Source organism: Phytomonospora endophytica (assembly GCF_014202425.1).
Taxonomy (GTDB): Bacteria; Actinomycetota; Actinomycetes; order Mycobacteriales; family Micromonosporaceae; genus Phytomonospora; species Phytomonospora endophytica.
Genome location: NZ_JACHGT010000015.1, coordinates 113,058 through 226,090, shown reverse-complemented (window position 1 = coordinate 226,090; position 113,033 = coordinate 113,058). Strand labels below are relative to the sequence as shown.

General features: G+C 68.8%; 107 protein-coding genes and 1 tRNA gene (2 of these 108 cut by a window edge). 40 read left to right on the top strand and 68 right to left on the bottom strand.

What is annotated here, in order from left to right:
- The 10 genes from HNR73_RS30050 to HNR73_RS30005 all read left to right on the top strand — a co-directional run.
- A protein-coding gene (locus HNR73_RS30050) for a DMT family transporter (RefSeq protein WP_184791038.1) crosses the window boundary here: on the top strand, positions 1 to 70 show its end. It extends 938 nt beyond the left edge of the window; only the last 70 of its 1,008 coding nucleotides appear in the window; its start codon lies off the left edge, out of view; its stop codon occupies positions 68 to 70.
- Between the two features lie 33 nt (positions 71 to 103).
- A complete protein-coding gene (locus tag HNR73_RS30045) occupies positions 104 to 916 on the top strand; it encodes an oxygen-binding di-iron domain-containing protein (RefSeq protein ID WP_184791037.1) in 813 nt (270 codons plus the stop codon).
- Between the two features lie 29 nt (positions 917 to 945).
- Positions 946 to 1,638, top strand: a complete 693-nt coding sequence (locus HNR73_RS30040; RefSeq protein ID WP_184791036.1) for a DsbA family oxidoreductase — start codon at positions 946 to 948, stop codon at positions 1,636 to 1,638.
- A 258-nt stretch (positions 1,639 to 1,896) separates the two neighbouring features.
- A complete protein-coding gene (locus HNR73_RS30035) occupies positions 1,897 to 3,057 on the top strand; it encodes an aminotransferase class I/II-fold pyridoxal phosphate-dependent enzyme (RefSeq protein WP_184791068.1) in 1,161 nt (386 codons plus the stop codon).
- Positions 3,047 to 3,541, top strand: a complete 495-nt coding sequence (locus tag HNR73_RS30030; protein ID WP_184791035.1) for a DUF6190 family protein — start codon at positions 3,047 to 3,049, stop codon at positions 3,539 to 3,541. The genes HNR73_RS30035 and HNR73_RS30030 overlap by 11 nt, the downstream gene beginning before the upstream one ends.
- Positions 3,542 to 3,555: 14 nt before the next feature.
- The gene (locus HNR73_RS30025) at positions 3,556 to 4,362 is read left to right on the top strand and encodes a dihydrodipicolinate synthase family protein (RefSeq protein WP_184791034.1); all 807 of its coding nucleotides are present in this window, start codon (positions 3,556 to 3,558) and stop codon (positions 4,360 to 4,362) included.
- Entirely contained in the window at positions 4,359 to 5,183 is an 825-nt protein-coding gene (locus HNR73_RS30020) for an iron-containing redox enzyme family protein (protein ID WP_203686308.1), read from the top strand. Before HNR73_RS30025 ends, HNR73_RS30020 begins: the two co-directional genes overlap by 4 nt.
- Positions 5,180 to 5,434, top strand: coding sequence for a Rieske 2Fe-2S domain-containing protein (locus tag HNR73_RS30015; protein ID WP_184791032.1), 255 nt, complete (start codon positions 5,180 to 5,182; stop codon positions 5,432 to 5,434). The genes HNR73_RS30020 and HNR73_RS30015 overlap by 4 nt, the downstream gene beginning before the upstream one ends.
- Positions 5,431 to 6,822 carry a purine-cytosine permease family protein gene (locus HNR73_RS30010; RefSeq protein WP_184791031.1) on the top strand — a complete coding sequence of 464 codons (1,392 nt, stop codon included), beginning with the start codon at positions 5,431 to 5,433 and terminating at the stop codon, positions 6,820 to 6,822. The genes HNR73_RS30015 and HNR73_RS30010 overlap by 4 nt, the downstream gene beginning before the upstream one ends.
- A gap of 82 nt (positions 6,823 to 6,904) precedes the next feature.
- Complete coding sequence (locus HNR73_RS30005) at positions 6,905 to 7,276, top strand: hypothetical protein (RefSeq protein WP_184791030.1); 372 nt, start codon at positions 6,905 to 6,907, stop codon at positions 7,274 to 7,276.
- A 72-nt stretch (positions 7,277 to 7,348) separates the two neighbouring features.
- Here the strand turns inward: HNR73_RS30005 and thrC are convergent, their stop codons facing one another.
- The 4 genes from thrC to argS are packed head-to-tail and all read right to left on the bottom strand — an operon-like array spanning position 7,349 to position 12,748.
- Positions 7,349 to 8,395, bottom strand: coding sequence for a threonine synthase (thrC, locus tag HNR73_RS30000; RefSeq protein ID WP_184791067.1), 1,047 nt, complete (start codon positions 8,393 to 8,395; stop codon positions 7,349 to 7,351).
- A gap of 8 nt (positions 8,396 to 8,403) precedes the next feature.
- Entirely contained in the window at positions 8,404 to 9,672 is a 1,269-nt protein-coding gene (locus tag HNR73_RS29995) for a homoserine dehydrogenase (protein ID WP_184791066.1), read from the bottom strand.
- 32 nt (positions 9,673 to 9,704) lie between these two features.
- The gene (lysA, locus tag HNR73_RS29990) at positions 9,705 to 11,096 is read right to left on the bottom strand and encodes a diaminopimelate decarboxylase (protein WP_184791029.1); all 1,392 of its coding nucleotides are present in this window, start codon (positions 11,094 to 11,096) and stop codon (positions 9,705 to 9,707) included.
- On the bottom strand, positions 11,096 to 12,748 hold the full coding sequence (argS, locus tag HNR73_RS29985; RefSeq protein WP_184791028.1) for an arginine--tRNA ligase: 1,653 nt from the start codon (positions 12,746 to 12,748) through the stop codon (positions 11,096 to 11,098). Before argS ends, lysA begins: the two co-directional genes overlap by 1 nt.
- Before the next feature lie 76 nt (positions 12,749 to 12,824).
- On the opposite strand from argS, the gene HNR73_RS29980 reads away from it, so the two are divergent.
- From HNR73_RS29980 to HNR73_RS29970, 3 genes are all read left to right on the top strand, one after another.
- Complete coding sequence (locus HNR73_RS29980; RefSeq protein ID WP_184791027.1) at positions 12,825 to 13,436, top strand: DUF305 domain-containing protein; 612 nt, start codon at positions 12,825 to 12,827, stop codon at positions 13,434 to 13,436.
- 371 nt (positions 13,437 to 13,807) lie between these two features.
- Positions 13,808 to 13,969 (top strand): hypothetical protein, encoded by a 162-nt coding sequence (locus tag HNR73_RS29975; protein WP_184791026.1) that lies wholly within the window; start codon positions 13,808 to 13,810, stop codon positions 13,967 to 13,969.
- Positions 13,970 to 13,992: 23 nt separating this feature from the next.
- A tRNA-Arg gene (locus HNR73_RS29970) sits at positions 13,993 to 14,067 on the top strand.
- A gap of 104 nt (positions 14,068 to 14,171) precedes the next feature.
- On the opposite strand, the gene HNR73_RS29965 is transcribed toward HNR73_RS29970, so the two are convergent.
- From HNR73_RS29965 to HNR73_RS29895, 15 genes are all read right to left on the bottom strand, one after another.
- Entirely contained in the window at positions 14,172 to 15,668 is a 1,497-nt protein-coding gene (locus tag HNR73_RS29965) for a tyrosine-type recombinase/integrase (protein ID WP_184791025.1), read from the bottom strand.
- Complete coding sequence (locus tag HNR73_RS29960) at positions 15,665 to 15,925, bottom strand: helix-turn-helix domain-containing protein (protein WP_184791024.1); 261 nt, start codon at positions 15,923 to 15,925, stop codon at positions 15,665 to 15,667. The genes HNR73_RS29965 and HNR73_RS29960 overlap by 4 nt, the downstream gene beginning before the upstream one ends.
- A gap of 73 nt (positions 15,926 to 15,998) precedes the next feature.
- Complete coding sequence (locus HNR73_RS29955) at positions 15,999 to 17,192, bottom strand: AAA family ATPase (RefSeq protein ID WP_184791023.1); 1,194 nt, start codon at positions 17,190 to 17,192, stop codon at positions 15,999 to 16,001.
- Entirely contained in the window at positions 17,189 to 18,058 is an 870-nt protein-coding gene (locus HNR73_RS29950) for a bifunctional DNA primase/polymerase (RefSeq protein WP_184791022.1), read from the bottom strand. Before HNR73_RS29950 ends, HNR73_RS29955 begins: the two co-directional genes overlap by 4 nt.
- 64 nt (positions 18,059 to 18,122) lie before the next feature.
- The gene (gene ssb / locus HNR73_RS29945; RefSeq protein ID WP_184791021.1) at positions 18,123 to 18,608 is read right to left on the bottom strand and encodes a single-stranded DNA-binding protein; all 486 of its coding nucleotides are present in this window, start codon (positions 18,606 to 18,608) and stop codon (positions 18,123 to 18,125) included.
- A gap of 38 nt (positions 18,609 to 18,646) precedes the next feature.
- Complete coding sequence (locus HNR73_RS29940; RefSeq protein WP_184791020.1) at positions 18,647 to 18,889, bottom strand: hypothetical protein; 243 nt, start codon at positions 18,887 to 18,889, stop codon at positions 18,647 to 18,649.
- Positions 18,890 to 19,067: 178 nt separating this feature from the next.
- A complete protein-coding gene (locus HNR73_RS29935) occupies positions 19,068 to 21,110 on the bottom strand; it encodes a P-loop NTPase family protein (RefSeq protein ID WP_184791019.1) in 2,043 nt (680 codons plus the stop codon).
- A 27-nt stretch (positions 21,111 to 21,137) separates the two neighbouring features.
- Positions 21,138 to 21,476 (bottom strand): plasmid transfer protein TraA, encoded by a 339-nt coding sequence (gene traA / locus HNR73_RS29930; protein ID WP_184791018.1) that lies wholly within the window; start codon positions 21,474 to 21,476, stop codon positions 21,138 to 21,140.
- A gap of 235 nt (positions 21,477 to 21,711) precedes the next feature.
- A complete protein-coding gene (locus tag HNR73_RS29925; protein WP_184791017.1) occupies positions 21,712 to 21,936 on the bottom strand; it encodes a hypothetical protein in 225 nt (74 codons plus the stop codon).
- Positions 21,937 to 21,953: 17 nt separating this feature from the next.
- Positions 21,954 to 22,799, bottom strand: coding sequence for a PspC-like choline-binding domain-containing protein (locus tag HNR73_RS29920; RefSeq protein WP_184791016.1), 846 nt, complete (start codon positions 22,797 to 22,799; stop codon positions 21,954 to 21,956).
- On the bottom strand, positions 22,799 to 23,026 hold the full coding sequence (locus tag HNR73_RS29915; protein ID WP_184791015.1) for a hypothetical protein: 228 nt from the start codon (positions 23,024 to 23,026) through the stop codon (positions 22,799 to 22,801). The genes HNR73_RS29920 and HNR73_RS29915 overlap by 1 nt, the downstream gene beginning before the upstream one ends.
- Positions 23,023 to 23,247, bottom strand: coding sequence for a hypothetical protein (locus tag HNR73_RS29910; protein ID WP_184791014.1), 225 nt, complete (start codon positions 23,245 to 23,247; stop codon positions 23,023 to 23,025). Before HNR73_RS29910 ends, HNR73_RS29915 begins: the two co-directional genes overlap by 4 nt.
- Entirely contained in the window at positions 23,247 to 23,609 is a 363-nt protein-coding gene (locus tag HNR73_RS29905; RefSeq protein ID WP_184791013.1) for an RRQRL motif-containing zinc-binding protein, read from the bottom strand. Before HNR73_RS29905 ends, HNR73_RS29910 begins: the two co-directional genes overlap by 1 nt.
- Entirely contained in the window at positions 23,606 to 24,010 is a 405-nt protein-coding gene (locus HNR73_RS29900; protein WP_184791012.1) for a hypothetical protein, read from the bottom strand. The genes HNR73_RS29905 and HNR73_RS29900 overlap by 4 nt, the downstream gene beginning before the upstream one ends.
- Positions 24,010 to 24,465 carry a hypothetical protein gene (locus HNR73_RS29895; protein WP_184791011.1) on the bottom strand — a complete coding sequence of 152 codons (456 nt, stop codon included), beginning with the start codon at positions 24,463 to 24,465 and terminating at the stop codon, positions 24,010 to 24,012. The genes HNR73_RS29900 and HNR73_RS29895 overlap by 1 nt, the downstream gene beginning before the upstream one ends.
- Before the next feature lie 224 nt (positions 24,466 to 24,689).
- On the opposite strand from HNR73_RS29895, the gene HNR73_RS29890 reads away from it, so the two are divergent.
- Positions 24,690 to 25,916: an NsdA family TPR-like regulatory protein gene (locus HNR73_RS29890; RefSeq protein WP_184791010.1), complete on the top strand. Its 1,227-nt coding sequence runs from the start codon at positions 24,690 to 24,692 to the stop codon at positions 25,914 to 25,916.
- Here HNR73_RS29890 and HNR73_RS29885 read toward each other — a convergent pair.
- On the bottom strand, positions 25,909 to 26,922 hold the full coding sequence (locus HNR73_RS29885; RefSeq protein ID WP_184791009.1) for an NAD-dependent epimerase/dehydratase family protein: 1,014 nt from the start codon (positions 26,920 to 26,922) through the stop codon (positions 25,909 to 25,911). The two genes, HNR73_RS29890 and HNR73_RS29885, sit on opposite strands and share 8 nt — an antisense overlap.
- Entirely contained in the window at positions 26,919 to 27,200 is a 282-nt protein-coding gene (locus HNR73_RS29880) for a helix-turn-helix domain-containing protein (protein WP_184791008.1), read from the bottom strand. The genes HNR73_RS29885 and HNR73_RS29880 overlap by 4 nt, the downstream gene beginning before the upstream one ends.
- A gap of 402 nt (positions 27,201 to 27,602) precedes the next feature.
- On the opposite strand from HNR73_RS29880, the gene HNR73_RS29875 reads away from it, so the two are divergent.
- Entirely contained in the window at positions 27,603 to 28,874 is a 1,272-nt protein-coding gene (locus HNR73_RS29875; RefSeq protein ID WP_184791007.1) for an AAA family ATPase, read from the top strand.
- A 4-nt stretch (positions 28,875 to 28,878) separates the two neighbouring features.
- A complete protein-coding gene (locus HNR73_RS29870; RefSeq protein ID WP_184791006.1) occupies positions 28,879 to 29,505 on the top strand; it encodes an RloB family protein in 627 nt (208 codons plus the stop codon).
- A 42-nt stretch (positions 29,506 to 29,547) separates the two neighbouring features.
- Here HNR73_RS29870 and HNR73_RS29865 read toward each other — a convergent pair whose 3' ends face one another.
- Entirely contained in the window at positions 29,548 to 29,877 is a 330-nt protein-coding gene (locus HNR73_RS29865; protein WP_184791005.1) for a hypothetical protein, read from the bottom strand.
- A 1,259-nt stretch (positions 29,878 to 31,136) separates the two neighbouring features.
- On the opposite strand from HNR73_RS29865, the gene HNR73_RS29860 reads away from it, so the two are divergent.
- The 5 genes from HNR73_RS29860 to HNR73_RS29840 all read left to right on the top strand — a co-directional run bounded on the left by HNR73_RS29860 (position 31,137) and on the right by HNR73_RS29840 (position 35,451).
- A complete protein-coding gene (locus tag HNR73_RS29860) occupies positions 31,137 to 31,628 on the top strand; it encodes an RIP homotypic interaction motif-containing protein (protein WP_184791004.1) in 492 nt (163 codons plus the stop codon).
- A 17-nt stretch (positions 31,629 to 31,645) separates the two neighbouring features.
- Positions 31,646 to 33,730, top strand: a complete 2,085-nt coding sequence (locus HNR73_RS29855; protein ID WP_184791003.1) for an NB-ARC domain-containing protein — start codon at positions 31,646 to 31,648, stop codon at positions 33,728 to 33,730.
- A gap of 211 nt (positions 33,731 to 33,941) precedes the next feature.
- On the top strand, positions 33,942 to 34,196 hold the full coding sequence (locus tag HNR73_RS29850; RefSeq protein ID WP_184791002.1) for a hypothetical protein: 255 nt from the start codon (positions 33,942 to 33,944) through the stop codon (positions 34,194 to 34,196).
- Positions 34,196 to 34,990: a DddA-like double-stranded DNA deaminase toxin gene (locus HNR73_RS29845; RefSeq protein WP_184791001.1), complete on the top strand. Its 795-nt coding sequence runs from the start codon at positions 34,196 to 34,198 to the stop codon at positions 34,988 to 34,990. The genes HNR73_RS29850 and HNR73_RS29845 overlap by 1 nt, the downstream gene beginning before the upstream one ends.
- Positions 34,987 to 35,451, top strand: coding sequence for an Imm1 family immunity protein (locus tag HNR73_RS29840; protein ID WP_184791000.1), 465 nt, complete (start codon positions 34,987 to 34,989; stop codon positions 35,449 to 35,451). Before HNR73_RS29845 ends, HNR73_RS29840 begins: the two co-directional genes overlap by 4 nt.
- An 11-nt stretch (positions 35,452 to 35,462) precedes the next feature.
- Here HNR73_RS29840 and HNR73_RS29835 read toward each other — a convergent pair whose 3' ends face one another.
- The gene (locus HNR73_RS29835; protein ID WP_373316616.1) at positions 35,463 to 35,714 is read right to left on the bottom strand and encodes a DUF397 domain-containing protein; all 252 of its coding nucleotides are present in this window, start codon (positions 35,712 to 35,714) and stop codon (positions 35,463 to 35,465) included.
- Between the two features lie 44 nt (positions 35,715 to 35,758).
- Here HNR73_RS29835 and HNR73_RS29830 point away from each other — a divergent pair, with 44 nt between their 5' ends.
- From HNR73_RS29830 to HNR73_RS29810, 5 genes are all read left to right on the top strand, one after another.
- Positions 35,759 to 35,959: a hypothetical protein gene (locus HNR73_RS29830; protein WP_184790999.1), complete on the top strand. Its 201-nt coding sequence runs from the start codon at positions 35,759 to 35,761 to the stop codon at positions 35,957 to 35,959.
- A gap of 15 nt (positions 35,960 to 35,974) precedes the next feature.
- Positions 35,975 to 36,157 carry a hypothetical protein gene (locus tag HNR73_RS29825; RefSeq protein WP_184790998.1) on the top strand — a complete coding sequence of 61 codons (183 nt, stop codon included), beginning with the start codon at positions 35,975 to 35,977 and terminating at the stop codon, positions 36,155 to 36,157.
- Positions 36,158 to 36,203: 46 nt separating this feature from the next.
- Positions 36,204 to 36,674: a helix-turn-helix transcriptional regulator gene (locus HNR73_RS29820; protein WP_184790997.1), complete on the top strand. Its 471-nt coding sequence runs from the start codon at positions 36,204 to 36,206 to the stop codon at positions 36,672 to 36,674.
- Between the two features lie 127 nt (positions 36,675 to 36,801).
- The gene (locus tag HNR73_RS29815) at positions 36,802 to 37,380 is read left to right on the top strand and encodes a hypothetical protein (protein ID WP_184790996.1); all 579 of its coding nucleotides are present in this window, start codon (positions 36,802 to 36,804) and stop codon (positions 37,378 to 37,380) included.
- A 153-nt stretch (positions 37,381 to 37,533) separates the two neighbouring features.
- The gene (locus HNR73_RS29810; protein WP_184790995.1) at positions 37,534 to 38,577 is read left to right on the top strand and encodes a phosphotransferase; all 1,044 of its coding nucleotides are present in this window, start codon (positions 37,534 to 37,536) and stop codon (positions 38,575 to 38,577) included.
- A 15-nt stretch (positions 38,578 to 38,592) separates the two neighbouring features.
- Here HNR73_RS29810 and HNR73_RS29805 read toward each other — a convergent pair whose 3' ends face one another.
- The 6 genes from HNR73_RS29805 to HNR73_RS29780 all read right to left on the bottom strand — a co-directional run bounded on the left by HNR73_RS29805 (position 38,593) and on the right by HNR73_RS29780 (position 43,652).
- On the bottom strand, positions 38,593 to 39,648 hold the full coding sequence (locus HNR73_RS29805; protein ID WP_184790994.1) for a glycosyltransferase: 1,056 nt from the start codon (positions 39,646 to 39,648) through the stop codon (positions 38,593 to 38,595).
- Entirely contained in the window at positions 39,645 to 40,076 is a 432-nt protein-coding gene (locus HNR73_RS29800) for a nucleoside/nucleotide kinase family protein (protein ID WP_184790993.1), read from the bottom strand. Before HNR73_RS29800 ends, HNR73_RS29805 begins: the two co-directional genes overlap by 4 nt.
- 185 nt (positions 40,077 to 40,261) lie before the next feature.
- Positions 40,262 to 41,128 carry a PIG-L deacetylase family protein gene (locus tag HNR73_RS29795; RefSeq protein ID WP_184790992.1) on the bottom strand — a complete coding sequence of 289 codons (867 nt, stop codon included), beginning with the start codon at positions 41,126 to 41,128 and terminating at the stop codon, positions 40,262 to 40,264.
- A 24-nt stretch (positions 41,129 to 41,152) separates the two neighbouring features.
- Positions 41,153 to 41,893, bottom strand: coding sequence for a glycosyltransferase (locus HNR73_RS29790; RefSeq protein ID WP_184790991.1), 741 nt, complete (start codon positions 41,891 to 41,893; stop codon positions 41,153 to 41,155).
- Between the two features lie 14 nt (positions 41,894 to 41,907).
- Entirely contained in the window at positions 41,908 to 42,753 is an 846-nt protein-coding gene (locus HNR73_RS29785; protein WP_184790990.1) for a phosphotransferase enzyme family protein, read from the bottom strand.
- Between the two features lie 5 nt (positions 42,754 to 42,758).
- Positions 42,759 to 43,652 carry a glycosyltransferase family 8 protein gene (locus HNR73_RS29780; RefSeq protein WP_184790989.1) on the bottom strand — a complete coding sequence of 298 codons (894 nt, stop codon included), beginning with the start codon at positions 43,650 to 43,652 and terminating at the stop codon, positions 42,759 to 42,761.
- Between the two features lie 189 nt (positions 43,653 to 43,841).
- Between HNR73_RS29780 and HNR73_RS29775 the strand changes: the two genes are divergently transcribed.
- Entirely contained in the window at positions 43,842 to 44,492 is a 651-nt protein-coding gene (locus tag HNR73_RS29775; RefSeq protein WP_203686310.1) for an HAD family hydrolase, read from the top strand.
- Here HNR73_RS29775 and HNR73_RS29770 read toward each other — a convergent pair.
- The 3 genes from HNR73_RS29770 to HNR73_RS29760 form a co-directional block, all read right to left on the bottom strand.
- Complete coding sequence (locus HNR73_RS29770) at positions 44,438 to 45,565, bottom strand: hypothetical protein (RefSeq protein ID WP_184790988.1); 1,128 nt, start codon at positions 45,563 to 45,565, stop codon at positions 44,438 to 44,440. The two genes, HNR73_RS29775 and HNR73_RS29770, sit on opposite strands and share 55 nt — an antisense overlap.
- Before the next feature lie 544 nt (positions 45,566 to 46,109).
- Entirely contained in the window at positions 46,110 to 46,841 is a 732-nt protein-coding gene (locus tag HNR73_RS29765) for a PaeR7I family type II restriction endonuclease (RefSeq protein WP_203686312.1), read from the bottom strand.
- 6 nt (positions 46,842 to 46,847) lie between these two features.
- On the bottom strand, positions 46,848 to 48,524 hold the full coding sequence (locus HNR73_RS29760) for an Eco57I restriction-modification methylase domain-containing protein (protein WP_184790987.1): 1,677 nt from the start codon (positions 48,522 to 48,524) through the stop codon (positions 46,848 to 46,850).
- 1,081 nt (positions 48,525 to 49,605) lie between these two features.
- On the opposite strand from HNR73_RS29760, the gene HNR73_RS29755 reads away from it, so the two are divergent.
- The gene (locus HNR73_RS29755; RefSeq protein ID WP_203686314.1) at positions 49,606 to 52,062 is read left to right on the top strand and encodes a KGGVGR-motif variant AAA ATPase; all 2,457 of its coding nucleotides are present in this window, start codon (positions 49,606 to 49,608) and stop codon (positions 52,060 to 52,062) included.
- Between the two features lie 618 nt (positions 52,063 to 52,680).
- Positions 52,681 to 53,568, top strand: coding sequence for a hypothetical protein (locus HNR73_RS29750; RefSeq protein ID WP_184790985.1), 888 nt, complete (start codon positions 52,681 to 52,683; stop codon positions 53,566 to 53,568).
- A 194-nt stretch (positions 53,569 to 53,762) separates the two neighbouring features.
- Here the strand turns inward: HNR73_RS29750 and HNR73_RS29745 are convergent, their stop codons facing one another.
- The 12 genes from HNR73_RS29745 to HNR73_RS29690 form a co-directional block, all read right to left on the bottom strand.
- On the bottom strand, positions 53,763 to 57,239 hold the full coding sequence (locus HNR73_RS29745) for a PIN domain-containing protein (RefSeq protein WP_184790984.1): 3,477 nt from the start codon (positions 57,237 to 57,239) through the stop codon (positions 53,763 to 53,765).
- A gap of 768 nt (positions 57,240 to 58,007) precedes the next feature.
- Positions 58,008 to 58,295 (bottom strand): hypothetical protein, encoded by a 288-nt coding sequence (locus HNR73_RS29740; RefSeq protein WP_184790983.1) that lies wholly within the window; start codon positions 58,293 to 58,295, stop codon positions 58,008 to 58,010.
- Between the two features lie 271 nt (positions 58,296 to 58,566).
- Positions 58,567 to 60,300, bottom strand: a complete 1,734-nt coding sequence (locus tag HNR73_RS29735) for an ABC transporter ATP-binding protein (protein ID WP_184790982.1) — start codon at positions 60,298 to 60,300, stop codon at positions 58,567 to 58,569.
- Positions 60,297 to 62,000 carry an ABC transporter ATP-binding protein gene (locus HNR73_RS29730; protein ID WP_184790981.1) on the bottom strand — a complete coding sequence of 568 codons (1,704 nt, stop codon included), beginning with the start codon at positions 61,998 to 62,000 and terminating at the stop codon, positions 60,297 to 60,299. Before HNR73_RS29730 ends, HNR73_RS29735 begins: the two co-directional genes overlap by 4 nt.
- A 22-nt stretch (positions 62,001 to 62,022) precedes the next feature.
- Positions 62,023 to 64,299, bottom strand: coding sequence for a lantibiotic dehydratase (locus HNR73_RS29725; RefSeq protein WP_184790980.1), 2,277 nt, complete (start codon positions 64,297 to 64,299; stop codon positions 62,023 to 62,025).
- A 38-nt stretch (positions 64,300 to 64,337) separates the two neighbouring features.
- Complete coding sequence (locus HNR73_RS29720) at positions 64,338 to 66,014, bottom strand: acyl-CoA dehydrogenase family protein (RefSeq protein ID WP_184790979.1); 1,677 nt, start codon at positions 66,012 to 66,014, stop codon at positions 64,338 to 64,340.
- A complete protein-coding gene (locus tag HNR73_RS29715) occupies positions 66,011 to 66,772 on the bottom strand; it encodes a thioesterase II family protein (RefSeq protein ID WP_184790978.1) in 762 nt (253 codons plus the stop codon). Before HNR73_RS29715 ends, HNR73_RS29720 begins: the two co-directional genes overlap by 4 nt.
- Positions 66,769 to 66,963, bottom strand: a complete 195-nt coding sequence (locus HNR73_RS29710) for an MbtH family protein (RefSeq protein WP_184790977.1) — start codon at positions 66,961 to 66,963, stop codon at positions 66,769 to 66,771. Before HNR73_RS29710 ends, HNR73_RS29715 begins: the two co-directional genes overlap by 4 nt.
- 2 nt (positions 66,964 to 66,965) lie before the next feature.
- The gene (locus HNR73_RS29705) at positions 66,966 to 69,902 is read right to left on the bottom strand and encodes a type I polyketide synthase (RefSeq protein ID WP_184790976.1); all 2,937 of its coding nucleotides are present in this window, start codon (positions 69,900 to 69,902) and stop codon (positions 66,966 to 66,968) included.
- Positions 69,899 to 74,974 (bottom strand): non-ribosomal peptide synthetase, encoded by a 5,076-nt coding sequence (locus HNR73_RS29700; RefSeq protein ID WP_184790975.1) that lies wholly within the window; start codon positions 74,972 to 74,974, stop codon positions 69,899 to 69,901. The genes HNR73_RS29705 and HNR73_RS29700 overlap by 4 nt, the downstream gene beginning before the upstream one ends.
- A 990-nt stretch (positions 74,975 to 75,964) precedes the next feature.
- On the bottom strand, positions 75,965 to 76,501 hold the full coding sequence (locus HNR73_RS29695) for a hypothetical protein (protein WP_184790974.1): 537 nt from the start codon (positions 76,499 to 76,501) through the stop codon (positions 75,965 to 75,967).
- Positions 76,502 to 76,618: 117 nt separating this feature from the next.
- Positions 76,619 to 77,176, bottom strand: a complete 558-nt coding sequence (locus HNR73_RS29690; protein ID WP_184790973.1) for a hypothetical protein — start codon at positions 77,174 to 77,176, stop codon at positions 76,619 to 76,621.
- Between the two features lie 159 nt (positions 77,177 to 77,335).
- On the opposite strand from HNR73_RS29690, the gene HNR73_RS29685 reads away from it, so the two are divergent.
- A complete protein-coding gene (locus HNR73_RS29685; protein WP_184790972.1) occupies positions 77,336 to 80,080 on the top strand; it encodes an ATP-binding protein in 2,745 nt (914 codons plus the stop codon).
- A gap of 77 nt (positions 80,081 to 80,157) precedes the next feature.
- Positions 80,158 to 80,448 carry a DUF427 domain-containing protein gene (locus tag HNR73_RS29680; RefSeq protein WP_184790971.1) on the top strand — a complete coding sequence of 97 codons (291 nt, stop codon included), beginning with the start codon at positions 80,158 to 80,160 and terminating at the stop codon, positions 80,446 to 80,448.
- Between the two features lie 42 nt (positions 80,449 to 80,490).
- On the opposite strand, the gene HNR73_RS29675 is transcribed toward HNR73_RS29680, so the two are convergent.
- The 6 genes from HNR73_RS29675 to HNR73_RS29655 all read right to left on the bottom strand — a co-directional run bounded on the left by HNR73_RS29675 (position 80,491) and on the right by HNR73_RS29655 (position 87,201).
- Positions 80,491 to 82,809, bottom strand: a complete 2,319-nt coding sequence (locus HNR73_RS29675; protein ID WP_184790970.1) for a glycoside hydrolase family 20 protein — start codon at positions 82,807 to 82,809, stop codon at positions 80,491 to 80,493.
- A gap of 130 nt (positions 82,810 to 82,939) precedes the next feature.
- Entirely contained in the window at positions 82,940 to 83,767 is an 828-nt protein-coding gene (locus HNR73_RS29670; RefSeq protein WP_203686318.1) for a flavin-containing monooxygenase, read from the bottom strand.
- Positions 83,768 to 83,815: 48 nt separating this feature from the next.
- On the bottom strand, positions 83,816 to 83,947 hold the full coding sequence (locus HNR73_RS39230; RefSeq protein WP_203686320.1) for an FAD-dependent oxidoreductase: 132 nt from the start codon (positions 83,945 to 83,947) through the stop codon (positions 83,816 to 83,818).
- Positions 83,944 to 84,711 (bottom strand): helix-turn-helix transcriptional regulator, encoded by a 768-nt coding sequence (locus HNR73_RS29665; RefSeq protein WP_184790969.1) that lies wholly within the window; start codon positions 84,709 to 84,711, stop codon positions 83,944 to 83,946. The genes HNR73_RS39230 and HNR73_RS29665 overlap by 4 nt, the downstream gene beginning before the upstream one ends.
- The gene (locus HNR73_RS29660; RefSeq protein WP_184790968.1) at positions 84,712 to 85,548 is read right to left on the bottom strand and encodes an MmyB family transcriptional regulator; all 837 of its coding nucleotides are present in this window, start codon (positions 85,546 to 85,548) and stop codon (positions 84,712 to 84,714) included.
- A gap of 948 nt (positions 85,549 to 86,496) precedes the next feature.
- The gene (locus HNR73_RS29655; protein ID WP_221331193.1) at positions 86,497 to 87,201 is read right to left on the bottom strand and encodes a GbsR/MarR family transcriptional regulator; all 705 of its coding nucleotides are present in this window, start codon (positions 87,199 to 87,201) and stop codon (positions 86,497 to 86,499) included.
- A 195-nt stretch (positions 87,202 to 87,396) separates the two neighbouring features.
- Between HNR73_RS29655 and HNR73_RS40975 the strand changes: the two genes are divergently transcribed.
- Genes HNR73_RS40975 through HNR73_RS29640 form a run of 3 tightly spaced genes read left to right on the top strand, consistent with a single transcriptional unit; the run spans position 87,397 to position 90,515 of the window.
- Positions 87,397 to 88,452, top strand: a complete 1,056-nt coding sequence (locus HNR73_RS40975; RefSeq protein ID WP_311677835.1) for a cytochrome P450 — start codon at positions 87,397 to 87,399, stop codon at positions 88,450 to 88,452.
- Position 88,453: 1 nt separating this feature from the next.
- Positions 88,454 to 89,266, top strand: coding sequence for an oxidoreductase (locus HNR73_RS40970; RefSeq protein ID WP_184790967.1), 813 nt, complete (start codon positions 88,454 to 88,456; stop codon positions 89,264 to 89,266).
- Positions 89,267 to 89,288: 22 nt separating this feature from the next.
- Positions 89,289 to 90,515: a serine hydrolase domain-containing protein gene (locus HNR73_RS29640; protein ID WP_239122158.1), complete on the top strand. Its 1,227-nt coding sequence runs from the start codon at positions 89,289 to 89,291 to the stop codon at positions 90,513 to 90,515.
- Between the two features lie 16 nt (positions 90,516 to 90,531).
- On the opposite strand, the gene HNR73_RS29635 is transcribed toward HNR73_RS29640, so the two are convergent.
- Both HNR73_RS29635 and HNR73_RS29630 read right to left on the bottom strand, forming a co-directional pair.
- The gene (locus HNR73_RS29635; RefSeq protein WP_184790965.1) at positions 90,532 to 91,149 is read right to left on the bottom strand and encodes a GNAT family N-acetyltransferase; all 618 of its coding nucleotides are present in this window, start codon (positions 91,147 to 91,149) and stop codon (positions 90,532 to 90,534) included.
- A gap of 61 nt (positions 91,150 to 91,210) precedes the next feature.
- Positions 91,211 to 92,014 carry an aminotransferase class IV family protein gene (locus HNR73_RS29630; protein ID WP_184790964.1) on the bottom strand — a complete coding sequence of 268 codons (804 nt, stop codon included), beginning with the start codon at positions 92,012 to 92,014 and terminating at the stop codon, positions 91,211 to 91,213.
- Positions 92,015 to 92,154: 140 nt separating this feature from the next.
- Here HNR73_RS29630 and HNR73_RS29625 point away from each other — a divergent pair, with 140 nt between their 5' ends.
- Positions 92,155 to 92,463, top strand: coding sequence for a MerR family transcriptional regulator (locus HNR73_RS29625; RefSeq protein ID WP_239122156.1), 309 nt, complete (start codon positions 92,155 to 92,157; stop codon positions 92,461 to 92,463).
- 40 nt (positions 92,464 to 92,503) lie between these two features.
- Here the strand turns inward: HNR73_RS29625 and HNR73_RS29620 are convergent, their stop codons facing one another.
- The gene (locus tag HNR73_RS29620; RefSeq protein ID WP_184790962.1) at positions 92,504 to 92,938 is read right to left on the bottom strand and encodes a type II toxin-antitoxin system PemK/MazF family toxin; all 435 of its coding nucleotides are present in this window, start codon (positions 92,936 to 92,938) and stop codon (positions 92,504 to 92,506) included.
- Between the two features lie 278 nt (positions 92,939 to 93,216).
- Here HNR73_RS29620 and HNR73_RS29615 point away from each other — a divergent pair, with 278 nt between their 5' ends.
- Together HNR73_RS29615 and HNR73_RS29610 are read left to right on the top strand one after the other, a co-directional pair.
- Complete coding sequence (locus HNR73_RS29615; RefSeq protein ID WP_184790961.1) at positions 93,217 to 94,248, top strand: prenyltransferase; 1,032 nt, start codon at positions 93,217 to 93,219, stop codon at positions 94,246 to 94,248.
- An 82-nt stretch (positions 94,249 to 94,330) separates the two neighbouring features.
- Positions 94,331 to 95,389, top strand: coding sequence for a helix-turn-helix domain-containing protein (locus HNR73_RS29610; RefSeq protein WP_184790960.1), 1,059 nt, complete (start codon positions 94,331 to 94,333; stop codon positions 95,387 to 95,389).
- A gap of 15 nt (positions 95,390 to 95,404) precedes the next feature.
- Here the strand turns inward: HNR73_RS29610 and HNR73_RS29605 are convergent, their stop codons facing one another.
- Positions 95,405 to 95,998 (bottom strand): MPN domain-containing protein, encoded by a 594-nt coding sequence (locus HNR73_RS29605; RefSeq protein ID WP_184790959.1) that lies wholly within the window; start codon positions 95,996 to 95,998, stop codon positions 95,405 to 95,407.
- Between the two features lie 83 nt (positions 95,999 to 96,081).
- Complete coding sequence (locus HNR73_RS29600) at positions 96,082 to 96,555, bottom strand: MarR family winged helix-turn-helix transcriptional regulator (RefSeq protein ID WP_184790958.1); 474 nt, start codon at positions 96,553 to 96,555, stop codon at positions 96,082 to 96,084.
- A 96-nt stretch (positions 96,556 to 96,651) separates the two neighbouring features.
- Here HNR73_RS29600 and HNR73_RS29595 point away from each other — a divergent pair, with 96 nt between their 5' ends.
- The gene (locus HNR73_RS29595) at positions 96,652 to 97,212 is read left to right on the top strand and encodes a YceI family protein (protein WP_184790957.1); all 561 of its coding nucleotides are present in this window, start codon (positions 96,652 to 96,654) and stop codon (positions 97,210 to 97,212) included.
- A 323-nt stretch (positions 97,213 to 97,535) separates the two neighbouring features.
- Positions 97,536 to 98,819, top strand: a complete 1,284-nt coding sequence (locus HNR73_RS29590) for a DNA sulfur modification protein DndB (protein ID WP_184790956.1) — start codon at positions 97,536 to 97,538, stop codon at positions 98,817 to 98,819.
- 141 nt (positions 98,820 to 98,960) lie between these two features.
- Here the strand turns inward: HNR73_RS29590 and HNR73_RS29585 are convergent, their stop codons facing one another.
- On the bottom strand, positions 98,961 to 100,187 hold the full coding sequence (locus tag HNR73_RS29585; protein WP_184790955.1) for a preprotein translocase subunit SecY: 1,227 nt from the start codon (positions 100,185 to 100,187) through the stop codon (positions 98,961 to 98,963).
- 100 nt (positions 100,188 to 100,287) lie between these two features.
- Entirely contained in the window at positions 100,288 to 100,851 is a 564-nt protein-coding gene (locus HNR73_RS29580) for a TetR/AcrR family transcriptional regulator (RefSeq protein WP_184790954.1), read from the bottom strand.
- A gap of 89 nt (positions 100,852 to 100,940) precedes the next feature.
- On the opposite strand from HNR73_RS29580, the gene HNR73_RS29575 reads away from it, so the two are divergent.
- Entirely contained in the window at positions 100,941 to 101,801 is an 861-nt protein-coding gene (locus tag HNR73_RS29575; protein ID WP_184790953.1) for an NAD(P)-dependent oxidoreductase, read from the top strand.
- Here HNR73_RS29575 and HNR73_RS29570 read toward each other — a convergent pair whose 3' ends face one another.
- The 11 genes in view from HNR73_RS29570 to HNR73_RS29520 are tightly spaced (at most 30 nt apart) and all read right to left on the bottom strand, a layout consistent with a single transcriptional unit that may run on beyond the window.
- The gene (locus tag HNR73_RS29570) at positions 101,802 to 103,481 is read right to left on the bottom strand and encodes a glycerol-3-phosphate dehydrogenase/oxidase (RefSeq protein ID WP_184790952.1); all 1,680 of its coding nucleotides are present in this window, start codon (positions 103,479 to 103,481) and stop codon (positions 101,802 to 101,804) included.
- Positions 103,481 to 104,926, bottom strand: a complete 1,446-nt coding sequence (locus HNR73_RS29565; RefSeq protein WP_184790951.1) for an FGGY-family carbohydrate kinase — start codon at positions 104,924 to 104,926, stop codon at positions 103,481 to 103,483. The genes HNR73_RS29570 and HNR73_RS29565 overlap by 1 nt, the downstream gene beginning before the upstream one ends.
- 1 nt (position 104,927) lies before the next feature.
- Positions 104,928 to 105,938: a 2-hydroxyacid dehydrogenase gene (locus HNR73_RS29560; RefSeq protein ID WP_184790950.1), complete on the bottom strand. Its 1,011-nt coding sequence runs from the start codon at positions 105,936 to 105,938 to the stop codon at positions 104,928 to 104,930.
- On the bottom strand, positions 105,935 to 107,005 hold the full coding sequence (locus HNR73_RS29555) for an ABC transporter ATP-binding protein (protein ID WP_184790949.1): 1,071 nt from the start codon (positions 107,003 to 107,005) through the stop codon (positions 105,935 to 105,937). Before HNR73_RS29555 ends, HNR73_RS29560 begins: the two co-directional genes overlap by 4 nt.
- Positions 107,002 to 107,472 (bottom strand): RpiB/LacA/LacB family sugar-phosphate isomerase, encoded by a 471-nt coding sequence (locus HNR73_RS29550; protein WP_184790948.1) that lies wholly within the window; start codon positions 107,470 to 107,472, stop codon positions 107,002 to 107,004. The genes HNR73_RS29555 and HNR73_RS29550 overlap by 4 nt, the downstream gene beginning before the upstream one ends.
- Positions 107,469 to 109,235: a dihydroxyacetone kinase family protein gene (locus HNR73_RS29545; protein WP_184790947.1), complete on the bottom strand. Its 1,767-nt coding sequence runs from the start codon at positions 109,233 to 109,235 to the stop codon at positions 107,469 to 107,471. The genes HNR73_RS29550 and HNR73_RS29545 overlap by 4 nt, the downstream gene beginning before the upstream one ends.
- Before the next feature lie 30 nt (positions 109,236 to 109,265).
- Entirely contained in the window at positions 109,266 to 109,919 is a 654-nt protein-coding gene (locus HNR73_RS29540) for an HAD family hydrolase (protein ID WP_184790946.1), read from the bottom strand.
- Positions 109,916 to 110,704, bottom strand: coding sequence for a DeoR/GlpR family DNA-binding transcription regulator (locus HNR73_RS29535; protein WP_203686322.1), 789 nt, complete (start codon positions 110,702 to 110,704; stop codon positions 109,916 to 109,918). Before HNR73_RS29535 ends, HNR73_RS29540 begins: the two co-directional genes overlap by 4 nt.
- Positions 110,701 to 111,801, bottom strand: a complete 1,101-nt coding sequence (locus HNR73_RS29530; RefSeq protein WP_184790945.1) for an ABC transporter ATP-binding protein — start codon at positions 111,799 to 111,801, stop codon at positions 110,701 to 110,703. The genes HNR73_RS29535 and HNR73_RS29530 overlap by 4 nt, the downstream gene beginning before the upstream one ends.
- Positions 111,801 to 112,661, bottom strand: a complete 861-nt coding sequence (locus HNR73_RS29525) for a carbohydrate ABC transporter permease (protein ID WP_184790944.1) — start codon at positions 112,659 to 112,661, stop codon at positions 111,801 to 111,803. Before HNR73_RS29525 ends, HNR73_RS29530 begins: the two co-directional genes overlap by 1 nt.
- Positions 112,658 to 113,033: the end of a carbohydrate ABC transporter permease gene (locus HNR73_RS29520; RefSeq protein ID WP_184790943.1), read on the bottom strand. Its footprint extends 593 nt past the window's final position; 376 of the gene's 969 nt are visible here — the last part of the coding sequence; its start codon lies off the right edge, out of view — the gene reads right to left on this strand; its stop codon occupies positions 112,658 to 112,660. The genes HNR73_RS29525 and HNR73_RS29520 overlap by 4 nt, the downstream gene beginning before the upstream one ends.

The window sequence follows — 113,033 nt, the reverse complement described above, 5'->3', positions numbered from 1 at the left end:
GATGAACACCAACCGCCTCGCCGGTCTCGCCCTGCTGATCGCCGGATCCCTACTGATCCAGCTCCTCTGACCCCCCCCTCCCTCCTCACCGAAAGGAAGTCCCGTGCGCCCGCCCTACAAGTTCCGGCGCGACGCCTACGTCCTACCGTCCGACCTGCCCATCCCCGGTGTCGGACAGCAGCCCGTCAATGGTTTCCTGTTCCGCGACGGGCAGCCGATCCTCATCGACACGGGCATGCCCATCGACCGTCCCGAGTTCCTCGACGCCCTGTGGGGCCTGGTGGATCCGGCCGATCTCCGCTGGGTCGTGGTCACGCACGACGACCGCGACCACAGCGGCGCCCTCGTCGACATCCTCGACGCGGCACCGCGAGCGCGGCTGGTGACCAACGGCGTCTCGCTGATCCGCCTGTCGGAGGAGTTCGCCGTCCCCGCCGAGCGGGTCGTGCAGGTCAATCCCGGGCAGCGTTTTCGCCTGGGGCGGCACGACTTCGAGGCGCTCCGGCCGCCGACCTTCGACTCGCCGGGCACGATCGGTCTCTTCGATCACAGCGAGGACACGCTGATCAGCTCCGACAGTTTCGGCACGATCCTGCCCGAGCCGGCCGAGTACATCGACGTGACCGATCCGGGTTTCCGGGCGGGCTTCGACGTGTTCAACCGGGCGATCGCGCCCTGGACCTCGGCCACCGACCTGCCCCGCTTCGACGCGGTGCTGCGGCGGATCCGGCGACTGTCGCCGGGCACCGTCCTCAGTTCGCACGCGCCGGTCATCGGCCGCCACATCGACGGCCTGTTCGACGCCATGTCCGACATTCCGCTGCTTCCCGCCTGGCTGCCCGACTCCACGCTCGACGTGGAGACGGCGATGGCCGCGCAGGAGGCCGAACTCGCACTCACCACCGAACCGGCGTAGCCGCCCGCGGCCACGCGAAGGGAAAGAACATGACCGACCAGCCCGACCTGACCCCCGAGCCAGGCGTCATCGTCGTCTACTCCGACATCTGGTGCTCTTTCGCGCACATCACCATCCGCCGGCTGCACGCGGCCCGCGAGCGGCTCGGGCTGTACGGGAAGGTCTGGTTCGATCTCCGGGCCTTCCCGCTCGAACTGCTCAACGACGCGCCGAGTCCCCGGACCGGCACCGACTCCGAGGTCGCGCGCATGGCGATCCTCGAACCCTCCGCCGGATGGCGGCTGTGGCAGGCGAAGGACTGGCTGTACCCCTCGACGACGCTACCGGCGCTGGAGGCGGTGCAGGCCGCCAAGGCGCAGAGCCTGCGCGCCGCCGAACAGCTCGACCTGGCGCTGCGCCGGGCCTTCTGGGCGGAGTCGAAGTGCATCAGCAACCGCAAGGTCATCCTCGACGCCGCCGCCTCCACGGGGGCGGTCGACGTCGCCGAACTGACCGAGGCCCTCGACGACGGCCGCGCCCGGCGGGACCTGTCGGACCAGGCGGCGCTGTCGCGCACCGACCGGATCGTGTGCAGCCCGCACCTGTTCCTCCCCGACGGCACCGACCACCCCAACCCGGGCATCACCTCGCGCTGGGAGGGCCGGTACGGCGTGGGCTATCCCGTCGTCGAGTCCGACGACCCGAAGGTCGTCGAGGACCTGCTGCAGCGATCGGCGCCGTGACCCGCACACGGTATTCGTTCGCCCGTCAATGACCACTGACCTTTGACGCATTCTCGACCAGGACGGAAACAATTGCTCGCATAAGTTAGGGAGCAATTTGAAATTCCGTCACTCCCCCGGGGTCGGAACATCGCTAGCATATTGATTAACTTCAATTCGCCACCTGGTGATCGAAGAACCCGAAAGGGAGCCACCATGCTCGAAGCAAGCGTTCCACCACGTCCGATGCCGTCGGGGACGACGAACGAAATCTCCCCGATGGTCAATCTCGACGATTTCGCCGACCTCACTCAGCACGAGATCCAGGCCCTCAAAACAAAATACAACCTGGCCGACGCGCACACCCACCAAAGGCAGTCGCCGAGCCAGGAGAAGATCGTCGAACAACTCCCCTCGCTGTGGTACCAGGCCGAGGAGGACCAGCAGTCGTATTTCGAGGAGCGTTTAACCGACGCGTTCTTCCGCCTGCACCGGCAGCCGACCGCCCGCCTCCTCGGCCGCACCATGCTCTCCTACTCGGCGAGCGTCTCGACCATGGTCGCGGCCATGTACCTCAAGCAGCGCGACATGACCGTCGCGCTCATCGAGCCGTGCTTCGACAACCTCACCGACCTGCTGCGCAACATGCGCGTCGGGCTCACCGCCCTCCCCGAGGAGCTCCTGCGCGACCCGGCGCGGATCCGCGAGCGTCTCGACGCCGAGGTGAGCGCCGACGCGCTCTACCTCGTCGATCCCAACAACCCCACCGGTTTCAGCCTCCTCACCGACGGCCGCGCCGGCTTCGAGGCGGTCGTCCGGCACTGCGTCGAGCACGACCGGCTGCTCATGATCGACCTGTGCTTCGCCTCCTTCGCGCTGTGCGACGGCACCGGCCGCATCGACCTCTACGAGCTGCTGGAATCCTCCGGCGTCACCTACATCGTGCTGGAGGACACCGGCAAGACCTGGCCCGTCCAGGACGCCAAGTGCGCGCTGCTGACCGCCAGCCGCGACATCCACGACACCGTCTACAACCTGCACACCAGCGTCCTGCTGAACGTCTCGCCGTTCGTGCTGAACCTGGTCGCCCACTACATCGAGGACTCCATCGACGACGGCTTCGCCTCCGTCCGCGACCTCCTCGCCCGCAACGCCGAGGCCGCCCGCGAGGCCCTCGACGGCACCATCCTCGAATACCAGCGCCCGCGCGTGACCACGAGCGTGTCCTGGTACCGGATCCGCCCGCCCGAGCTGACCGCGACGGCACTCCAGCGGGCCCTGCTCGACGAGGACGTCTACGTCCTCCCCGGCACCTACTTCTACTGGAACCGCCCCGACAGCGGCGAGCGCTACATCCGCATCGCACTGGCCCGCGAGCCGCGCGTGTTCGCCGCGGCGATCGCGCGCGTCCGGGAGGTGCTGCGCCGTCATGGCCGCTGAGATCGTCATCGACGCGGCCCTGTTCATGGGGATGCACGCCGCCGAGGAGTCGGCGCGGCTGGCCTGCAAGTCGTTCTTCACGTCGAACCTGGCCACGCCGATGCTGATGCCGCTGGAGCAGGTCGGGTTGTGCGACGACCTGATCTGGCGGCTGCCGCGCGACACGCAGGACGCCTACTACCCGTTCATGGACAACCTGCATTCGCTGCTGTGTGTGGAACGGCCCGGCTACGGGCGCGGCGACGCCGAGATCGGCTTCGGGTCGGCGGCCCTCGACGGGCTGCCCGATCACGAACGGCTGCTGCTCGGTTTCGTGCTGCGCAAGGGCGGCACGCTGCACACCGCCAGTCCGCGGCTGACCGGCCGCACGGGCCTGCCCGTACGCGGGATCGAGACGCCGGGCGCGGATCGAGCCTTTCCCAAGACGCTCGAAACCCTCTACGAACAGTCCCTGAAACTCACGGTCCCGGCCGCTGATCTCTAGGAGGAGGCACCGCCATGTACCAAGGAACCATCGTGCCCCTGGTGACCCCGCTGACCGAGACCGGCGAGGTTTCCTCGCCGTGCGTGGCGCGGCTCGTCGACTCCGTGCGCGACGAGGTCACCGCCGTCATGCCCGCGCTCAGCTCCGGCGAGGGCTGGCTACTCGACGCCGGCCGCTGGCGCGACATGGTCGCCGCGACCGTCACCTACGCCGCCGGACTGCCCGTCCTGGCCGGGATCCAGCTCCCGACCACCGGGGAGGTCGTGGCCCGCGCGAGGACCGCCGCCGAACTCGGCGCCGACGCCGTCGTCGTGACCACGCCCTTCGACCCCGAACTCGACCAGGACGCCGTCTACCGCCACTACGCCACCGTCCGCGAGGGCACCGCGCTGCCCATCTTCCTGTACAACGAACACGCGATCTCCGGCAACCACATCGCGCTCGACACGATCGTGCGGATCTGCGCTCTGCCGGGCGTCGCCGGGATCAAGGAGTCCAGCGGCTCCCCGGAACTGACCCGCCGGATCGCCGCCGCCGTACCGCACGTACCGGTCTTCGAGGGCTGGGAGAACCTGCTCCTCGACGTCTTGTCCGGCGACGCGGGCGTCGCCGGTTTCGTCGGCCCGCTGGCCAACCTGGAACCGGCCCTGTGCTCGCTGATGCTGCGGGAACCGTCGGCCGAGGTCCAGGCCGAGATCAACGCCGCCTGCGAGCGGCTCGGGCTGTTCAAGGACGACTGGTACCGCTGGGCCAAGGCCGAACTGCGCCGGCGGGCCGTCATCGACTCCGATCGGACGGTCGAGTGGGACGGTGCGCCGTGATCGACCAGGCACGCCTCTACCGGCTCAACCGGTCGGTGCCCACCGCCGCCGTCGCCGCCGAGATCGAGGCCGCCGAAGCGGGCTGGATCGTCCCCCTCGCCGAAGGACTGGAGCGCGGGGCACCGCGCTTCGGTTCCCGCACGGCGCTCCTGTCCGCGCTCGACCAGCGGCTCGCCGGCGAGGAACGCGACCTGCCCGAAAGCCACGACTACATCGCCCTGCACGCGGGCCTCGACGAGTTCAAGGCAATCGTCGGGCAGTTCGCCGTCGACGGGCTCATCGAGTCGCACGCGCTGCTGCCGATCGTGCCGCGGCTCCCCCACCGCTCGGGCATGGCCGTGTTCCGGGTCCTCATCGACGAGTTCGGCTCCGGCAACGTCGCCCGCGCCCACTCCCAGCTCTACCGCGACCTGCTCACCGAGCTGGGCATGCCCGTCGAACTGGAGGGCTACATCGACGAGGCCGAACCCGAGGTCCTCGCCTACGTCAACCTCTTCCACTGGCTCGCCTCCCGGGCGCCCAGCCCCGAGTTCTTCCTCGGCGGCTACGCCTACTTCGAGGCCAGCGTCCTGTACGCCTTCCGTTGCCACGCCGCGGCCGTGGAACGCCTCGGGGTGGCCAACTCGGCGTACTTCTCCGAGCACCTCTACATCGACACCTTCCACAGCAGGCAGATGCGCGACGCCCTGCGCGAACTCGACACCGTGCACAGCCTCGACCTGGCGAAGGTCTGGGCCGGGATCGTGCTCACCGGCGAGATCGTCGACGCCGCCACCGAAGCGGCCGTCGCCCGCGCCCGCAAGGTGGGTGCGGGCCGATGAGTCACCTGTTACGGCAGGTCACCGACGACCTGATCCTCGTCGACATCAACGGCACCCGCGTGCTCGCGCAGGCCGACTGCCCCCATCGCGGCGGGCGGCTGCTGTTCAGCCACGTCAACGAGCGGACCCTGCGCATCACCTGTCCGCTGCACCTGTCGAGCTTCGAGATCGTCGACGGGAGACCCGTCTCCGGCCCGTCCTGCGATCCGCTGCGGATCCGGGCGGTCCTCGATCCCGCGGAGCGGCCGTGACGACGTCTCCACCGCCGGTCCGCGTTCCTCCCCGCGCGGCGGTGGAGACCCGCGGGGTCGACATCGTCCCGGAGTCCGAACGCACCTCACGGCCCTCGGAGTTCGGCTGGATCTGGCATTCGGCCCAGTTCTCCTTCGGCACGGTCGTGCTCGGGGCGCTGCCGGTCCTGTTCGGGCTGAGCTGGTGGGCCTCGGTCACCGCGATCCTCGCCGGGACCGCGGTCGGCACGGCGCTCATCGTCCCGCTGGTGCGCTTCGGGCTGCGCACCGGCACCAACAACCCCACGGCCGGGGGCGCGCACTTCGGCGTACGCGGCCGGGTCGTCGGCAGCCTCATCACGGTCGGCGTCGCCCTCGGGTTCTTCGCCATCACCGTGTGGACGGGCGGGACGGCCATCATGGTCGCCGCCGCGAAACTGCTGGGGACGCCCACCGGGCCCGGCGCGCTCGCGGTGACGATGCCGGTCGTCGCCGTGGCGGTGATCGCGGTGGCGGTGTTCGGGCAGCGCGCACTGCTCGTCACCTACCGCGTCACCGCCATCGTCGGCGGCGTCGTGCTACTGGCGCTGGTGGCGGTGCTCGCACCGCGCTTCGACGCCGGATTCGCCGGCGGCGAGCTCGCCCTGTCGGGACACGCCTCGACGTGGCTGCTCGCGGCCGGGGTCGCGGTGTCGGTGCCGATGTCGTACGCGACCTTCCAGGGCGACTACAGCCGCTACATGCGCGGTCCGGACGGGCCGGTCATGTGGTGGAACGGCGGGGCGATGTTCCTCAGCTGTGTCGTGGCGCTGCTCGTGGGGGCCTATACGACGACGACGCTGACCGATCCGGGGCTGCCGTGGCTGCAGGGCGTCACCGAGGTGACGCCGCCGTGGTTCGCGGTGGTCGTGATCGGTTTCGGGCTCGTGGGGTCGTTCCCGCAGGGCGGGCTGTGCGTCTACGCGGCCGGGCTGTCGGCGCAGTCGGTGTTCCGGCGGGCCTCGCGGGCGGCGGTCACCGTCGTCGTGGCGGGGATCGGTGTGGCGCTGCTGTACCTGGGCGCGGTCGTCTACGACGCCGTGGACTCGATGGCGGCGTTCGTGACGCTGCTGCTGAGCTTCGTGGCGCCGTGGACGGCGATCATGACCGTCGGCTACGCCCGCTTCCGAGGGCGGTACACGCCCGAGGACCTGCACGCCGACGACGGCCGTTACCGGTACACGAGGGGCCTGAACGCGAACGCGCTCATCGCGTTCGGCGCCGGGGTCCTGGTCGGTCTCCTGGGGGCGAACACACCGCTCTACGTCGGCCCGCTCAGCCGTGCCGCCGCGGGCGTGGACGTCGGTTTCCTCGCGTCGTACGCGGTGGCGGCGGTGGTGTTCGCGGTGATGGACCGCAGGACCTCGTGAAGGAGGGGTGCCCGGCGGTGTTGCCGGGTGCCCCTCCTGACGTGCCCCCCACGGCCGTCCAGAGTGGACTAACGTCCGGGCGATGCGCCCACTGCTCCGCCTGACGGCCGCCTCCGTCCTTCTCCTGACCGCCTGCACCGGCCCGGTCCCCGACGTGCCCGAGCCCACCGGGGAACCGGGGTTCACGAAGCTCGACCTCGCGTGTGAGGCGGCCCTGGCGCTCCCCCTCGACGTGGGCGGCATGTCCCCGGCGGAGACGGAGGCGTGGGCACGGGACGTCGAAGCCGCCGCCGCCGACGCCGTGCAGTCCTTCGACCCCGAAATCGCCGAGTACGGCGACACGATCATCGAGCTGATCGGCGACGGCACCGCGACGGACTTCCCCGCGCTCGTCGAGCCGCTGGAGAACATGCAGGCCGCCTGCGACGGCTTCGGGCACGGGTACGGGAAGTAGGCCCGGCAATGGCGAGGGGCGCGTCCCGACCGATCGAGACGCGCCCCCGCCGACAGTCGAGCCGCGGAATGTCTACAACCCCAGCGACCGCGCCGCCGCCAGCACGTCCACCTTGATCGTCTCCGGCGAGGGCGCGCACGCCACCGCCCAGTCGGGGTCCTTCAGGCCGTGTCCGGTCACCGTGCACACCACGCGCGAGCCGCGCTCGATGGAGCCGTCCTCGACGGCCGCGAGCATGCCGGCGACGCTGGCCGCGCTGGCCGGCTCGACGAACACGCCCTCGCCGCGCGGCAGCATCCGGTAGGTCGACAGGATCTCGCGGTCGGTGACCGCGCGGATCTGGCCGCCGGAGGCGTCGCGGGCGTCGATGGCCTGCGTCCAGCTCGCCGGGTTGCCGATGCGGATGGCGGTGGCGATCGTCTGCGGTTCGCGCACGACCTCCCCGCCGACCAGCGGCGATGCGCCCTGCGCCTGCACACCGATCATCTTCGGCGTCTTTCGGGCGTTGCCCGCCGCGAGGTCCTCGGTGTAGCCCATCCAGTAGGCGGTGATGTTCCCCGCGTTGCCCACCGGGAGGCAGTGCACGTCTGGCGCGTCGCCGAGCGCGGCGACGATCTCGAAGGAGGCCGTCTTCTGCCCCTGGAGCCGGTCGGGGTTGACCGAGTTGACCAGCGACACCGGGAAATCGATCGACAACTTCGTGGCCAGCGCCAGGCAGTCGTCGAAGTTCCCGTCGACCTGCAGGAGCTTGGCGCCGTGGGCGAGCGCCTGGCCGAGTTTCCCGAGGGCGATCTTGCCCTGCGGGACGAGCACGGCGCAGGTGATCCCCGCGCGGGCGGCGTAGGCGGCGGCCGACGCCGACGTGTTCCCCGTCGAGGCGCAGATGACGGCCTTGGCGCCGTCCTCGACGGCCTTCGACACGGCGAGGGTCATGCCGCGGTCCTTGAAGGAACCGGTCGGGTTGGCGCCCTCGACCTTGAGGTAGACGTCGCAGCCGGTCCGGGCGGAGAGCCCGGGAGCGGGCACCAGCGGGGTGTTTCCTTCGTACAGGGTGATGACGGGCGTCTCCGCGGTCACGGGGAGACGGTCGCGGAAGCCTTCGATGAGGCCCTTCCAGATCACTGTGCTCATCCGCCTTCTACGCGCATGACGCTGGCCACCTGCCGCACGGCGGGCAGCTTCGCGAGTTCCTCCACCGTCGCCGCGAGGGCGGCGTCGGTGGCCTGGTGGGTGACGACGACCAGCAGCGCGTCGTCGTCGCGACCGTCCTGGCGGACGGTCTGGATGCTGACGTCGTGGTCGGCGAAGACCTGCGCGGCGGCGGCGAGCACGCCCGCCTGGTCGTCGACGTCGAGCGAGATGTGGTACCTGGTCGTCACGTCGCCCATGGGTCGCACGGCGAGGTCGGCGTAGGTCGACTCGCTGGCCGTGCGGGCGCCGTTGCGGCGGTTGCGGGCGACGGCGACGAGGTCGCCGAGGACGGCCGACGCGGTCGGCGCGCCACCGGCCCCGGCGCCGTAGAACATCAACCGCCCGGCGGCCTCGGCCTCGACGAAGACGGCGTTGTAGGCGCCGTTGACGCCGGCGAGCGGGTGGCTCGTCGGGATCATCGCCGGGTGCACGCGGACCGTGACGTCGTCACCCGCGCGGGTGGCGATGCACAGCAACTTCACCACACAGCCCATCTGGGCGGCGCTGGCCACGTCGGAGGCGCTGACCTCGGTGATGCCCTCGCGGTAGACGTCGGCGGCGCTGACGCGCGTGTGGAACGCCAGCCCGGCGAGGATCGCGGCCTTCGCGGCGGCGTCGAAGCCCTCGATGTCGGCGGTCGGGTCGGCCTCGGCGTACCCGAGGTCACCGGCCTCGTCGAGGGCCTCGGCGAAGGTCGCTCCCGTCTCGGTCATGCGGGACAGGATGAAGTTCGTCGTGCCGTTGACGATCCCCATCACCTTGGTGATGCGGTCGCCGTGCAGCGACTCGCGCAGCGGGCGCAGCAGCGGGATGGCCGCGGCGACCGAGGCCTCGTAGTAGAGGTCCACGCCCGCCGTGGCGGCCGCGTCGTGGAGCGTGGCGCCGTCCTCGGCGAGGAGCGCCTTGTTGCCGGTGACCACGCTCTTCCCGCCGGCCATCGCCGTCGTGATCCACGTTCGCGCCGGTTCGATACCGCCGACGAGCTCGACCACGATGTCCACGTCCGCACGGGACACCAGGGCCTGCGCGTCGGCGGTGAACAGTTCTCTCGGCACGGGCAGGTCGCCGCGATCCTTGTCCGGACGGCGTACCGCGACACCGGCGAGCTCAAGGGGCTCACCGATCCGTGCGGCGAGGTCGGACGACTGTTCGTGCAGCAGCCGGACCACCTCGGTACCGACGTTGCCGCATCCGAGCAGCGCTATCTTCACCGCTTCACTCCTTCACCTGTTCCGGCTCAGCCGACGTCGAGCCGCAGCAGGTCCTCTTCGGTCTCCCGCCGCACGATCACCCGCGCGGCGCCGTCGTGCACCGCGAGCACCGGTGGTCGCGGGACATGGTTGTAGTTGCTCGCCATGCTCCGGCTGTAGGCCCCGGTTCCCGGCACGGCGATCAAATCTCCCGGCGAGACGTCCGCCGGCAGGAACTCATCCTTAACAACAATGTCTCCGGCCTCGCAATGTTTTCCCACCACGCGGGCGAGGAGCGGGGCCGTCTCGGAGACCCGCGACGCGAGCGTCGCGGAGTAGTTCGCGTCGTACAGGGCGGTGCGGATGTTGTCGCTCATGCCCCCGTCGACGCTGACGTAGGCGCGGCTGGCGCCGAAGTCGAGATCGACGTGCTTGACCGTGCCGACCTCGTAGAGCGTGAACGTCGACGGGCCGGAGATCGCCCGGCCGGGCTCGACCGACAGGTGGGGGGTGGCCAGGTCGTAGGCCGAGCACTCGTGGTCGACGATCTTGCGCAGGTGGTCGGCGATCTCGGCGGGCGCGATCGGGTCGTCCTGCGTGGTGTAGGCCATGCCGTAGCCGCCGCCGAGGTCGAGTTCGGGGAGCTCGACGCCGTGCTCGTCGCGGATCTCGGCCTGCAGGCCCAGGACACGGCGGGCGGCGACCTCGAAGGCGGAGGTGTCGAAGATCTGCGAACCGATGTGCGAGTGCAGGCCGCGCAGGTCGAGGACACCCTCGGTGAGGATCTTGCGGGCCGCGTCGGCCGCCGCCGGCAGCGACAGGCCGAACTTCTGGTCCTCGTGCGCGGTGGCGATGTAGGCGTGCGTGTGCGCCTCGACGCCGACCTTCGTGCGGATGAGGACCTTCGGGCGGACCCCGCGCTCGCGGGCGATCGCGGTGAGCCGGTCGATCTCGTGGCCGGAGTCGACGACGATCCGCCCGACACCGGCCTCGACGGCCCGGGTCAGCTCCGCGACGGACTTGTTGTTGCCGTGCAGGCCCATGCGCTCAGGCGGGAAACCCACCGACAGGGCCACGGCGAGTTCGCCGCCGCTGCACACGTCGAGGCACAGGCCCTCCTCGTCGACCCAGCGGACGACGGCCTTGCACAGGAAGGACTTCCCGGCGTAGTAGACGTCGGCGCCGGTGAAGGCGTCGCGGTACTCGCGCAGGCGGGCCCGGAAGTCGGCCTCGTCGAGGATGTAGGCGGGCGTGCCGAACTCGGCGGCCAGTTCGGTGACCGGCACACCGCCGACCTCCAGGACCCCCTCGTCGTCTCGCCGGACGGTCTTCGCCCACAACTGCGGGAGAAGAATGTTGACGTCTTCGGGCTCGCGCAGCCACGCGGGAGCGGGCTGCGCCGCCTCCGCGTGCATGGCGCCCGCTTCGTGCGCGCGCATTACATCCTTTCCGGTGCGGAGACGCCGAGCAGACGCAGGCCGTTGGCCAGCACGACCTGCGTGGCCTTCATCAGCCACAGTCGCGCGCGTCCCGTCTCGGTGAACTCCTCGTCGCCGCGCGGGAGGACCCGGCAGGCGTCGTAGAAACGGTGGTAGGCGCCGGCGAGGTCTTCCAGGTACCGCGCGACCCGGTGGGGTTCGCGGAGTTCGGCGGACGTGGTGACGACCGCGGGGAACTCGCCGAGGGCCTTGAGGAGGTCGCCTTCCCGCGGGTGCGCGAGGAGGGCGGCGTCGTAGGTGTCGGTCAGTTCGGCGCCGAGATCGGCGGCGTTGCCCAGCAGCGTGTTGATCCGCGCGTGGGCGTACTGCACGTAGAAGACCGGGTTGTCGTTGGACTTGCGCGCCCACAGGTCGAGGTCGAGGTCGATCGTGGAGTCGCTGGAGTAGCGCGCCAGGGCGTAGCGGCTGGCGTCGACGCCGATCGCGTCGACGACGTCGTCGATGGTGATGATCGTGCCCGCGCGCTTGCTCAGCTTCAGGGGCTGACCGTCGCGGAGGAGGTTCACCATCTGGCCGATGAGGATCTCCAGGGTCTGCGCGGGGTCGTCGCCGAAGCAGGAGACCATCGCCTTCATGCGGCCGATGTAGCCGTGGTGGTCGGCGCCGAGCATGATGACGACCTTGTCGAAGCCGCGCTCACGCTTGTCGAGGTAGTAGGCGCAGTCGGCGGCGAAGTAGGTCCAGGAGCCGTTCGAGCGGACGATGACGCGGTCCTTGTCGTCGCCGTAGTCGCTCGACCGCAGCCAGACGGCGCCGTCCTTCTCGTAGATGTTGCCCTGCTCGCGCAGCCGGCCGAGGGCCCGGTCGAGCTCACCCTTGACGTGCAGGTCGCGCTCGTTGAAGTAGACGTCGAAGTGCGTGCCGAAGTCGGCGAGGGACTTCTTCACCTCGGCGAACATCAGCGTGATGCCCTCGACGCGGAAGAACTCCCGCGGGTCGTCCTTCGAGGCCCAGTCGGGGTTCGCCTCGACGATCGTGGCGGCCAGCTCGGCGATGTACTCGCCCTTGTAGCCGTTCTCCGGCGTCGGCTCGCCCTTCGCGGCGGCCAGGAGGGAGGCGGAGAAGTGGTCGATCTGCGCGCCGGCGTCGTTGAAGTAGTACTCGGTGGTGACCTCGGCGCCGGCGAACTTGAGGATCCGGCCGAGCGCGTCGCCGACCGCCGCCCAGCGAACGCCGCCGATGTGGACGGGTCCGGTCGGGTTCGCCGAGACGAACTCCAGGTTCAGCCGCTGACCCGCGAAGGCCTCGACGCTGCCGTAGCCGTCACCCGCGGCGACGACCGAACCGGCGATCTGGCCGGTCGCGGAGGCGTCGAGACGGATGTTGAGGAAGCCGGGGCCCGCGATGTCGACCGAGGCGATCCCGTCGGTCTTGGTGAGCTCGGCGGCGATGGCCTCGGCGAGCGCCCGCGGCGGGCGCCCGACCTTCTTGGCGAGCTGGAGACACAGCGTCGAGGCGTAGTCACCGTGCTCCGGCTGGCGGGGTCGCTCGACCGTGGTGCTCGAAGGCAGCGCGGAGGAGTCGAGTTCCAGGGCGGCAAAGGCCGCCTGAGCAGCGGTGAGTACGTGTTCGGCGAGCATCTCGGGAGTCACCCGGTCATGGTATCCGCGCTATTCTCGGGGCCGCGACGCGAATACCCCCGCGTGCCCCGAACCCGTAGAGGAACCGATGCGACAGCACCTGCGGCAGCGTCCGCTGATCACCCTCGCGCTCGCCGTCGTGGTGGCACTGCTCGTGGGAGCGGCCGTCGGCGTCACCCTCGCGCAGCCCGCGTCCTACGCCGACGACTCCGCCGAGGCGGGCTTCGCCCGCGACATGATCGGGCACCACGCGCAGGCGGTGAACATGGGGATGATGGAGTACCGCAACGGTGAGGACCCGGACATGCGGCGCTTCGGGTACGACATCGGGCTGACGCAGCAGGCGCAGATCGGCATCATGCAGACCTGGTTGTCGGACTGGGGGCTGAACCCGACGAGTACCGAGCCGGCGATGGAGTGGATGGACGGCGAGATGACCCTCGTCGACGGCCGCATGCCCGGCATGGCGTCGCCGGAGGATCTCGCCGCGCTCGACGCGGCCAGGGGTAAGGAAGCGGACGTCCTCTTCGCGGAGCTGATGATCCAGCACCATCTCGGCGGTGTCCACATGGCCGATGCGGTACTGGCCCGTACGGACGATACTCGGGTGACGCACCTCGCACAGGTCATGAAGAACGGGCAGCAAAGCGAGATAGACGCGCTCCGCGACAAGCTGACCGCGCTCGGGGCCCAAGCCTAGGAAGCCAGACCATGAACTACCCCCACCCCCCGCCTCCCGACTCGTGGCCGCCCCGCCGCCCGGCCCCGACGCCACCCCCACCCGACGCATGGCCGCCCAACGCCCCCGTCGAGTCGGCAACGGAAGAGCTGCCGCGCGTCGGCGCGCCACCCCCACTCTGGGGACCCCCACCCCCGGCCCCCCACCACGAGGCCCCGACACCGCAACATGGCTGGACACCGTCGCCACCGCGCGAAAGGTCCCACGAACCCCCGCGCATCGGCCCGCCCCCCACCCCCGCAGTCCCCAGACAACGGTCGGTCCCGACACCACCCGCGAGCGGCCCGTCGCCCCGCCCCCAAGCCGAAACCGGCTTCATCAAGCTCAACCGCGTGCTGGCGACCATCGCCGTGATCGTCGGCATCATCCTGCTGGTCCTGGCCATCCTCTGGGGCCTCAACTGGCTCCGCGACAAGGCCGAACAGGACAAGTACGACGACTACGGGAGCGGGCAGAGCGCCGAGGGATACCCAGCGGCGGGCACGGCGGCCTGACTGGTAATCTCGTCTGGTCCCGAGCCCCCGTAGCTCAGGGGATAGAGCATCGCCCTCCGGAGGCGTGTGCGCAGGTTCGAATCCTGCCGGGGGCACCAGCCAAAGACCAGCAAAAACCCCGCCTGAGCAGTGCGAACACTGGGAGGCGGGGTTTTTTGGCGTGTGCGGGTGGGTGCGGGGAATGGCGGTCAGAAGCGGCTGTTCATGTCCGTGGCGTGTCCGGGGACTGTCCGGGATCCGGGTCTTCGGCTTCGTCGGGACCGTCGCCACCGAAGACGCCGTCCATCTTGCTGTGCCATTTGGTGTCGAAGCCTTCGAGAATCCGTGAGTACACCCGCTGAAGAACTTCGACGCTGTGTCCTGCCCACTCGGCGACCTGGCGGTCAGGCACACCGGCGTAGAGGCGGGCGGTAACACCAGACGCTCGCAGGAGGTATGCCCACTTGAGCAGCAGCGAAGCCCGGTCGATCGGAGACAACCCGTAGTCGCGTGCCTTGCTCCACACTCGCCACCAGGTGGACGGCAGGATGCGCCCTCGATTGATCGTCCGGAACAGGCGCCCGTCGGCGGCGACCTTGAAGGTCTCGATGTGCTGTCGCAGCAGCGTCACGAGCCGGGGTGGAATGGGCACGATCCGCACGGCCGACCGCGACCGGTGCTTGAGCGCTCGTAGCTCGTGCGCTTCGCCATCGTCGGTCCATGCTGCTCCGGGTACAGCGGCGGCGCCGGCGAACAGCAACCGGCCCCAGCCCTTCTCTGGTAGCTCGCACTGGTCCTTGCGAAGGTCAGCGACCTCTTCGGGGCGGGCCATGGCGTAGAACACGCACGCGAAGAATGCCACGAACCGCGGCCCCTGAGTGCGCCCGACATAGGACACGGCGGTGAGCATCCGTTCGACCTGATCGACATTGCCGACCGAACGGGGATCAATGGCGTCCTCTACCTCGAAGTCCGACGGCTTCACCCACTTGAGGTCCGGATCATCCAGCGGGACGGCGGTCAGGTGCTTGTTGGTCACGGCGAACTTGAAGAGGTTGTACAGAATGCGGCGACGCTTCGAGAAGTACGCCGGCGAGGCGGACTTCCCGTTCTGGAGTCGCGCCATGGCATCCAGGAGCTTCCGCAGCGCGGCCAGATCGGTCAGCACCGTCAGCGGCGGCGCGTGAGTCTTGACCCAGGTGACGACGTCACCAAGCTCCTGTTCGACGAAGCGCTCAGCGTCGCTCGCGTTCTTCGGCAGAGCGAGGTTGCGGTCGCGTGTGTTGAAAGCGCGCCGGAACAACGCACGACGCAACACGCTCTCTGAGGGTCGATCCGGTCGATCCGGCAGAAGGTGGCACATGACGTCGGTGAGAACTTCGGCGAGAGCCTTGCGGCGGTTGCCCGCCGACACCGGCCACTTGTGGTCGATGTACTCCACAAAGTGCACGTAGGTCGAGACCGCGTTGGCGCGTTTGGCCTCCTCAAGTCGCTTGGCCGCGATGGACACCGGATACCCGCTGTCGACGTCGAACGCTTCCCCTCGGTCCGTGGCCGCGACAAGGCCCGAACGGAAGTTCTCCGCTTGCCTCTCCTTGGCGAACTGCTCCCAGAAGGGCTTGGGCGCGCCGGCAACCCTCCAACGGACTCGATAGGGCCGTCTTCTGCTGTCCTTACGGTGCTCGACCTTGTAAATGCTGACGTCGTGGCTCGTGTTCACGCGGCGGCCTCCTCAAGTGCGCTGAGCCAGCGGTCGAAGTCGGAGCGCTTGACTCGGAACTTGCCGTTCGGGAGCTTGTAGAGCTTCGGGGTGCAGTGGCAGGGCTCGTGACGGTGGGCGGGGTTGGTCTTGTGCTTGCAGGTCCGCCATTCCTGCCAGGTCCGGCGTGGGATACCGAGTTCGGCGAGGATCTGTTCGACTGTCAACCACCCGCGTTCGGGTGAGGCATGAGCCGCGGCGGTCGTGTTGCGGGGCATGATGGGCCTACTCCTATCTGTGGAGTGCAGACCCGGCGAACGTTCTTCGAGGCTCGGGCGCCGGGTCCGCAGTTCAAACTTCGGTCTGCGGGACAGCGGGCGAGGGTTGTCCCTCTGCTGTCCCTTTGTGTGGGTGACGTTCTCCCTGGTCAGGTGAGCCAGAGGGACAGGGGGACAAGAGGGACAAGGACCGTCCCTCTCCCCCGTCCGCCTCACGGGCGGCGCGATAGACGGGGTACCGACTGGATGCATCGACGGCGAGGTGGCCCTTTTCAGCCATCCGGCGGCAGGTGGTTCGCACGCTGTCGGGCTTGAGTCCGAGAGCTTCGGCGATGTCCTTCGGACTGGTGTCAGGGTTCGACCGCAGGTACCGCGTGATGTCGAGTTGTGTGGCGGTGAGGTCGTTGTCGCCGGCGGGGACGTCGTCGTATCCCCAGAGACCGGTCTCGGGGTCGAAGACCAGCGCAAGCGCGCTTTCCTCGACGTCTCGACCAGTCAGCGACAGGGTTCCGTGATTCGCGGTCCGGGCACGGTCCAGAACCAAGGTCGCGTCGGCCGCGCCCGCGAGCCCGTTCGATCCGGAGACCGTGTCTTGGAAGTCGGTGGCCGACATCTTCCGCGTGTGGTGAACAACGACGATCGCGACCTGATGAGCGTCGGCGATCTGTTTGATCCGGTCGGCGGCGTGATAGTCCGCTTCGTAGACGCTCGCCGAACTCCGCGTCTCAGCGCGCATTTTCACGAATGTGTCGATGATGACCAAGCGCGTGCCGGGGTGCTTGCCAAGCCAGTAATGAAGCTCTTCCTCGCCGCCCGATCCGAACGGCGGGCACTTGGTCGTGGAGTAGAAGTCTTTGGGTGCTTGGGTGCCGCCGAGGATCGAGTTCATGCGGCCCTGGAGGCGTCGAAGCGTGTCCTCAAGCGCGAGGTAGAGCACAGGGCCTTGCTCGGCTTCGATGTCTCCGAGCACGGGCATTCCGGCGGCGATGTGCAGTCCGGCGCCGTAGACGAACCAGCTCTTGCCGAGCTTCGGGCTCCCGGCGAACAAGGTCAGTCCCTCGGGGAGCAGGCCGGGAATCGCCCAGTTCGGCTCCGGGAACTCCATCGTCTGCAACTCGGCAGCGCTGATGGTTTCCATCTTCGGAACCCACACCGGTTCCTCGTAGGGGCCGAAGGGCGGCTCTTCGACAACGCGGCCGGGCCGCCCAGACCCGTTGAGGGGTCCGGGCAACTCGACCGGCACGAAGGCCGGTAGGACACCGGTCATGCTGCGTCTCGGTTGATCGAGCGGGGACGCTTCGCGCCGCGGCGCATTCCAGATGCCACGGTGCCGCGTGCTTCCAGGATGGACTGTCCGACGGCGACGCCGGCGTCTACGAGCCGACGGAAGGTGTCGTCGTGATCGAGTTCGCCTCCGGCCACGAGTTGGCCGAGGGCGACGGCGGCGGCCCACAGGTTGACGTTGTGCTTGTGGCTCGCGGAATTGTGGATGTGCGCGAGTTCGGCGTTGACGGCGGCGCGCACGTAGGCGCTGGCGCGGTCGAGGCCGACAGGCACGGGGAGAGCCGTCGGTGCGGGTGTGGGGCGCGGGGTGAGCGCCTTCGCCAGCCACGCGGGCAGATCTGCGACGCTCCCTTCGTATTCGACGGCGTAGGCGCGTCCGTCGATGGTCGAGCCGGGGGCGACGACGTAGCCACCGGCGGCGCGAGTGTCGATGAGCGGTCCGAGTGAGCCCGTCGTGTTCCGCAGCGCCTCGCCGGGCGGCGGGTTGAAGTAGAGGTGCCGCCCGCCGCTGGGGGTGGTGACGGTGAAGGTGTCGATCGGGCTGGGATGTCCGGCTTGGGCGGTGAGGGTGTCGAAGACGTCGACGCCGTTGACCGCCAGGAGTGCCCATTCTGCGGGCCAGACGTGGTCGGGTTTGGGCATGTCGAGGTCAATGACGATCAGGCTGCTCGGGCCGCAGGCGATGCCGATGTTCCAATCCCCGGCGTTCCAGCATCGGGTGATGCGGGCGGGGTCGGTCGTCGCGCGGCTCTCCCACGAGCGGACGGCCGGTCGTTTGGCCCCGGGGACGAGCGGGATGACGTGCCAGCCGCGGTCGGCGGCGGCGAGGGCGTGGTCAAGCAGTCTCACGGCGGTCTCCGTTCTGGGTCGATGGGGTGCCCGGCGCGGTGTTCACCGCGCCGGGCACGGGCGGCTAGAACGGCGGTTCGTCGGCGAAGGCGTTGCCCGCCGCGGCGCCGACCGTCTCGCGGCCGGGTCGCTTGGGACTGGCCTTGGCCCAGGGGTCGTCGAGGTCGACGCCTCCCGGGGTCGTGCGTGTCGCCTTGACCGGCTTGGCGCTGGCCCATTTCAAGGAGGGGCCGACTTCCTCGGCGGTGAGGGTCATCTTCTGGCGGTTGTCGCCTTCGGGGGTCTGCCAGCGGTCGAGCTTCAAGACGCCGGTGACGATGACGCGGTCGCCTTTCGAGAGGGAGTCGGCGACGTGCTCGGCGAGGTCGCGCCAGGCGGTGATGTCCATGAAGACGGGTTCGCCGTCTGCCCACTTGTTGGTCTTGGCGTCGTAGCGGCGCGGGGTTGAGGCGATGGCGAATTTGCAGAGGGCGGCGCCCCCTTCGAGGAAGCGGATCTCGGGGTCGCGGGTGAGGTTGCCGATGATGGTGAGGGTGGTTTCGCCGGACATTGCGGTTCTCCTTCGTGTGGTCGGTTCGGGGTTTGCGGTCAGGCGGCGAGGCCGTGGCCCTTGGTGTCGTCGGCACTCCTGGCGGGCCGCGTGCGCGGGCGGGGTTCGATCCGGTGGAGCTTCATGGCGATCGAGCACGTGGCGAAGCTCAGGCCGACGGCGGCCAGTCCGGTAACGAGAAGGGTTGGGGTGCCCGTGGCGATGCCGAGGAGGAAGGCGAGGGATCCGGCGGCGAGGGTTGCCAGGCCGATGCGGGCGGTCCAGATCGAGATGAACTCCATGACGTTCTCCTGTTCATGTGCGGTGACTGTGTGTAAGTGGCGTGAGGTGTGCGGAAGGCAGGGATGAGCGGGGTTGTGGGGTGTGCGCACGCGTGCGCACAGGGTTTTCTCGCGCCCGCGCGTAGGGCGCGCTCAGACCCGGCGGGTGTGCGCACACAGGTGTGCGCACACCCGCGCGTCACGTCGTCGTGATGCGCGCGACGAGCTCGTAGGTGCCCGACTCGCCGGTCGGGTTGAGCGCGCCGGCGTCGGCGAAGTCGGCGAGTTTGCGGCTGAACCAGGTCCGCGAGCGACCGATTCCGCGTCGCAGTTCGGCGAGTTTGGCGGGGGAAACGTGCGGGTGGCCGGTGTCGAACAGCTCGTTGAGGTGCTTGACGAGCGCGGCTTCGGCGTCGCGCGGCGACAGCGCCGGGGAGCGCACGCCGCTGGCGGCGAGCGTGAGGTCTTCGTCATCGGCGGGGATCTCAGCGGAGGTGTCGACGTCGTCGAGGAACCCGGGCTCGGGGTTGCTGGGCATAGTCATGGCGTGCTCGTCAAGGTCGTCGCCGTCGATATCGCTGGCGAGTTCGTCGATGGACCCGGTGAAGGGGTTGGGGACGTCGACCGACGCGGTCTCGGAATCGCGCTGGCGCGGGATCTGAACGGTCGGGACCACGGCGGTGACGGGCGCGGCGACCACGGCCGTGCTGGTGGTCGGAGCGTCGAGGACGTCGCCGAGGATCTTCGCGGTTCCGGCGTCGACGGCGGTGGGGACGGCCATCTCGGCACCGCGCTTGAGCACGTCGTCGGCGGCATCGAAGGTGCGCATCGGCATGGCCCAGTACTCCTCCGGGATGCCGGGGGCTTCGAGGTAAGAGCACCCGGGCTTGCGGGTTCCCCACACGTCGGGTCGGGCGCCGGCGTCGATGGTGTGGTCGGACAGGACGTACGTGGCATCGTCGAGGTCGTCAACGCCGAAGCACCATCCGCCGCCGAACTGCTGGCGGGCGTCGGTGTGCATGCCCCGGTGAGTGGTCCGCTGGAGCGAGACCATCAGACCGAGACCGGTAGAGCGGATCTCGCGGGCGACCTCGGCGAAGCGGTCGGATCCGGGAAGGTAGGCGGCGGCCTCTTCGAGCCAGAACACCAGGTAAGGCAGGCCGCAACCCTCAACCCATTCCCCGTAGCCGCGGCGTCCGAGTTCGCCGGCGCGGTAGCGGGCAGCGTCCCGAATCCGGGTGATCAGGGCCTTGGCGCCTGCCATGGTTGTGACAGCGCCAGCCAGGGCACCGCGGACGGGCAGGAGCGATTGGTCGCTCTTGACCGGGTCGCAGGCGATGACGGCGGCGTCGTGGCGCGAGGCAATCTCGTTGACAGCGATCTGGGTTCCCTTGGTCTTGCCGGACCCGGCCATGCCATTGATGAGCAGCAGGGTGGCGTTGCGTCCAGCCTTGGGGTCGCCGGGCAGCCAGAACTGCGCGAGCGTGCCGTCTTCGCGGGTGCCGACGGGGATCGGGCGGGCAATCGAGCCGCCGACCGCCGACGGTCCCGGCCAGGCAACCCGCTGACGGAGCATGTCCATCGTGGTCACGGTCATCGTGCCGCGCGAGGCGTCGTCGGGGTCAGCGACGACGCGCACGGCGTTGGCCGGGACGCGAAGCGCCGAGGCAATGCGCCCGGTCTCGCCCTGCACGTCGGCGATGGTCTGGCCGGGCGCGAGTGCGAGGTCGGCGCCAACCTGGGCGCCGTTGATGGTCGGGTGCTGGACGCGGGCCTTGGCAAGCTTCGTCGAAGTGGCGAACTCCGCCCACCCGGACCCGTCGCCGCCGCCGCGCAGACCCTTGCGGATGTTCCAGGTCACGGCCACCGTAGACGCGCCGATCAGCCAAATGTCGGCGACCGGGCGACCGGGGCCGGTGATGAGCGCGGCGAGCACCCACAGCACGGCCAGACCGATCGAGATCGTGGCGTGGATCTGAGTCATGGCTCCGCGGGCGGCGCCGGCGCGCCAGGCCATCGCGGTGACCGCGACCCCGGCGAGCGTGATGCCCGCCGACGCTGCACCCATCCCGACGGGCGAGTCGCCCCACAGGAGGTGGGCGATGACACCGACGATTCCCACCGCCACGGCCAGACCCCACGGCGGCAGGTAGGGCAGCAAGTGCGCGATCCCATACTTGACGGTCTTGCCGCTTTCGTCGATCACCTCGGCCTCAACGGCCTTCGTCTTGTTGCGTCGCATGGTCTTTCCTCCCATCTGAGGTTCGGGCTAGTCCTTGAAGCTGAAGTGCCGCTTCGGCTGCTTGCCGTTGGCGAGTTCCAGCTCACCGCGGAAGTGCCGGCGGAACGCCGCGTAGGTCCGGACCGCGGCGGCGGCGCATTCCTTCTGCGCGTCGGCGGCGTGCTCCAAGTGCTTCGAGACCTGCTTGGCGCGGTACCGGGTGTCGAGCCCGAAGGCGAGCACGTTGCCGGGGATCTCGCGCAGAGCGGCGTTGAGTTCCTCGCTGGCGATGGACAGTTCAACGCCCATCCGGTGGGTGACCGCTCGTACCTTGTCGCAGTACTCGCGGACCGCGGCGGCCGATTCGAACTCGTCATCGAGGTTCACTGGTGTACCTCCCTTGTGGTCGGGTCGGGGTTGATGGCTGCCGCGAGGTTCGCCTCACGACACGGCGGGCATTGCGGGGTCTCGGTGCGGTCACGGAAGTGGGTGGCCGTGCGGCAGGAACGGCACGGAGCACTGCGCGGACAGGTGAGATACGGCGTCGGGCCGGTGTACCCGGTACGGATGCGGTGACCGAGTCCTTGGACAAGTTGCGGGGAGGCGCCCGGAACCGTGGCCATCACCGGTTCACCGGGCCGGACAGGAGCTGGAAGTTCAGTACGACCACCTTGTGGAACCGGTGCCGATCACGGATGTAGTTGCTCACCGCCGCGATGGCGGGGCCGCTGTCGATCGGGTTGGCTAGGTCGAGGGTGATGTCTCCGAAGCCGGAGAGGCCGTTGTCTGCCGCGAAGTTGTAGGCGACGTGGTAGAGGTACTCGGTTTTGGTCTGCCCGTTGCTCATGGCGGTGTCCTTCCCGGTCAGGCGGCTTGTGGAGCCAGCTCGCGCGGCTCGGTGTCGGCGGGGATCTCTGTCGGGGTAGTGGGTGCGGGCTGCGGCTCGGGCGATGGGGTCGGCTTCGAGTCGAGGAGGCTGGCTTCGCTCAGGAGGCGTCGGGCGCGGTCGGTGCCGCAGGGCTTGAGTGCGGCCTTTGCGTCGCGGACCGAGACTGTTCCGTTGGCGTTGCGCGGCATCTCGGCGAGCATGGCCAGGAGTTCGGCGTCGGTACGGTCGTCGCGCTGCGAGGCGGTACGGCGTGCGGCAGGTTTGGCGGTTCGCCGCTGCTTCCCCGGTACATCGGACGTCAGCGGAGCTTCGGCGTGTACCGGCGTCGCGGCATCACCGACCGGTCCGGCTTCGGACTGAACCTCGGCGGCAGGCTGTTCGACGACCGCGCGCTGTGCCCGGGACAGCGCCACGAGCGCACCGGAACACACGGCCATGAGCCCGTCGACGGCGAGCGGCCCGATCAGCGCGCCGATCCCGGTCTCGCCGTAGGCGACCAGGAGGCCGTGAAGGTGCTGGTACGAGATAACGGCCGCGATCAGCGCCACGACCGAGACTCCCCCGAACCGCAGGACCGCCCATCCCTTCCCTTCCGGCCACAGAACTCGGGAGATCACCTCAACGGAGATGACCAGCGCGAGCGGCCAGAACGCGGCGGCGGCGATCGACCCGTACGACGGCGTCCAGCCCGTTACGGCATCGGCCGGCGGAATGAAGCCGTGCGCGATGTTCGCGGCGACCGAGGCGACGACACCGACGACGAACCCGAAGCGAGCCCAGCCGCGGCCGCTCGTCGCGGACTTGGCGTCGGTGCCCATCATCAGGAATCACCGCCGTCGGTGTGGATCTCGTCGATGTTCGCCACGCGAATGCTGCGACGACCGCCTTCGTCGTCGGCGATGACGATGTAGCGCACCTTGGGGTCGTTGACGGCGGCGAACAGTCGATCGACTTCGTACGTCGGCGCCTTGAAGACGTGGGTCGGGTACGTGCGGGTTTCGAGGTCCCAGCGGAGCTTGATGGTGACGGTGTTCGGGGCGTAGGTCATCGGGTGTTCTCCGTTCGAGAGTGGGTGAGGGTGTTCCAGGTGCCGTGCTGGCCGTGGAAGTCCCACGTGGCGGCGCAGGTCCGGCAGGTCCAGCCGGTGCGGGTCGGGATCAGGGGCGCGTCGTCCATGGGGCAGGCGAGCCCGGTTCCGGCGGCGAAACGCACGTCGGCAGGCTGGAAGGCGGCGCGCTGGTAAGCGGCGGCAATCGTGGGCGTGGCCATCACGCGACCGCCATCCACGTGTCGATGCACGGGTTGCACGCCTCGTACTTGCGCGAGACGCAGTACGGCTGCTCGGTCCCGCACATGTCGCAGGTCCGGCGGACTTTCATCGCCCGACCGAGCGCGGCGAGTTGCGCCGGCGTCGCCTCGCGCTTCGGCTTCGCGCGGTCGATGTGGAACAGGTACGCCTTCCGCTCGCCACGTCGCCAGACGAGCTGCGCGGCCGGTTCGGACGTGCCCGGGGTGAGCTTGAGCGCGGCGAGCTGGCGGCGCGTCGCGAGGCCAGTCGGCGCCATGCGGTAGGGATAGGTGGGCATCCCGCCATGGCGAGAGCCGTCGGGGTCGTAGTCCCAGGCCCTCACGACTGCTCACCGCGGATCAGGTCACGGTGGCCGGTGGCGGCCGCGATGGCGTTCATGACCAGGCGGGTGTTGGTGGCGTCGAGGCCGGAGACCAGAGCGAAGGAGATCTCCACTTGCCGTGTCGCGAGGGAGGCGGCGATGCGCAGGATCGTGCGTTCGCTGCCCGAGCACGGGGTGTAGACGCCGACGGCGCGAGGCCAGTCGATCGAAGCCCACATCGGCGCGTCGTGTTCGTCGTCGATATCGATGCAGTCGAGGAACTCGGTCCGCTTGAGCCACATCCCGTGGCCGATGATCAGGTCGAGCGCGGCCATGGCGAGCAAGTCGCCATCGGCGGAGTCCCGCAGCGCGTCAACGACCTCGGCGCGAGTCCAGCCGTACTGCTCGAAATAGTCGCTCATCACGCCACCGCCGCAAGGGTCGAAGCGGCGCACTCGGCGTGGAACGCGTTCGCCGTAGCCAGCACCGAAACGTCGCGGTCGGTGCCGTCGGCGCTAGCGAGGATCGCGGTCAAGACCGCGTGGCTCAGCCGGAGGCGCATCGCGATCACATTCAGGGACAGGCCGTCGGCCTGGAGGCGACGGGCCGCCTCGCGCTGTTCGGCGCGGGTGAGGCTGACCGGCTTACCCGTCATCGCCGCCTCAACGGCGATGTCGTCGATCAGGTCGGGATCCTGCGGCGCCGGCGGAAGGTCGTGCTCGACCGCGACGCGCTCATCATTGCGAATCGCCTGCTCCCAGTGGGCGCCGCAGGCCACGCGGCCGATCATGCCGACCGACGCTGCGTTGGTCCCGCAGCGGCGACGGCAGAGCGCGCGGGCGACCTTCGCGACCGGGTTATAGCGGTTGAGGGACATCTTCGAGTCCTTTCGTCGTCTTGGAAACCGAGAGTACCAAGTCACTTGGTACTCGGCAAGATGTTCCGCCGCATAAGTACCAACTGGGTTTGTCTTGATCTCAGCTTCGCCCGCCGGCGACTCCGTCGACAGGGGACGGGAGGGGACTCCCCAGGACGTCCGGTTCCTGCTTGCGTTCGGCGACAACGCAAGGCATGGTGGCAAGTACCAAGTGGGGAGGGGACATGCCCGACATAGGCGCGCTCTGCAAGCAGCGCGGTTGGAGCCGTGCCCGCCTGATTCACGAACTCCGCAGGGTGGCGAAGGCTCAAGGCAGAGAGCTGCCCAGCGACGAGAGCATGATCCGGATGATCCGCGAGTGGGTCAATCGCCGACGCGAGCCGACGGCCTACTTCGACCTTCTCTCCGCGGTCTTCGATGTACCGTTTGGCCCCGCGCCTCTCGCCCTCGTGACCGAGGATCCGACCGGCGGCCTTATGGCCGCGGCCAGCGAGATCTGCGCCGACGCGATGGTTCGATCCAATCGCCTGGGGGCCGACGTGATCTCACAGCTCTTCGACCAGCTCAAGTACCTCAGCCGTGACTACAACCTGCAAGCTCCATCGACCGTCATCGACTCGGCAAACGGACTGCGCCGGATGTCGTTGCAGCTGCTCGAATCCACGCGGCGTCCGAGCGAACAGGCCGACCTTTACGCCATCGCCGCCGCGTCGGCGGCGCTCACCGCGTCGATGGCCTTCGACCTCGATCAGTGGGGAGCGGCGGCGCGGCTCGCAGACGCCGGCGTGTCCTACGCCGAACTCGCCGGGCATTCGTCGCTGGAAGCATGGACACTGGGGCTTCGGGCAACCCTGGCGTTCTGGAATGACGAGCCCGACCGCGCCCTGTCCGCTGTCGACCGCGGGCTCACGATGGCCCCGGCTGGAACGCCTCGCGTGCGGCTGCTGTATATCGCGTCTCGCGCCTACGCCGTGCAGGGGGACGCGAAGTCGGCGGCCCGCGTGCTCGCCGAAGCTGAGCGAGACCAGGCCGTCTCGACCGATCGCCCGGACGAACTACACGACCGGATCGGCGGCGAGTTCCGCTTCGACTTGGCCCGGTCGGCAGCCTGCGCCGGCGCCACGTGGCTTCAACTCGGCAACGGGGACGAAGCCGAGAGGTACACGAGCCAGGCGCTGACCGCCTTCACAGACTTGGCGGACCCGCAGCAGTTCTCACAGCGCGTCGGCGCGCAGATCGACACAGCCGCGGCGCGGCTGCTGCGCGGCGAGCTGACCGGTGCCGAAGACGCCATTCGCCCCGTGCTCGACATCGACGCGGCACGTCGGACAGTGGCGCTCACTGGGCGGATGAACCGCGTCCGTGACCAGCTCACCGCCAAGCGATGGCAGGCGGATTCCTCCGCGCTCAAGCTCGCCACCGAACTGCGTGAGTGGCAGGCGGCTAGCTGAGCGACGCGAGGATCTCGCGTTCGCGCGCTGCCCCAAGCCCGATCTCGGCGGCGCGCTCGTGTTGCTCGCGTGCTTCGTCGACGGACCTGACCCAGGACCACGTACCGGCGACGGTCTCGGCAATCGGGCGGCAGGAGAGGCCAGCGGCAAGCGCTCGGCTGCTGTCGACGTTCCAGACGCCTTCGAAGGTTCGCCACAACGGCATCTCGGACCACTGCCGGACGCCGTGCCGAAGCAACACCTCGTCCGGAACCCAACGCAACCGGGCATCGCTACCGGTGGTCTCGCGGCAGGCGGTGAGGAAGTCGGCGAAGGTCTCGCGCCCGATTGGCGCGGACACGTTGAAGTCGCCACCCTGCCCGACGGTCGCGCAGTGGAGCGCGAAGGCTGCGAGGTCACGGACATCGACCGGCTGAATCGAGCGGTCGGGATCGCCGGGCGCGACCACGTCGCCGCCTGCCGCGACACGGCGAAGCCACCAAGGCAGACGGCCGACGTACTCGTGAGGCCCAAGTACGACGCCGGGGCGAAGGCACGTCGCGCGGTCGACGCCGAACGTCAGGCGGGTGGCCTCTTCGCAGCCCGACTTCTGGTAGCCGTACTGCGTGGGGCCGTCTTCGACGTCTTCGCCGAAGTCCGGCCCGGCGTCGGGAGGGCATTCGAGCACGGAAGAGTCTTCGGTGAGCGGCTTGACCGGCCAGTCCGCGTAGACGCTGACCGTCGACATGAAGACGTAGCGGCCGGCCACGGGTTCGAGGGCGCGGGCGACGGCGAGGACGTTGCGCGGCGTGTAGCCCGACGTGTCGAAGACGGCGTCCCACTCCTGGTGGGCCACGGCGGCAACGGACTCGGGGTCGGTGCGGTCGCCGCGAATCGTTGCGACGCCAGGGATATCGGCGCCAGACCGGCCGCGGTTGAAGGTGGTGACCTCGTGGCCAGCGGCGAGGGCGGCCTCAACGATGCTGCGGCCGACGAAGGCCGTGCCACCCAGGACAAGGAGCTTCACGAGGTGGCCTCCGCGGTCTCGCCGTCACTGGCGTCCTTGGGCTTGTGGGTGGGGCGGCCACCCGTGCCGGGGCGTGGGCGTTTTTCGTGCCACTCGATGATGCGGTTGGGCTGCCAGACGTGCGTGCGGCCAATGGTCTGGTCAGGCGCCGGCATCTGCTCGCGGCGGCGGTATCCACTCACCGTTGAGATGTGGACGTGCAGGTAGGCGGCTACCTCTGTGGTGGTCCACCACTCGGCGCCCGGGTCTGGTGAACTACCAGCCTGCTCGTCCGTCATCACGCGCTCCCTGTCGAGGTGATCGGGGACGCCAAGCCAAGTTGGCCAACCCGGCTTGGCGCTCGATGCCCACCTTAGTTGCGATACCTCGTATCGGTACGGGGCGGTGATCGGACAGCGTAGGTCGAGACATGTCAGCGACAGAGGGACAGCCCCAAGGCGCCCCCTTGTCCCTCTTGTCCCGCTGTCCCGCTGGTGGTCCTGACCGGCTGAAACGCTCGCGTTCCAGAGGGACAGCAGAGGGACAAGCGCACGCCTGTTGCGCCTTGCTCGGGTCATAGCATCTACAAGTTGCTCTGGATCCAGTCCGCAGTGCAGGCTGCCGGTAAGGGTCCATCTTCGTAGATCTAGGACGAAAATGACGCTATGCTTGCAGCTCAGACGGCAGGAAGGGCTCCAACCATGCTGATCAGGTTTGAAGCGGCGAACTTCCGTTCGATACTCGACCCGGTCGAACTATCGATGGTGGCGATCGACGAGGATCGCGACGGCGTCTGGCCTGTTCCTAACATGGGACAAAGCCTCCTGTCAGTGGCGGCAATTTTTGGCCCGAATGCATCAGGGAAGACCAATGTCCTTGCAGCCCTAACGTGGATCAGTCGCGCCGTTTTCGATTCCCTCCGATTTTGGGATGATGGAATTCCTGTCGAGCACTTCGCACTCAATGGATCCGAATCAATGGCCTCCACCTTCACTGTTGAGTCCGTAATTCACGGCATCCGCTTTGAATATGTTGTCGAGCTTGATTCTGATTCGATTCATTACGAGGGGCTATTCCATTATCCAGAAAAGAAGCGGCGCCGAATCTTTGAACGTGACGAATCTGGGCTCAAGTTCCAAAGAGGTCTCGGCGGGCTTTCAGGCACCCGAGAGCTACTCACCGAACGAGCCCTAGTGCTCTCGATTGCACGACGCTTTCCAGAGCCGCTCGTTACCGAATTTGCGTACGATCTCATGTCTGTTCAATCGCTTGGGCTTCCGCGATCAAGGCGTCCCGTACTCAATCCTTTCATGAGTTCGACAATTCAATGGTTCGACGATGATCGCGATAACCTTCAGCCAACACTCTTTGATGACGACGAACGTGATCAGGTTCAGGCAGATCGAAATCAGGCACTTGCGATGCTCCAGCTGGCCGACTTCGGAATTTCCGATGTGCTAGTTGAGCAGGAAGAGATCGCCTCACTGGGGGCCAATTCGCGTGTACGTCGCACAGTCAGGCTAATGCATCGAACAGGCGAGGGTTCAGCCCCGCTCGACTTTTCTCAAGAATCTGAAGGTACCCGCACTTGGTACCGCCTTATTGGGCCTGTATTGAGTGCGCTTCGGCATGGGAGCGTGCTGCTTTTCGATGAGCTAGACGCCAGTTTGCACCCGACATTGTCGGCCGAGCTGATACGTCTGTTTCAGCGTTCTGACACCAACCCAAACGGTGCCCAGCTCATTTTCACCTCACACGATACGAGCCTTCTAAATGACCTGAATCGAGATGAGGTATGGCTCACAGAGAAGACTGAGAAGGGTGCCACAAGGCTTGGCGCACTGGCAGACTTTGCTGGTGAACGGGTCCGAAGGTCAGCTAATCTCGAAAGCGCCTATCTCCATGGAAGGTTCGGCGCACTTCCGGATGTTGACCGTACAGATCTCCTCCGAGCTCTTCGATTGATTGGCTAGATCGGTGGCGAGAAGAACTCGAGCAAAGGATCTAACCCGCAAAGCTGGAAGTCGGCCAGAACTCAAGACCGTGGTCATCTTTTGCGAGGGAGAAGCCTCCGAGCCGGACTACATCAATGAACTAAAGAGGCTTCCCGAAATTCGACGAAGTACTTCCATAAAGATCGAAATAGCGCCCGAAAACGGCGTACCGCTAACACTCGTTAAGGAAGCCATAGAGAGGAAGAGCGACAAGGAGGTGGATGAGTGCTGGTGTGTTTTTGACGTGGAATGGCCGGACAATCATCCCAACCTTGATAAAGCTATTCGTCTCGCAGAGTGCAACGATATCAACCTCGCAATCTCCAACCCCTGTTTTGAAATCTGGCTGATCTTGCATTTTGCTGATCAGACTGCGTTTATGGACAACGCGACAGCGCGTCGCAGGAGCTGCGGTCTCGATGGCCGCACCGGGAAGAGAATTGATGCTACGAAGTACATTCCACTCCGGCACGAAGCTTTTAGGCGGGCAAAGGACCTGACCAAACGGCATCGATCGGCCGGGACGAGTTTTCCAGACGACAACCCTTCGTCAGGCATGGGCAAGCTAATCGCCGCGCTTGAGCGCGGCGCCTTAGGCAAAGGTGGTTAATGTTCCTTACGCTGACTAAGGTTGTCTATGCGGACTCTGGTGCTAGAAATTCCGGCGGATCATTTTTCGAAGCGGCCCACGTCGACGAAAGAGCCAGCGCAGGCAGGCAAGTCCAGTAAACGCACCAACGGCGATCAGCGCGATGCGGAGAAGATTGTGTTCGACCGCAAAACGCCAACTCGCTCCGCCGACGAACCACACGAGCGCGACGACACCAGCGACGACGGCCAGGGGTAGCAAAACGCGCTTCGTGAGCCACCAGGTTCCGCGTGCGAGCGCGCCGGCGGCTCGTAAGCCGTAGACCGCGCGGTAGTGTCGCGCGCCGAACGCGTAGTCGGCTCCGTCTTGAACTCGATTCCAGCGAGCGCCCATGTTCCCCTCCATTGGCAAGCTCAGTCCAGGCTAGCGGGCTGGAAGCTCGGTGGGAACTGGCTGGAACAGGGTGGGGGAGAGGTTCTACGGGTATCGCTGCGGGCTCTGAGAGCGCTTCTCAGCCACGGGCGCGCCAGCGGAGCACTCCGGGGAGCCTCGGGGCGTGCACCCGCTGGAGACCAAATAGGACGGGGTCTGAGAGCGCCGTAGAGCGCCTAAAAGCGTTGACGGGTACACCCAAAGTAGGCCCGGAACGCTCACGGGCGAATCGAACCCCCGCCCTGTTCCAGCCGAACCCGCCTACCCCGAATGCGCTCAGAAGTTGCCGTTAGCCCATGTGGAATGCCTGGTCAGAGGCGGTTTCCGGGGGTGACTGTAAATCCGCCCTCCTGACGACTGACGACAGCGTGCGCGAGGCGTCGCGAGCACGTCTGGTCCTCACATCTCAGCATCACACGGCCTGTAGGTCCGGTCCCTGTCCGCAGCGACCTTCAAATGAGCATAAGGCCAGCTCAGAGGCCCTCGATCTTGCTGCCTCCGGAGGCGTGTGCGCAGGTTCGAATCCTGCCGGGGGCACGACTCAGATGGGAACGGCGGCAGGACTTTCGAGCCTCCGCCGTTTTTGCTTGCCGGGTCCCCGTGTAGCCGCTGGTGCTGCGAATCAGCTCTGAAGTGCACTTCGAGGCGGAAGCGCGACGGGCGAGTTCCTCGGGCATCTGGTCGAGCGCGATCGAGCCTTGAGGGAGCAGGTCGGGCAGCGCGGGAATCTGCGGCTCGGGACCTGCGCCCGCTCGCAGAGCGTCGAGCCTCGCCTCAGTCGCGGCGCGTTCGACTTGGAGTGTTGCCCGTCGGGCCTGGATCTCGCGGAGGAGCTCCGGCGTGATGTCGTCGGCGAGTTCGAGGCTGCGGACGAGGCCAGCGCCGACAGCATCCCCGACGCCCTCCGGCCCAAGCCCACCAGCCGAAGCGCTGGAACGGGTCGCCGAAAGCGCAGCTGGAGTCTTCACCAAGGCCCTCTGGATCGAGGAACAGCGATCCGCCGGCTGCCGTTCGCGTGATCGAGCAGGCAATTTCGCACGCTCCCTATGACGAGCCGCCCTAAACACGCGCCAAGCACTCGTCCTGGACGAACTCCTGAAACGTCAGCTCGACGAGCTCACTTGATGCGGGACTCTTTAGGACTGATCATCGGACACAAGACTGGTTGGACAGTCGGGTGACATCAACGACAACCTCTGATTTCCGACGGTAGCCACTGGTTGCTCACCAACGGCATGCTTGAGGTTCCGAACTCTTCGATCGGGAGCGAGGCGGGGTCCTTGAATGCGGCTGAAGTTGTCCAGGCGGCGCTCATCGCCGGAGCGGTCGGTGGTGTCAGCGGGGGCGCCACCGAGGTTGCGAAGGCGGTCTGGATGGACGCGTATGCGGGGCTGAAGGGCGCGGTGCGCAAGGTCTTGACCCGGCACGGAAAACCGGAGGACCTTGACACCGATGAAATCGAACCTGGGGTTTGGGCGACCAGGATCGGCCATGCCTTGGGCGGAGACGTTGACGAGGAGACGGTGGAAGCTGCACAGAAGCTCCTGGCGATACTGGATCCGGACGGGACGAAGGCCGGGCGCTACGAGGTCGCCGCGGCGAAGTACAAGGTGAACCTGCAGGGGGCACACGCCGTGCAGGTCGGCGACGGCAACACCATGACCCTGAACTTCGGGGCGCAGCAGACCCAGGAGCAACGACCGGCGAACTGAACCCCAGGGGGGCCAAGATGACGGATCACGACAGGGAGCCGGGCGCGTATGTGGATGCCAGCGGCGCTCGATACGTCCAGGTCGGCGACCACAACCGGATGCACGTGCAGGCCGCGCCAAGACCCCCGGTCGCCTGGCCACATCGAATCGGAACACCGCCGTCGTTAGCGGCGGCCCGGCTGGAACGCGGAGCGGATCGGGAACTGGCGCAGAGCCTCGCCGAGAGCGGCGGCACCCAGATCTTGTACGGGACCGGTGGTGTAGGCAAGACCCAGATGGCCGCGTACCTGGCTCAGCAGCTGTGGGACAACGACGAGCTGGACCTGCTGGTATGGGTGACGGCGGCCAGCAGGGAGCAGATCACAGATGCCTACGCGCGAGCGGCTCTGGATCTGACAGGGGTCGAAGACAAGGACCCCGCCCATGGCGCTGAACGGTTCTTGACCTGGCTGGCCGGGCAGCGGGAGAAACGCTGGCTCGTGGTGCTCGACGATCTGGCGGATCCGCAGCACGCGAAACGGCTATGGCCACCGGTCACAGCGACCGGTCGCGCGGTGGTGACCACCCGCAGGCAGGATGCGGCCCTCGACGGCCACGGACGGGTCCGCGTCCCCGTCGGAGTGTTTGTGCCTCAGGAGTCGCTTGAGTACCTGCGGATGAGATTGCGGGCGGACCCGGGATGGCTGGCCGAAGCCGACGGGTTGGCGGCCGACCTTGGGCACCTGCCGTTGGCGCTGGGACACGCCACCGCGTACATGCTCGACCAGGTACTCCCCTGTGCGGCTTATCGCGGCCTGTTCGCCGATCGGGCGCGGAGGTTGGAAGAGGTGTTCCCCGACCAGCAGACGCTCCCCGACGAGTACGACCGAACCATCGCGACGACATGGTCCCTGTCGGTGGAAGCGGCCGACCGATGCCGGCCCATCGAGCTCGCAGGCGTGGTCTTGGAAGCGGCGAGCCTGCTCGACGCCAATGGCATGCCCGCCTGGGCACTCGACGAATACGTACAAGGTCCCGAAACGATCCGGCAGGGGCTCGCCAACCTGCAGCGGTTCAGCCTCGTTGAGCACCAAGGCGACCTCGTGCGGGTCCACACCCTGGTACAACGAATGTCACGTGAGCGCTGCTCGGATACCCGAATGGCCAAACTGACAACAGCCGTAGCGGACAGGCTCCTGGCCAGGTGGCCCGCGGAGGAAGGAGACCAGGAGTTCTGCGGCATGCTTCGCGCGAATGCGCGCGCGCTGCACCAATCGGCAGGCGCTCATCTGTTCAGAAGGAACGCCGCACATGGCGTGCTCCTCCGGTCTGTGGAGAGCATGGGTCTCGCGTATCAAGCCGATGCCGCCGTCGAATATGTCGCGAACATCTACCACGAGTGCGTCAGATTCTTGGGTGCCGACCATCCCGATGCCTTCAAAGCGCGCTACGAGTACGGCAGACTGCTCGGCCAATTCGGTGACGTGACAGCGGCAATCGAAGTCAATGAGGCACTGCTTGACGATGCTGTCCGGGTGTTCGGTCCCAGGCATCGCATCACGTTCGCCGTTCGAGGGCAGCTAGCACGATGGGCTGGGGTGGAAGGGGACACGGTCAGATCGGCTCGCGTTTCACGGAACGTGGCGGACGAGGCCGCTCGGGTCTACGGATCCGATGACCCGAGTGCCTTGATCGCCCGGGAACGGGCCGCCTATCAGCGCGGCATGGCCGGCGACCTGCCCGGAGCGATCGGAGAATACCGCACACTGGTAGAAGACGCGGCACGCGTCCTGGATCCGAGTGAGCGCGGAATGTTCATGATACGAGGACAGCTTGCAGAATTCCTCGGCCGGAACGGCGATTACGCGAGGGCTGTCGACGCGCTGCAGGAACTGTTGCCTGAATGTGTGAGGCACCTCGGTGCTGACCACGGCATCACGCTGACCATGCGATCCCAGCTGGCGCGCTGGCGCGGGGCCAGCGGCGACGTGGCTGGAGCGGTGGCCGGTTACAGCTTCCTGCTGTCGGAGTGCACGCGGGTGTTCGGGGCCGGTGGGAAACTCACTGAAGCAACCCGTGAGATGCTCGCGGACTGGCAGAAGCGACTACCTGGCCAGTCCTAAAAACCAGACCTGACCTAGGCAAGGATGTCGGCTGCAGCATGACCACTACCGACGTGCGTCTGGCCCGTGGCCACGTGGTGACGCATTGTCCGGCGCCCCACGACGGGAGTTGGATCCTAATGCTGCCAGCCGACAATCTCGATGCTGTCAGCTGTTCGACGTGCTGTACGGCGCTACGATCCACGCATTCGCAGTCAGGGAAGGAAGTCGGGTGAGTGGGATCGAAGAGGTCCGGCGCGTGATTGCCGCCGCAGTCGATGATCTGCCTGAACCGTTACTGACCGACTCCAAGCTCGCGATCGATGGGGTCCAGCAGCGGATCTTGTCTCTGCTGAACAACACTCGAAGCGGAATCCCAGCCAAGATTGAGAGCCATCTCAGGGCGGCGCACTCGCACCTCGACGATGCGCTCACCGCTGCTGGCGAGGCCCGAAGCCACGGAGAGTCCTACCTCGGGGACCTGTAGTGCCCGACACTCCGGGCGACATCGCCGCCGCGCTCCGAGCCGCACTCGCCGACCTGCCAGTCGAATCACTCCGGCAAGCACGGTCGACTGCCGAGGACTCCGGCAGCGCCGTACATGGAGTCACCGCGGGAACCAACCACCCCGGCCCGGCACGCATGAGTGCGGCCTTCGGCGAGATCTGCGAGGCCATCGACCGCGCGCTCGCCGAGTTCGATCACGCCGCGAGGGCGATCGAGGAGTACAACGCGATACTGACCGGCAGCGGCGGCGCCGCGACCGATACTGGCGGCGGCCAAGCCAACGGGAGCCCGACACCGTCCCTGGCCGACATCACAACCAGATCCGAGCCGCTGGCAGCGATTCGCCGCGCCGGTGAGGCGCTGCCCGTCCGCGCCGCTGGAGACAAGACACACGGGAGTCTGCTGACGGTCGGAGGGAAGACCATCACCGACGACACCTTTACCACGAAGAACGGCCAACTCCGCAGCGATGAGCTGCCTAGCTCTCGTGACGGCCTCGATCCTCGCTGGCATCCGACCTCGCCGATGTTCAACCACGCCGAAGGACACGCCGCCGCGATGCTCCGCAAGCCGGGCGCACCCAAAGAGGCCATTCTGGTGATCAACAATGAACCGTGTGTCGGTCGAGGCCGGATGCGCGGCAAAGGCTGCGATGACATGCTCGAAGGCGCCATGCCCGCAGGAACGAAACTTGCCGTCTACCTCAACACCGACGGCCAGCAGACGACCCTGTACAAGGTCTATACCGGAACTGGAGAGGGGATCAAGGCGTGATCGTCATCGTGTGGGGGCTCGACCATGAGGAGGCGGTAGCCACTGTGGAGGCCATGGACGAGATCCTCGACCGGATCGCCGGCGCACCAGTCTCGGCCGACTGTGGGCATCTCGTCAGCATCGAACGCGAGGGAATTGACTGCGGGCTAGTCATCGGCCTCGGCCTGCCCGATCGGTCGCTGGTCGAGTGGTCCGACGACAGCGATCCCGATGCCGCCGGCTTCGCAGTCGAACCCGCGCTAGACCTAGCGACGGGGCACCTGCGCTTCGACTTCTTCGGCACGCCCACTGACTACGGACCAGCAAGGACTCAGATCACCAGCCAACTCGCCCGACAAGCCGCCCGCGAGTACGCAAGCTCTGGCCTCAAGCCTGCGGGGGTCGAATGGCGTAGTGCCCAGGAGGCCATCGCGACCGATGGCACCTCACTGTCGAAAGACGAACTCGGCGAGGAGCGGTAGCCGAAGTCGCCTCAGGCAGTGAACCCTCCCGACTTGACCCCGGCGAGGAAGCCGGCCCAGCCTTCCTCGTCCGTCAAGAGCACGGGGTAGGTCAGGCCGGCGATGTCCTTCGAGTCGCGGATCACAACGGAGCCGACGTAGGCGGCTTCGACGCAGTTGGAGTTGCCGCCGCCCCCGCTGCTGCGCGTCGAGCGGCGCCAGCGGGCGCGGGACAGGTCGGGGTGATGCATTCTCGGGTCTCCGGTCAGTCGGGGCTCGCTCAAGGCTAATTATCCCCCGCAAGGGCCCGGATGAGCTCGACCGAGTCGTGCTTCCCGAGCGCAACGGCGTCATCGCCGACGGTGTCGTCTGGGACGACGGTGAGGCCGTGCTGCGATGGCGCGGCGACACGACCGGAGTCCGGCAGTCGGAGGACTTCCGCCACTGGACTCAGATCGACACCGTCCACGGCCACCACGGCACCACGCACATCGCCTGGCTCGACGACCCGCCTGTCGTGTCGAGCTGAGGGAGGCGACCTCACATGGAAGAAAGCGCCCTCGCCGCCGCCGGAGCCGTCGCGCTCGTCGCCTCAATCGTCTGGATGATCAGCCCCGTCGGCCGTGTCCGGATCCGGCGCTTCCTCGCGCGGACGATCGCGATCGTGGGACTCGCCGCGATCGCCTGCGCCGCATACGCCACGTACTTCGCACCGCCCAGCTGCTGATTCGCCCGAAGGAACAGCCCCTCAGATCACTCGAAAGGGAAGGACCATGAACCACCCGATCCCCGCTACGGCCCACCCCACCACCTCCGCGCCGGACAGCGCATCGAGCAGCCCGACACGCTTCCCGAACCGGCGAATCCAGGTCCTTGCCGAACACTGGACTCACGTCGCGACCCACGCAACGCGCGTCGCCAACGGCTACGCCGCTGCTCGACTCCACCCCAACGACCTTCAGGCGCTGAGAAGTGCGCTCACCGCCGCATTCCAACTCCAGGCCGGCATGCGCTCCGCCTCGACGCAGGCTCTGGAGCCCAACGCGAAGTCACCACTCACCGAACGACAGCAGGAGATACTCGTCGAACTCTCCCAAGGCCGCACCATGCCAGAGATCGCGAGCAGGCTGTTCGTCAGCACCGACACGGTCAAGACCCATCTCCGCCGGATCTACCGGGTGCTCGGCGCCGCCAACGGCTCGAACGCGGTGTTCATCGCAATGCGGGCTGGGATTCTCCAGTAGCCCACATCCAGCGAGCCGACTCGTCGCCCTGCTCGCGCTGGACGGTACTGCCGAGACGACCACTCGAACCTCGTCCGCGCTCGCCTGGATCCTTGCGATGCTCGATAGAATCGAAGAGAGGTGATCCATGACGAGCTGGTGGGAACTGGCGATCCCGGCGGCGGCGGGCGTGTTGGGTGGCCTGGGTGGCGCTGCCGTATCGGGATGGTTCGGTCGGAGTAACACGGCAGATGCGTTTGAGCGAGAAGCTGAAGAGCGTCGCCGGCGCCACTTCCTTGATGATCGACGGTCTTCATACGTCCGATTTCTCGCCGCTCTGAGAGAGTGGGAGCCTCGCCGCGACCGGGACTGGAAGATGCGAGCCGCAGCGGACAATGCCTCACACACTGATGCTCAGCGCGATGACGCAATGCGACGTTGGAGGCAGAGTCGGGAAGAGTCGGAGCCATACTTCCGCAAATTGATCGAAGCGCAGCAGGAGATCCTCCTGCTCGCACCGAGGCACATCCGCGATCTCGCGATATCTCTGGTCGTGGAATCATCACGCGGCGGGAAGACAGGGCGTCTGATGGAGGAGTTCCTTCAAGCAGTTCGCTTCGACTTGGGGACCGATCCAGATCTCCGGGCAGCCGGCTCGCCCCTGCTTGAAACGTCAGGTGTCTTTCAGGACGGTGTCCCGAGTTTGTCGGCCGACGACCAGCCCTGACAGGTCTGCGCCCCGCCCCGTCCATCGTGGAAAGGCCCGTAGGATCCGTCGGTCTCAAGGGTTAGTGCCCCAGCACCTGGGAGGGCATCCCGTTCGGCGCAGCTCGGACCATGCCCCGCGTTCCCTACCCGACGCTCAGTAAGCTTCGTGCTCATGGGCCGGTTGAATGACGATCCCTCCAACGCTGGAGACGCACTTGCTGCCCTCGTAGCCGTCTACGGGCTGGAAAGCGTCACCAAGGTCAGCTTCATCATCGAGGGCTTGATGAACCGGAACTGGCGGCTAGAAACCACGCGCGGCGGGTTCGTACTAAAGCAGCTGCTCGACGTGTCGCCGACGAAGGCGCGCCGAAACTTCATGGTCCTCGCCGCGCTCGCCGAGTTCGGTCTGCCCGTCCCCGTGCCAATGCCGGCGAGCAACGGCGACCTCGTCGTCGAACTCGAGGATGGCGCGTACTGCTTGTTCGAATGGGCCTCCGGTGCGCATGTCCGCGGCACCGACCTGACGCCGGCGGAATCAGCGAAGTTCGGCGAGTTGGTCGGCTCGCTGCACGACGCGTTGAACTCCGACCGGATCTCGGACGCTCTCGGTGGACCGCCCGAGCGGCCCCGCGCAGATGTGACGGCGCCGGAGTCCGCAGTGGCCGAGGCGGAGCGGTTCCTGGCTGTGGTCGAAGCTCTCAAGGATCCCCATGACTTCGATGCCACGGTCGCCGTCGACCTCCGCCAGCGACTTAAGCTGATCAACGCGTACGAGGCTCACCGTCCCGAAGGAGTCGTGTCAATCGGCCCGGTGGGGTGGACCCACGGGGATCTCCAGTACCGAAATCTCCTTTGGTCCGACTCGAAGGTCAGCGCGGTACTGGACTGGGATCGCATCGGCGCCCGTCCTCTCGCCGATGAGGTCGTGAGGACCGCGCAGGTCCAGTTCGGACTCCCAGACGGCCAGCTCAACCTTGAGCGCATCGCTACGTTCGCGAGTGCCTACCAGTCGCGATTCCCGCTGTCAGCGGAGGCGCTGGTCGACGCGGGGGATCGCTTGTGGTGGAAGCGTATGACCGACTTCTGGCCCCTAATCTGGCACTACGACAAGGGCGACAGCGGCCCCGACGACATCTGGCTCGCCGGCGAGCGTCAACTGGCCTGGTGGTGTGAGCATCGCGCCGAAGTGACCGCGGCGTTCCTTGGGAACGCCTGAGCCGACCCCACGCAGTCAGCCGGGTAGGACGCCTTCGGCGATGAGTTCGGGGATGCAGGGCCGAGAAAGCCGCAGCGCTCGGGCGTATGCGGCGGAGCCCAGCTCATGCGCGGAACCCCGACCCGCCACAGTGATCGCGTCGGTCCAGGCGGCCAGATCATTCGGCGGCAGGGTGCGATCGTCGTCCCTGATGGATTCGGGTATCCCACCGATTCGTGAGCCGAGGGCGGGCAAACGCTGGAGCGCAGCTTCGGTGATAACGCGAGGGAAGGCGTCCTCGCAGATCGACGGCACCAGCAGGAGCCGGTGGCCGACGTAGATCGGGTCGAGGTCTTCGGTCTGCGGCAGGTACGTGACGTTCGGGTAGGCATTGAAGTCGTCGCTGGTATCCCACCAGCCTTCGACGAGGGTGAAGTGCCGGTCGGGCAGCTTCTCGATCAGCTTCCGCACGAGGTCAGCGCCCTTGGCCGGGACGGGGTTGACCATGAGCAGGTCGCCGTTCCAGACGTCGAGCGGTCCGCCGGGACTGGGTAGCCGGAACGGCGGGTAGAAGAGCACCGGCCTCGTCGAGGGCGAGGGGAGGCGGGATGCGGTGAACGCCGAGGTCGCCAGAACATGACGCGGATTGCCGTCGAGGACGGCCGTGCTGGTCTTGGAGACCGCGTGCACCCATCCGGCGACAGGAGCCATTTCGCCAGCACGACGGGCGAGATCGGCGGCGCCTTCCTGGGAGCAGACCACCAGGTCGGGGCAGTGCTGCTGAAGGAGGATCTTAAGGGTCTGCTCGATGGCATCTTGGGGTACGGCGTGGCAGTGGATGCCGTTCCAGGTATACCGGAGCGTCTGTGTCCGAGGGCTGAGCGCGAGCGGGTCGGATGAGGCTCGTAGGTGTTGAAGCATGCCGGGGAGCTCGTTGGTATTCCACGGACTGTGGTGCGCACCGAGGTAGATCACGGTCCAACCGGCCGCGGTGAGTTCTTCGGCGAGGAGTCGTTGAGAGACTTCGGCGCCGCCGATGAAGAACGGTGGTGGTGTGCGGCGCCAGGCGAAGAGCACGGTCCCGCGGCTCATGCCCGGCTCCGTTCGTGCTCGACGACCGCAGCTACGTAGGCGGCGATGGCGTCGGGCGCGTTGTTGCCGTTGACGGTGATAATCCGGTCGCTGGCTGGCGGGACCGGTGCGGCGAGGAAGTAGTCGCGGGTATGTCGGAGGAACTCCGGGTCGTGGAGAAAGTACAGCTCGGCGGGGTGGCCCTGTGTTGCGCGGCGGGCGGTGAGGGTGTCGATTGGGGTGTCGATGTAGATCGTGAGGTCGGGCCGCAGGTGAGGAAGGACCTGGATGCGTGCGCGAACTCGGCGGTGGACGTCGAATCCGAGGAGTTGGTCGAGTGCGTATGCGTGCGCCAGGAGCGTGTCGACCGAGCGGTCGAGGATGGTCAGCGGGTTTCCGTGAGCGGCGAGTTCGTCGACGCAGGCGACGCGTTGGGCTTCGACGCTCATGAACGTGGTGAAGGCGTCGATCTGTCCGGCGGCTGTTTCGGGGCGAGCTGGTGGGATGTGCTCCTGGTCGAGTTCGTCGACCTAGCAACAGAAGGTGTGGGCTTCGGAGGTCGCCGGTTGTGCTTTGAGCGCGGCGATGGTGGTGGTCTTGCCTGCGAAGGAGGCGCCTTCGATCGCGATGATCCTCACGCAGCCTCCTTCGTACGGAAGTAGCGTTCAGCAAAGCGACCGGGTCCGAGCGCGTGACCGGTGGTCCAGGCGTGTCGGGCGGTGCGGTAGCGGGCGCGGGCGGGGTGCATCTGGGAGGCATGCAGATGGAGCAGGGTCTGCTTGTCGAGCAGTACTTCGGTGATGTCGGCGAGTTCAGGCACCAGCTGGCTGCCGGCGCGAAGCTGGAACAGGTGCTGGTCGTCGGTGGACAGTGCGTATGTGGGCCAGTATGCGAGGTCCTCGAAGAACCAGCGGCATCCGAGGCGCCGAGCGGCGTCGTGGACGAGGAGATGATCCGGGTGGCGGGTGACGCCGGCCGGTGCGAGCAGCTCGGCGTCGGGGTGCTCTGCCACGATCCGTTCAAGGTCGGCAAGAACCGCTTCCAGCGCCGCCGGAGTGTATGGCCGGTACGGTGGATCAGCGTCTTTGTGGTCGAGCTGAATGTGCAGCGCCGCCAGTGGTCTGAAAGCTTGCGTGGCTTCGAGAGCCCGGAGTTCGGAGACGACCTCGATGGTCGGATAGATCTCCTCCAGAGCGGGGTGCACGCTGCTGGACTTGGTGAACACCGTGACGACCGTCAACGGTCGCGGCGCCTTCAGAAACAGTCCGGCGGCCGACAAGGTGACGTCGTCGTGGTGCGGCTCGATCACGATCACCGGGCGGCCGGTCGGTGATCGCTCGGCGATGAGGTACTCGGTCCCGTCGTGCGGAGCTCGCAGTATCAGCGGCTCCTTGGGCGTTTGGGCCAGTTGCTTCTGCCACGCGTCGTGTGCGGTGAGCAGGTCGTCGGGAAAGGTGTAGATCCCTGTGCCGTCGGGGATCGGGAGCTCGAAGTTCGTCATGGCGGTGGTCCTTTGTGGCCGGTGTCAGCGGACGGTGCTGGAGTACCAGTGGCGCCAAAAGCGGGGGGAGTTCAAGCGCATGCGCGCGGTGATGGGGTTCTGCCACCAGAACATCCGCCAGCTCGGCCAGGCGTCATAGCGGCGTGTGGACGGCTCGACGGTGAGGTCTTCCAGGACCGCGACCGGGCGCCCTTCCTCTTCCCCAAAGGCCCGGAGGCGAGCGAAGAACTCGACGTCCTCGCTCATGTACAGCTCGGTGGAGTACCCGCCGAGTCCCCAGAACGCCCGGGCTGTGCAGAACTGCGCCACGCCTTGTGCCCCACCGCTGCGGGACCGGTACCAGTCCCAGTAGGCGCACAGCAGCCTCGCGCCGAGTCGTTTACAGCGGTAGACCGGTGCGACGGCGCCACCAGCGGCTCCGGCGGCCATGAAGTCGGTTGCCTCGATGAACACTCGCTTGGGCACGGCGACGTCGGCGTCGACGAAGAACAGGTACTCGCCGAACGCTGCGCCGGCGCCGGTGTTCCGGACCCGTCCGATGTTGCGCGTGGGCTCGTGGACGACGCGAGCGCCGAACTGCTCGGCCACGGCCGCGGTGCCGTCGGTGGAGTCGTTGTCGACGACGATGACTTCACCGTGTTTTCCGGTCGCGTCCTGCCAGGCCGACAGCGCGGCGAGGACGGTCGGCAGATAGCGCGGGAGGTAGTCAGCTTCGTTGTAGGCAGGGATGATCACCGATAGGACTGGCATGGAAGCAGCGGTCATCGAGCACTCATTTCTCACGGACGAGGTGAAGGCAAGGCGGTTCGAGCGGCATGGAAACGCCGCTCCCAGCGACGGACGTGGCGCCCATCGCGCACGGCGTGAATCCAGCCGGAGGTCGCGTGGAAGAGCACCATCGGCGCCAGCAGTTCGGGGCGGATCTGGGGGCGGTAGGCGGACAGCAGCTCCTGCCGAGAGTCGGTGCCGAAGCTGTCCGTGATCACGAGCGTGCGCGCGAGGTCGTACTCGGCGGGCGCGATGGTCGCCTGCTCGAAGTCGATGACGACCGGCCGCCAAGGCGCTCTGCCCGGAATGTGCAGGACGTTGCCCGCGTGGAGATCTCCGTGGCACAGGACCTGCGGGCACCGGGGCGCGAGCACGGCAGCCTCACGGATCACGCCGAGGACCTCGGAAGGGATCAAGTCCCCGGCGGAATTCACGAGGCTGACGAGTTGCTCGGCGAAGGGTCGAAGCCGAGCCCGCCCACCAGGAAGAAGTCCGGCCTCGGGGCGGAGACCGTGGAACCGCGCGAGCAGGCCGCCGAGTTGGCTCAGCCTGGCAGTGCTCGGCTCCAGGCCGATGTCGGCGAAGAGGAGGACCGTGGACCCGTCGTTGCCGTCGAGGAGAGGCGGCACCGCCACGTCTCCGGAGTTGGCGACGAGGGTGTGGAGATGCCGCTCGCGTTCGGCTCGGTATTTGTGCGCTGGGTCGTAGACCTTGGCGATAACGGCTCGGTCATCGGTGAGGAGAACCCGGAACACCGACGAGACCGGCGAGCCGCTGAGCTGCACGATGTCGGTCACGCGAGCGCCTGTGCCGACCGTCGCGACCTCCAGTACCTGCTCAAGGTTCGACGTCGCCACGATCCTCACCGCCCCTCGTGCCGCGCTGTGGCGCCAGAAACGAGCGCATCGTCGCGGCCGGCGAGCCGCAGAGCCCGTCGGCGAACCGCGCGGTACTCCCGAACGTCCTCGGTCGCGGGGCAACTCGACAGCCACGGCTTGTGCGCGCCGACGAAGTGGATCAGTGCGGCATCGGAGTTCGAAGGTCCACGAGGAACGACGCGGCGGGTCCAGTCCCCGAACTCCAGGAAGCGGGCGATCTCGAACCGGTTGAACTGTGCGGACATCGCTTGGCCTGAGCCGCTCTCGAGGAGCCATAGGTTCAGCGCGTCTTGGTCGTTGTGGAGGATGTATCGCGCTCCGTCGCGAAGGGCGGCTTCGACGCCACGTTGCACTGTCCCGAGCCCGCTCGCGTGCAGCCACAGCACACCGGCGTTGAGATACGGACGCCCGACCAACTCCGGTCGATCCGACACCAAACCCGGAAGGGCAGGGCAGGAGCCGATCGCCGCGTTGAACTCATCGACGACTCCACCGAGCCGCGACTTCCCCAAGCTCGCGAGCTCGCTGGTGATGTCGCCGCGAACGAGGACGTCAGCGTCGATGTAGATCAAGTACGGACGCGCCACGAATTCCGCCGTGAACGCGAACCGCAGGTAGGTGGCCACTGAGATGTAGGCCGTATCGGCCATGACCGCCGACCTCGTTGGGCGAGCCCAACGCAGATCGAAAGACCCGAACCCCAGTCGCCGGGCAAACCTCGCCATGACTGTTGCCTCCGACCGGGACAGGTCCGAGGACAGCACACGGACGGCGGTCGCCCGACGTGCCTGATGCGGGGTCGCGTCGGCGATCGACGCCAAGGTCACCAGACCAGGATCGAAATACCGACGATCAACACACAGCCCGAAAGCGAGCACGCCCTCACCTCCTTCAGCGACGTCAAGGCCTCGACAGCTCAGGAGCCGATGCCGTGATCACCACAATGGAGGCTGAGCTGGGGGTTCATACAGCTCACGGTGAGCGCTCACCGTGAGCTCCCCTTGCCGCGAGAGGCACGCCATGATGGGCTCTGTTCGAGCCCCTGGCGATGTGAAGGAGAAGCACTCGTGGCGATCACCGCAGTCGTGTTCGACGTTGGCGAGACCCTGCTCGACGACACCCGCGAGTTCGCAGCGTGGGCCGACTGGATCGGCGTCCCCCGCCACACCTTCTCCGCCGTCCTCGGCGCGGTCACCGCCGAAGGCCGCAACAACGCCGAGACCTTCCAGTACTTCCGCCCCGGCTTCGACCTGGCCGCCGAACGCCAGAAGCGCGAAGACGCCGGCCTCGGCGAACAGATCAGCGAGACCGACCTCTACCCCGACGCGCGCCCCGCCCTAGCCGAACTACAGGCCCGCGGATTGTGGGGCGGCATCGCCGGCAATCAAACCGCCCGCGCCGCGCAGCTTCTCGCCGACCTGAACCTCCCAGTCGACGCCATCGCCACCTCCGGACAGTGGGGCGTCGCCAAACCCGACCAGGACTTCTTCGCCCACGTCGCCGAACTTGCCGGTGCCGACCGCGGCAGCATCCTCTACGTCGGCGACCACCGTGACAACGACGTAATTCCCGCCCACGAAGCCGGACTCCGGACAGCCTTGATCCGGCGTGGTCCCTGGGGCTTCATGTGGGCTGACGATCCGATCGTCACCGCCACCGCCGACTACGTGATCTCCTCGCTCACCGAGCTGCCTGACCTTCTCTGTCCGGGAACCTGACCCAGCCACTGCGCGAACTCCGTCAACGGCATGGACCGCCGACCCCGGACGAGACTCCCGACCAGTTCGAGCACCTCAGTGTTGGTGCGGATCTGCTCAGGTGCGGTCAATCGCGCCTGCTGCAAGGCCTCAAGCGCCCGAGGCACAGCGTCGCCAAGAGCAAAGGCACGGGCTGCATCGGCGAAGAAGTGCGACCGTCGCTCGGCTGGAAGAGTCTCCGGCGGTGTCCACGTCCCAGCGATCGCGAGCGCGGTCTCGACGTCCTGAAGCTCGACAGCCAGGGTCAGCCGGTGGATCTGTACCGAGGCGGGTCCGAATACCGTCCCGCGATAGATGCCTTCCGACAAGCCGCCCGCAACATCCAGCGCTTCATTCACGTGCGCCATCGCCCGAACTGCGTCCCCGCCGCGGCCGGCCAACACCGCCGCCCGCATGTGCAGCGCCCCGTAGGCAGCCGCCGATCCCCGTGACGCCTCTGGCAGTAGCTGGTCGGCCGCGCGCTCCATTACTCGCCGGCCTGTGGCGTAGTCGCCAGAGGCGAAGAACATCTCACCGCGCACATACGCCGCGGTCGCCACGGCCAAGGGATCGCCCGACTCAGCCGCCGCCCACGTCATCAACCCGATGATCCGAGCAGACAGATCGAACAACCCCAGCTTGTCGGCAATCGCATCCGCGGCCCGATACGCCTGCACCAGCAACTTCGCCGCTTCGGCCCGCCGCTGCCCAGTCTGCGCCATCATCGCTCGGGTCAACTCCGGGAGCAGGCCGGGCAACACCCGGCCGAGCTGCTCGTAGCGGGAATCGAGACGAAGCCGAACCACCGCGCTGACGTCGGTGCTGAGCGCGCCCAACGAGCGAGTCGCGCCGTCGGCAGGACAGTCGTAGGCATCGAGGACGATTCGCAGGCTGGTGAGGGATTCTGGAGACGACGTCACCTGCGCCCTTGTTGGAACGGGAAATGCTGCGCCTCGCACTTCAGAGCCGATGGCTCGGCCAGCGAGGCCGCACAGCTCAGGTGGGATCTCGAGCCCGTCAACGATTCGAGCAATCACATCGAACGTCGTGATCACTCGGCGACCCTGCGCCACCTCCCGAATCCGGAACTCGCCCAGCCCAGTCGCGCGAGCCAGCGCCGCAACCGACCACCCCGAACCTCGAAGGAATCGGAACACCACACCGAAATCACGACGGGCCAGAGCATCGGCTAGTGGTTTCCCCTCAAACGTCCTCGCCCACCAACTGCCTGGTGGGATGACAGGAGCGGCCATCGGCGATCCCTCCCCGCCCAGCCCGGAACATCCACATCGGACGTTACCGGAGAGACGCCGTGCCCGGCGTGCACGCGAGCAGTCTCAAAGAGAAATCTTTACCGATTCGGAGGTCAGCGCAGAACCGAAGCCGCCTACCTGCCGCAGCAGCAGCAGCAGCAGCAGCAGCCGAGGATCACGACAGCTGCGCCGAAGGCAAGCAGAGCACAGCAGGATGCAATGATGCCGGGAACGCCCCCGGCGACTCATGCCCCGCGCCGGGGGCTCAAGCACGCGTCCCCGGCACCAGGCGCCTCACGGCAAACGAACGGCGCGCACGGCCGAAGGCGACGGCCGGCACGTGCGCTCACTTCAACAAGAAGCCCAGCTTGTCGAAGTACTCGATGCGGCCGTGAATTGCTGCAGAGAAGTGCTGCCAATCGAGGCTGGGGACTGGCTCGTTGGGCTTCATTTCCTCTGGGGACGAGGTGACGTAGCAAACCGCGTCGTAGATGCGTTCGGTGTTCAAGCGTTCAAGGAAGATCGCGCAACGTTCGCCGTATGAGAGTCCTTGCCACATCTCCTCGACGGGAAATGCACCTTTGTCGATGCGCACTGGGCTCTGGGACCCATCTTCGTCCTGTAGGAGGAAGAAGTAACCAAGCCAGGGCAGCTCGCCCGGGTACAGTTCGGCGGCGGCCGCACGACGAGTGTCGGCTGCGCTTCCGAGCGCCTCCTCGATCCTGTTGCTGTAGTTGTTGCCGAAGGACGGACCGCCGAGAGCCTTGAACTCGAAGGCGGCTACCAAGGTGTTGTTGTGGACGATCACGACGTCCCACAGCTTCTGTGGTCGGTAGTAGCCCGGCAGGACCAGGTTCTTCCTCTTGTTGATGTGCACCGAGGAAGGCGGGAATCCGGCATCGAGAAAGAACTTTGCTAGCAGCGCGGAAAGTCCGTCGAAGTGCTTGCCGCCGCGGACCGAACCAGCGGTCCCCGATCCGACCTTGTCCTTGACCGCCGAGACCATGTGTTGTGCGTTCTTGACGTTCCAATAGGCCGCGACAGCATCTTCGAAGTCTTGCCGGGTGACCGCCAACACGTCCTCCTAGTCCGGTAGTTCACTGAGCCCATACGCGCGTAGTGCCGCCACGGTGGCAGCTTCGGCGTCACGTCGTTCGAACGCATCAGCGAGAGCGGCGCGATCGTCCACTGTAATCAGTGCAGGGTCGGGAACACGGATCTTGCGGAGGTACTGGGCCTGGAACCGGAGAGTTCCACCACGCATCTTCACCGCGTGGGCGCTCACGAAGGCCTCGGCGACCCGTGAGAGCAGTAGCCCGCCGAGGACGCGCAGGTCCCATGTGTCGGACACGATGAAATACAGGTTGTGGTGCGGATACGCGGTTCCGTCGTCGAGAACCGGGTGGATGTTGACCTTCATGTCGGGGAACAGCAACTTGGGGCGGCTGGTCAGCGTGTGGTCGACCTTGTCGATGGTCTTGTACCAGCGGCTTGGTTGCTTGACGGCGACGTAGCGCCCTCGGAGACTGAGGTCGTGCTTCTTGAAGTAGGCCGCGAGCCGCGGGTGGGTGGAAAGATCGACGAGTTGACCCTCAGGGGTCCAGGGGTTGACCAGATAGGTTCCGCCCCAGGTGAACTCTCCGGTCTTGGTGTCGCGAACCATCGCCATGGGCAGAAGCCGGTCGGGTTCTACCAGTTGGGGATCGCTGGTGAGAAAGACCTTGTCGGCTCCGGTTGCGATGCCGATGCCGACCTTCGTTCCTGTCGTCTTGTCTTCGAGCAGACCGAAGCGGTCGGCGAGGTCTTCCAGCATTGCCAGGCGGGCAGGGGAGGCCGCTGGCCACGAGTCATCGCCAGGAAACCAGTGGGGCAAACGCGCGGCGTGGTACGACGACGTTGCGACTAGTTGCTCGGTCTCGTCGAGCATCCAGGAGCGGAACTCCTCGGCGGAGCCTGCTCCGAAACTCTTCGTGGTGTCGGCTGCGACTGCCACACCTTGCTTCCTGTTGCTGATGACCGTGATCGCTGGGTAGGCGGCTACTTGTTCACCGAAGGCGTCGACATCGTGCATCGTCAAGACCAGGTCCATGCTGAACCGACTGGTGACGAGCTCGCGCAGCAGTCGACCGTACTGGTTGCGCATCCACCGGTCGGCGCAGATGAACCCAAGGCGGCCACCTGGATTAAGGCTGCGCAGCGCGCGTTCGTAGAAACCAACATAGATGTCGGCGCGACCACCCATGGTGGGGCAGGCCTGGCGGTAGGCGCCCATACGGCTGTCGGGCACGTCCTCAAGTCGGATGTAAGGCGGGTTGCCCACCACGAAGTCGACGTTCTCGGCAACCCCACGACGCAGGAGGTAATCGCCCTGGTTAACCCAGGCACCAACAACCGCTTCAACGTGCTCAGCCTCCCAACCATCACTCGTCAGCTGCGCAGCCACGATTTCACGGCTCAGCTTTACATTCCGGTCAAGGAGGTCGAAAGCCTCAACAGCACCAACCGCATCAAGCAGGGGCCGGTCGTACATCCGGCATGACCGAACCAGGCGCTCAACGATCGGACCGAGGAACGCACCTCCGCCACAGGCCGGTTCGACGATCACTGAGGCTGCGAGGTCCTTGTCGGGCGTGTATCCGACCAGGTCAAGGAGGAGTTCAACTACCCACCGGCGAGTGAACACCTCACCGTGCTCGACGGCATCAGACAGCGTGTCAGGCAGATCGAGCAGCTCAAGGTCGAACAATCCACGAGTTCCCACGGCATGACCATAGCCGCCACCTAGGTGACCATGACGCACCTGAGCCGCACCCGACCACCTGCGTCTACCAATCGTCGAGGGCAGTGCCACATTAGGGCCGGCTACGGGCGACCGAGGAGTGCTGTCACCGAGCGTGGCCGGTCACTCTGAACCGCCACCGCACTGCCTAAACTCGTCGACTGGAGACGTCACCACCAGCGGAGGCGGTCAACTACCATCTCGGACACGCCTGCGGCCTGTGACTGAGCCCATCTAGACTTGCCAGAACCGCACCAAGAGGTCCGAGTCGTCACTCAACCTTGCGCACACCGCGGAAATCACGGAGAGGGCTGCGATGGAAGGATGTTGTCATGGTCCTTCGGGTGGGAGTCAAAGCCCTCAAAGCCAGACGGGGTCAGCTGCGTGACTCCGCGAACTCGATCGACTCGACCGACCTGCCCAGCGACGTAGCAACGACCGGTCTCTTGTTGTTCTACGCCGCCGAATGTGGACTCAAGGAGCGACTACTCGTGCGGCGAGGGCTTCGCGACTCTTCGTCCTTGGAACCAACACATGATCTGCGTCAGTTGGCCAAGGAACTGCGGCTCCCAGCCGTCATTGATACGCGACTCGCGCGGCTTCAGAGTTGCAGGCTGCACCCGCCCACGCACGGTTCAGTCGCCCTGACTGATCTGCATCAGGCGTGGCGCTATGGCGCAAGACTGTCTTCATCGGATGAACACGAAGCCCAAGAAGCACTTCGAGCTTTGATCAGTTGGTGTGAGCAGGACTTCTAGGAGCGGAGCACAGGACGATGGGTGAAGTAACACACCTGGAGGGTCTGACCCCTCCGGAACACCTGTTCACATGGGTGGATGTGGACGAACACCTCGCTCTTCTGGCGACTGCTGGCCGGTGGCCCCAATGGCTACACGCAGCGGACGGTTGGTGGGATGGGCTCAAGCTGGTCGTTTCCCCTACCGTGGATGCTGCAGGAGTCCGACAATGGCTCGAAGAAGCGTTCGGAGCAGGTTCGACTGAATGGCTTGGCGACACTCTTGTCCTAGCACTCGATGATCCACGGACCACAGCCTTTGTCGGTATGCCCGTCATGCTCAGTTTCGAACCGGACGGCGTGGCCGCCTCGCGCCGAGTCCCTCTACTGCGAGAGAAGCACATCACCTCGCAACTGGCAAATGCACTTGAACGACCCATCGAGGACCGCTTTCCCAACGATGTACAGCTGGTGGCGTTCCACTCGTTCAAAGGTGGGGTTGGCCGCACAGTCCATGCGGTTGCCCTGGCCGATGCCATGGCTCGACACGGTAGCAGCGTCCTATTGATCGACGCTGATCTCGAAGCTCCTGGAATCACATGGATGCACAGAGCACAGGGCGGCCAGATCGACTTCGGGTTCGAGGACCTGCTGGCGCTCTTGCAGGGAGCTGAGGACGGAAGCGAGTCAGCGGCACTGGATATTGCCGTCTCGTATCTCCCGAATCAGCAGGTCGGAAGGTACACCGGCGGAGGACGAGTAACTTTGGTCCCAGCCAGTCGAAGGTCACTACTCGGCCCACCTCGCATCGATCCAGCAGATTTGCTTACTCCGAACCGGTCGCCGTATTACTTGACAGAGGCACTCGCCGCTCTCGCCGCTCGTGCCGGCGCGGACATTGTCGTTATCGATCTCCGGGCCGGAGCGACTGAGCTGTCTGCGCCAGTTCTGCTAGATCCTCGCGTTCAACGAGTCTTTGTAACAACTCTTAGTCACCAGTCACTCACGGGAACAGAGAAATTGCTCCGACAACTGGGACACAGGGCGCCAACTATACAGGGACTCGACCCGGCAAGCTCAGTGATCATCACTCAATACCGGCAGGATGTACACAACGACCAGGTCGAACGTGCATGTGACGAACTCGGCAGTGCACTATTTGCATCGCTAAGGAGAGCAAGCGATGCACCGGTTACGGATGCCGAGGACACTGACGAAGTTGACGCTGACCTCTTCTCCCGACCGCTACTTAGTCCTTTCCGAGAGGAACTACTTGCGCTCCCCGCCTCTTGGGACGCAGTTCTGCGAACTCTAGAGAACGGCAAGATTGCCGAGTCACTAGAGTCGATCATGCCAACTCCAGTCGCACCAGAGCCAACTGGGCCCAACGTAGCGTTGGCAGCCGTTGACCACTCCACGTTGCGCCGCCGGCTATCGGAAGTCGCCCGACGTTTGATATACGCCGAGCGAGAAGGCATGTCGTCGGCCAGCGGATTCCTTGTGACAGACCCGCTGCGAAGGCTATTGGGAGACCATCGGACGGAGCCGCCTATAGCACTGGTGGTGGGCGCCAAGGGAGCAGGCAAGACCTTCATGTACGCGAAGGCATGTGCAGCACAGTCCTGGAAGCGGTTCGCTGAGCAGTCCGGGATTGATGGCGTGCAACTGGCCATGCCTGTGATACCGGTACTGGAATCAGACAATCTGGAATACGACGACTTGACGACACAGGACCTGCGGGACAGGTTTGTGGCCGACAATAACGGGGAACTGAACCAGCCTGCATCCTCTCACGAATTGAAGGATCGGCTGAAAACAGGACTCTCTACTCTCGCCCCTCAAGACGAGCTCGGATGGCGGCATCTCTGGCTCGAGTGCCTGGCCGCCGCGGCGGGTGCTCTACCAGAGGACAACGGCGATCCGGAGGCCGCACTCGCTGAGCTTGGCAAGAGGGCGCGAGCAGTGTTCGTTATCGACGGCCTCGAGGACCTACTCCAGGCGCTGGACAACGAGTCGAAGTGTACGGCGCTTCGCGTGCTACTGATCGACGTGCTCGGCTGGTTGCGTTCGCTGAGAGGACGTCCATTTGGGCTAGTCGTCTTCGTCCGTCAGGACCTGGTGACGCGGGCGGTACGGCAGAACAGCGGCCAGCTCCTGGCACGGTATGAGCCCTACGCATTGCGCTGGGACAAAGAAGAGGCTCTGCGGCTCGCGCTATGGGTGACGGTCCACGCCAATGCGCTAGCCACCCGTATAGAAGAGTCTCGGATCACCGATCTGTCCTCCGATGAACTAGTGGAAAGCCTCATCCCGGTATGGGGCCGCAAGATGGGAACAGAGAAGTCCAGAGAAGCACGATCTCATCTCTGGGTACCCGCCGCACTCGGGGACTTCAACGACCAGGTGCAAGCGAGAGACGTAGTTGTATTTCTGTCCGAGGCAGCTGAGCTATCGATCCCTCAGACGACTTGGGAAGACCGCATACTCGCACCCAGCGCAATGCGCAAGGCGCTGCTAGCTTGCAGCAAGAACAAGATCGACTCGATTCAACAGGAGAACCAGGAAGTCGGTGAACTACTCAGCCGGCTGCAGCAAGTGCATCAGCCTGTGACAGTCCCTTTCGAGCTGAATGAAGTCGGGATCTCCATACGGAATGCGGACTTCCTTGTGGACTCCGGGGTATTCGCCCGCGGCAGCGATGGTCGCTACTGGGTAGCAGAGATCTACCGGCACGGACTGGGGTACGGCAGTGAACGCAGAGCGAAGGTGCTATGGAGGCGGTAGCACGAGAATGCGACCGTGAATCTGGGCTGAGCTAGGCGTTGGTCGTAGGTCTCCTCGACTCAGCATGGCGGTGCCAGCTGGAAGTCGGCTGCAACGACCAACCGTCCCCTGGTCGTTTTTGCTGATCTTCTTTGCTCGCTTCGCTCGCGGTGGGGGAAGACTCCGTCTCCACCCCACACCCCTCTGCTGAGGCTTCGCACCTAGACCCCGTCGCTGGGTTTCAGCGGTACGTGAGGTGCCCGGCCAAGCTGCTTGTGTTTCGCCGGCCCGGTACTCAGGCCAACTCACTTCACAAGATGATCCAATCGGCATTCGCCTGAACCACCCCCTTCCACGACCGGCTAAGACCGGCGCCCGCATGCGGAGAGCACCGTAGGTAGCACCTGATCCGCACGCCAGCCTGCGCAATCCCGGAGTGTCGCTGCAGATCCCGACGACCCGGCGGGCATAAGCTCGACTGAGCGGCCATGTGGAGGTCCGCAGTGATGGCTCATGACACCCGGTTGTCGGAGAGCTGCAAGAAGGGTGTGTTTGCCCGCTCTACGCTCATTGAGAACTCTCGTGTGCGGTTACATGCAGGGCACCTGAGGACGCTGGCCGGGCAGCAGGGAGTCCACCATGCCCCGATCCACGCGTACCCGTCTGGCCAAGCAACGCTCGGCCCGCTCCAGGGAGAACTACTCCACCGCTCGCTTCAGCGTGGGATGTCGCAACAACATCGGCCTCGACGACTGCACCCCCGCCCAGCTGGCACTGCGATACCTACTCGCTGCGTTCATCTTTGACACTGCGCCAGTCGGCACCGGCGGCCACAGCCTCAGCCCAAGTACGCTGACCTGCTACAGCATCACGCCATCTGCACGATTCGACGAGCTGGTGCTCGTCACCGATGCGCCCGACAACGTCACCGGCTACCTCGTCCCCACCGATCCTGAGTTCATCGGTATCCCCGGCCTGCGCATCGTGCACATCGAGCAGAGCGACTATCACATGCTCCACCTGCCCAGCGGTGCCCTGATGCGCGTCACGAGACGATCAACCGTCAAGGGCCGAAAGCTTCCGCCCCAAGGTCTTCGTGACACAGAACGAGGCTGGTGGACCCCGCAGCACCCGCTGTCAGCGGCAGAAGAACAAGCCATGGCGGCACACCGTTTGCCCAGCCTCGACGCACAGACTCTTCTCGCGGCACTCATCACCCGATGGAACTTCCGCGACCCCCACCAAACCTGGGCAGCCAGCTGGTTCTACGACCCCTTCGACAGGCCAGGTGACCATCAACACCGTGCATGGGGCGGACCCTACCGACGCCTCAAAGGCGCAGGAGACGACTGGCACCTCGAATGGAACCAATGCCCCGCCCATCCTGACATCGCCGCCATGCTCACCGATCCCATTGTCGGGTTGTCCGACACAATCGCGACAGTCCACAACAGTCACCACATCGAACTGTCATACAAGAGCGCCAAATTGAGCCTCTACCGCAAGCCGATACACGGACGCATCTGACCATCCAGCGAGGGGTCAGCATCTCCGGAGCCACCCGCGGCCGAAAAGGTGCCGGGTGGGACAGATGTCCCACCCGGCACCAGTGCGTGCGATGGCTTGAGCGACCACCTTAAGGCTTGGCTTGCTGTCGATGATCCAGCCGAGTACCAGAATCGAATCGAACCGACGTCCTAATTTCCAAACTGGATAATTACTCAACCTGTTCCGAGAACTACGGCCATTGCATAATGCCGGTTAGTGTCGTCGAGCTGCCCGGCGAGGTACAAAAAGATCATGGCTGCTTCCTCGCTACTATGCCGATTAGAAACATACTTCCACAGGTCATTCAGTACAGCACGGACGATCTCGCCAGCCATATCCGACACAAGCTCGTTCAATGCCACCTCGGCGGCCCCTAGGTGACCAGGCCCAGCCCATGCCTCGCGCATAATCGCGGCGATCACCCCGACTAGATTCTCTCGCAGATCAGCCTCCCCGAACGCCCCTTTGATCCCAACGAAAGCGGAGTGCAACCAGGCAGCCAGGCTTACCGGTGGAGCATTCCGCAGCGCCCGCCGCAAAACCAGTACTGAAGATTCAGGTTTCACCCATGCCGCCGCACGGCTAAGTACCACAGCGGCTGCGCGGGGTTCCCACTCATCTCCCGCCGCGAGGGAAAGCAACGATTGCTCATCAAAGGGAAGATCGACCACATACTCCCTCAAGAGAGCGAGGATGATCCGAGAAAAATTCTCCTCGTCAATTATATTTCTCTCGAGCGCCACGGAAATCAGCGATACGGTCCCAAACGTTCGAACTCCCAACCCATGGGCAAGACGACGCAATCCGAGATCATCACACCACAAGGCGGCATTCGCATGCTTGGCAGCATCCAAATTGAGAAGCCAAGGAGGCTCGCCGTTTGAGCTAATAGAATCAAGGTGAATCATTGCGGGATGCATGATGCGCCGTAGAGACCGAACCATATCCAGCATGGCCCTTACTTGCTTATGCTGGCGACGGCGGACATCATCCTCGATCCCCGCCGCAAAGATCTTACCGTGCTTAGAATCGAATCCTAGAGTTCCTGCAACCGGGAGGCTGAAGTAATCGTCAGCGGCCAACACGTCCGATATAGCAGCAGCCGTGGCGGCAGGCCTCCCGATTAGAGCGATAAGCGTCGACGCAACGTCAGGGATAAGAGCAAGGGTAAACAGTGCGCTTGCGTCCAGAATGCAACCTCGTGTCCGCATCTCTCTCGCGTGACCCAATTCGATATCGATATCTTGCTGGGCTACGGTGGCAATACGATGATAACCCAGAGGCCGGTACGGAAATATGGCTGCGTACGGTTTGCCGACGACACGATCGAGCAACCCGATTGGCGCGAGCTGATCAGAGATCATCTTCAGAACTCGTTCGTAGGTCGCGGCTTGCTCTTGCAAGATCGTCTCAATCTCCGCGAGAGGATGGTCATCTTCCGGCAAGGTGTATGCAGTAAAGTGCGTGCTTTCTGGATACAGTTCGAGGAAGGTCGACCAGGCCGCCGAGACTTCTCGACTCACATCGGCCGGCAGATCTGCATTATCGCGACGCATACTAATGGCATGGATAACCGCTGCATGAATATCCTCATCGTCCGGAAACGCCTGCAATTGTGACAGGCCAGTCCGCGCCATTTCTTCAGAATCAGAAAAGCGCCGGGCTAGTTCAAGTAGGAAGATCGCACGATGCTTCGTGGAGGCCCGCAAACTCCCAAGGCGCCGCAATGTTTCCCACGCTCGGCGGTCTTCTCCGTTGCGAAACTCAGCATAGGCGAGGCTCCAACGTGCGTCGTCGTCCTGCTCGTCGATCTCGAGAAGCCCGCGACAGACAGCTGCTAGCTTGGGCCAGTCCTTTAGGACTTCCTGAATCACCATAAGTCGACGAAGAACCGTCGCTCTACCAGCCCAGAGCCGCCCACTGTCAGCCAGAACCAACTGCGCTGCCTCCGCCGCGCGTTCCCACTCGCCAGCCTCCATATATGAGTCAATAGCCATCGAAAGCAGGCGCGGATTTTCCCACCGCTCCGTGGCGTCAATCAATACCTCGGCAGCCTCCAACGGTTTATCGTCAGCCCGCAGGAGTTCCGCACGACGAACCGAGGCAAGCTGAGTTTCACTTTCGAGCTGCCTTAGCAGCTCATCGGCATTCGAGCCTCTGACGGTCATGACTTGTTCGATGAGCCTGATCTCTTCAACCGCTGCAGACTGGCGTTGCTTCAGGGCCTCAATGGCGGCCTGGTTAGTCGATCCTTCTAGGGCAAGAGCACGCAAGGCTTGCACCTTGTCTTCATCGGATACTGACGCTGCAAGTACCTCTTCCCACTTCGCGATCGCGTCATTATTGTTCCCAACAGTGCTTTGACTGCTCGCTATTTCTGCTTCAATTAGCAATTTTGCAAGCCCATCATCGGTCGCATCAGCGATCTCACGGGCTTGGGAGAGCCGACCAGTCTGAGCTGCCGCTGCCGCTGCCATTGGCAGTACTCTCGGATCCCCTGCTTCTGCTTTTGTAGCAGTCCCCTCTGGCTCTGGACGCGTAATGCTCCAAACCTGTGGCATGTCATCTACGATGATCGCTGCTTGAGCAGCCGCAGCGACCGCCTCAGCGCTATCACCACGCCAGACACGACGAGAGTTCCGTGCCTGAAGAGCAAGGTCCAGGGCCCGAAAAGCATCCTTCCATCGGCTGTCGCCATTACCTCTGACCGACCGGTACCTGAGCAGTTGAGCCAGCTGGAGCAACAGACCAGCATGGGAGGTACTTGTGGCAATACGCTCGATTGCCAGGATTGCCTCGTCCTGGAGGCCCTGCCGCCAAGCTATCGATGCCGCGACACCGGCGGCGGCATCCTGCTCCCACGCCGTAGCTGCATTCCAGGTAACCAGATATTGAGATGCATCAGCATAGGCCCCTTGATGGCATCTCAAAGCGGCGTTCACCAGCGGGTACATAGGATCAATCTCAAGAGCGCTGTTCAGGTACTCAGCAGCGCGATTAGAATCTTCTCCCTCAACCTGCCAAACGATTTGCGCGCAGCGGAAGTGCCAATATGGCCGAGAACTAACTCCCAGCCCTAGGGCACGCTCAATAGACTCTATGGCTCCTATCGGTTGCCCGTATGCCCGGAGAAGTTCGGCGACAACCAGACAGCCTTGGGCGGAGAGCTCCGAAACCGCGGAGGGAACAGCGCGCGACCATTCGCCGGCGAGCTGCCTCGGGTCTACGTTTTCATCAGTGAAGGGCGCGATAAGATTCCACGTGCCAGCGCGATCCATGTCCGATTTCAGAAGTAGTTCGACGTACGGAGGCAAGCGCGAGAGCACACGCTCATCGTCCCTCAATTGACCGACTTCGATGGTGTCGAATCGCGACCCAATCCGCTCTTCCATTCCGATTAGATCGTCGGAAGATGCCGGATCTGGCCCTATTCGTTCATATATCGAATTGAATGTAGGAAGGGCGAACATGACGAGACCAAAGAGACCAAGCGCTATCAGTGGATGATCTCGTATCAATGAGAGCCAAGCGGGCGGGTTGGCCACGCTGCTCAAGTAATTGACCGCGATGGCCGCCACGAATCCGGCTGCCGTGAATGCGGCCGACATCGCAAATGATGGCAGAAAGCGCAACTTCGAACGTTTCGGCATGTCATTACCCCGTTCTAGGCTGTCCTATCGCACGCCGGGCAAACGAGATGATCGTGCAGACAGGCTCATCTACGAGCATAGGGCAGGAAGTAACTCGCGGACCGCGATCAAGTCGGCATCCACAAGGTTCGCCGACCTCGCTGAGCACCCACTCACCCGAACGGCTACCCGCCGCATACATTTACACGCTGACCTGAGAAAGATCCTCACGAGTACCGACGTGTCAGGCGGGTTCCCGTCGAGATGACCATGGCTATTGCCCTCGCGCATCTCGACAGGTTCACACTGACCGATCAAACAAGCGCCAGTGCCGCTGCGATGATCAGTCGCCCGTGGGTGTTTTCGCTGGTCAGCCCAGTTCCCATCTGCGACGTGTCCTGCCGGGGGCACCGCCCAAAGACCAGCAGAAACCCCGCCTGACCAGTGCGAACACTGGGAGGCGGGGTTTTTCGCGTGTAGGGGAAACGGACCAGCGCGCGACCCCGGAATCGCTAGGGGCGGCAACCTCTCTGGATCTACCCAGGCCGCCCGGTCGAGTGGTACGTGAGTTCGTGGCCCAGTTTGACCGTGTACCACTCAGCGCAACCGAGCCGTGCCGCCGACTCCGCGGGAGACATGAGCACTTCCCTGATCGTGTAGTGGAACGTCGTCATGTGAATCGACATCCACAGTTCCCCGGGGATGTCCCAGACTGCGAGTTCGGGCTCCCCAACTGGTTCCGTACGGCCGCCTCGGTCTCCAGGTACGACATATCGTCTCCGAGGCTGATCACCCGTGCGCGAACGACGACACCTCACCGATCTCCGCACCGCCGTCGAACCGGCAACCGAGAACGAGCCTGAAGAGCATGGCGAGCATCGGATCCGCTGCGTCGCCAAGCTCGGCGAACGCGGATGCGGGGTCGAACACCTGACCAAAGGTCGAATAGCCGACTTTGGGCTTTCCCGCACCGGCATTCACCGGCGGATGCGGCGTGTCGTAGTGTGAGCCTTCCCGATCGGTCAACGTCGCATACGCCGACCGGCTCGGAGCCGTCCAATCAGGATCGATGAACACCGGGTACTCCGTGGGCACGGAGGCGGACAGCGAAACCGGACACAGGTCCCCCTGGGCACTTGGCCGGGCACGATCAGCGACCAGTTTCGCGCCACAGTGGATCCGAGTCGACACAGTGACCAATCCATTGTTAATTCGTCATTGACGTTACGTCGGGCCGGTACCTCCGGGAATTCAGCGGTCAGAAGCGGCGTCTCGGTGGCCGAGCCCTGGCCAAGGAAACGCCCCCCGGTGGCACCCGCCGCACCCAGGCGCCACCGCGAGGCGTCGGTCAGTCCCCGTGCCAGCTGCGCCACAGGGCCGAGTAAGGGCCGCCGGCGGCGGTGAGTTCGGTGTGGCTGCCCAGTTCGACGATTCGTCCTTCCTCGATGACGGCTACGCGGTCGGCGTCGTGGGCGGTGTGGAGGCGGTGGGCGATCGCGATCACTGTTCGGCCTTCGAGGGCGGCGGCCAGGGAGGCCTCGGTTCTGCGGGCGGCGGTGGGGTCGAGCATCGAGGTGGCTTCGTCGAGGATCACGGTGTGGGGGTCGGCGAGCAGGACGCGGGCGAGGGCGAGTTGCTGGGCTTGGGCGGCGTCAAGGTCGAGGCGGTCGGTACCGAGTTCTGTGTCGAGGCCGTCGGGTAGGTTGGCCGCCCAGTCGGCCTCGACGGCCGCCAGGGCGCCGCGGAGTTCTTCGTCGTCGGCGTCCTTGGCGAGGGCGAGGTTGTCGCGGAGGGTGCCCCGGAAGACGTGGTGGTCCTGCGTCACCAGGGCGACCAGGGTGCGCAGCCGCTCCGGCCCGATCTCGCCGATGGGCGTCGACCCGAGGCGGACCGCGCCCGTGCGGGGGACGTCGATGCCTGCCAGGAGTCGCCCGAGGGTCGACTTCCCGGCGCCGGACGGCCCGACGATCGCGAGCCGCTCCCCCGGCCGGACGTCAAGGGTCACTCCCTTGAGGACGTCGGTGGCGCCGTCGTAGGCGTAGCTGACGTCGGCGGCCTCCAGACGGTCACCGTCGGGGACAGCGCCCGGACCGGTGGGGGTCCCCTTGACGAGGCCGAGACCTTCGACGCGGGCGTAGGAGGCCGCGCCTAGCTGGAGCTTCTCGGCCCACATCAGGATCCGGTCGAAGGGATCGACGAACTGCCGGACCAGCAGGGTCGCGGCGACGACCGCTCCGAGCGTCACCGCGTCGGCGAAGTACATGGCACCGCCGATGATCAGGATTCCCGCGATCGGCAGCGGGTAGGAGGCGTCGAGGGACGGGAACAGCACACTGCGCAGGAACAGCGTCCATCGGCGCGTACGGTAGGCGCGTTCGATCCCCGCCTCCCCCTCGGCCACGCGTCGCGGCCCGAGCCCGAAGGTCTCCATCGTGCGCGCGCCCTCGGCGGTCGCCACCAGTGTCTCGGTGACCGCCGAGTTCGCGTCGCCTTCGGCGAGGTAGCCCTCCCTGGCGCGCTTGAGGTACCAGCGGCTCCCGAGGTAGACGGTCGGCGCCATCAGGAACACGCACAGGCCGAGCACCGGGTCGAGCACGAACACCGTGGCGAGGATGACCAGGGTATTGATGACGGCGGTGAACATCTCCGGGATGGCGTCGCGCAGCATCGTGCCGACGGTCGCGACGTCCAGCGAGTTGCGGGTGACCAGGTCGCCGGTCCCGGCCTTCTCCACATCGGACAGCGGCAGGCGCAGCGCGCGGTCGACGAACTCCTCACGCAGCCGCGCCAGCGCGCGCTCCCCGAAGCGATGCCCGACGTAGCGCGAGTAGCGCACCAGCGCCATCTGCACCAGTACCGAGACCACGATCAGCCCGGCGAGGACGTCGACCTCGTCGATGCCCCCGCCCACCCGAACGCGGTCGATGAGCACGCCGAGCAGGAGCGGCGCGGCGACCCCGGCCGCCGCGGTGACGAGGTAGAGCACCAGCATTCCAGCCAGGGCCGGCCGCTCCGCCCTCAGCAGGCGCAGCAGCGCCCGCCGGACCTCGGCGCGTCCGGCGACGGGGAAACCTTGGTTCATCGCGCTTCTCCAATGCTGCGGTCGGTGAGCGCCCGGTAGGCGGGCGACTCGGTGAGCAGGTCGTGGTGGCCGCCGCTGGCGGCGACCTTCCCGTCGGCGAGCAGGATCGCGCGGTCGGCCCGGTCGAGGAACAGCGGCGAGGTGCTCACGACGACGGTCGTGCGTCCCGAACGCGCGGTCCGCAGCCGTGCGGCGATGGCCGCCTCGGTGTGCGAGTCGACCGCGGAGGTCGGTTCGACGAGGACGAGGACCTCGGGATCGGCGTGAACGGCGCGGGCGAGTCGCAGCCGCTGCCGCTGGCCGCCGGACAGCGTGCGCGCCTGGTTGCCGAGTTCGGTGTCGGCGCCTTCGGGGAGGGCGGCGACGATGTCCTCGGCGACGGCCGTGTGGAGGGCCGCGGTGACGTCTTCGCCGTCGCCTCCGAGGACGTGCCGGAGTGGCCCGCCGAACAGGTAGGCGCCGTCCTCGGCCACCAGGATCCGCTGCCGGACCTCCGCCAGCGGCATCAGGTCGAGCCGCACGCCGCCGAAGGTCGCGTCGGAGTCGGTGTGACGGCCGAGCCGGTCGGCGAGGGCACGTGCTTCGGCGGGGTCGGTGGCGGCCACGACGGTGAAGGCGCCGGCCTCCACCGTCAGGCCGGTGTCCGGGTCGTGCAGGTCGGCTTCTCCGACGGGGCCCGGGACGGTCTCGCCGGTGTCGGTCAGGTCGGGCCGCAGGTCGAGGATGGCGGTGACGCGCCGGGCGGCGACGATGCCCCGGATCCCCATGAGCACCGAGCCGAGGATCCAGTTCATCGGCAGCATCAGCATCGCGGTGTAGCCGTACACGGCGACCATCTGCCCGACGGTGAGGGTGCCGTCGGCGGTCAGCCGCGCCGCCAGCCACACGACGACGGCGAGGAACAGGCCGGGCAGCCCGGCTTCGAAGGACTTCACCCAGCTGGTGACCGCGCCGACGCGGTAGCCGTCGCGCAGGAGGTGCGCCGAGTCGGTCCGGTAGGCGGCGGCGAAACGCTTCTCGCCGCCGACGCCGCGCAGTACCCGCAGGCCGGCGACGATGTCGCCGGAGCGGGCGGTGAGTTCGCCCTGCCGTTCGCGGTAGCCGGTCTCGCGGCGCTGGACGCGGCCGAGCAGCGGGCCTACCGCGAGGACGATCAGGGGCGTGCCGACGAAGACAACGGCGCCGAGGACGGGTGAGATGGTGAACAGGAGCACGCCGACGACGATGAGCGCGGCGACCGAACCGATGCCGGGACCGGCCACGCCCATGCTCTCGCCGATCGCGGCGACGTCGGCACCGCCGACGTTGGCGACCTCGCCGCTGGAGACCTTGCGGGGAAGCGCGGCGCCCAGGCGGGCGATGTGCCGGGTCGTGAGCGCGACGGTCCGGTAGGTGGCGTCGATCTTGGCGAAGGTGAGGGCCCGCTGCTGGGCGACGATGATCGCGGCATTGGCCAGGCCGAGGGCGACCACGCCCGCCGACCACCAGGTGAGCGCCGTCCAGTCGCGCGGGACGAGACCGTCGTCGACGGCGTGGGCGACGAAGAAGGGCGGGAAGATCAGTCCGGTGATGGCGAGGCTGGTCAGGGCGGCGACGCCGAGGATCCGGCCCCGCTGGCGTGCGGCGAGCCACAGCAGGAACCGAAAGGGGCTGCGGGTGTCGGGCTCGCCCGAGCCGGGTCGAACGGGGTTGGAGGACATGGTGGTCCTGGTCCTTTCGGGGTCAGTGGGGGCGGTTGAGGCACACCAGGCGGAACTCGGAGGTGTAGGTGCCGCCGGGTCCTGGCAGCCACACGTCGTCGAGGTCGGGGAGCATCTCGCTGAAGCCGACCGCGCCCGCCTCGGGAGAGGCCGCGTCGGCGCGGGCGCTCTGCGCGAAGCACTCCACGAGCGCCGGACTGGTGAAGTCGAGGAAGCAGGGCTTGACCTCGCCGGTGAACTTGTAGAACACGCGCGGCGGGATGCCGTGTTCGGCGCGCCACGCCTGTGCGAGGCGGTACCGCTCCGAGGCGCGGGGATGGTGCGCCCAGTCGACGTCGGCGGCGTCGACGTGCCAGCTCTCGCGGTGCAGCACCAGGCGGTCGATCGACACCCTCGGGTTGTGGCGGGCCTTCGGCAGTGGGGCGAAGATGTTGGCGACCACCCACGACAGCTGCTCGTCGAGGACGTCCAGCAGCGCGAAACGCCGTCCGCCGAGCCGTTCACGGACGGTGGCCGTGTCCCCGTCGAGGTGGACGGTCATCGCCGCGGCGGGAAGGACCGGACCGGCGGCGCCGCCGGAGTCGTCGTGGAGGCACCAGTAGGTGTAGGCCGGCGACAGCAGCGCCGACGGGTACGCACGGGAACTGACCAGCGGCGATTCGCGGGTCGGCACGTAGAAGACGCGCCGATCTCCGTGGTCGGACTCCATTCCGCGCAACAGGCGAGCGGGATCGTCGTGCTGCTCGACGAACGGCCGCGCCTGCAAGGTGTTGTTCGACAGGTGCAGCTCGCCGAGGACGAAGGTGTGGTCACCGGACTCGATGGCCGCGACGTCGCGGGCCGCGATCATCAGGTCCGGCGACAGGTGCGTCGCGCCCGGCCACGGGGCCGGTGACGGCGGGAACGCCTCGGCCGCGGCCCGGGCGACGGACTCCCCGGCGACGTGGTGGCGCCGCGCGTCGCCGGGCAGGCCGAGGACCTTCGCCCACCGGTCCTGGAACTCGGTGATCACCTCGTCCAGCGGGGAATCCGCCCCCGACCACGGGGAGAGGACGGGTGTGGCGCGCGTCAGGAACTCGGTGAACGGCATCGACGACTCGCCGGTGCGGTCGCGGTGCCGGCGGAGGATCCCGGTGAGCCGGTCGAGGAGGGTCTCCCCCGACCGCGCCAGCAGCCAGGACGCCGAGTCGAGCACGATGCTCAAGGGCGGTGCCAGCGACTCCAGCAGCGCGCTGCCGAGCGTGACGTCGAGGTCCCTGCGGGCGTCTTCGTAGACGAGGGTGCGCCCGGCGTACATCTCCCCGTCGCGGCGACTGGACCGTGCCCCGGTCAGCTCCTCGAACACCGCCGACAGGCGACCGGACGCCTCGGCGACCGCGGTGGCGTCACCGCGCGCGGCGACGAGCCCGTCGCGGGCGGCGTCGAGGCGGTCGAGACGTGCCAGCGCGCCGGCGCGGGCGTCGGCATCGCCGACCTCGCCGAGGACCGCCCGCAGCCGCGCCTCCGGCCGGGCCTCGATCGGTCCGGTGAAGTCGGCCTGGACGATGCCCTCGGCCGCCCACGCGTCCAGCCGCGCCAGGATCCCGGCCTCGTCCCAGACGCCGTCGAGGAGCGTCGTGATCTCGCGGACGCTGCGCGACCCGTCGCACCAGCCGAGCAGCTCGACCTCCGCCGCGTCGAAGACGACCGGTCCACCGAAGGCGCGGTGTACGACCGGCGCGTCGAACAGGCAGGCCGCCGCGACCCGCGGCTTGAGCCACGGGCGCAGGGCGGGGTCGAGCGACAGCGTCCGGGCGAGTTCCTCGATCGCCCAGTTCTCGAAGTAGGTGGTGCGGGTGCGCAGCAGGCCGGGCCCGGCCGACACGGTCAGGCCGGGAGTCGTCTCGTCCCATGTGGCCCAGGCGACCGGGCCGTAGAAACCGATGGTGTCGTTCTTGGTGGCGTAGCGCTGCGCGTAGGCGGCCACCGCCCGCAGGTACCGGGACTTGCGCAGCTTGCGGTCGTCGTCCGAGGCGGCCAGCCGGCCCATCCAGTTGCGTTCGATCGACGGGTTCTGCCAGGCCACGGCCTCCCGGAACAAGGGGTCGTCCACAAAGGACCGCAGCACGGCGGTCGACCGCTCCTGCGCGGCGGCCCATCCGGACCCCGGGTCCGCGTCGGACACCGCGGCGGCCGCCGCGGTGTCGGCGAAGCGCGCGGCCGCCGACACCGGGAAACCTGCACTGCGCAGGGAGCATTCGCGCCACACGCACCAGGACGAGCCCGGAAACCGCACCAGGTGGGCGGGAAGATCGGACATGGTCGAGGGCTCCTGTCGTTCGTCGTCGGCGAATCCGGTCATGCCGCGCCGTACCGGGCGAGGAGTGCGGCGGTGACGCGGCTCCGGCCGGCGCCGCCGCCGTCGTCGAGTTCCCGCCAGGCGTCGGCGATCCGCCGGCGCGCGGCGAGGCAGTACACGTCGGCGAGGTCGATCCCCGGTTCCTCGCGCGGATCGCTCGCTCGCGCGACCGTGAGCACCATCGCCAGCAGTTCCGCGCCGACGCGGTTCAGCGCGATCGGGATCCACTGCCGCTCGGACAACGCCGCCAGGTCGGGATACTCGGCGACGAGACCGCGCGCCCGCTCGGCCAGACGCGCCACCTCGGCGGTGAGGAAGGACGCGTGCCCGCGCAGTCGCTCCGGAACCCCGTCGGGGACGGCCGCCGGTGCCGGAACGGCCTCGCCCGCGCGCTCGTAGCGCCTGGCGAACAGGCCGTTGCGGCCGGAGGTGAAGTCGACCAGGAAGTCCACGCCGCCGCTGACCCGCAGCACGCGCGCGGCACGCTGGAGCTCCTCGGCCGGGGCCGCGTCCTCCAGCCCGCGCCGTCGCTTGCTCGCCGCGGTCTCCACGCCCTGGGCGCCCAGGAGCGACACGGCCGCGTCGGACGCGCGCCAGCACGCCATCGACGTGAGGTTCTTGCCCGCCCGCCACTCCAGGACCGTGTCGGCGCGAGTGGAGCCCAGGGTGCACCAGCGCATCAGCGCGTCCAGCGCGTACGGCTCTGCCCCCAGGTCGGAGAGCACGCCCTCGACCTGGCTGTACCCGGCCAGCGGAACGCCGTTCACGCTGCGGCGGCCGACGTGCTCGGCGGCGATGCGCACGCAGCGCTTCACGATCGCCAGCGCCGGAGCGGAGATCAGCAGCATCCTCGACTCGACCGCGAGCTCGGTCAGGCCCGCGATCGACCGCCAGCCGTCCACGGCGTCGCCGAGCATGTGCTCGGCCGGTACGCGCACGTCCTTGAGGCGCAGGACCCCGTTGGGCGCTCCCGCGAAACCCGTGTAGGCGTGCTCCGGTCCCACCTCGACTCCCGGGGTGTCGGTGGTGAGCCAGAACAGCGCCACCCGGGGCGGCCCGTCGTCGGCGACCGTCGCCGAGACGTCGACGATGTCCGCCACCGGCGCGTTCGTGATGAACGACTTCTCGCCGTTGAGGATGTAGGCGCGGCCGTCGTCGACCGGTACCGCGACGGTCTGGCGCAGCGCGTTCGACGCTCCGCCCGCCTCGGTGTCGGCGCCCGCGCCGATCCGGCCGGCGACCCCCGAGGCGATGAAGTCCCGCAGCGGGCCGTCCGGGATCACCGAGAGGTAGGCGCCGGCTCCGAGGGTGTTGGCCACCGCCATCGACAGCGACAGCGACGGCGACCACTCGCCCGCCGCCTCCAGCACCCGGAAGGCGCTCGCCGACGACATCCCGCGCCCGCCGTCGGCGGTGTCCGGGCGCATGTTGAGCAGGTCCCGTTCGGCGAGTTCCCGCATCAGGCGCTCGCGCCTTAGGGGGCGGGCGAGGACCTCGTCGAGGTCCGGCCAGGCCGCCAGCGTGTCGCGGAGTTCGGCGACGGCCTCGTCACCGTCTTTCCGGTCGGCGGGGTCCTGGCGGGGAAAGGGCGTCAGCAGATCCCAGCGGATCCGCCCGTCGTAGATCTCGCCGAGGAGTTCGGCTCCGGCGGGGGCGTGGGGCGGTGTGGACGTCATGAGCCGATCCCCTGCGGTCGGTGAGTGAACAGGGACGCGTCGAGCAGGCGCATCACCTCGCCGTGGCCTGAGCGGATGTAGAAGTGGTCCCCGGGTAACAGGTGGACGGCGAAGCCGGCGTCGGTGTGCGCCCGCCATGCGGCGAGTTCGTCGACGCCGATGTCGTCGTCGAGGCCGCCCAGGACGGTCACGTCGCAGGTGAGCGGTTCCCGTTCGCGGTACTGGTAGGTCTCCACGAGTTCGTGGTCGGCGCGATAGCGGTCGAGGACCATGCCGAGGTATTCGGGATCGGCGCGCAGCTCGTCGGCGAGTTCCCCGTAGCCCGCGAGCACGAGCGGTGTCAGTTCCCCGTCGGACATCCGGTGCACCGGGGTCCTCGCCTGGAGCCTGGTCAGATGCGGAGCCGGATACGCCGACACCACGAGGCCCGCGGGCGGCGGCAGTCCCGCGGCGCTCAGCGCGTGGGCCGTCTCGTAGGCGATCAGGGCGCCGAGGCTGTGCCCGAACAGCACGAACGGCGGCGTGAACTCGACCGCGGCGACCAGCCGCCCGACGAGTTCCCGCACGTCCCGCAGCGGCGCCTCGGCGAGGCGGGCGCCGTGGCCCGGTAGCTGCACGGCCCGCACCTCGGCACGGGGCAGCGCGTCCGACCATCGGAGGTACTCCCCCGGCGACCCTCCACTGTGGGGGAAGCAGTGCAGGCGGGTGGCGGGGCCGGGTGCCGCTCGCCGGACGAGTTCCCACACCGCGCCGGTCACGAGCGCCCGCCCCGTGCCGGACGCAGGTCTGTCCACAGTGTCTCGATCTCGGCGAGGCATTCGGCCTTCGTGCCGGTGCGTCCGGCGACCTCCCAGCCGCGTGGAGGCGTCCGGTCGGCGGGCCAGGTCGAGTACTGGCCGGCATCGTTGCGGACCACCGTGTACCGGCGGTCGCCGTCGTCTTCGTACATGTTCAGGATTCCTTTCGCTCGGTGGTGGCCGACGCGGCACGCTCGTCGATGAGGCGGGCCAGTTCGGCGACCGTGGGGGCTTTCAGGAACTCGCGGACCAGGACGCGTACCCGGTAGTCCCGGCGGATCCACGCGGTCAGCTGGGTGGCCAGCAGCGAGTCGCCGCCCAGATCGAGGAAGTTCGCGCGGCGACCGGGTACCGCCACGCCCAATACGCGTTCGAAGGACGCGGCCACCGCGGCCTCGGCCTCGGTCGACGGCGGTTCGCCCGCGTCGTCGCCGTCGTCGTCGCCGGTGACCGGCGGTTCGATCGCCACCGGCGGGTCCGCCGCCGGGTCGACCCGGAAGCGCGTCCGCTCGAAGGGGTACGTCGGCAGCGGCACCCGCAGCCGTCGGGCCCCGTCGTGCGGTCCGCTCCAGTCGACGCCGTGCCCAAGTTCCCACAGCGCGCCCGCCGCACCGAGCAGATGCGCGAGGTCGGAGGCGTCGTCGGCCGGGTGCGGCAGGCTCGCGACGGCCGCGTGGCCCGGGCCGAAGCCGGGATGGCGGCGGGCGAGGGTGCTCAGGGTGTGCCCTGGACCGACCTCCAGCACGGTCGCCCGCTCGCGGCCGAGCACGGTCGACACGACCTCGCCGAAGCGGACCGTGTTGCGCAGATGCCCGGCCCAGTAGCGCGGATCCCGTACCTCGGCGGCGTCGAGGGCACGGCCGGTGCGGTCGGAGAGCAGTGGAAGGACCGGATCGCGGTAGCGCACCGAGGCCATGAACTCGGTGTACCCGGGCAAGACGGGGTCGATCAGCGTCGAGTGGGCGGCGGCCGGGATGTGCAGGCGGCGTACCGTCACCTCCCGCGCGGCCAGTCGCGCCGCGAGCTCGTCGATCCGTGCCGCCGGCCCCGTCACCACGCATTGGTCGGGCGAGTTGACCGCCGCGATGGCCAGCTCCGGGTGGAGGTCGCCGGCGAGTTCGGGTTCCGGGATCGGGACCGCGATCATCGCGCCGGGGGGCAGTTCCTGCAGGAGGCGGCTGCGTTCGGCCACGACCGACACGGCGTCGTCTAGCCCGAAGACCCCCGCGGCGGTCGCGGCGACGATCGCGCCGAGGCTGTGCCCCGCCACGAGGTCGGGCGTGACACCCCAGTGCCGCCACAGCCGGAACAGCGCGTACTCGACGCTGAAGATCGCCGCGTGGCTGACCGTCATCGCCGCCAGCTCCGCGACCGCGGCCTCCTCCCGTCCGGCGGCGGGGTACACGACCTGGCGCAGATCCAGGCCCAGGAGCGGGGTGAACAGCGCGGCCGCCTCGTCGAACACCTCCCGGAACCGGCGCTCGTGGCGGTAGAGGTCGGCGGCCATGCCGACCTTCTGCCCGCCCTGGCCGGGGAAGAACATCACCAGCTGCCGAGTCCCCGCCGACACCTCCGCGACCGGTCCGGTGGGGGCCGGTTCCCGCAGCGACTTGGCCAGACTCCACGTGTCGGAGGCCACGAAGGACTGCCGGAAGGGCAGTTCCCTGCGTCCGATCTGGGTCGTCCACGCGACGTCGGCCAGGTCGAGGTCGGGGTGCCGTTCGAGGTGCTCGGCGAGGCGGACCTTGGCCGCCGCCAGGGCTGACCGCGATCTCGCCGACAGCACCGCCAGCTGCCACGGCCGGCCGGGGTCGGTCGGCGCTGTCCTGGTCGGCTCCTCGACGAGGACGTGGGCGTTGGTGCCGCCCAGCCCGAGCGCGTTCACCGCCGCCCGGCGCGGGGCGCCGCCGAGGGTCCGCCAGTCCCTGAGCCAGGTGTTCACCTTGAACGGCGAGTTCGCGAAATCGATCCCGGGATTCGGGGTGGTGAAGTGCAGGGAGGGCGGCAACCGGCGCTCGCGGAGCGCGAGCACAACCTTGATCAGTCCGGCGACGCCCGCCGCGGCGTCGGTGTGGCCGATGTTGGTCTTGACCGATCCCAGCCAGCACACGTCCTCGCGTTCGGTGCCGCGTCCGTAGGCCGCGGTGAGCGCGGCGACCTCGATCGGGTCTCCCAGGGGCGTGCCTGTCCCGTGCGCCTCTACGTAGCCGACGGTGTCGGGATCGACTCCGGCGACGGCGAGGGCGGTGCGCATCACCTCCGCCTGGCCGTCGACGCTCGGGGCGGTGAACCCGATCTTGTCGCGGCCGTCGTTGTTGACGGCGGTGCCCAGCAGTACCGCCTGGATCGTGTTCCCGTCGGCGAGGGCGTCGTCGAGCCGTTTGAGGACGACGATGCCCACGCCCATCCCGCTGACGACGCCCGAGGCGGCGGCGTCGAAGGCGCGGCAGTGCCCGTCGGCGGTTAGGACCCCGCCCTCGGTGTACTCCCCCGGATAGACCGGGACGTGCACGCTCGTCCCGCCGGCCAGCGCCATGTCGCACTCTCCGGCGAGCAGCGCCTGCACCGCCTGGTGGACCGCGACCAGCGACGTGGAGCACGCCGTCTGCACCGACACGGCGGGGCCCCGCAACCCGAGCTGGTAGGCGACTCGCGAGGTGAGGAAGTCGCTGCCGGAGCCGAGTTGCAGCTGGAACTCACTGGGCGAGCCGATCAGGTCGCGGTAGGGCCGCAGCGTCTCCCGGTAGTAGGAGTTGCTGTTGCCGCCGTAGACGCCGACCGGTCCGCCGAAGCGGTCCGGGTCCTCGCCGGCGTCTTCGAGCGCCTCCACCGCGCATTCCATGAAGAGGCGGTGCTGCGGGTCGATCAGCATCGCCTCGCCCGGCGCGTACCCGAAGTAGCCGGCGTCGAAGCGGTCGGCGTCGTCGAGGACGCCCATCGCGGGCTGGTGCGAGGCGCCCGGAGGCGCCGGGAGCGGCTCGATCGATTCCACGCCGGCGGCGAGGTTGGCCCAGAACCGGTCCAGGTCCGCCGCTCCCGGGAAGCGCCCGGCCATCCCGACGACCGCTACGTACGAGGTCTCGTCGGTCATCGCGGACCGCCGTCGGTCCCGCGCCGGTCGCGTCGGCGGTCGCCGAGCCGGGCGTTCCCGGCTCGCCGCGACCGTGCCGCGGCACCCGCGTCCGCGGTCGAGGCGGCACCGGACAGGTGCCTGGTGAGCGCGCGGATCGTGGTGTGCTGGAACAACGCGACCATGGGCAGCGCCAGGCCGAACTCGCTCGTCAGCCGTTGATGCAGACGCCCGAGGAGGAGCGAATGCCCGCCGAGGTCGAAGAAGTTGTCGGTGACGCCGACGTCGTCGAGCCCGAGCACGTCCTTCCACACGACGACCAGCCGCTGCTCCAGCGCGTCGGCGGGTGCCCGCCCGCCGGCCGTGGACGGCGCCGACGGCGCCGGAAGCCGTGCGGTGTCGACCTTCCCGCTCCGGTTGAGAGGCAACGCGTCGAGCCACACGAAGGCCGACGGGACCATGTAGCTCGGCAGGCGCTCAACCAGGTGGGCACGCACCCCCGCGGCGTCGGCGGACTCCGTGCCCGGTGTCAGGTAGGCCACCAGGCGGTCGCCGGAGCGCTCTCGCCGGACCGCCACGTGCGAGGTCCCGACCGCCGGGTGCTCCCGGAGCACCGCGTCGATCTCGGCGGGTTCCACCCGGTAACCGCGGATCTTGATCTGCGCGTCGATCCGCTCCAGGAATTCCAGGCGGCCGTCCGGGAGACGTCTGGCGAGATCGCCCGTCCGGTACAGCCGCGTCCCGTCGCCGAAGGGATCGGGAACGAAGCGGTCCGCCGTCGCCGAGGCCCGCCCGAGGTAGCCCAGGGCGAGGCCGGCGCCGCCCAGATGCAGCTCACCGGCGATCCCGGGGGCGCAGAGCCGCGATTCGGCGTCGAGCACGTAGGCCGTGACGCCGTCGATGGGCGCGCCGATCGACGGCGGGCGGCCACCGGCGGCCGTCTCCACCGCGCCGCTGGTCGCGGTCACCGCCGCCTCCGTCGGCCCGTATGCGTTGACCAGTGCGAAGGGCAACCCTTCCGGAGGGCGGGCGGTGAGCCGGTCGCCGCCGGTCAGCATGTACCGCAGCGCCGTGTCATCCGGCCACTCCAGGCCGAGCAGCGACTCCACCAGCACCACCGGCAGGTCGGTGACCGTGATCCGCTCCTCGCACAGCCAGTCCCGCAGTCTCTGCGGGGAGACCCGCAGCTCCTCATCGGGCACTGACAAACTCGCACCCGACACCAGCGCGGGCCAGATCTCCCCGACCGACACGTCGAAGGCGGGCGACGCGACCATGGTCAGTCTGTCCACGGTGGACAACGCGAACGCGCGGCGATGCCAGGCGACCAGGTTGGCCACGGCTCCGTGCGCGACCAGCACGCCTTTCGGTGTGCCCGTCGATCCGGACGTGTAGATGACGTATGCCGGGGTGTCGGGCGAGAACTCGGCGAGTGGGAGACCGGCCCGGTCACCGGACGGCGGTTCCTCGATCCACCGGGCCCGTGTTCCGGACGGCAGCAGCGCGGCCCGGTCCCGCGAGGTCACCGCGACGGACACGCCGGCGTCGGCGAGCAGGCGCTCGATCCGTGCCGTGGGAGTCCCCACGTCGATCGGCAGGAAGGCAGCGCCCGCCGCCAGCACGCCGAGTTCGGCGACCGCGAGGTCGGCGCCGCGCGGCAGCGCGACGGCCACCACCGAGCCCGGTCCGGCTCCCATGTCCCGCAGGTCCCACGCCAGGGCGGCGGCCCGCGCGGACAGTTCGGCGTACGACAGCGCCTCTCCGCCGCCGAGCACGGCGGGCGCTTCCGGCAGCTCGTCGGCCCGCGCGAAGACGTCGAGGTGGACCGGCTGGAAAGGCCCGTCGGCCGGCGGCGGGTTCCATTCGCGCAGGATCCGCCGCGATTCCCGCGGCGAGGTCAGGGGCAGCGCGCCGACGGTGGTCTCAGGCTCGGCGACGGCCGACTCCAGCAACCGCACGTAGCGCTCGGCCATGCGCCGCATGGTGTCCTCGTCGAAGAGCTCGCTGTCGTATTCCCACAGCAGCGCGATCCGCTCGTCGACGCGGTCGGCGTCGTTGGTCTGGCTCTCGGCGCGGGGCAGGACCACCACGTCGAGATCCATCTTCGCCGAACCGTTCCCGCGCTCGAAGACGGTGCCCGAGGCCGACCCGAAGTCCAGGTCGGGGATGGTCGAATCGTGTGCGCTGAACATGATCTGGGTCAGCGGCTGCACCGAGGGATCACGGCCGGGGTTGAGTGCGCGCACCAGTTCCGGGAACGGGAACTCCTGCCCGTCGGCGGCATCGGCGAGCCCGCTCGCCGAACGCCGCACCAGGTCGGCGAAGGTGTCGTCGGAGGTGACGGCCGTCCGCAGCGGGACCGGGTTGACGAACATGCCGATCATGTCCTGTGTGCCGGGCACCCGCCGGTTGGCGAAGGCCGAGGCGATCAGCAGGTCATCGGCGCCCGTGTAGCGGTGCAGCAGCGCATTGAATCCGGCGAACATCACCGAGAACAGGGTCACCCGCTCACGGCGGGCGAAGGCGCGCAGCGCCGGCGGGAGCGTCGACGGCAGTTCAAGGCGGAGGGTATTGCCGAGGTTGGCGCTGACCGCCGGACGCGGCCGATCGGGCCGCAGCGGCGGCGGCTCGGGCAGGTCGGCCAGCCGCCGCCTCCACTCCGCCAACTGGGCGGAGAGCACCCCGGAGCCCGCCAGGTCCTCGGTCTGCCACACCGCGAAGTCGTGGTACTGGGCCGTGAGTTCGGGGAGACCGTGCGCGACGCCGTCGATGCAGGCCGCGTAGAGCGCCTTCAGCTCGCGCATCATCACCGCGAAGGACCAGCCGTCGTGGACCATGTGGTGCTCGACCATGATCAGCTCGTGCTCGTCGGGCGCGAGCCGCACCGCCGTCCACCGCTGGAGTGGCAGGCGGCCCAGATCGAACCGGCGGCGCATCTCCCGCGTCACGATCCGCTCGGCCCGGGACTCGCGCTCGCCGGGCTCAAGACCGGTCAGGTCGATCCGCTTCACCTTCACCGGTCCGGGACGGTGCACCGTCTGCCACCGGCCGTCGGCGTCCTCGGAGTAGGTCCCGCGCAGGATGGCGTGCCGCCGGGTCATCTCCGTCAGGGCCCGGTCGAAGACGTCCAGGTCGAACTCACCGGACACGCGGATCGTCATCTGCGCGTGGTAGGCGATGCTGTCGGGGTTGAGTTTGTCGAGGAACCACACCTGCTCCTGCTGCCGGGACAGCGGTGCGCGCGAGCGTTCGGCCCCGGTCAGCACCGGCAGCAGCGCGCCGGGCGCCGCGGCGCGCTCGCGGACCAGTTCGGCGAGCCGCGCCACCGTCGGGGTCCGCAGGACGTCGCCGATGGACAGCTGGACGCCCTCGGCCTGCCGGATCCGCGCGGCGATCGTGGTCGCGACCAGCGAATGACCGCCGAGCACGAACAGGTCGTCGTCGACGCCGACCCGCTCCGCCCCCAGCACGTCCCGCCAGATTCCCGCGAGGCGGGCCTCCAGCTCGTCGCGCGGAGCCACGTACTCCCAGGCGTCGCGCCGCGTTCCCAGGTCCACGCGGCGCAGCCGCCGCAGGTCGACCTTCCCGTTGGGCAGCAGGGGCAGCGCCTCGACGACCACGAACACGTCCGGCACCATGTATCCCGGCAGGCGGTCGCGCAGGAACTCCCGCAGCGCCTTCACCGTCGGCACCCGCCGCGGATCGCGGGGCGCCACATGCGCCACCAGGCGCCAGTCCTCGTCTCCGTCGGCCGCCACGGCCTGGACGAAGGCCTGCCCCAGGGCCGCGTGCCCCAGCAGAGCCCCCGCGACCTCGCCGGGCTCGACCCGGAAACCTCGGATCTGCACCTGCGTGTCATTGCGCGCGACGAACGCGAACTCACCGTCGTCGAACGTCCGCACCTGGTCCCCGGTGCGGTAGAGGCGCGCGCCGTCCTCGGCGGCGAAGGGGTCGGGGACGAAGCGGTCGGCGGTCAGGCCCGGGCGGTTGATGTATCCGCGCGCCAGGCCGACACCTCCGAGGTACAGCTCACCGACCTCGCCGGGCTGCACGGGCCGCAACTCGGCGTCGAGAACGTGCGCGACCACACCCGGCAGGGCCGTACCGATCGTCGGCAGCGGTGACCCCGGCTCGGCGGGCACCACCGGGCCGGCCGTGGCGACGACCGTCGTCTCGGTGGGCCCGTAGACGTTGACGAACGTGAAAGGGGCGTCGGGGCTCGGGCGGCGGGTGAGCCGGTCCCCGCCGGTGAAGAAGGTCCTGAAGGCACTGGTGCGCGGCCATTCGAGGGCGACGAGGGCCTCGGCCAGCGGTGTGGGGATCAGGGCGGCGGTGACGCGCTGGTCGTGGAGCCAGTCCCGCAGCCTCGGCGGGTCGAGGCGGACCTCGTCGTCGACGACGCAGATCGTCCCGCCGTTCGTCAGAGCGGGCCAGATCTCGGTGATGGCGCCGTCGAAGGTCGTCGACATCAGCATCGAGAAGCGGTCACCCGCCTCGATCGAGGCCTCCTCGCGCCACCAGGAGAGGAAGTCGGTGACGGCGGCGTGGCTCAGCATCACTCCCTTGGGCTCACCGGTCGAACCGGACGTGAACACCACGACGGCGAGGTCGTCGTCGGCGACACCGGCCGAGGGTCCCTCGGTGGAGTGCGCTCGCACCTCGTCGGAATCGAGCAGCAGCAGCTCCGCGTCGGATGTCGCCTCGGCGAGGTCGTCGGTCAGGTGCGCCGAGGCCGTGACGACCCAGTGCGCTCCGGCCGTGGCGAGCGTCCGCCGCAGGCGCCGCGTCGGTGCGGCGAGGTCCAGTGAGGTGTAGGCCGCGCCCGCCTTGGCGATGCCGACCAGCGCGACGACGAGCTCGGTGCCGCGCGGCAGGAGCACACCGACGACGGTGTCGGCGCCGACACCCCGGTCGAGAAGTGCCGCGCAGACCTGACCGGCGCGTTCGTCCAGTTCGCGGTAGGTCAGCCGCCCGTCCGGCGCCTCCACCGCCATGGCGTCCCCATGGAGGGCCGCCCGCGCCTCGAACAACTCCACGATGTGCTTCGACTCGACGCCGCCGTTCATCGCGGCGACAGTGCCGATGACAGTCATTATCCGTTCCTTCCTGCGTCCCGACCACGTCGAATCGCGAAGGTCGTTTTCGTCTTTCGACCGAAGAGGAAATCGAATTGCGAAGAAAAAAGCGCAGCACGAAACGCGGTATCACCGACGAGCGATGCGGAATACCGCTTCAAGGCAGCACGATGGACCACTCGGCACCGGTTCGCGTAACATCGATCAAACGGCGCGAGTCATTCTTGTCAGTAGACAGGGGCCTCCCGGACCACATTCTCGGCGATTCGCGGAGGACGCCCACCGGACGGCCGGCCCGTCCCCTCGGGACAGGGCCGCACCCGCCGTGGCGACCCGGGACATCGGCATGCGCACGCCGCGCGACCGCGGCGTCTTCGCACGCCTAACGACAATCCGTGAACCCGTACCAGGTCACTCATACAGCCGTTCTCCCTACTCATCGCAACCTAAGCCACGCCTACATCAGCGGATTCGACACTTGAGGTTACTCAGAATCGAAGTTCGAGATCTACCCGTGAGAGCATTTCGGGCAATCGGCAACTAAGCCGCGCGCGAGAGAGGACCGCCAGGTCGCGGCGTGGCCCGCGAACGACCGGCCGTCTTTCAGCGATTGACCGGCCTGAAACGATCATTCGGTCGTCTCGGACAAGGCATGGACGGCGATCGGCCGAAGGCCGTCGATCACGCTCCCCCTTTCGCACCCGGATGATCCGGTGCGGCCCATAGTGGCGGAAGCGGCGTCGAGAAAGCTTGAGCGAACCTTGAACCCCCGCACAAGGTCGTCCCATCCACGGCACGGCACTGAGCCGCAAACGCAAATGTTCAGATCGCCGGCGAGATCGCACGGCCGAGCTCTCGACAGGACAGGGCACCGATGGCGGAATCACAGCGACCGGCTCAGGGAGGGGAATGCCATGGGGACGGAAAGATCCACCGTGGCGTGAATGCGCCATCGGTGTCGGCCCGCGATACCGGCCCCCGCGAGAGCCGGGAACCGAGGTGGAACCGTCAGTAAGCCACCAGCGCCTGCGTCAGCGACACCAGCGCGCACAACAGCAGCACGCTGCCGGTCGTCGCGCCCGTCACGTAGCTGATGGTGAGGTCGCGGGAGCGGGCGATGCGGATCGAGGTCCATGCGCCGATCGTCACGAGGGCGCCGGCGGCGAACAGGAGTGGGGTCTCCAGGATGGTGGCGAGGGGGATGAAGTGGATGCCGACGACGGCGGCGATCCAGGGGGCGATGTAGGCCGACTTCTTGCGCACGGTGAGGATCACGGAACCTGCTGCGGCGAAGGCGACCTCGACGCCGACGATGATCCCGAAGCGGGGGCCGGTCTCCGATGTGATGGCGCTGCCGTCGTTCCAGTGCTGCCAGGCGACAAGTCCTCCGCCGATGGCCAGGAGGATCCCGGCGACCGAGCCGATGCCGAGGAACTTGCGGGCGGCGGGCGGGGGCGCCTCCTGGGCCCATCCGAACCAGGCCATGCCGAAGAATCCGAAGATCACGGCAGTCATGGCGGCGTCGCGGAGGTACTCGGCGTTCATGGGGCTCCAGGCTCGGTGAGGGGCGGGCTCTCCGCCGCCGACGACGAATCCTATCCGCGCATAAAGGCGGTGGCGCGCCCCCAGCGCACCACCGCCTCATCCCCCTGACGGTGCCGATCAGGTCCAGACGATCGAACTCGCCTTGTCGTGCATCCACCCCATGTCGGACTGGTCGCCCGACGGGCCGATCCACGCTCCCCGGAGCTCGCTGTGCTCGAAGTGCTTCACCCAGCAGTTCGAGTAGGCGCGGAACGAGTCGATCTCGTCGTTCCAGTAGTCCCCGAGTTCGAGCATGTAGTAGTCGGTGTCGTAGTAGTCGGTCGTGCACTCGTGCGAGCCCTTGGCGGTGAGCGTCGAGTCGTCGAAGTCCTCGTCCTCGTACTCGATGCTCAGCGTGAGGTCGGTGCCACCACCGAGCAGGCCCGAGCCCGACTTGGCGGCCGCGTTGGCCTCGTTGACGGCCTTGTCGAGGTCCTCCGGCAGGGCGGTCACCCGTCCACCGGTCGCGTCGGCCAGGGCCTTGTCGAAGCTGTCGTAGCAGTTCACGGCGCCGTTGTCGAGGTCGACGACGCAGTGCCGGGCGGGTTCGGCCGGCGCGGCGTGGGCCGCCGAACCGGCGAGGCCCGCGGCGGCCACCGCGAGGATCGTCGTGGTCGCGATCGAGGTGATTCGCATGTGTTGCTCCCCCTTGAAACCTGCTGGAGTCACCCGGCGTTCTCGTCGTAGGCTTCCCCATGTGTTACGAAAGGCGGCTGATGCCCCCCTTGCCCGCTTTGACGGGCAGGTCTGAAGCATCGGTGGTGCCGCCAAAGGTTCACCAAAGGTGGAGGGGCCGTGGGAACCGAACCATCCCGCTTTCGCGTACTCGGACCGCTCGACGTCACCATCGACGGCACGCCCGCCCGCGTCGGCGGACCGAGACCGCGCGCGCTGCTCGGCGTCCTGCTCGTGCACGCGGGACGCGTCGTGTCGGCGGACCGGCTCATCGCCCAGGTCTGGGGCGACGATCCCCCCGCGACGGCGACCGCGGCGCTGCACGTCCACCTGTCGACGCTGCGCAAGGCCCTCGGGGAGCGTCTGGTGACGCTGCCCGCCGGGTACCTGCTCACCGTCGAGGACGACGAGATCGACGCCCGCGTCTTCGAGAAGACCGTGACCGGCGCCGACGTGTCCGGCGACCCGGCCGGGGCCTCCGCCGCGCTCGCCGAGGCGCTCGCGTTGTGGCGCGGCGACGCCTACGCCGGCATCCCCGCCGGGCCCGACGTCGAGAACGAGTGGCTGCGACTGAGCGAGCTGCGCCTGTCGGCGGCCGAAGACCGCTTCGAGGCCGAACTGAACCTCGGCCGCCACGCCGGATCACTGCCCGGACTGTCCGCGCTCGTCGCCGAGCAGCCGACCCGGCAGCGCCTCGCCGGACTGCGTCTGCTGGCATTGCACCGTTCGGGCCGCGACGGCGAAGCGCTCGCGGCCTACCGCGCGCTGCGCGACCGCCTCGCCGACGACCTGGGCGCCGAACCCGGCCCCGAACTGGCCGCGCTCGCCCGCGCCATCGAACGCGGCGACCCGACCCTCGAACGCCCCTCGGCCGTCCCCCGCCCGCCGAGCCGCTTCATCGGCCGCCGCCGCGAACTCGACGACCTCGCCGAACTCCTCGGCCGCTGCCGCCTGCTCACCGTCACCGGACCCGGCGGGGTCGGCAAGACCCGGCTCGCCCTCGAACTGGCCCGCGACACCGAACCCGAGCACCGCGACGGCGTGCGCGTCCTGGAGCTGGCGACCTCGCCGCCCGGCAGCGCCGTCGCCGAACGCCTCGCCGCCCTGTTCGCCGTCCGCGCCGCCGAAGGCGGGACGCTCCTCGACGCCCTGACCGAACGCCTGCGTCCGCTGCGGGCACTCGTCGTCGTCGACAACTGCGAGCACCTCGCCGAGGACTGCGCGACCCTGTCGGCCGAACTGCTGGCGCACTGTCCGGGACTGCGGATCCTCGCCACCAGCCGGGAACCGCTCGGCGTCGACGGTGAGCACGTGTGGCCGCTGTCGGGGCTGCCCGCCGCCGACGCCATGCGCCTGCTCGCCGACCGGGGCCGCGCCGCCCGCGCGGCCTTCACCGTCACGCCGGCCGACATGCCCGTCGCCCGCCACCTCTGCCGGCGGCTCGACGGCCTGCCCCTGGCGATCGAGCTGGCCGCCGCGCAGTTGCGCACGCGCTCACTCGCCGACGTCGCCGAACAGCTCTCCCGGCGCCTCGACCTGGCCGACGAACGCGCCCGGACCTCGCCGTCGCGTCACCGCACCATGCGAGCGGCGATCGACTGGGGCCACGGGCTCCTCGGGGACGAGGAGCGCTCGCTGTTCCGCCGTCTGTCGGCCTTCAGCGGCGGCTGGGCCGCCGACGACGCCGAGATCGTCACCGGACACCCGCGCGAGGTGCTGACCAGGCTCGCCGACCAGTCGATGGTCGTGGCCGCGCCCGGAGACGCGCGGACCCGCTTTCGCATGCTGGAGCTGGTGCGCGAGTACGCCGTGGAGCGGCTGCGGGAGTCGGCGGAACTGCGGACCGTGCGCGACGCCCACGCCGACCGCTACGCCGAGCTCGCCGAGGAGGCCGCCGCGGGCAGCGCCGACGCGGCGTGGTTGCGCCGCCTGCGCGAGGAGGTCCCGAACTTCCGGGCGGCGGTGTCGTGGTCGCTCGGCGAGGGCAAGCGAATCGAGCCCGCCGTGCGGATCGCGGCCGCGCTGTGGTGGTTCTGGAACGACGAGGGCCTGACGACCGCCGCATTGCGCTGGCTCGCCCCCGGCCTCGCCGAAGGCGCCGAACTCGCACCGGAACTGCTGGCCCGCACCCTTCGGGCGGCCTCGACGATGACGCGCTCGGTCGGCGACCTCGACGGCGCGCGAGCCCTCGGCGAGCGCGGTCTGCGCGCCTACCGGGAGCTCGGGGATGACGCGTCGGTCGCGAGTGCTCTCAACGGTTTGTGCTTCACGGCCTTGGCGCAGCGGGATTACGAGGCGGCGCTGGTCTACGGGGAGGAGTGCCATCGGCTGGCGGAGGCGGGTGGTGACGAGTTGCGCGGTGCGGTGTCGCTGAATCCGCTGGGGCTGGCCCTGCGTGGGCTGGGCAGGTGGGACGAGGCGACGGCGATGTTCGCCGAGGCGCGGGGGCGGCTCGGTGCGATCGGTGCGGCGAGCGCCGAGGCGGCGTCGCTGGCGAACCTGGCGACGATGGCGCGGTGGCGTGGCGAGCACGCCGAGGCGGAGGGGTTCTACGTCGAGGCGCTCGGGCTCTATCGCGGGCTGGATCTGCGGACCGGGATCCTGGTGGCGCTGGAGGGTCTGGCGGCGGTGCGGGTCGCGGGTGGGCTGGCCTTCGAGGGCATGCGGCTGCTGACGGTGGTGGATCGGGAGTGGGGGCGGCTGGGGGTGATGCCGTTCAATCCCGACCGTGTCGACGATCGCGAGGCCACGCGGGCCGCGGCCCGCGAGCTGCTCGGGGCCGACGCGGAGTCGGCGATCGCCTCGGCGGAGGGGATCGGGCTCGCGGCGGTCGTCGCCGAGGTGCTGGGCGACGGGACGGGATGATCGGGCCTCGTCGATGCGTTGGACCGTCTGCCGCGCCGACACGGGTTCGCGCGGACGATGATGAGAGGCGGACACCGATGACCGTACGCGCGACCTGGAACGGGGCCGTACTCGCCGAGTCCGGCGAGACGATCGTCGTGGAAGGCAATCACTACTTTCCGCCGGACGCCGTGAAACGGGAGCTCTTCCGCGAGACCGCGACGCACACCGTGTGTCCCTGGAAGGGCACGGCCTCGTACTACACGGTCAGCGTCGACGGGAAGGACAACGCCGACGCCGCCTGGTACTACCCCGAGACGAAGCCGGAAGCGGATTCGATCAGGGGTTACGTGGCCTTCTGGAAGGGCGTCGAGGTGGTCGAGGACTGACATCCGTGGCCGGTGCCGGAACCCGGCACCGGCCTTCGGGTGTCAGGCCGTCGGTGTGCCGAAGGGCCACAGCTCGTGGAGCGAGTAGCCCCAGGTGGTCGCGCGTTTCGTGCCGTGGATCCGGATGTGCCGTACGGGATCGGGGCTGTCGAGGGCGACGGTCTCGTCGCCGCACGAGGATGTGTCCACTGTGGCCGCCGTGGTCCAGGTGACGGCGTCCGTGGACACCTCGACGCGGTAACTCGTCGCGCAGGCCGATTCCCAGAACAGGCGGACGGAGTCCACCTGCGACGGTGCGGCCAGGTCGAGCCGGAGCCATTCGTCGTCGCTGTAGCCGGAGGCCCAGCGGGTGCCGAGGTCGCCGTCGTTGGCGCGCGACGGGGCGAGCCGGTCGAGGTCGAGTTCCACCGATGAGGCCGAGGCGGTGGCGTCGAACGCGAGGTGGCGCAGGCCGTCCGGGGCGGCTTCGATGGTGCGGACGTCGAAGCCGGTGTTCTTGGCGACGGTGAGGCCGCGCAGTTTCCCGTTCACCGTAATCCGGCCTTTCGCCGCTCCCGTCGGGGTGGCCGCGTCGGTCTCGACGGTCCAGGACAGGGTCGCCGACTCACCGGCGCGCAGGGACTTCGGCCGACTGCCGGCCGGTGTCACGCGCAGGCCCTCGGCTTCGGTGTCGAACGCGGCCTTGAGGCCGGTGAGGGTGTGTTCGGAGCGGTTGACGACGGTGGCCGTGACGGTCGCCGACTCCCCCGCGATCAGTGGTGGAAGCGCGGTGGCGGTCAGGTCGAGGCGCCGGTCACCGGCGCCGGGCAGGGTCGTGGTCAGCGTCTCCATGCCGGGTCCGACGCCGAGCGCGGTCACGTCGGCCATGAAGTCCGCATAGGACGTTCCGCCTTCGGTGCCGCGCCACATCTTCTGGGCGAGCAGGCCGAAGGTCGGTTCGACGAGGCCGTGCACGTCGGCGGCGTCGTAGTCGGCGTGCACGAGGTCGTTCCACACCGCCGACATGGCGCCGCGCAGCAGCGGTTCGCCGGGGGTGAGGCTCTGCCCGCCGGGGAAGACGTGCGGTTCCCAGTTGTCGAAGAGCCATCGGCCGTCAAGGCCGTGGCCGTGGTAGTAGTCGGCGAACGGGACGATGTAGAGCTGCGCGTCGTTGGTGTTGACGACGGGGTATCCGTCCGCGACGGCGGCTTTGGGGCCGTACCAGCCGTTGTTCCAGGAGTGCATGGTCATGTCGCGGTCGTAGCCGTCGGCGCCGCCGGCCATCACCGAGAGGCTGCCCCAGGCGCGGACTTCCTTGCCGAGGCCGCGGACGTGGGCGGCGATGTCGTTGACGTAGGCGCGGTACTGGGGTTCGTACTCGCGGGGGTACTCGTCGGCGCCGACGTGCAGCGCGGGGCCGCGGAACCAGGGCGCGAACTCGTCGTAGATCTCTTTCATGAACGCGGTCGTGGCGGGCTTCGACAGGTCCAGGTGGTCGGAGTTGCCTCCGTTGAGGCCGAGGGAGGGATCGAAGGCGATGAGGGACCGGGCGTGGGCCGGCGCGTCGATCTCGGGCACGAGGGTGACGAAGTTGTCGGCGGCGACGTCTTCGAGGCGGTCCCAGTCGGCGCGGGTGAAGGCGCCGTCGGTGGCGGCGAGCCCGGCGAAGCGCGGGTCGTCGGAGGCGAGCCGGAACGCCGAGTAGGCCTGCGACCAGTCGCCGCCGGGTGGGGAGATCTCGTTGTCGTTGAGGTGGATCTGGAAGGTGTTGAGCTTGAACCAGCTCAGGTAGCGGACGTAGTCGCGCAGGAACTCGTGGCCGAACCAGCGGCGTCCGACGTCGAGCATGAAGCCGCGGATCTCGGTGTTGGGCCAGTCGACGGCGAGGCCGCGGGTGAGGGTGGCGGTGCCGGGGGTCTCGCGGGTGAGCATCTGGAGGACGCTGCGGGTGCCCCAGTAGGCGGCGGTCGTGGTGCGGGCGGTGACGCGGGCGGCGGCGCCGGTCGTGTCGAGCCGGTAACCCTCGCGGTCGGCGAGCGCGGTGCCGGGGCCGACGACGGCGGTGGGGTCGAGGTCGAGTGCGATGTCGCCGCGCCTCGCGGCGCCGGTCGTGGCCGTGGTCGGCCAGCCGGTGATCTCGGCGAGGTCGGCGGCGAGCCGTTCGGCGACCGGGCGCAGCGCGTCGTCCTCGGCGACGACGCGCGTGGACGGTCGCAGTTCGAGGGCCCCGGTGCCGCCGGTCCACTGCTGGAGGGCCGGGACGACCGGCGGCGCGGGGTTGGCGGCGTCGGCTTCCTCGGCGGCGCCGGCGGATCCGGTTAAGACGGCGGCCAGGACGACGGCGGCGCCGACGAAGGTGAGGAGGGTGCGGGCTCGGGTCACGTCGGCCTCCGCGGGTGTACCGGCTCACCGACGGGCGCCTTCACCGGAGCCGGACGGTGAAGCGCGATGCAACGGTTCTACCCGAAATTCTTCGCGTTGTAAACGAGGGTGGGGTTCGGGTGTGTTGGTTTTATGAGGGTGGTGCCGTCACCCACCCCGCGATCATGTCCGCGTCCTCGCCGACCCAGCCGAGGAGCGCCGAGCCCCGGCTGTGCTGGAAGGACAGTCCGAGGTGGAACAGGCCTGGAATCGGTCCGGCGCCGAAGGACTGGAGTGGTCGGCCGGCGGCGTCGAGCGCGCCGGGGATGTCGAGCCAGGGGTAGTCGGCGGTATAGCCGGTGGCCCAGATGACGCTCTTGGGCGTGAGGGCGGTGCCGGGGGTGAGTCTTCCGGTGATGGTCACGCCGTGGCGGCGGATGTGGCCGGGGCCCTTGCCGATCAGGGGATCGCGGGACTTGACGAGACGGCCGAGTCGGCCGGTGACGGGGGCGCGGACGATGCCCAGGGCGCGCAGCCAGGTGAACACGTCGGCACCGAGAACGCGTTGCGGCATGACGGGCCGGTCCTTGCCGACGGCGAGGGTGACCTCGTGCGTCGCGGCGAGTTCGGCGGCGATCTGGACGCCGGAGTTGCCTCCGCCGACGACGAGGACGGGGCCGGGCGGGAGCTGCTCCGGGTTGCGGTAGGCGGCGGAGTGGAGCTGGGTGACGGTCGTGCCGAAGGCACTGGCGAGCGCTGGGACGTAGGGCTTCTGGAAGGGGCCGGTGGCGACGACGACGGTGTCGGCGCGGTGGATGCCGCCGTCGGTCTCGGCTTCGAAACGGCCATCGCGCCGGCGGAGCCGTCGCACCGGGGTGTCGTGGCGGACGTCGAGGTCGAAGTGGGCCGCGTAGGAGGCGAGGTAGTCGGCGACGTCGTCCTTGCCGGGGTAGCGGTCCTGCCGTCCGGGGAAGGGCAATCCGGGCAGGGCGCTGTGGCGGGCGGGCGTGAACAGGCGCAGGGAATCTCAGCGCCGCCGCCACGTCTCACCTGGCCGGGCCGCCGCGTCGAGGACGACGGGACGGTGACCGCGCCGCCCGAGGCGTTGCGCCATGGCGAGACCGGCCTGGCCGCCGCCGATGATCAGGATCTCGTTCATGCCCCCAGCGTCGGCGGTGGGACCCCCGCGCCGCTTGCACGAACCTGCTGTCCTTCCCAGACCACTCCGCGGATCAGCTCCGAGGGTGCCGACCCGAACATCGCCCGGAAGGTCCGGCTGAGGTGCGCGGCGTCGGCGAATCCGGCGGCGTGCGCGACGTGGCTCAGCGACTCGCCGCGCGACAGCATCCCCAGCGCGAGCCGCACCCGCTCCCAGCGGACGTGCGCGCGGAAGGTGAGCCCGAGCCGTTCGGCGAACAGGTGCGCGAGACGGCTCTCCGACAGGTGCGCCCGCCGGGCGACCTCGGCGATCCGCAGCCGCGCGGGCAGCGCCGCGACGATGATCCGCACGGCCTCCATCAGGGCCGGATGGTCCTCGACCGGCCCGGGCACCATCGTCCCCGCCAGCCCGCGCAGGATGCCGTCGACGGTCTCGACGAGCGGCGCGCCGTCGCCGGGGAGTTCGGGCGGGTCGAGGCACGACGTCCCTACTGCCGTAAGGGATCTGCCCAGCGCCGAGGACGGCTCGACCAGCGCGAGGAAGCCGCGCGTCGGCGGTCCGCCGATCGCGTGCCGGGCACCCGACGGGACGATCGCCGCCCGGCAGGACCGCGCGACCCCATCGGCTCCACTGAGGACGAAGGGTTCGGCCGCGACGAGGACCTGCACGACGCGATGCGAGTGCGCGGCCGCCGGGCCGATCTCGCCGTGGAAGTAGAGCCGGCCGGGCGGCAACGCGACCCGGCCTCGCCGGCCGGGCGCCATCTACGCGACCGCTTCCTGCGCCGCCACCAGCCCGCGCAGGCGCCCGGCCGTCCCGGTGCCGGGCACCGGGAGCTTCACGACCAGGTCGAGCCCGGGCGCCTCGGCCGAGCGCAGGACGATCTGGTCGAGGTGCAGCTCACCGGCGGCGGGATGCTCGACGACGGCGGTGATCCCGGCGCCGCGGTGGGTCACCTCGTGCTCGTCGAGCCAGCCCGCGGCCTCCGGGAAGCCGTTGCGGAGGCGAAGGAGCAGCGCCTCGACACGGCCGTCGACGTCGCGCGCGAAGCCCTCGCGCAGCTCGCCGACGATGCGGCGGGCGTGCCGCTCCCAGGTGACGGTCTCGGCGCGGATCCGCGGGGAGGCGAAGAAGACCCAGGCGGCGTTGCGGTCGGCCGGCGCGAAGTCGGTGTACCGGTAGAGGGCCTCGGCGGCGGTGTTCCATCCGTGCAGATCCCAGGCCGCGTCCACGATGAGCGCCGGAGCGGGCGACTGGGCGTGCATGAGCCGCGTCAAGGTTTCCGGCACCGTCCGGCGCGGCGGTTCGGCCGACGGCGGAGCGCAACCGGCCAGGCGGTACAGGTACTCCGCACCGGCGTCGTCCAGGCGCAGCGCGCGGGCGAGCGCGGCGAGGATCTCCGGTGAGGGGTTGATGTCGCGGCCCTGTTCCAGCCACGTGTACCAGGTGACGCCCACATTGGACAGCAGCGCGACCTCCTCGCGCCGCAGTCCCGGTGTGCGGCGTCTGCGGCCGGGCGCGAGCCCGACCTCCTCGGGCCGCAGCGCCGCGCGCCTGACGCGCAGGTAGTCCGCCAGCGCCGTCCTGCGTACCTCGTTCATCCACCGCTCCCTGGTGCCCGGAGTACCAGTATCGAACACACCGGCCGCTGCCCTTCGCCGGCGATGAGGCTTGGGGAGTCCAGTCACGGAAGAACCCTTGAGGAGCGATATCTTGCGCAAGTCCATCAGCGGACTGCTGCTCGCCGCGACCGTCGCGGCGGGCGTGGCCGCATCGCCCGCATCCGTTTCGGCGCACCCGATCCCGGCGGTGATCGAGGGCCACGCCGACAGCCTCCATCCCGAAGGCGTCGCCTACGACCCGACGCGGGGCGCCTTCCTGGTGACCTCGCTCAAGCACGGCACGGTGTCGGCCGTCGACCGCGACGGCGTGACCCGCACCCTCGTCGACGATCCGGCGCTGATCGAGACGATCGGCCTTCAGGTCGACCTCCCGCGCGGCCGGATCCTGGTGGCCTCGGGTGACCAGGGCGTCGGCGACCGCACGTCCCCGGCGACGCGGGACCGGACCGCCGGTCTCGGCGTCTACTCCCTGCGGACCGGCGAGCGCATCGCCTACGTCGATCTCGCGGCGGTCGCGGCCGACGGCGGCGGCCACTTCGCCAACGACATCGCCGTCGCGCCCGACGGCACCGCCTACGTCACCGACACCGCGGCGGGGATCGTCTACCGCGTCGACGTGGCGGGCCGCGCGAGCGTCCTGGTCCGCGACGAGCGGCTGACCTTCGCCGGGGGCTTCGGCGCCAACGGGATCGTGTACCGGGCGGGTGTCCTGATCGTCGGGAACTACTCCGCTGGAACGTTGTGGCGGATCCCGGTGGCGCGGCCACAGCTTCGCCAGGTCCGTCTCGACCGCGGCGGCCGTGCGCGGCACGGTCTGGGTCCTCAGCGGGAACATGGACGTGCTGCTGTCGGGCGCGGGCACCAGCGACGAGTTCACGATCCGGCGGTACTGAGCATGCGCGGGGCCCGGTCGTCGGGGCCCCGCGCCTACCCCAGCGTCCGCCGCCAGCGCTCGGCCGCCTGGAGCATGTCGTGGCGCAGCACCTGGAAGAAGCGGCTCGTCGTGTCCATTCGCGCGCCCGCCGCGCTGTCGGTCCCGAGGAGGGCGGCGCCTTCGCGGGTGTGTTCGGCCCAGGCGGTCATCGACTCCATGCTGGCCTTCCAGGCCCGGTACCAGACGTCGTCGCTCATCAGGTAGTGCTCGCGCCTGTCCCTGCGCTCCCGGCGGATGAGGCCGCGCCCTTCGAGCCAGCCGACGGCCTTGGAGATCGAGGCCGGGCTCACCTGGAGGCGCGCAACGAGCTCGGCGGCGGTGAAGTCGCCCGCTTCGCCGGTGAACATGAGCACCAGGACGCGCGCCATCATCGCCGGCACACCCGTCCGGATCATCGTCTCGGCGAAGCGCTCCTCGAAGGCGGCGACGTCCCGTGTGTCCGCTCCCCCGGCCGACGGCGGCGGTTCGGCGGGATGCGGGCCGGGTCTGCGGCGGGCGCGCCACGTCGTGGCCTGCTGCGCCCGCCCGGCCTGGTAGCGGTGCACGCCCCCGTTGCGGGCGACCTCGCGGCTGACCGTCGACCGGGGACGGCCCAGGTCACGCGCGATCTCGGCGAAACCGCGGCCCTCGGCCAAGGCCGCCGCGATGCTCCGGCGCTCCTCGAAACTCAACCGTGGTGCGTTCACTCCCAATGTCATCGCACCAACGATAGCGCTCTGACCAGGGCGATGACCGCGAACCTATGGCGCTCACGCGAAACGTCGGCCTAGCGTCGAGCACATGGCCACGACACTTCCGACCACGCGAAGAACCGACCGGCCCTTCGATCCCCCGGAAGGGCTGACCGACCGGCCGCCCTTCTCCCGCCTCACCTATCCCGACGGCCACGAGGGCTGGCTGGCGACGAGCCACGCGCTCGTCCGCGAAGCCCTCGCCGACCCGCGGCTGAGCGTCCGGCCCGAACTGCACCACATGCCGATCCCCGGCGCGTCGGCGAGCGACCGGCCCGCGCCGCCCGGGATGTTCTCGGCCATGGACCGGCCCGGGCACACGCGCTACCGCCATCTCCTCGCCGGACTGTTCACGGTCCGCCGGATGCGCCGGCTCAGCGAGCACGTCCAGCGGGTCACCGACCGGCACCTCGACGCCATGACCGGCCCCGAGGCCGAGCTCGTCGCGGCCTTCGCGCAGCCGATCCCCGCGCAGGTGATCTGCGAGCTGCTCGGCGTCACCGACGGCGACCGGGCCGCCTTCCAACGGGAAGCGCTCGCTCTCTTCCGCATCGGCACCACGCCGGAGGAACGCGCGGCGGCCTACGGCGCCCTGCACGGCTCGATCGCCGAGCTGGTGCGGTCGAAGCGGAACAACCCCGGCGACGACATGCTCGGCGACCTCAGCGGCGGCGACCTCACCGGCGAGGAACTCGTCAACGTCGGCTTCACCCTGCTCGGCGCGGGCCTCGACACGACCGCGAACATGATCGCGCTCGGCGCCTTCGCCCTGCTCGCCCATCCCGCGCAGCTCGCGCGGCTGCGCGCGGACCCGGGCATCGCCGCCCAGGCCGTCGAGGAGCTGCTGCGCTACCTCAGCGTCATCCCCTTCTCACCGTCCGCACGGCCCTCGAAGACCTCGAACTCGGCGGCCACCGCGTCCGGGCCGGTGAGACCGTCACCCTCTCGATCCCCGCCGCCAACCGGGATCCGGAGCGTTTCGCCGACCCCGGCGTCCTCGACCTGCTCCGCCCGGCCGGTGGCCACGTCGCCTTCGGGCACGGCATCCACCAGTGCCTCGGCCAGCAGCTCGCGCGCGTCGAGCTCCAGGTCGCGCTTCCCGCGCTGGTCACGCGTTTCCCGCGGCTCCGCCTCGCCATCGACGTCGAGGACGCCGCCCTCCGCACCGACATGCTCATCTACGGCGTGCACGAGCTGCCCGTCACCCTGGAGGTCTGACATGGACAAGGTCTGTCTCATCACCGGTGCCTCGTCCGGCATCGGCCTGGCGACTGCGCTGGAACTGCGCCGCCGGGGCCACGTCGTCTACGGCGCCGCGCGGCGGGTCGAGCGAATGGAGCCGCTCAAGGACGCCGGGGGCCACACGCTGCGCATGGACGCCTCCTCACCGGGAGACCTCGAACGCGTGGTGCGCGCCATCGTCGCCGAGCACGGCCGCGTCGACGTCCTGGTCAACAACGCCGGAACGGTCCTGCACGGAGCCGTCGAGGATGTCCCCCTCGACCTGGCGCGACGGGAGTTCGAGGTCAACCTCTTCGCACCCGCGCGCCTGACGCAGCTCGTGCTGCCGCACATGCGCGAGCGCCGGTCGGGCACGATCGTCAACGTCTCCTCGATCGGCGGCGAGATCGCGCTGCCCCTCGGCGCCTGGTACTACGCCTCGAAGCACGCGCTCGAAGCCTTCTCCGACACGCTGCGGATGGAGGTCGGGCACTTCGGGATCGACGTGGTGGTCGTGCAGCCGGGGATCATCAAGACCGAGTTCGAGGACCAGACGGCCGCGCAACTGCGCGAGCACTCCGGCGCCGGCGCCTACGGCGACATGGCCGAGAAGATGGCCTCGTACAGCGCCACGGGCCTCGCCGACGGCTCGGACCCCTCGGTCGTATCCGACGCGATCGCCGACGCGATCGAGGCCGGGAAACCGGAGACGCGCTACGCCGTCGGGCATCTCGCCGAACAGCTGCTGGAACTCAACCGCACCCTGCCCGACCGGGACTTCGACGCGATGGCGACCCGCGCCGTGCGGTAGTTAGAGTTCCACCGTGGACGAGATGATCAAGGCAGCCGTCGACGACGGACGGGCCCACGGGCTCGTCCTCGGCCGGCGGATCGGGGACCGCGTCGAGACGGCCGCGGCGGGTCTGCGCGGACCGGGCGGCGCCGCTCTCACGGCGGCGACTCCCTTCCCCGTCGCGTCGATCACCAAACCGGCGACCGCGACGCTCCTGCACGCGCTGGCCGCCCGAGGCGCGCTCGACCTCGACGCCCCCGTGCTGCACGGCGCGAGCCCGCGCTCGCTTCTGCGGCACACCGGTGGCGTCGGCCCGGGCTGGCGCGGCGACCTGGCCGCGCTCGGGCACGGCGACGACGCGCTCGCCCGCTACGCCGAACGCACCGACCTCATCGAGCCGCTCGGCGCGTCCTGGTCCTACGGCAACCCCGGCTACTGGCTCGCCGGTCACCACGCCGCCGTGGCGGCGGGCACGAGCTTCGAGGAGGCCCTGCGCGAGCACGTCCTCGCCCCGGCCGGCATGGAGGGCGCCGACTGCCGCCCGTGGGCCGACGACCCCACCGCCCTCGCCCACGACGACACCGATCCGCGCCGCTCGTCCTACCTGGCCATGCCCCGGGCCCGCGTCCCTTCCGGCGGGATGCGCGCGACGGTCGCCGACGTCCTCGCCTTCGCCGCCGCGACCTGGCCCGGCGGGGTCTTCGGCGAGCTGGGCGTGCTCGGCTCCGGCGCGGACACCGCCTACGCCGAGGCCTACGGCGGACGCCTGTGGGGGCCGGGCTGGGAGGCGTGGCGGGCGGCCGACGGGACGATCGTCGCCGGGCACAGCGGCGTCTACGGCGGGTTCCGGACGCGGCTGTGGTCGGTGCCCGCACGACGCACGGCCGTGGCGGTCCTCGCGGTCGGCAAGGGCAGCGAGAACACCGTTCTCGGCCTCGCGCTGCGGGCGGTCGAGGCGACGACGGGCTTGATCGAGCCGCCCCTGGAGTCCGGCCCGATGCGTGAACCGCTCAGCGGCTACGCCGGTGTCTACGCGCGCGACACCGCCCGCCACGAGGTCGAGGCCGACGGCGAGTCCCTGCGGGTGCGGACGGTCGACCCGGCGACGGGCGAATCCTCGGTCGTCACCGCGCGACCGCTGGCCGGGGACGCGTTCCTCACCGAGGGCACGCACGCACCCGGACGGCACGTCGAGTTCCTGCGCGGCGCCGACGGCACGATCACCCACATCCGGCCCGGGCTGGTCGCCGCGCGCCGGATCGGCTGAACACCGCCCCGGCGGCTCATCCAGCGGTGACCGACGCCGCCAGTCGCGCCTCAAGCCCGGCCTTGACCTCGGGCCATTCACCGGCGATCACCGAGAACATCGCCGAGTCGCGCATCAGGCCTTCCTCACCGGGCGCCCGTGAGGGCGACCAGCTGCGCAGCACGCCCTCGAAGCGCGCGCCGAGCTTCTCGATGGCGCGGCGGGAGCGGGCGTTGCGCGCGTCGGTCTTCAAGTCGACGCGGGTCACGCCGAGGACCTCGAAGGCGTGCGTGAACAGCAGCAGCTTCGCCTCGATGTTGAGGCCCGTACCCTGCGCCGACGACGCCAGCCACGTCCAGCCGATCTCGATGGCGCACAGCCCGCCGCCCGGCCGGTAGCGCGGGTCCCACAGGCCGGTGCAGCCCACCGCCCGCCCGTCGCCGGTGCGGACCTGCGCGAAAGGCGTGAGACCCGCGCGGCCGAGCTGGTCGGCGACATAGTCGCCGACCTCGGCGGGCTCCGGCACCACGGTGAACCCGAAGGAGGACCGGTCCCCGGCGACCGCTCGCGCCAGATCGGGTACGTGCGCCGAGGTCAGCGGTTCGAGGCGGACCAGTCCGCCATGCAGTACGGGGACGTCGAGCGGACCGGTCATGCGGGCTCCTCACACCGGCGGGCGTTGTCGCGATGATCATGCGCGGACGGTCCCGGCGGCGTCAAACCGACCGGAGCGGCTCGGCCTCGTGGGCCCGGTGCAGAAGCTCCACAAAGAACGGCGCGGCGGGAATGTCGACCGCGCCGATCCGGCGCACCGGCACGCCCGGCGTCCACGAGTTCATCACCACGGCGCCCGACAGGGAGTGCAGGTCGGCGGGCCGGATCTCCCGCGTCCGCTGGGGAATCCCGAGCTCGGCGAGGCGCCGCCCGACGATGCCCATCGTCGTCCCGGTCAGCACGGCCGCCTCGGGCCACACCACGGCCTCGCCGTCCCAGAACGCGAGATTCCAGATCGTCGCCTCGCTGAGGCGCCCTTCGCGGTCGACGAACGCCGCGTCGTCGAAACCCCCGGCCACCGCCTCGCGCAGGAAGTAGGTCTTGGCGACCTCCCCGACGTGCTTCACCTCCGGCAGGACCCGCTCGAACGCGACCGTCGACAGCGCCAGGGGCCCTTCCGGCCCCGACGAGGGCGGCCCGGTCCGCACCAGGACCGCGGGTTCGGCCGCGCCTCCGGCCGCGGTGAACTCACCCGAGCGGGAGTACATCGTCGCGGTCAGTGAGACGTCGGCCGGGCCCGCCTCGATGGCCGCGCGCAGGAACTCGCGGACGCGCTCGTCGGGCAGCGCCTTCCCGAAGAGCCGCACCGAGGCCGTGCGCAGGCGGTCCAGGTGCAGGTCGAGGCCGCGAACGCGCCCACCGCGGACCTGGGCGGCGGTGAAGTGGGCGTAACCGGCGAAGGCGAGGGGCGCGAGTTCGGTGGCGCTCGCCTCGCGGCCGTCGAGCTGTGCGGCGTAGATGGTCATCGTGGGTTCCCCATCCGACTCGGTATCGTGCTCGGAATGCCCGGGCACGAGGGCGACGTTAAGCCTTCACATCGGTGCGAAGGTCAAGTCCGGATGGGGCACGTCACATGCTGATCGGTGAGTTGTCGCGACGAACGGGTGTGAGCGCACGCCTGCTGCGCTACTACGGGGAACAGGGCCTCATCGACGCGCGGCGTGGCGCCAACGGCTACCGCGAGTACGGCGAGGACGCGGTCCTCACCGTCCGCCAGGTGCGGAAACTGCTCGACGCGGGCCTGTCGACCGAGGTCATCAGGGCGGTCCTGCCGTGCGCGAGGGGCGAGGCGCCCGCGTTCGACATGTGCGTGGACATCGAGGAGATCCTCGGCCGCGAACTGATGGTCACCGAGGTGCGGATCGACGAACTGGAGCGCAGCCGGGACGCGCTCGCCGGGTTCCTGGGGAAGTAGGGCCGGACCCTTCCGGTTCCGGCCCGGTTCGCGTCGGTGGTCAGCGGCGTGGCTTGACGGCCTGCCACCCGTGCAGGCGAATGAGCTCGGCGGCGACCTGCACGAAGCTCTCCGGGTCGAGGATCGAGCCCTCCCGGCGGATGTCGTCCTCATCGAGCGCGAACACGCGGTCGAGGCGCAGGTAGGAGGGCCGCGCGTCGTGGTCCCAGGCGCCGGAGCCGAGCGCGAGCCAATCGGGGTGGCCGTCGCGGCCCTTGCTGGACAGCATCATCGCCAGCAGGCGCCGCCGGTAGCGGCCGACGACCAGCATCGGCCGGTCCTTGCCCTGGGCGGGATCCTCCTCGAAGGGCACCCAGGCCCAGACCACCTCGCCCGGATCGGCGAGGCCGTCCAGGTCGGGTGAGTACTCGATGGTGGCCGCCCGCTCGTGGGTGAAGATCTCCCGGACCTTTTCGTCCGCGCCTGAGTCCTGCATGCCGAGACCCTAGCGAACCGTCGCCCGGATCACGCGGCGAGGCGAGGGGGTGGAAAGCGGTTCCACGGGGAGGGGGCGCCGACGTCCGGTCATCGCGTGCCGCCCTCGCGACGGTGCCTCACCGCGCCGAACGGCGGCGCGCGTTGTCTCCACAGTGGACATACGCGCGATGCGTCGAGGCTCACGTCCGCGAGACCTGTGGCGGGTGGCGGGCCGCACCTACGGTGAGGAACGAGGGCCGACATTCGGGGGTAGTCATGGTCAACGACGCCGCAACCGTGTCCGCACGCGACACCTTAGGCGGATTCCTGCGCCTGGCGCGCTTCAAGTTCCTGCTCTACAACGTGCTCCCGGTGGGGCTCGGCGCGTCCGTCGCCGTCCACCTGGGGGTGCCGCTCGATCTGCGCTGGTACCTCTTCGCGCAGGTCTTCGCCTGGGTCGTGCACGTGATGACCCACTACTGCAACGAGTACTTCGACCTGGAAGCCGACCGGGCCAACGTCTACTACACGCCGTGGACCGGCGGCAGCCGCGCGCTGGTCGACGGGCTCGTCAAACCCGAGACCTCCCTCGCGGCGGCGTTCGTGCTGTGGACGGCGGGGCTCGGGCTGGTCGTGGCGATGCCGACGTGGCAGTCGCGCGTCCTGGGCGCCGTGACGGTCACGCTCGCGTGGTTCTACACCGCTCCCCCGCTGCGCTTCAACTACCGCGGCCTCGGCGAACTGACCGTCGCGGCGATCCTCAATGGACTGTGGCCGGCGGTGGCGGTGCTGCTCCAGGCGGGGACGGTGCCGTGGCTCCTGGTGGCGATCCTGGCTCCGACGGCGGTGCTGCAGACCGTCCGGATGATGGTGATGAACCTCGGCGACCGGGTCTCCGACGCCTCGGTCGGCAAGCGCACGATCCCGGTGCTGATCGGGCACGACCGCGCCGTCGCGGTCATCACGGCGGGGCAGGTGCTGGCCTACGGAATGCTGACCGCCTTCGCCGTGCTCGGCTGGATCCCCTGGCTGGTCTGGATCGCGATGGCCGCCACCGCGCCGATGTCGGTGTGGCTGGTGCTGCGGCTGCGTCGCGGCGACATGCGCGAGGTCGTCGCCGAGAAGATGACGCCGGTGGTGTTCTGGGCATCCAATCACGTGTCGCTGATCGTCGGTGCCGCGCTGGCCGGGATGCTCGCCGACATCCTGGTCAACGACGGGACCGGCGGTGGCGTGCTCGTGCTGGTCGGCGTGGTCGCGGTGTACGCGGCCTTGTTCGGTCACCGGTTGTGGCTGGCGCGCGGCAGGATGCGGCGAAGTTTGGTGTGACACCAACGGGATCGGGCGGAACGGGTGGATCGGCACCACCTGGGTGTCGACAAGGGACGGTGGCGCGGACAACGATGAAGCGATGCCGCGTCATGAGCAGACCATCACCGCCGCCGGACCGCTCGCGGGTTTCGCCAGGGAGTTGCGCGAGTTCCGCCGTCGCGCCGGTTCGCCGACCTACCGCCACATGGGCGCGGCCGTCCGTTACTCGCACAGTGTCCTGTGCCGGGCGGCCTCCGGGCGCACGCTGCCCAGCTGGGAGGCGACCCGTGCGTACCTGCGCGCCTGCGGCGCCGACGCCGCGCAGCTCGCCGAGTGGCGCGAGCGGCACCGCGACACGAAGGCGGCCCTGCGCACGGTGGCCGAACCCGCCTCGGGCGACGACGGCGACCCGGCGCTGCGTCTGCTGCGGCAGGTGTCGCTGCTGGTGCGTTCCCGCAACCCCGGCCCGGACTCGGTGGGTTCGCCGCAGGACTTCGCCCGCGCGATGCGGCACCTGCGGCTGGCCGCCGATCTGAGCCTGCGCGAGCTGTCCCGCCGCGCGGCCGAGGAGGGCGGTCCGGTGTCCGTCGGCGCGCTGGCCGACCTGTGCGAACCGGGCCGCCGGACCTGGCCGGACGACGACACCGTCGCGGCCTTCCTGTCGGCGATCGGTGTGGCGGGCGAGCAGGCCGCGGCCTGGCTGGACCGGCTGGCGGCGTTGCGCGCGGAGCCGGTCGAGGAGCCACGTGAAGGCGGGTGGTGCGAGCGGGCGACGGCGGTCCTCGACGACGCCGAGCGGGTCGTCCGGGTGTTGTGGGAGCGGCCGCTGAGCCGCGCCGACCTCGCCGGGACCGAGGCGGTCGCGGCCGTCGCCGGGCTGGCGATCCTCGCCGACGACCCCGGCGCCGGACCGGACGGCGACGTCTTCGACCGGCTCTACCACCACCTGTCGGAGGCGCTTACCGCCACCGTCGCGGTGTCGGCGTCCGTCGGTGAGCGGCTCGCCGCCGCACACCGGCAGGGACGGGAGGCGCAGACGGCCGCCGTACTCCTGGAGGACGCGCGGGGAGTCGTCGATCGGCACGCGGCGGTGGAGGGGCGTGCGGAGGCGCGGGCGCGTCTCCATCGGATCGACCGGTTCTTCACCGGCATGTCCTAGCCGGCCGGGTGGGGGCTAGACCCGCACCGCCATGTGGATCGTCAGCTGAGCCGGACTCGCGCCGGGCTCGTCGTAGGCCGGCGAGGACCAGGCCGCCATGGTGTGGTGAAGGCGGTCGTCGAGCTCGGAGAGGTAGCAGATGATGTTGACCGGCCAGCCGGTGTTGCGGAAGAGGTAGGCGTCCATCGGCGTCGGGTGCTGGCTGATGCGCAGGCCGCGTTCGTGCGGGGGGCCTATGCGGTGCCAGTCGGGATGCAGGTGCACCGAGCCGAGGAGTTCCAGGCCCGCCGACTCGGCTTCCCGGGTGGCGGCGAGGAGGTCGGTGGAGTCGCACCAGTAGCCGCGGCGGGTGTTGGCGTAGGCCGCGCCGAAGCACGGCACGATGTTCTCGGCGAACTCGTCGAGCGCCACCGGGGAGTCGTCGCGGACGTTGCGGGCGAAGCGCACACGGTGCACGTGGGCGACGCCGTCCTCCACCGAGCCCAGCAGGAGCGCCCAGCAGCGTGGGGGCTCCTGCGGTGTACAGGCGGCGTACTCGCCGGTCGCCGCCTCGATGAAGGCATCCAGCAACGCGGGGTCGGCAAACGCGACACTGCCTACAGTAGACACCGGGCCACGATAGCGAAGTGCGCGCCGGGTCTCGCCGGAACGGATCTACAAAGCTCTATGTGAATCCCGGTGCGTGGTGTCGCTCACTCGTCGCAGCCCTCGTCGCCGACCTTCGCGCGGACACGTTCGGCGATCGCCGCCAGCACGTCGAGTTCCTCGGGGGTGAGCAGGTCGATGAAGTAGTTGCGGACGGCGACCAGATGCAGCGGCGCGGCGTCCTCGATGGCGCGGCGGCCCTCGGGGGTGAGCTCCACCATGGTTCCGCGCGCGTCGGTCTCGCACTCGGTGCGCAGGAGGAGGCCGCGCTGTTCCATCCGCCGGACCTGGTGGGCGAGGCGGCTGCGGTCCCAGCGGACCTCGTTGCGCAGCTCACGGGCGCGCAGACGCTGGCCCTCGGTCTCGGAGAGGACGACGAGGAGCTGATAGTCGGCGGCGGACAGGCCGGAGTCGCGGGAGAGGCGGCGTTCGAGGGTGCTGTCCAGGTCGCGGCGCAGGGCTTGGTACCCGCGCCACGCACGTGACTCCTTCTCGTCGAGCCATCGGGGGGAATCGTTCATGCCTCGATCCTAGCGCGTTGTTGACACGTCAGCCTTCATCCGCTATATTTGCTGATACATCAACAACACACCTGAACGTCACGAGGAGTTCACACCATGAGCAGCACCGTTCTCGACCCGAAGCTGACCGGCACCTACGCCCTCGACGCCTCGCACAGCCGCCTCGGCTTCAGCGCGCGCCACGCGATGGTGACGAAGGTCCGCGGCCAGTTCAAGGAGTACGAGGGCAGCGGGTTCCTCGACTTCGACGACCCGGCGAAGTCCACCGCGAGCGTCACCGTCCAGGTCGCCAGCGTCGACACCGGCAACGAGCAGCGCGACGGGCACCTGAGCACCAACGACTTCTTCGACGCGCCGACCTACCCGACCATCACCTTCACGTCGACGGGCGCCGCGAAGGTCGACGACGAGAACTTCACGCTGACCGGCGACCTGACCATCAAGGACGTCACCAAGTCGGTCACCATCGACTTCGAGTTCACCGGCACCTCGGTCGACCCGTTCAACAACACCCGCGTGGGCTTCGAGGGCAAGACCGTGGTCAACCGCAAGGACTGGGGCATCAACTTCAACGCGGCCCTGGAGACCGGCGGCGTCCTCGTCTCCGACAAGGTCACGCTGGAGTTCGACATCTCCGCGATCCGTCAGGACTCCTAGTCCGGCGATGAACGGGGCAGGCCCCCGCCGGCTTCGGCCGGCGGGGGCCTAAACGTGTCCGGTCACCGCAGCATGCCGGCGTAGTGAAGTCGGCAGTCACAGAACCAGTCAGCGCAACTGATTACAACAGGGCATATGAACAGATCAGGCAGATGTGCTGAGCAGCTCTAAGCCTCTGCGTTTTCTCTACGCCGGAAGCTATTGACATCAAGGTCAAAATTAAGCGATCGTACTAGTAACAAGTCAAATAGGCGCTTTAAACCGTAGCCTTGCTCCTTACGTGGACCAGATAGTCGCCAATCGGTCCAGAGGAGGAGCTATCCATGTCTCTCAGCGTTGACTCGTCGCGCCTCTCCCTCGTGCGCGAGGAGTCCACATACTTGGCAATCCGGACAAGCCAGGGTGGCCGCACTGTCTACACGACACGCATCCCGCTCGCCGACCTCTCGGTGATTCTCACCATCCCTGATCCCGCGAAACCCGACCCGGATAACCGCAAGGTCGACATGAACCACGCAAAGGGCTTCGGCCAGTACCTCGCCGACAACCCGAACTGGGTAGCCCCGGCCCTTCTCATCCGGGACACGGGCGGCTGCCGGTTCGAGGCGATCAGCGAGGACGGTTCGGTCGGCTACCTCACGGTTCCCTGGTCGATCGGCGGTATCGGCCGCCTGATCACAATCGACGGCCAACATCGCATCCTCGGCGTGCACCTCGAGAAGAAGCGGATCACGGACGAGGTATCCCGCCTCGATCGCGAGATACTCCGCGCGAACGAGACCAAGAAGGTCAAGCTCCAACAGGATCGCGAGGCACTGATCGGCCGCATGCGGCGGCTCAAGCAAGAGTTCGTCGGCATCGACATTTATGTCGAGCCCGACGGCGTCAGCGGCCAACAGATGTTCGTCGATGTGGCGGACAACGCCAAAGGAATTTCTGGAGCCGTGCGAGCGCGCTTCGATACTTCGCGAATCGCGAACCGAACCCTCAGCGATATCGTGCTTCACCCTCTGTTCCTGGGGAAGATCGACATCGAACGCGATCGGATGACGCTGGCCAACCGGAACCTGATGGGGGCGAAACACGTAGCCGACATCACGCGAGCCGTGATCGCAGGCCCCGGCGGTCGCGTGAGCAAGAAAGTCGAGTCGCTCACTGACAACGAGGTGATCGAAAGCGTCCGCGGGTTCTTGGACGTCATCTCACTCGCCTTTACGTCTCTCGCCGAAATTACCGAAGAAGACGTGGACCAATATGATCCAGCGCTAGCCGAAAAGAGGAAGAACGAGCCCCCCGCGCAGCCCACCAAGGCCATGAGGCTGCGCGAGTCCTCGCTACTAGGTTCCGTCGGCATGCTGCGCGTCCTTGGAGGGGTCTACCGCGATCTGAAGGCTGAAGGAACCGAAGACGGTGACATTCAGGAATTCTTCAGGCGCCTCGACCGCCACATGTCAGCCCCCGTGACAGAGGACAGCATCTGGCGCACCACAGAAGCGAACGAGGACTTTGAGCCGAACGCCTCCGCGCCGATCATGCGTCAGCAGAACGTGGTCCACCTCACCAAGGTGGTCACCGAATGGTTCAAGAGGCCACCAGCCGGGGTTTGACCTGCGGAGCCCCAAACCGTGAGAGGACGGCGCGCCGACAGGTTGCTTCCCTGTCGGCGTGCAGTTCCCGCAGGTCCCCAGAAACCTCCCATGTGCCTCCCTGCGGCAAGGGGCGCCGCAGGGCTTCACGCGACGTGCGGGTCAGCGGAGCATGCCGGCGTAGCGGCGCGCGAACATCTCCGTCTGGATCTCCCGGCCCGTCCGCAACGCCGCCTCGACGGTGTAGAAGATCGTCACGGGCAGCAGCGCCGAGAACATCACCCCGGTGTCCGAGATCACGCCCGCACCGAGCGGCAGCAGCGCCGTCGAGGTCCACAGCACCGCTCCGGCCAGCGCGAGCCGCACCAGGACGTGGCCCAGGTACTCGCCGGTCGGCCGACCGGGCCGGATTCCGGGCACGAACCCACCGGTCCGCCGCAGCCGGTCCACCTGCCGCGTGAGGTCGTGCGCGCTCATCGTCGACGCGAAGGTGATGATCGCGAGGAGCAGCGCGAAAGCGACCGCGTACCAGGGATCGCGGACGCTCCACGCGGCCAGGCCGTCGAAGCCCGCGATGTCGCCGGCGAGTGGCGGCACGAGCAGTACCACCGTGGCGACGAGCAGCGACTTGTCGCCTCGAACGACCAGGTGAAGCGGCAGATAGGTCGGCGTGACACCGGGCCGGCGCCCGACCATGCGCTTCTCGTACCCGATCGGGACCCGGCGCTGAGCCTGCGACACCCACACGCGCCCGACGACGGCGGCCAGGACGGCCGCCGTCAGCACCGCGAGCACGACCGGTCCACGCCGGGCGAGGACGGCGGCGAACTCCTCGGCGATCCCGGCCAGGAGTGACATGAGGGCCAGCGACACGCTCGCCGGTCCGTACCCGTGGCGGTGGACGCCTTCGGCGATCAACATCACGACGGCCGTCGCGACCGCCAGGCAGCCGACGATGAGGAGCCGCGATCCCCAGCCGGTCGCGACGAAGGCACCGTCCCCGAAGTACCCGGCCTCGCCCGCCGCGACCATGGCGGCACCGAGCGCCGCGCCGATCGCGACGGCCAGGACCCGGCGGTAGAACAGCAGCCGCCGCATCCCCGCCTTCCCCTCCGCGGCCAGCGCCGTGAGCCGGGGCGAGGCGCCGACGACCACCGTCATGGCGCTGATCGCGAAGAAGAACGGGTAGATGCCCAGCGCGAAGACCGACAGCCGCCCGACGGCACCGCCGGAGACGAGTTCCAGGAGCGCGCGGGCGGGACCCGGGTCGTCGGTGACGGCGTCCGCGTCGGTATAGGGCAGCGGGATGTACTGGCCGAGCCGGAAGACGGCGATCAGGAACAGGGTGACGAGTACACGGCGGACGATGCGCGAGGGGACGGCTGGCATGGCGGCTCCCGGAGGGACTGGCGTGCCGGGCGATGCGGGTCGGAAGCAGTGTCCGGGAACGCGGCGGGGAGGGGTCCCGGAGAGGACCGCCGCCGGGTGATCAGACGTACGTTCCCAGCAGCCTCGCCAGGTGCCGCCCCGCCGCGTGCAGGGCCTCGGGGCTGCGCGCGACCTGCGCCGTCAGCTCGGCGCCCTCCAGCACCGCGATGACGGTGTGCGCCAGTTCGGCGGCGTCCGTCTCCCCCACCCCGGCCGTGCGGAGCGCCTTCGCGACGATCCCGCGCCAGTGCTCGAAGGCCCGTCCGCAGGCCGCGCGCATGTCGTCGTCGCCGAGTGTCTCCAGAGCGGTGGCGGTGACCGGGCAGCCGTCGATCCAGCCGTCCTTGGCGAGGAAGTCGGCGAGCGCCCTGGCGCACGACTCCATGGCCGCGCCCGGTGTGGTCTCGCCGGCCAGCGACGTCTCCAGCAGTTCGCCGAACTCCCGTTCGCTGTAGGCGATGGCGGCGAGCGCGAGTTCCTTCTTCCCGCCGGGGAAGTAGTGGTAGACGGAGCCGAGGGTGGCGTTCGCCTCGCGCGCGATGAGCTTGATCCCGGTGCCCTCGTAGCCCTGGCGCTGCATGAGGCGCGCGGCGGTGCAGACGATGCGTTCGCGGGTGCCGGTCATGGCCCGACGATACCGGATAGAACGTTCGTTCCAGAGCCCTGCTATCGTCGCCTGCACCGAATAGAACGTTCGTTTTAGTGGAGGACGTCATGCCGAAGACCCCCGTCACCGTGATCGGCCTCGGCCCCATGGGCCGTGCCATGACCCGCGCGTTCCTGGCCGCCGGGCACCCGGTCACCGTGTGGAACCGCACTCCCGCCCGTGCCGCCGCGCTCGTCGGCGAGGGCGCGGTCCTCGCCGGCACGCCCACCGAGGCGATCGCCGCGTCGCCGCTGCTCGTGCTGAGCCTCACCGACCTCGACGCCGTCCACGCCGTCGTCGACGGGGCCGCGCTGCGCGGCAAGACCGTCGTGAACCTCAGTTCCGACACGCCCGACCGGGCTCGCGAGACCGCGCGCTGGGCCGAGTCGCACGGCGCCGGCTACCTGTCGGGCGCCATGATGGCCTCCCCCGACCTGGTCGCCAGCGACGCCGCCTCGGTGTTCGTCAGCGGACCGAAGGATCTCTTCGACGAGCACGCCGGCACCATCGCGCTCATCGCGAAGCCCGACTACCGCGGCGAGGACCCCGGCCTCGGCCCGCTCTACTACCAGCTCGTCATCAACATCTTCTGGACGACGATGCTCGCCCACGTCCAGACGATCGCGATCGCGCGCGCCAACGGCATCAGTGCCACCGAGTTCCTGCCCTACGCACTCTCGGCGACCGAGTCGAACCCGCACTTCTTCCCGCAGATGGCCGCCCAGGCCGACGCCGGGGAGTTCCCCGGGGACCTGGAACGGCTCAGCATGGGCATGGAGAGCGTCCGGCACGTCCTGCGCACGGCGGAGGAGGCGGGCGTGGACACGACCCTCCCCGCCGCGATGGTCGCGGTGTTCCGCCGGGGCCTCGACGCCGGGCTCGGCGAGAAGGGCTTCACCGGCCTCGTCGACGTGCTCGGCGAGCGCTGATCAGTCCCCGCGCGCGACGGCCCTGGCCGCGACCGCCTCGTCGTCGGTGAGGGCGGCGACGGCGGCGCGGTCGGCGGCCCGTTCGGCGGTGTAGGCGGCGATCTCGCGTTCGCGGCGGTCGTCGTCCCAGCCGAGGATCGGGGCGATCAGGGTGGCGACCGGCCCGGCCGCGGCGAGACCGTGGTCGGGCGTCTCCATGAAGACGCGGGTTCGCCGGACGAGGACGTCGTCGAGGTGCAGGGCGCCCTCGGCGGAGGCGGCGTAGACCGCTTCGGCCGCGAGGTATCCGGGGGCGCCCTCGATCGGCCGGGCCAGTTCGGGTCTGGCGGCGGCGAGGTCGAGGACGTCGGGCGCGAGGGAGCCGTAGCGGCTGAGGAGGTGCTCGATCCACTGTGGAGAAAGGCCGTGCCGCGCCGCGAGGAGCTCGCGCCGCGCGCGGACGGTCGCGAAGCCTTCGGCGCCGAGGATCGGCAGCGTTTCGGTGACCGAGCCGGGGATCTCACGGCCGAGGCGGGACGCGGCGGCGTCGACGGCTTCGCGCGCCATGATCCGGTAGGTCGTGTACTTACCGCCGACGACGGTGTACATCCCCTGCGGCCCTTCGACCACGGTGTGGTCGCGGGAGAGTCCGGCGGTCGCGCCCTTCCCGCCGACGAGCGGTCGCAGCCCGGCGTAGACGCCGACGACGTCCTCGCGCGTCAGTGGCTTCTCCAGCCAGCGGGCGGCCTGGGCGAGGAGGTAGTCCACATCGGACCCGGTGGGCGCGGGATCGTCGCGCGAGTGGTCCCAGCGGGTGTCGGTCGTCCCGATCAGCCAGTACCCGAACCAGCGCCGGATGATGAAGACGCTGTCGGGGGTCTGGGCCATCAGTCCGCTGTGGAGGTCGATCCGGTCGGCGGGGACGACGAGGTGGATGCCCTTGGCCGCGGTCACCGTCAGGGAGGCCGCGCCCGCGAGCTCCTGGACGCGTTCGGCCCACACGCCGGTGGCGTTGACGACCGACCGGCCGCGCACCTCGAACTCCTCGCCCGTCTCGGCGTCGCGGGCGCGGACCCCGGTGACGCGTTCCCCGTCGCGCAGGAAGCCGGTGACCTCGGCGCGGGTGGCGACGTCGGCTCCGAGCCCGGCGGCCGTCCGGGCCAGGGTCATGGTGTGGCGGGCGTCGTCGACGCGCACGTCGTAGAAGCGCACGCCGCCCCGGATCCCGGGCCGCAGCGCGGGAAGCTCGCGGCGGACCGCCTTGCGCGACAGGTGCCGGTGCCCTTTGACGGTCTTGGCGACGGTCAGGCGCAGCAGGTCGTAGAGGAGCACGCCGAGTCCGATGTAGACCCGCTCCCACCAGTGCGTGAACGGGAAGGTGAACCGTTCGGGCGACACCAGGTGCGGACACAGGCGGCCGACCATGAGGTCGCGCTCCTTCAAGGCCTCGCGAACGAGGGAGAAGTTGAGCTGTTTGAGGTAGCGCAGACCACCGTGGAAGAGCTTCCCGGACCGCGAGGAGGTCCCGTTGGCCAGGTCGGCGGCCTCCAGCAGGGCCACCGACAGACCGCGCGACACCGCGTCGAGGGCCGCTCCGGCGCCCGTCACACCACCGCCGATGACGATCACGTCGTAGTCGCGCTCCCGCAGGGCGCGCAGGGTCTCGGCGCGCCGGGCGGGATCCAGCTCGTGCCGCGCCATCAGACCGCGCTCCAGCCGTGCCGCGCGCCATCCACAAGGGACCGATAACGCGCGTAGAGCTCGTCGTAACGGGCGACGCGGTCCGGATCGGGCTCGACCACCGCGACCGGCGCCGTCCAGGCCGCGAGGTCCACGTCCTCCCCCAGCGCGGCCCGGGCAGCCAGCACCGCTCCCCGCGCGCCCGTCTCGGGCTGCGGCGCCAGCCGGATCGGGCGGCCGAGCACGTCGGCGAATATCCGCAGCCACGCGCTGCTGCGCGTCCCGCCGCCGCAGGTCGCCACCCCGCCGCCGAGACCGGCGGCCTCGAAACAGTGCCGGGCGGCGTAGGCGACGGCCTCGCAGGTCGCGCGGGTCAGGTCCGTCCGATCACTGTGGACTGTCAGGTCGTGGAAACTAGCCCGGGCCGCCGGTTCCAGGAAGGGCGCGCGCTCCCCCGCCGGCGAGAAGAACGGCAGGCAGCCGACCCCGCGCGCCCCCAGCGGGCTCGCCGACAGCAGCCCGTCGAGCCCTTCGTGGGTGCCGCCGGTCAGGCCGAGAACCCAGTCGAGGGCGGCGGTCCCGACCATCGCCGGCATCGCCCGCAGCCAGCGGCCGGGCGTCGACGTCGCCAAGGTCATCCCCACCGCCTCGCCGGTGGTGTCCACGGTGTCCACGAGCACCTGGCAGGCCAGGGTCGTGCCGATGATCAGGTGGCCCTCGCCGGGCCGGACCACACCGGAGCCGAGCGCGCCCGACGGCAGGTCGAAAGGCCCGGCGACCACCGGCGTCCCGGCGGGCAGCCCCAGTAATGGTGCGGCCTCGGCCGTGAGTTCCCCGATCGGCAGCGGATCGGCGATCGGCGCGAGCAGTCCGGCGCGGTGGGCCAGCCCATGGCGGTCGAGCACCTCGGTGTCGTAACGGCGGTTCCAGGGATCCAGGAAGGGCAGCGAGGCGTCCGAGACGTCGGTGGCCCGCACGCCCGTCAGCCGCCGCATCACCGCGTCCTTGCAGTACCCGGCGGTGTCGGCGGCGTCGAGGCCGGCCGGCTCCTCCGCGTCCAGCCAGGCCAGAAGCGGCCCGGCGGCGCCGGGGAACATCGCGTTCCCCGTGCGGCGGAAGCTCTTCTCCACCTCGCCGTCGGCCAGCCAGCGCCGCACGATCGGGGCCGCCCGCGAATCCATCCACGAGATCGCCGGGCGCACCGCCCGCCCGTCGGGACCGGTCAGCCACACGCCGTCACCCTGACCGGTGAGCCCCACCAGCCGGGGCACCGTACCGGCCTTCGCCACGACGGCCCGCGCGACCGCGCCGACCGAGGCGAGGACTTCCTCCAGGTCCTGCTCGACCCGCCCCGGCGCGGGACTGTCGAGCCTGGTGTGGCGGGCCTCTACGGCGACGAGCGCGCCCGCGTCGTCGAAGACCGCGGCCTTCGTCACGGAGGTGCCGATGTCGATGCCGAGGTACATGTCAGACCGCCGGATTCGCCAGGGCCTCGCCGCGCAGGTGGCGGCCGACCTCGGCGGCGCAGATCCGCGCGGCCTTCTCGGCGACCTCCCGGCTGCAACCGGCGATGTGCGGGGTGGTGACCAGCCCGGGCGTGCGCAGCAGCCGCGAGCCGGGAAGGACCGGCTCCTCGGGGTACACGTCGAGCCCGGCGCCGGAGAGGTGACCGGCGTCGAGCGCGTCGCACAGCGCGTCCTGGTCCACAAGGGAGCCACGGGCGCAGTTGACCAGGACCGAGCCGCGCGGCATGGACGCCAGCTCCTTCGCCCCGATCATGCCCTCGGTCTCGGCGGTGGCACGGGCGTGCAGGGTGACGATCCGCGAGCGGCCGAGCAGCTCCCCGAGCGGCACACTGTCCACCGTGGACGGATCGGCGTGGGGGTCGTGGACGAGCACCTCGGCACCGAAGGCGGTGAGGATCCGCGCGACCCGCGAGCCGATGGCGCCGTGCCCGACGACGCCGACGGTCGTGCCCTCGATCTCCATGCCGGCGGCGTCGTAGCGGAAGTAGTCGCCGGACCAGGTCCCACCGGCGAGGGACGCGTGGGAGCGGGCGATGCCTCGGACGGTGGCCAGGATCAGGCCGATCGCGTACTCGGCGGTGGCGACGGCGTTGCGTCCCGGCGCGTAACAGACGGCGACGCCGTGGCGGGCCGCCGCGGTCAGGTCGACGTTGACCGGTCCGCCGCGCGAGACCACGACGAGCCGCAGGGACGAGGCGGCGGCGAAGACGCGTTCGGTGAAACCGGCCAGATGCGTCACCGCGATGTCCACATCGGACAGCGCGGCGACGAGCGTCTCCTCGTCGCCGGAGGCCTCGCGCACTCCCCCGGCCGACGACCAGGGCACCCCCGGCCAGGGCAGCAGCAGCTCGCGGATCTCGCGGTCCACACCGGGTTCGGCCCGCAGCGCGTCGGTGAACAGCCCGGGACGCACGAAGTCGTCGCCCGCCGCCAAGATCACGTGATCGGTCATCGCAGCCGTTCTCCCGTCTCCCCGTCGAACAGACGCGACCGCCCGACCACCAGCGGCAACCGATCCCCCGGCCGGACCGGGAGGCCCGGTTCGGTCTGCACGACGAGCTTCTCGCCGACACCGTCGAGCTCGGCGGTGACCAGTCCGTATTCGCGCAGGTCCTCGTAGACCACGGCGACGGCCGTGACCTCGCCGGTCTCGGCGATCGCGAGGTCCTCGGGCCGCACGCCGAGGAGCACCTCCCGGCCGGACGCGGCGGCCACGCCGGCCGGCACGGTGATCGCGTCGGACAGGCGCACGCCGCCTTCGCCGTCGGCGACGCCCGGCAGCAGGTTCATCGCCGGTTCGCCGACGAAGCGCGCCACGAACAGGCTCGCCGGGTCGTCGTAGATCTCGTCGGGGGTGCCGACCTGGCAGACCACGCCGTCGTTCATCACGACGACCCGGTCGGCGAGGCTCAGGGCCTCCTCCTGGTCGTGCGTCACCAGGATCGTCGTGTAGCCCAGTTCGCGCTGCAGGCGGCGCAGCTCACGGCGGGTCACGTCGCGCTGGGCGGCGTCGAGATGCGACAGCGGCTCGTCGAGGAGCAGCACGTCGGGGGCGCGCACCACCGCGCGCGCCAGCGCGACCCGCTGCTTCTGGCCGGAGGACAGCCCCGCCGGGCGCTGCCGCAGGATCGAGGTGATGCCGATCCGCTCGGCGACGTCGGCGACCCGCGCTTTCCGTTCGGCACGGCCGATCCCGCGCGCGGCGAGCCCGAAGGCGAGGTTCTCGGCGACCGTCAGCGGCGGGTAGAGGGCGTAGTTCTCGAAGGCGACGCCGACGTTGCGCCGCTGCGGCGGCAGCCCGACCAGCGAACGCCCGCCGACACGGATGTCGCCGCCGGTGACCTCTTCGAGCCCGGCGATCATCCGCAGGGTCGTGGACTTCCCGCAACCGGAGGGGCCGAGCAGCCCGACGAGTTCCCCGCCGCCGACCGTCAGGTCGAAGCCGCGAACGGCCTCCACCTCCGGCCTTCCCTTGGTGTGGAAGGTCTTGCGCACTCCGGCGAGTTCCAGATCGCTCACTCGCGGCCCTCCTCGTAGGCGTGGATGACGTCGACCTTCGCGCCGGAGGGCGAGTCGGGGTCGAAGGCGTAACCGATCCATTCGGAGACCAGCCGCCGGGCCAGTTCCAGCCCGATGACGCGCTGGCCGAGAGTCAGGACGCGGCAGTCGTTGGAGCGCACCGAGCGTTCGCAGGAGTAGCTGTCGCTGACGGTCGCGGCGTAGACGCCGGGGACCTTGTTGGCGCTGATGGCCATGCCGATACCGGTGCCGCACACCAGGATCGCGCGGTCGACCTCGCCGCTCGCGACGGCTTCGGCGACACTCAGGCCGACGTTCGGGTAGGGCGTGGACTCGCCGGTGCGGACGCCGAAGTCGATGACGACGTCGACGCGATCGTCGTCGGCGAGGTCGCGCGCGATCGTCTCCTTGTACTCGTATCCGGCGGAGTCGGAACCGACCGCGATCCGCCACTTGTGGACGGTCATCGCGCGCCTCCTTCCGGGTCGAGGACCCCGGCGACGGCCCGCACGCACAAGGCGAGCGACACCGCGCCCGGGTCGGGGGTGCCGACGGAGCGTTCGGCCAGGGGCCGGGCGCGGCCGACTTTCGGGACCAGGTCGCGGGTGGCCTCGGCGGCGGCGACGGCGACGTCGGCAGCGGCCCGCCAGGCCGGGCCGATGGGCGCGTTCCCCGCGCCGGAAAGGGCCTTCTGGAAAGGGATCAGCGCGTCGAGGAGGGTCTTGTCGCCGCGTTCGGCGCCGCCGAGGGACTCGATCGCGGCGACCCCGGAGACCAGGCCGACGGCGACGGTCGCGGTGTCGGGCGGCTCCTCGTCGCCGATCGCGTCCCCGACGGCCCGGAGCAGCGCGCCCCACAGCGCGCCGGAGGTCCCGCCGCCGGCGTCGGCCCAGGCCGCGCCTGCGGCGCGCAAGACACCGGCGGGGCCGAGGGCGGGGTCGTCGGCCGACCGGCAGGCGGCGCGCAGGCCGCGGACCATGCCGCGCCCGTGGTCGCCGTCCCCGGCGATCGCGTCGAGTTCGCCGAGGCTCCGCTCGGCTCCGGCGACGGCGGCGAGCATCGCGGCGAGGCACGCGCGGACGGTGGCCGCCGACCGCAGCGCCTCCTCGTTCACCGGTCCGGCCGTCTCGGCGATCACCCCGGCGGCGAAGGCGACGTCCTCCTTGTCGAGCACCGCCGTGTCCTCCATGGCGGGCGTTTCGCCGCCGTGGGTGACCACCCAGCCCGACAGGTCACCGCGCCGGAAGGCCGGTGTGTCCGCGGGCGCGTTCCACAGCGCCGCGAGCTCGTCGTCGAGCCAGCACAGCGTCAGCGAGCAGCCCGCCATGTCGAGGGAGGTCACCAGTTCGCCGACCTCCGGTGTCACGACCTCGATCCCGGCGGCCGAAAGCCTTGGCAGCACGTCCTTCCAGACCACGAAGAGCTCTTCGTACTTGGTCGCGCCAAGTCCGTTGAGGATGACCGCGGCCCGCCCGTCGGCGCCTTCGGGCCGTTCGGCGAGCACGGCGTCGGTGAGGGCGGCGGCCAGTTCGGCGGCGCTGAGTCGTTCGACGGTCCGTACACCGGGTTCGCCGTGGATGCCAAGGCCGAGCTCCATCTCGGCGGGGTCGACGGTGAAGAGCGGGTCGGCGGCGCCCGGGAAGGTGCAGCCCGCGAAGGCCGCGCCGAGGGTGCGGGTGCGGTCGTTCGCCTTGCGCGCCAGCCGTTCCACCTCGTCGATGGGGAGTCCCTGTTCGGCGGCGGCTCCGGCGGCCTTGAAGACCACGAAGTCACCGGCGATGCCCCGGCGTTTCGATTCGGCACCGGGTGGGGCGGAGGCGATGTCGTCGGTGACGAGCACGGTCCGCGAGTCGACGCCCTCGTCGCGCAGGCGGCTTTCGGCGAGGCCGAAGTTGATGACGTCGCCGGCGTAGTTGCCGAAGCTGAACAGGACACCGGCTCCGGTGTCGACGGCCTTTCCGACCCGGTAGGCCTGCTCGGTGGAGGGCGAGGTGAAGATGTCGCCGATCACGGCGCCGTCGGCCAGGCCCGTCCCGACCAGGCCGCAGAATGCCGGGTAGTGCCCCGATCCGCCGCCGACGATGACGCCGACCTTGCCGGGCACCGGCCCGGACGCGCGCATGACGCCCGAGCAGTCCGGGACCCGCCGGACGTAGCGGCCGTAGGCGGCGACGAAGCCCTCGACCATGTCGTCCTTGAACGCGGCGGGATCGTTGAACAGCCTGGTCATGCGCGTACACCTCTCAGCGGAGCGGGGGGCTCATCGAAGGAGCGACAGCAGGTAGGCGAGGGCCTCGGCGGCGTCGGTGACGACGTGGTCGGCGAGGGCGAGCGCGTCGGCGGGTGGCGGGTAGTCGCGGTTGGGGATGGCGATGACGTGGAGTCCGGCGGCGCTGGCCGCGCGGATGCCGTTGCCGGAGTCCTCGACGGCGATGCCCTTTGCGGGGTCGAGGCCGATGCGGCGGGCGGCTTCGAGGTAGACGTCGGGGCTGGGTTTGCCGCGCACGACCTCTTCGCTGGAGACGATCTCGTCGAAGTGGTCGAGTTCCCAGTGGTCGAGGACGGCGTGGATGACGGGCAGGGCCGCCGAGGAGGCGAGGCCGCTGGCGAGGCGGTGTCCGGCCTCGGAGACGAGTTCGACGGCGCCGGGGAGGAGTGGCGCGCGTCCGCTCTCGACGGCTTTCACGACGTGGTCGACGCATTCGGAGCGGGCGGCCGGTGCCAGCGCGGGGTCGCCGATCCTCGCGGCGAGGTAGGCCGACCATTCCGGCGAGCTCATGCCCTGGCAGCGGCGGGTGTCGTCAAGGGACCAGGCGACGTCGCGGCGGGCGCAGCACTCGGCCCAGCTCTCCTCCCAGAGGTGCTCGCTTTCGACGATGACGCCGTCCATGTCGAAGATGACGCCGTCGATCATGATGGGGCCACCTCCACGTTGACGCCGTCGCGCCGGAGCGCGGCCACGGCGTCGTCCTCGGCGCCGGCGTCGACGATGACCAGGTCGAAGTCCGACAGCGGCACCAGGCGGTGGAGGGCGACCTTCCCGAGTTTCGTGTGGTCGACGAGGAGGTAGCGCCTGGCGGCGACCTCCAGCATCCGGCGTTTCACCGCGACGATGCGGTCCTCCTGGTGGAAGGCGTACCTCCCTGACACCGCCGAGGTGGACACGAACACCGCGTCGACGCGGATCGACTCGATGCATTCCAGGCAGGTCCCGCCGAGGAAGGAGTCGTGCAGCGGGTCGTAGTCGCCGCCGAGCGCCATCAGCCCGATGCCGCCGATCTGGCTGAGCCGCCGCATGCCCTCCAGGTAATTCGTGGCGACCCGCAACGGTGTCTGGCGGGCCAGGAAGGGGATCATCGCCGCCGTGGTGGTCGCGTCGTCGAGCATGATCGACATGCCCGCCTCGACGTAGCGGGCGGCGGTCTCGGCGACGGCGTTCTTCTGGTCGCGCATCGCCTTCTGCCGGTAGGCCACATTGGACTCGAAGACGCCGGAGGGCTGCGCGGTCACGCCGCCCCTGAACTTGCGCACGACGCCCTGCCGTTCCAGTTCGTCGAGATCGCGGTGGACGGTCATGACGCTCACGTCGAAGATCTGCGCGAGCTCCTGCGCCGAGAGGCTCCCCCGTTCGAGCACGACCTCGGCGATCCGTTTCTGCCGCTGCTCGGGGTTCTCCGACCCGCGCTGCTTTCCCGTCACGTTGACACCCGCTTCCCCTCGTCCCCCGTCGCGAAGACATGGACGGTCGATGGCCTGATGAGCAGACTCACCCTGTCATCCGCCGCGAGACCCGCGACCGCCGCGCGGGGTGCCACCACCGACAGGCGGGCGTCGCCGACGGCGACGGTGACCTCGGTGGCGCGGCCGAGGTGTTCGAGGACGTAGACACGTCCGTCGACGGCCGTCCAGCCCGCACCGGGCTCCTCGGCGCCCAGGCGCAGCCGCAGGTCGCGCGGCCGGACACCGATCTGCACGGCGTCACCCGGGGCGGCCGACACGGCGGGCACGGGGACGCGCAGGACACCGTCGCCGCTGACGAAGCCGTCCTCGGTGAGGCCGCCCTCGATCAGGGTCATCCGGGGCTTGCCGAAGGCCTGGGCCACGAAGGCGTCGACCGGCCGGGCCCAGACCTCCTCGGGGGTCCCCGACTGGAGGATCCGTCCGTCGCGGATCACGCCGATGCGGTCGGCCAGCGACAGGGCCTCGACGTAGTCGTGGGTGACGTAGACGGTCGTGGTGCCGGCGTCGCGGCTGATCGTCTTCAGCTCGGCCCGCATCGAGGCGCGGATCTTGGCGTCGAGGTGGGCGAGGGGTTCGTCGAGCAGGTAGGCGCGGGCGGGCCGGACCAGCACCCGGCCCAGCGCGACGCGCTGTCGCTGCCCGTTCGACAGGCGGGTCACCGGGCGCTCAAGGAGACCGTCGATCCCGAGCATCCCGGCGACCGCCCGGACCTTGGCGTCCACTTCGGACGCGGGGAGCCGGAACAGCGGCGACCGCAGTGGGGAGGCGAGGTTGCCGTAGACGTCCAGCTGCGGGTAGAGGGCGTAGCTCTCGAAGCACATCGCCAGACCCCGGTGGGTCGGTTCGACGTCGTTGGAGGGCGTCTGGTCGATGAGGACCTCGCCCGCGTCGGGTTCGACGAGCCCGGCGAGGGTCTTCAGCGTCGTGGTCTTGCCCGCGCCCGACGGGCCGAGCAGGCAGAAGAACTCGCCGTCGGCGACCTCGAAGGACACGTCGTCGAGCGCCGTGGTCTTCCCGTAGCTCTTGCGCAGCCCGCGCACCTCGACCGCCGCCATCAGCCCTTCACCGCCCCGAAGGACAGGCCGCGCACCAGATAGCGCTGGATGAACAGCGCCAGGACCAGCGGCGGCAGCGCGGCCATCACCGCGCCGGCCGCGACGAGGTTGAAGCGGACCTGGTTGCCGCCCAGGTAGGCCAGCGAGCTGACGGTGACGGTCTGGGCACTGCTGGAGGTGAGCGTGAAGGGGAAGATGAAGTTGTTCCAGGCGAAGATGAAGGCCAGCAGGCACACCGCCGCGATCCCCGGGCGCACCAGGGGAAGCACGACCTTGACGAACGCGCGCCTGCGGCTGTAGCCGTCGAGCAGGGCCGCCTCCTCCAGTTCGACGGGGAAGTCGGCGAAGAAGGACCGCAGGATCCACACCACCAGGGGCATCGTGACCAGCTGGAGGACCCAGATCATGCCGACGGCGGTGTCGTAGAGGCCGAGCTGCCGGTAGATGACCGCGAGGGGGATGATCACCAGCAGTTCCGGGGCGAAGCGGAAGCTGAGCAGGGTGAACATCAGGTTGTCGCTGCCTTTGAAGCGGTACCGGGCCGCCGCGTAGGCCGCCGGGACGCCGATGACGAGGGAGACGAGCACGGCGCCGACGGAGGTGGTGAGGCTCGCCAGGAAGAAGCGGACGTAGGACGAGCCGCCGCCGTCGAGGCCGAGGACGGTGCGGTAGTTGTCAAGGGTCGGCGCGAACCAGAGGTAGGTGGTGGTCTGGTCGCGGTCGGCCTTGAGGCTCAGCGCGATGATGAACACGATGGGCAGCAGGGAGAAGAGGAAGTAGACGATCAGGGCCGCGTTCGCCGCCGTACCGGCGATCCGGGACTTGCGGCGGACCTCGGGCCCGGCGTGTTCGGTGCTCATGTCGCCTCCCCGGCCGTGCGGTTCTGGAGTCTGCGCAGGTACCCGACGAGCACCATCGAGATCAGGTAGACTGCCGCCCACAGCACCACCATGTAGGTGATCCCCCGGCTGTAGCGTGCGTAGCTGATCGATTCGAGGTAGGCGTTGATCTGCAGGGTCGTCGTCGAGTCGCCCGGCCCGCCGGTGGTCAGGCCGAAGATGATGTCGAACATCTTGAGGCTGTCCATGAGCCGGAAGATGACCGCGACGAACACGTAGGGCCACAGCATGGGCAGCGTCAGCCGGCGGAAGGTGAACCACCAGCCGGCGCCGTCGACGGCCGCCGCCTCGAACGGCGACGCGGGCAGCGAACGCAGTCCGGCGAGGGCGATG

Excerpts from the sequence above, each read along its gene's own strand:
- HNR73_RS29800 (WP_184790993.1), bottom strand. The coding sequence starts at position 40,076 with ATGAGCGTCGAAGCCCAACGCGTCGCCTGCGTCGACGAACTCGCCGCT.
- HNR73_RS29795 (WP_184790992.1), bottom strand. The coding sequence starts at position 41,128 with ATGACGAACTTCGAGCTCCCGATCCCCGACGGCACAGGGATCTACACC.
- HNR73_RS29920 (WP_184791016.1), bottom strand. The coding sequence starts at position 22,799 with ATGATGGGCACCGACGCCAAGTCCGCGACGAGCGGCCGCGGCTGGGCT.
- HNR73_RS29530 (WP_184790945.1), bottom strand. The coding sequence starts at position 111,801 with ATGGCGGCGGTCGAGGTGCGCGGGCTGCGCAAGAGCTACGGGAAGACC.
- HNR73_RS29700 (WP_184790975.1), bottom strand. The coding sequence starts at position 74,974 with ATGACTGTCATCGGCACTGTCGCCGCGATGAACGGCGGCGTCGAGTCG.
- lysA (WP_184791029.1), bottom strand. The coding sequence starts at position 11,096 with ATGCGCGCGCACGAAGCGGGCGCCATGCACGCGGAGGCGGCGCAGCCC.
- HNR73_RS29910 (WP_184791014.1), bottom strand. The coding sequence starts at position 23,247 with ATGGCCACGCCCACGATTGCCGCCGCTTACCAGCGCGCCGCCTTCCAG.
- HNR73_RS30030 (WP_184791035.1), top strand. The coding sequence starts at position 3,047 with ATGGCCGCTGAGATCGTCATCGACGCGGCCCTGTTCATGGGGATGCAC.
- HNR73_RS29585 (WP_184790955.1), bottom strand. The coding sequence starts at position 100,187 with ATGCCAGCCGTCCCCTCGCGCATCGTCCGCCGTGTACTCGTCACCCTG.
- HNR73_RS29955 (WP_184791023.1), bottom strand. The coding sequence starts at position 17,192 with ATGACCGGTGTCCTACCGGCCTTCGTGCCGGTCGAGTTGCCCGGACCC.
- HNR73_RS29595 (WP_184790957.1), top strand. The coding sequence starts at position 96,652 with ATGAGCAGCACCGTTCTCGACCCGAAGCTGACCGGCACCTACGCCCTC.
- HNR73_RS29630 (WP_184790964.1), bottom strand. The coding sequence starts at position 92,014 with ATGACCATCTACGCCGCACAGCTCGACGGCCGCGAGGCGAGCGCCACC.
- HNR73_RS29890 (WP_184791010.1), top strand. The coding sequence starts at position 24,690 with ATGCCCGACATAGGCGCGCTCTGCAAGCAGCGCGGTTGGAGCCGTGCC.
- HNR73_RS29865 (WP_184791005.1), bottom strand. The coding sequence starts at position 29,877 with ATGGGCGCTCGCTGGAATCGAGTTCAAGACGGAGCCGACTACGCGTTC.
- HNR73_RS29895 (WP_184791011.1), bottom strand. The coding sequence starts at position 24,465 with ATGTCCCTCAACCGCTATAACCCGGTCGCGAAGGTCGCCCGCGCGCTC.
- HNR73_RS29900 (WP_184791012.1), bottom strand. The coding sequence starts at position 24,010 with ATGAGCGACTATTTCGAGCAGTACGGCTGGACTCGCGCCGAGGTCGTT.
- HNR73_RS29730 (WP_184790981.1), bottom strand. The coding sequence starts at position 62,000 with ATGTCCTCCAACCCCGTTCGACCCGGCTCGGGCGAGCCCGACACCCGC.
- HNR73_RS30005 (WP_184791030.1), top strand. The coding sequence starts at position 6,905 with ATGCGCCCACTGCTCCGCCTGACGGCCGCCTCCGTCCTTCTCCTGACC.
- HNR73_RS29590 (WP_184790956.1), top strand. The coding sequence starts at position 97,536 with ATGTCTCTCAGCGTTGACTCGTCGCGCCTCTCCCTCGTGCGCGAGGAG.
- HNR73_RS29620 (WP_184790962.1), bottom strand. The coding sequence starts at position 92,938 with ATGCAGGACTCAGGCGCGGACGAAAAGGTCCGGGAGATCTTCACCCAC.
- HNR73_RS29665 (WP_184790969.1), bottom strand. The coding sequence starts at position 84,711 with ATGGCGCCCGGCCGGCGAGGCCGGGTCGCGTTGCCGCCCGGCCGGCTC.
- HNR73_RS29710 (WP_184790977.1), bottom strand. The coding sequence starts at position 66,963 with ATGTACGAAGACGACGGCGACCGCCGGTACACGGTGGTCCGCAACGAT.
- HNR73_RS29805 (WP_184790994.1), bottom strand. The coding sequence starts at position 39,648 with ATGAGCCGCGGGACCGTGCTCTTCGCCTGGCGCCGCACACCACCACCG.
- HNR73_RS29935 (WP_184791019.1), bottom strand. The coding sequence starts at position 21,110 with ATGCGACGCAACAAGACGAAGGCCGTTGAGGCCGAGGTGATCGACGAA.
- HNR73_RS30015 (WP_184791032.1), top strand. The coding sequence starts at position 5,180 with ATGAGTCACCTGTTACGGCAGGTCACCGACGACCTGATCCTCGTCGAC.
- HNR73_RS29695 (WP_184790974.1), bottom strand. The coding sequence starts at position 76,501 with ATGAACGCCGAGTACCTCCGCGACGCCGCCATGACTGCCGTGATCTTC.
- HNR73_RS40970 (WP_184790967.1), top strand. The coding sequence starts at position 88,454 with ATGGACAAGGTCTGTCTCATCACCGGTGCCTCGTCCGGCATCGGCCTG.
- HNR73_RS29820 (WP_184790997.1), top strand. The coding sequence starts at position 36,204 with ATGAACCACCCGATCCCCGCTACGGCCCACCCCACCACCTCCGCGCCG.
- HNR73_RS29550 (WP_184790948.1), bottom strand. The coding sequence starts at position 107,472 with ATGACCGTCCACAAGTGGCGGATCGCGGTCGGTTCCGACTCCGCCGGA.
- HNR73_RS29720 (WP_184790979.1), bottom strand. The coding sequence starts at position 66,014 with ATGACGTCCACACCGCCCCACGCCCCCGCCGGAGCCGAACTCCTCGGC.
- HNR73_RS29825 (WP_184790998.1), top strand. The coding sequence starts at position 35,975 with ATGGAAGAAAGCGCCCTCGCCGCCGCCGGAGCCGTCGCGCTCGTCGCC.
- HNR73_RS29810 (WP_184790995.1), top strand. The coding sequence starts at position 37,534 with ATGGGCCGGTTGAATGACGATCCCTCCAACGCTGGAGACGCACTTGCT.
- HNR73_RS29655 (WP_221331193.1), bottom strand. The coding sequence starts at position 87,201 with ATGACATTGGGAGTGAACGCACCACGGTTGAGTTTCGAGGAGCGCCGG.
- HNR73_RS29680 (WP_184790971.1), top strand. The coding sequence starts at position 80,158 with ATGACCGTACGCGCGACCTGGAACGGGGCCGTACTCGCCGAGTCCGGC.
- HNR73_RS29875 (WP_184791007.1), top strand. The coding sequence starts at position 27,603 with ATGCTGATCAGGTTTGAAGCGGCGAACTTCCGTTCGATACTCGACCCG.
- HNR73_RS29880 (WP_184791008.1), bottom strand. The coding sequence starts at position 27,200 with ATGACGGACGAGCAGGCTGGTAGTTCACCAGACCCGGGCGCCGAGTGG.
- HNR73_RS29575 (WP_184790953.1), top strand. The coding sequence starts at position 100,941 with ATGCCGAAGACCCCCGTCACCGTGATCGGCCTCGGCCCCATGGGCCGT.
- HNR73_RS30035 (WP_184791068.1), top strand. The coding sequence starts at position 1,897 with ATGGTCAATCTCGACGATTTCGCCGACCTCACTCAGCACGAGATCCAG.
- HNR73_RS29790 (WP_184790991.1), bottom strand. The coding sequence starts at position 41,893 with ATGACCGCTGCTTCCATGCCAGTCCTATCGGTGATCATCCCTGCCTAC.
- HNR73_RS30040 (WP_184791036.1), top strand. The coding sequence starts at position 946 with ATGACCGACCAGCCCGACCTGACCCCCGAGCCAGGCGTCATCGTCGTC.
- HNR73_RS29610 (WP_184790960.1), top strand. The coding sequence starts at position 94,331 with ATGCCGCGTCATGAGCAGACCATCACCGCCGCCGGACCGCTCGCGGGT.
- HNR73_RS29925 (WP_184791017.1), bottom strand. The coding sequence starts at position 21,936 with ATGAGCAACGGGCAGACCAAAACCGAGTACCTCTACCACGTCGCCTAC.
- HNR73_RS29565 (WP_184790951.1), bottom strand. The coding sequence starts at position 104,926 with ATGTACCTCGGCATCGACATCGGCACCTCCGTGACGAAGGCCGCGGTC.
- HNR73_RS29635 (WP_184790965.1), bottom strand. The coding sequence starts at position 91,149 with ATGACCGGTCCGCTCGACGTCCCCGTACTGCATGGCGGACTGGTCCGC.
- HNR73_RS29545 (WP_184790947.1), bottom strand. The coding sequence starts at position 109,235 with ATGACCAGGCTGTTCAACGATCCCGCCGCGTTCAAGGACGACATGGTC.
- HNR73_RS30025 (WP_184791034.1), top strand. The coding sequence starts at position 3,556 with ATGTACCAAGGAACCATCGTGCCCCTGGTGACCCCGCTGACCGAGACC.
- HNR73_RS29640 (WP_239122158.1), top strand. The coding sequence starts at position 89,289 with ATGATCAAGGCAGCCGTCGACGACGGACGGGCCCACGGGCTCGTCCTC.
- HNR73_RS29600 (WP_184790958.1), bottom strand. The coding sequence starts at position 96,555 with ATGAACGATTCCCCCCGATGGCTCGACGAGAAGGAGTCACGTGCGTGG.
- HNR73_RS29560 (WP_184790950.1), bottom strand. The coding sequence starts at position 105,938 with ATGACCGATCACGTGATCTTGGCGGCGGGCGACGACTTCGTGCGTCCC.
- HNR73_RS29960 (WP_184791024.1), bottom strand. The coding sequence starts at position 15,925 with ATGCCCCGCAACACGACCGCCGCGGCTCATGCCTCACCCGAACGCGGG.
- HNR73_RS29745 (WP_184790984.1), bottom strand. The coding sequence starts at position 57,239 with ATGCCGAAACGTTCGAAGTTGCGCTTTCTGCCATCATTTGCGATGTCG.
- HNR73_RS29940 (WP_184791020.1), bottom strand. The coding sequence starts at position 18,889 with ATGGAGTTCATCTCGATCTGGACCGCCCGCATCGGCCTGGCAACCCTC.
- HNR73_RS29660 (WP_184790968.1), bottom strand. The coding sequence starts at position 85,548 with ATGAACGAGGTACGCAGGACGGCGCTGGCGGACTACCTGCGCGTCAGG.
- HNR73_RS29855 (WP_184791003.1), top strand. The coding sequence starts at position 31,646 with ATGACGGATCACGACAGGGAGCCGGGCGCGTATGTGGATGCCAGCGGC.
- HNR73_RS29570 (WP_184790952.1), bottom strand. The coding sequence starts at position 103,481 with ATGGCGCGGCACGAGCTGGATCCCGCCCGGCGCGCCGAGACCCTGCGC.
- HNR73_RS29540 (WP_184790946.1), bottom strand. The coding sequence starts at position 109,919 with ATGATCGACGGCGTCATCTTCGACATGGACGGCGTCATCGTCGAAAGC.
- HNR73_RS29580 (WP_184790954.1), bottom strand. The coding sequence starts at position 100,851 with ATGACCGGCACCCGCGAACGCATCGTCTGCACCGCCGCGCGCCTCATG.
- HNR73_RS29815 (WP_184790996.1), top strand. The coding sequence starts at position 36,802 with ATGACGAGCTGGTGGGAACTGGCGATCCCGGCGGCGGCGGGCGTGTTG.
- HNR73_RS29735 (WP_184790982.1), bottom strand. The coding sequence starts at position 60,300 with ATGAACCAAGGTTTCCCCGTCGCCGGACGCGCCGAGGTCCGGCGGGCG.
- HNR73_RS29705 (WP_184790976.1), bottom strand. The coding sequence starts at position 69,902 with ATGACCGACGAGACCTCGTACGTAGCGGTCGTCGGGATGGCCGGGCGC.
- HNR73_RS29915 (WP_184791015.1), bottom strand. The coding sequence starts at position 23,026 with ATGACCTACGCCCCGAACACCGTCACCATCAAGCTCCGCTGGGACCTC.
- HNR73_RS29690 (WP_184790973.1), bottom strand. The coding sequence starts at position 77,176 with ATGCGAATCACCTCGATCGCGACCACGACGATCCTCGCGGTGGCCGCC.
- HNR73_RS29750 (WP_184790985.1), top strand. The coding sequence starts at position 52,681 with ATGCCCCGATCCACGCGTACCCGTCTGGCCAAGCAACGCTCGGCCCGC.
- ssb (WP_184791021.1), bottom strand. The coding sequence starts at position 18,608 with ATGTCCGGCGAAACCACCCTCACCATCATCGGCAACCTCACCCGCGAC.
- HNR73_RS39230 (WP_203686320.1), bottom strand. The coding sequence starts at position 83,947 with ATGAACGAGATCCTGATCATCGGCGGCGGCCAGGCCGGTCTCGCCATG.
- HNR73_RS29755 (WP_203686314.1), top strand. The coding sequence starts at position 49,606 with ATGCCCGTCATGCTCAGTTTCGAACCGGACGGCGTGGCCGCCTCGCGC.
- HNR73_RS29725 (WP_184790980.1), bottom strand. The coding sequence starts at position 64,299 with ATGTCCGATCTTCCCGCCCACCTGGTGCGGTTTCCGGGCTCGTCCTGG.
- HNR73_RS29980 (WP_184791027.1), top strand. The coding sequence starts at position 12,825 with ATGCGACAGCACCTGCGGCAGCGTCCGCTGATCACCCTCGCGCTCGCC.
- HNR73_RS29525 (WP_184790944.1), bottom strand. The coding sequence starts at position 112,661 with ATGAGCACCGAACACGCCGGGCCCGAGGTCCGCCGCAAGTCCCGGATC.